The sequence below is a fragment of the Micromonospora sp. WMMD714 genome (genome assembly GCF_029581315.1).
GTDB classification, from domain to species: Bacteria; Actinomycetota; Actinomycetes; order Mycobacteriales; family Micromonosporaceae; genus Micromonospora; species Micromonospora rifamycinica.
The window spans coordinates 689691-803857 of record NZ_CP120744.1 but is presented as its reverse complement, the minus strand read 5'-3'; the positions used below and the strand labels follow the sequence as shown (position 1 = coordinate 803857).

Annotated in this window: 114 protein-coding genes, 4 tRNA genes and 1 riboswitch (1 of these 119 only partly in view); of the genes, 94 read left to right on the top strand and 24 right to left on the bottom strand. The window is 70.7% G+C overall.

Features of this window, described 5'->3' with window-relative positions; translation table 11 throughout:
- Positions 1–767, top strand: the 3' portion of a protein-coding gene (locus tag O7625_RS03655; protein ID WP_067315339.1) for a DUF2252 domain-containing protein. Its footprint begins 550 nt before the window's first position; only the last 767 of its 1317 coding nucleotides appear in the window; its start codon lies off the left edge, out of view; the stop codon is at positions 765–767.
- Positions 768–816: 49 nt separating this feature from the next.
- Here O7625_RS03655 and O7625_RS03650 read toward each other — a convergent pair whose 3' ends face one another.
- Positions 817–1863, bottom strand: coding sequence for a glucose 1-dehydrogenase (locus tag O7625_RS03650; RefSeq protein WP_067315333.1), 1047 nt, complete (start codon positions 1861–1863; stop codon positions 817–819).
- A 262-nt stretch (positions 1864–2125) separates the two neighbouring features.
- On the opposite strand from O7625_RS03650, the gene O7625_RS03645 reads away from it, so the two are divergent.
- Together O7625_RS03645 and nuoH are read left to right on the top strand one after the other, a co-directional pair.
- Positions 2126–2878, top strand: a complete 753-nt coding sequence (locus tag O7625_RS03645) for an NADH-quinone oxidoreductase subunit C (RefSeq protein ID WP_282344295.1) — start codon at positions 2126–2128, stop codon at positions 2876–2878.
- The gene (gene nuoH / locus O7625_RS03640; protein ID WP_282344293.1) at positions 2878–3843 is read left to right on the top strand and encodes an NADH-quinone oxidoreductase subunit NuoH; all 966 of its coding nucleotides are present in this window, start codon (positions 2878–2880) and stop codon (positions 3841–3843) included. Before O7625_RS03645 ends, nuoH begins: the two co-directional genes overlap by 1 nt.
- Before the next feature lie 128 nt (positions 3844–3971).
- Here the strand turns inward: nuoH and O7625_RS03635 are convergent, their stop codons facing one another.
- Positions 3972–5285 carry a S8 family peptidase gene (locus tag O7625_RS03635; protein WP_282344291.1) on the bottom strand — a complete coding sequence of 438 codons (1314 nt, stop codon included), beginning with the start codon at positions 5283–5285 and terminating at the stop codon, positions 3972–3974.
- 219 nt (positions 5286–5504) lie between these two features.
- Positions 5505–6551 carry a glutathione S-transferase C-terminal domain-containing protein gene (locus O7625_RS03630; RefSeq protein ID WP_282344289.1) on the bottom strand — a complete coding sequence of 349 codons (1047 nt, stop codon included), beginning with the start codon at positions 6549–6551 and terminating at the stop codon, positions 5505–5507.
- 610 nt (positions 6552–7161) lie between these two features.
- Between O7625_RS03630 and O7625_RS03625 the strand changes: the two genes are divergently transcribed.
- Positions 7162–7584, top strand: a complete 423-nt coding sequence (locus O7625_RS03625; protein WP_282344288.1) for an ester cyclase — start codon at positions 7162–7164, stop codon at positions 7582–7584.
- On the opposite strand, the gene O7625_RS03620 is transcribed toward O7625_RS03625, so the two are convergent.
- The gene (locus O7625_RS03620; protein ID WP_282344287.1) at positions 7565–8140 is read right to left on the bottom strand and encodes a Uma2 family endonuclease; all 576 of its coding nucleotides are present in this window, start codon (positions 8138–8140) and stop codon (positions 7565–7567) included. The genes O7625_RS03625 and O7625_RS03620 overlap by 20 nt on opposite strands.
- Before the next feature lie 139 nt (positions 8141–8279).
- On the opposite strand from O7625_RS03620, the gene O7625_RS03615 reads away from it, so the two are divergent.
- The 7 genes from O7625_RS03615 to htpX all read left to right on the top strand — a co-directional run bounded on the left by O7625_RS03615 (position 8280) and on the right by htpX (position 16059).
- Complete coding sequence (locus O7625_RS03615) at positions 8280–8978, top strand: 4Fe-4S binding protein (RefSeq protein WP_282344284.1); 699 nt, start codon at positions 8280–8282, stop codon at positions 8976–8978.
- Positions 8975–9583, top strand: coding sequence for an NADH-quinone oxidoreductase subunit J (locus tag O7625_RS03610; RefSeq protein WP_282344282.1), 609 nt, complete (start codon positions 8975–8977; stop codon positions 9581–9583). The genes O7625_RS03615 and O7625_RS03610 overlap by 4 nt, the downstream gene beginning before the upstream one ends.
- 49 nt (positions 9584–9632) lie before the next feature.
- Positions 9633–10070: an NADH-quinone oxidoreductase subunit NuoK gene (nuoK, locus tag O7625_RS03605; protein WP_282344280.1), complete on the top strand. Its 438-nt coding sequence runs from the start codon at positions 9633–9635 to the stop codon at positions 10068–10070.
- Positions 10067–11980 carry an NADH-quinone oxidoreductase subunit L gene (locus O7625_RS03600; protein WP_282344279.1) on the top strand — a complete coding sequence of 638 codons (1914 nt, stop codon included), beginning with the start codon at positions 10067–10069 and terminating at the stop codon, positions 11978–11980. The genes nuoK and O7625_RS03600 overlap by 4 nt, the downstream gene beginning before the upstream one ends.
- Positions 11977–13509, top strand: a complete 1533-nt coding sequence (locus O7625_RS03595; RefSeq protein ID WP_282344276.1) for an NADH-quinone oxidoreductase subunit M — start codon at positions 11977–11979, stop codon at positions 13507–13509. The genes O7625_RS03600 and O7625_RS03595 overlap by 4 nt, the downstream gene beginning before the upstream one ends.
- Positions 13510–13540: 31 nt before the next feature.
- Positions 13541–15025, top strand: coding sequence for a proton-conducting transporter membrane subunit (locus O7625_RS03590; protein ID WP_282344273.1), 1485 nt, complete (start codon positions 13541–13543; stop codon positions 15023–15025).
- A gap of 155 nt (positions 15026–15180) precedes the next feature.
- Entirely contained in the window at positions 15181–16059 is an 879-nt protein-coding gene (gene htpX, locus O7625_RS03585; protein ID WP_282344272.1) for a zinc metalloprotease HtpX, read from the top strand.
- Positions 16060–16173: 114 nt separating this feature from the next.
- On the opposite strand, the gene O7625_RS03580 is transcribed toward htpX, so the two are convergent.
- A complete protein-coding gene (locus O7625_RS03580) occupies positions 16174–17391 on the bottom strand; it encodes a hypothetical protein (protein WP_282344270.1) in 1218 nt (405 codons plus the stop codon).
- Between the two features lie 201 nt (positions 17392–17592).
- Between O7625_RS03580 and O7625_RS03575 the strand changes: the two genes are divergently transcribed.
- Positions 17593–18852, top strand: coding sequence for an MFS transporter (locus tag O7625_RS03575; protein ID WP_282344268.1), 1260 nt, complete (start codon positions 17593–17595; stop codon positions 18850–18852).
- Positions 18853–18991: 139 nt separating this feature from the next.
- Here the strand turns inward: O7625_RS03575 and O7625_RS03570 are convergent, their stop codons facing one another.
- Positions 18992–19486, bottom strand: a complete 495-nt coding sequence (locus O7625_RS03570; RefSeq protein ID WP_282344267.1) for a YajQ family cyclic di-GMP-binding protein — start codon at positions 19484–19486, stop codon at positions 18992–18994.
- Between the two features lie 148 nt (positions 19487–19634).
- On the opposite strand from O7625_RS03570, the gene O7625_RS03565 reads away from it, so the two are divergent.
- A tRNA-Tyr gene (locus O7625_RS03565) sits at positions 19635–19718 on the top strand.
- Between the two features lie 736 nt (positions 19719–20454).
- Here the strand turns inward: O7625_RS03565 and O7625_RS03560 are convergent.
- The 4 genes from O7625_RS03560 to O7625_RS03545 are packed head-to-tail and all read right to left on the bottom strand — an operon-like array spanning position 20455 to position 25119.
- Positions 20455–20829 carry a hypothetical protein gene (locus O7625_RS03560; RefSeq protein ID WP_282344266.1) on the bottom strand — a complete coding sequence of 125 codons (375 nt, stop codon included), beginning with the start codon at positions 20827–20829 and terminating at the stop codon, positions 20455–20457.
- Positions 20830–20831: 2 nt separating this feature from the next.
- On the bottom strand, positions 20832–22805 hold the full coding sequence (locus tag O7625_RS03555) for an AAA family ATPase (RefSeq protein WP_282344265.1): 1974 nt from the start codon (positions 22803–22805) through the stop codon (positions 20832–20834).
- Positions 22802–23065, bottom strand: a complete 264-nt coding sequence (locus O7625_RS03550; protein WP_282344264.1) for a hypothetical protein — start codon at positions 23063–23065, stop codon at positions 22802–22804. Before O7625_RS03550 ends, O7625_RS03555 begins: the two co-directional genes overlap by 4 nt.
- A 2-nt stretch (positions 23066–23067) precedes the next feature.
- A complete protein-coding gene (locus O7625_RS03545) occupies positions 23068–25119 on the bottom strand; it encodes a DEAD/DEAH box helicase family protein (RefSeq protein ID WP_282344263.1) in 2052 nt (683 codons plus the stop codon).
- Positions 25120–25770: 651 nt separating this feature from the next.
- Between O7625_RS03545 and O7625_RS03540 the strand changes: the two genes are divergently transcribed.
- From O7625_RS03540 to O7625_RS03530, 3 genes are read left to right on the top strand one after another with little or no spacing between them, the layout of a single operon-like run.
- The gene (locus tag O7625_RS03540; protein ID WP_282344261.1) at positions 25771–26562 is read left to right on the top strand and encodes a ParB/RepB/Spo0J family partition protein; all 792 of its coding nucleotides are present in this window, start codon (positions 25771–25773) and stop codon (positions 26560–26562) included.
- Entirely contained in the window at positions 26559–27515 is a 957-nt protein-coding gene (locus O7625_RS03535; protein ID WP_282344260.1) for a ParB N-terminal domain-containing protein, read from the top strand. The genes O7625_RS03540 and O7625_RS03535 overlap by 4 nt, the downstream gene beginning before the upstream one ends.
- Positions 27512–28879: a DNA methyltransferase gene (locus tag O7625_RS03530; protein WP_282344258.1), complete on the top strand. Its 1368-nt coding sequence runs from the start codon at positions 27512–27514 to the stop codon at positions 28877–28879. Before O7625_RS03535 ends, O7625_RS03530 begins: the two co-directional genes overlap by 4 nt.
- 65 nt (positions 28880–28944) lie before the next feature.
- Here the strand turns inward: O7625_RS03530 and O7625_RS03525 are convergent, their stop codons facing one another.
- Both O7625_RS03525 and O7625_RS03520 read right to left on the bottom strand, forming a co-directional pair.
- A complete protein-coding gene (locus tag O7625_RS03525; protein WP_282344257.1) occupies positions 28945–29805 on the bottom strand; it encodes a protein phosphatase 2C domain-containing protein in 861 nt (286 codons plus the stop codon).
- The gene (locus tag O7625_RS03520) at positions 29775–30617 is read right to left on the bottom strand and encodes a hypothetical protein (protein ID WP_282344256.1); all 843 of its coding nucleotides are present in this window, start codon (positions 30615–30617) and stop codon (positions 29775–29777) included. The genes O7625_RS03525 and O7625_RS03520 overlap by 31 nt, the downstream gene beginning before the upstream one ends.
- A 503-nt stretch (positions 30618–31120) precedes the next feature.
- Here O7625_RS03520 and O7625_RS03515 point away from each other — a divergent pair.
- Genes O7625_RS03515 through O7625_RS03505 form a run of 3 tightly spaced genes read left to right on the top strand, consistent with a single transcriptional unit; the run spans position 31121 to position 32437 of the window.
- On the top strand, positions 31121–31546 hold the full coding sequence (locus O7625_RS03515) for a hypothetical protein (RefSeq protein WP_282344254.1): 426 nt from the start codon (positions 31121–31123) through the stop codon (positions 31544–31546).
- A 58-nt stretch (positions 31547–31604) separates the two neighbouring features.
- Positions 31605–31841 (top strand): precorrin-4 C11-methyltransferase, encoded by a 237-nt coding sequence (locus O7625_RS03510; RefSeq protein ID WP_282344252.1) that lies wholly within the window; start codon positions 31605–31607, stop codon positions 31839–31841.
- Positions 31842–31894: 53 nt separating this feature from the next.
- On the top strand, positions 31895–32437 hold the full coding sequence (locus tag O7625_RS03505; protein WP_282344250.1) for a DapH/DapD/GlmU-related protein: 543 nt from the start codon (positions 31895–31897) through the stop codon (positions 32435–32437).
- A 70-nt stretch (positions 32438–32507) separates the two neighbouring features.
- Here the strand turns inward: O7625_RS03505 and O7625_RS03500 are convergent, their stop codons facing one another.
- A complete protein-coding gene (locus O7625_RS03500; RefSeq protein WP_282344248.1) occupies positions 32508–32975 on the bottom strand; it encodes a hypothetical protein in 468 nt (155 codons plus the stop codon).
- A gap of 30 nt (positions 32976–33005) precedes the next feature.
- On the bottom strand, positions 33006–33518 hold the full coding sequence (locus O7625_RS03495) for a hypothetical protein (RefSeq protein WP_282344246.1): 513 nt from the start codon (positions 33516–33518) through the stop codon (positions 33006–33008).
- A 207-nt stretch (positions 33519–33725) separates the two neighbouring features.
- Here O7625_RS03495 and O7625_RS03490 point away from each other — a divergent pair, with 207 nt between their 5' ends.
- The 58 genes from O7625_RS03490 (at position 33726) to truA (ending at position 79747) form a co-directional block, all read left to right on the top strand.
- Positions 33726–34901: a Fic/DOC family N-terminal domain-containing protein gene (locus tag O7625_RS03490; protein WP_282344244.1), complete on the top strand. Its 1176-nt coding sequence runs from the start codon at positions 33726–33728 to the stop codon at positions 34899–34901.
- A gap of 581 nt (positions 34902–35482) precedes the next feature.
- A complete protein-coding gene (locus O7625_RS03485; protein ID WP_282344242.1) occupies positions 35483–35629 on the top strand; it encodes a hypothetical protein in 147 nt (48 codons plus the stop codon).
- Positions 35630–35692: 63 nt separating this feature from the next.
- Positions 35693–38212 carry a bifunctional diguanylate cyclase/phosphodiesterase gene (locus O7625_RS03480; protein WP_282344241.1) on the top strand — a complete coding sequence of 840 codons (2520 nt, stop codon included), beginning with the start codon at positions 35693–35695 and terminating at the stop codon, positions 38210–38212.
- 96 nt (positions 38213–38308) lie between these two features.
- Positions 38309–38381, top strand: a tRNA-Thr gene (locus O7625_RS03475).
- 26 nt (positions 38382–38407) lie between these two features.
- Positions 38408–38480: transfer RNA gene (locus O7625_RS03470), tRNA-Met, on the top strand.
- A gap of 132 nt (positions 38481–38612) precedes the next feature.
- Positions 38613–38780, top strand: a complete 168-nt coding sequence (rpmG, locus tag O7625_RS03465; protein ID WP_067301359.1) for a 50S ribosomal protein L33 — start codon at positions 38613–38615, stop codon at positions 38778–38780.
- 130 nt (positions 38781–38910) lie between these two features.
- The gene (locus tag O7625_RS03460; RefSeq protein ID WP_067301363.1) at positions 38911–39357 is read left to right on the top strand and encodes a MaoC family dehydratase N-terminal domain-containing protein; all 447 of its coding nucleotides are present in this window, start codon (positions 38911–38913) and stop codon (positions 39355–39357) included.
- Position 39358: 1 nt separating this feature from the next.
- Positions 39359–39751: a MaoC/PaaZ C-terminal domain-containing protein gene (locus tag O7625_RS03455; protein WP_282344239.1), complete on the top strand. Its 393-nt coding sequence runs from the start codon at positions 39359–39361 to the stop codon at positions 39749–39751.
- 128 nt (positions 39752–39879) lie between these two features.
- Positions 39880–39952 (top strand) — tRNA-Trp (locus O7625_RS03450).
- A 216-nt stretch (positions 39953–40168) separates the two neighbouring features.
- Positions 40169–40588 (top strand): preprotein translocase subunit SecE, encoded by a 420-nt coding sequence (gene secE / locus O7625_RS03445; protein ID WP_282268372.1) that lies wholly within the window; start codon positions 40169–40171, stop codon positions 40586–40588.
- 38 nt (positions 40589–40626) lie between these two features.
- The gene (gene nusG / locus O7625_RS03440; RefSeq protein ID WP_282344237.1) at positions 40627–41349 is read left to right on the top strand and encodes a transcription termination/antitermination protein NusG; all 723 of its coding nucleotides are present in this window, start codon (positions 40627–40629) and stop codon (positions 41347–41349) included.
- Between the two features lie 187 nt (positions 41350–41536).
- Positions 41537–41968, top strand: coding sequence for a 50S ribosomal protein L11 (gene rplK / locus O7625_RS03435; RefSeq protein WP_067301374.1), 432 nt, complete (start codon positions 41537–41539; stop codon positions 41966–41968).
- An 82-nt stretch (positions 41969–42050) separates the two neighbouring features.
- Entirely contained in the window at positions 42051–42767 is a 717-nt protein-coding gene (gene rplA / locus O7625_RS03430; RefSeq protein WP_067301377.1) for a 50S ribosomal protein L1, read from the top strand.
- 82 nt (positions 42768–42849) lie between these two features.
- Positions 42850–43896 (top strand): ATP-binding cassette domain-containing protein, encoded by a 1047-nt coding sequence (locus O7625_RS03425; RefSeq protein WP_282344234.1) that lies wholly within the window; start codon positions 42850–42852, stop codon positions 43894–43896.
- Complete coding sequence (locus O7625_RS03420; protein WP_282344233.1) at positions 43893–44579, top strand: hypothetical protein; 687 nt, start codon at positions 43893–43895, stop codon at positions 44577–44579. Before O7625_RS03425 ends, O7625_RS03420 begins: the two co-directional genes overlap by 4 nt.
- A 587-nt stretch (positions 44580–45166) precedes the next feature.
- Complete coding sequence (rplJ, locus tag O7625_RS03415) at positions 45167–45715, top strand: 50S ribosomal protein L10 (RefSeq protein ID WP_067301385.1); 549 nt, start codon at positions 45167–45169, stop codon at positions 45713–45715.
- 54 nt (positions 45716–45769) lie between these two features.
- The gene (rplL, locus tag O7625_RS03410; RefSeq protein ID WP_043965485.1) at positions 45770–46159 is read left to right on the top strand and encodes a 50S ribosomal protein L7/L12; all 390 of its coding nucleotides are present in this window, start codon (positions 45770–45772) and stop codon (positions 46157–46159) included.
- Positions 46160–46743: 584 nt separating this feature from the next.
- Positions 46744–50175 carry a DNA-directed RNA polymerase subunit beta gene (locus O7625_RS03405; RefSeq protein ID WP_067301392.1) on the top strand — a complete coding sequence of 1144 codons (3432 nt, stop codon included), beginning with the start codon at positions 46744–46746 and terminating at the stop codon, positions 50173–50175.
- 121 nt (positions 50176–50296) lie between these two features.
- Entirely contained in the window at positions 50297–54187 is a 3891-nt protein-coding gene (locus tag O7625_RS03400; RefSeq protein WP_282344231.1) for a DNA-directed RNA polymerase subunit beta', read from the top strand.
- Between the two features lie 131 nt (positions 54188–54318).
- Positions 54319–54687 carry a hypothetical protein gene (locus O7625_RS03395; protein ID WP_067301519.1) on the top strand — a complete coding sequence of 123 codons (369 nt, stop codon included), beginning with the start codon at positions 54319–54321 and terminating at the stop codon, positions 54685–54687.
- A 533-nt stretch (positions 54688–55220) separates the two neighbouring features.
- Positions 55221–55643 carry a hypothetical protein gene (locus O7625_RS03390; protein WP_282346794.1) on the top strand — a complete coding sequence of 141 codons (423 nt, stop codon included), beginning with the start codon at positions 55221–55223 and terminating at the stop codon, positions 55641–55643.
- A 469-nt stretch (positions 55644–56112) separates the two neighbouring features.
- Positions 56113–56487, top strand: a complete 375-nt coding sequence (gene rpsL, locus O7625_RS03385) for a 30S ribosomal protein S12 (RefSeq protein ID WP_007465318.1) — start codon at positions 56113–56115, stop codon at positions 56485–56487.
- Position 56488: 1 nt separating this feature from the next.
- Positions 56489–56959 carry a 30S ribosomal protein S7 gene (gene rpsG / locus O7625_RS03380; protein ID WP_067301402.1) on the top strand — a complete coding sequence of 157 codons (471 nt, stop codon included), beginning with the start codon at positions 56489–56491 and terminating at the stop codon, positions 56957–56959.
- A gap of 75 nt (positions 56960–57034) precedes the next feature.
- On the top strand, positions 57035–59131 hold the full coding sequence (gene fusA, locus O7625_RS03375; RefSeq protein ID WP_067301405.1) for an elongation factor G: 2097 nt from the start codon (positions 57035–57037) through the stop codon (positions 59129–59131).
- Positions 59132–59351: 220 nt separating this feature from the next.
- Complete coding sequence (gene tuf, locus O7625_RS03370) at positions 59352–60545, top strand: elongation factor Tu (protein ID WP_067301408.1); 1194 nt, start codon at positions 59352–59354, stop codon at positions 60543–60545.
- Between the two features lie 354 nt (positions 60546–60899).
- On the top strand, positions 60900–61208 hold the full coding sequence (rpsJ, locus tag O7625_RS03365; protein WP_007073037.1) for a 30S ribosomal protein S10: 309 nt from the start codon (positions 60900–60902) through the stop codon (positions 61206–61208).
- 11 nt (positions 61209–61219) lie between these two features.
- A complete protein-coding gene (rplC, locus tag O7625_RS03360; protein ID WP_067301411.1) occupies positions 61220–61885 on the top strand; it encodes a 50S ribosomal protein L3 in 666 nt (221 codons plus the stop codon).
- Positions 61882–62559 (top strand): 50S ribosomal protein L4, encoded by a 678-nt coding sequence (gene rplD / locus O7625_RS03355; protein WP_067301414.1) that lies wholly within the window; start codon positions 61882–61884, stop codon positions 62557–62559. Before rplC ends, rplD begins: the two co-directional genes overlap by 4 nt.
- On the top strand, positions 62556–62858 hold the full coding sequence (gene rplW, locus O7625_RS03350; protein ID WP_007465304.1) for a 50S ribosomal protein L23: 303 nt from the start codon (positions 62556–62558) through the stop codon (positions 62856–62858). Before rplD ends, rplW begins: the two co-directional genes overlap by 4 nt.
- A gap of 12 nt (positions 62859–62870) precedes the next feature.
- The gene (gene rplB, locus O7625_RS03345; RefSeq protein ID WP_053653944.1) at positions 62871–63710 is read left to right on the top strand and encodes a 50S ribosomal protein L2; all 840 of its coding nucleotides are present in this window, start codon (positions 62871–62873) and stop codon (positions 63708–63710) included.
- A 12-nt stretch (positions 63711–63722) separates the two neighbouring features.
- The gene (rpsS, locus tag O7625_RS03340; protein WP_007073032.1) at positions 63723–64004 is read left to right on the top strand and encodes a 30S ribosomal protein S19; all 282 of its coding nucleotides are present in this window, start codon (positions 63723–63725) and stop codon (positions 64002–64004) included.
- Between the two features lie 39 nt (positions 64005–64043).
- On the top strand, positions 64044–64502 hold the full coding sequence (rplV, locus tag O7625_RS03335; protein ID WP_282344227.1) for a 50S ribosomal protein L22: 459 nt from the start codon (positions 64044–64046) through the stop codon (positions 64500–64502).
- The gene (gene rpsC, locus O7625_RS03330; RefSeq protein ID WP_067301424.1) at positions 64502–65374 is read left to right on the top strand and encodes a 30S ribosomal protein S3; all 873 of its coding nucleotides are present in this window, start codon (positions 64502–64504) and stop codon (positions 65372–65374) included. Before rplV ends, rpsC begins: the two co-directional genes overlap by 1 nt.
- A gap of 3 nt (positions 65375–65377) precedes the next feature.
- A complete protein-coding gene (rplP, locus tag O7625_RS03325; RefSeq protein ID WP_067301427.1) occupies positions 65378–65803 on the top strand; it encodes a 50S ribosomal protein L16 in 426 nt (141 codons plus the stop codon).
- Positions 65803–66039 (top strand): 50S ribosomal protein L29, encoded by a 237-nt coding sequence (gene rpmC / locus O7625_RS03320; protein WP_067301431.1) that lies wholly within the window; start codon positions 65803–65805, stop codon positions 66037–66039. The genes rplP and rpmC overlap by 1 nt, the downstream gene beginning before the upstream one ends.
- On the top strand, positions 66036–66317 hold the full coding sequence (gene rpsQ / locus O7625_RS03315; RefSeq protein WP_067301434.1) for a 30S ribosomal protein S17: 282 nt from the start codon (positions 66036–66038) through the stop codon (positions 66315–66317). The genes rpmC and rpsQ overlap by 4 nt, the downstream gene beginning before the upstream one ends.
- Before the next feature lie 100 nt (positions 66318–66417).
- On the top strand, positions 66418–66786 hold the full coding sequence (gene rplN, locus O7625_RS03310; RefSeq protein WP_007073026.1) for a 50S ribosomal protein L14: 369 nt from the start codon (positions 66418–66420) through the stop codon (positions 66784–66786).
- Positions 66783–67103: a 50S ribosomal protein L24 gene (gene rplX, locus O7625_RS03305; protein ID WP_172898445.1), complete on the top strand. Its 321-nt coding sequence runs from the start codon at positions 66783–66785 to the stop codon at positions 67101–67103. The genes rplN and rplX overlap by 4 nt, the downstream gene beginning before the upstream one ends.
- A complete protein-coding gene (gene rplE / locus O7625_RS03300) occupies positions 67103–67672 on the top strand; it encodes a 50S ribosomal protein L5 (RefSeq protein ID WP_067301437.1) in 570 nt (189 codons plus the stop codon). Before rplX ends, rplE begins: the two co-directional genes overlap by 1 nt.
- Position 67673: 1 nt before the next feature.
- Positions 67674–67859, top strand: a complete 186-nt coding sequence (locus tag O7625_RS03295; protein WP_007465272.1) for a type Z 30S ribosomal protein S14 — start codon at positions 67674–67676, stop codon at positions 67857–67859.
- Between the two features lie 96 nt (positions 67860–67955).
- The gene (gene rpsH, locus O7625_RS03290; RefSeq protein WP_067301438.1) at positions 67956–68363 is read left to right on the top strand and encodes a 30S ribosomal protein S8; all 408 of its coding nucleotides are present in this window, start codon (positions 67956–67958) and stop codon (positions 68361–68363) included.
- A 16-nt stretch (positions 68364–68379) separates the two neighbouring features.
- Positions 68380–68922 (top strand): 50S ribosomal protein L6, encoded by a 543-nt coding sequence (gene rplF, locus O7625_RS03285; RefSeq protein ID WP_067301442.1) that lies wholly within the window; start codon positions 68380–68382, stop codon positions 68920–68922.
- Positions 68919–69308 (top strand): 50S ribosomal protein L18, encoded by a 390-nt coding sequence (gene rplR / locus O7625_RS03280; protein ID WP_067301445.1) that lies wholly within the window; start codon positions 68919–68921, stop codon positions 69306–69308. Before rplF ends, rplR begins: the two co-directional genes overlap by 4 nt.
- A gap of 33 nt (positions 69309–69341) precedes the next feature.
- Positions 69342–69956 carry a 30S ribosomal protein S5 gene (gene rpsE / locus O7625_RS03275; protein ID WP_089004147.1) on the top strand — a complete coding sequence of 205 codons (615 nt, stop codon included), beginning with the start codon at positions 69342–69344 and terminating at the stop codon, positions 69954–69956.
- On the top strand, positions 69956–70138 hold the full coding sequence (gene rpmD, locus O7625_RS03270) for a 50S ribosomal protein L30 (protein WP_067301451.1): 183 nt from the start codon (positions 69956–69958) through the stop codon (positions 70136–70138). Before rpsE ends, rpmD begins: the two co-directional genes overlap by 1 nt.
- A complete protein-coding gene (rplO, locus tag O7625_RS03265) occupies positions 70138–70581 on the top strand; it encodes a 50S ribosomal protein L15 (protein WP_067301456.1) in 444 nt (147 codons plus the stop codon). The genes rpmD and rplO overlap by 1 nt, the downstream gene beginning before the upstream one ends.
- A gap of 235 nt (positions 70582–70816) precedes the next feature.
- Entirely contained in the window at positions 70817–72145 is a 1329-nt protein-coding gene (secY, locus tag O7625_RS03260; RefSeq protein WP_067301459.1) for a preprotein translocase subunit SecY, read from the top strand.
- On the top strand, positions 72146–72799 hold the full coding sequence (locus tag O7625_RS03255) for an adenylate kinase (protein WP_067301462.1): 654 nt from the start codon (positions 72146–72148) through the stop codon (positions 72797–72799).
- Between the two features lie 96 nt (positions 72800–72895).
- Complete coding sequence (gene map, locus O7625_RS03250; protein ID WP_282344222.1) at positions 72896–73747, top strand: type I methionyl aminopeptidase; 852 nt, start codon at positions 72896–72898, stop codon at positions 73745–73747.
- A gap of 284 nt (positions 73748–74031) precedes the next feature.
- Positions 74032–74649 (top strand): DUF1707 domain-containing protein, encoded by a 618-nt coding sequence (locus O7625_RS03245; protein WP_282346793.1) that lies wholly within the window; start codon positions 74032–74034, stop codon positions 74647–74649.
- A gap of 263 nt (positions 74650–74912) precedes the next feature.
- Entirely contained in the window at positions 74913–75134 is a 222-nt protein-coding gene (infA, locus tag O7625_RS03240; protein ID WP_007073013.1) for a translation initiation factor IF-1, read from the top strand.
- A 92-nt stretch (positions 75135–75226) separates the two neighbouring features.
- Positions 75227–75340, top strand: coding sequence for a 50S ribosomal protein L36 (gene rpmJ / locus O7625_RS03235; RefSeq protein ID WP_043965539.1), 114 nt, complete (start codon positions 75227–75229; stop codon positions 75338–75340).
- Between the two features lie 260 nt (positions 75341–75600).
- A complete protein-coding gene (gene rpsM / locus O7625_RS03230) occupies positions 75601–75981 on the top strand; it encodes a 30S ribosomal protein S13 (protein ID WP_067301467.1) in 381 nt (126 codons plus the stop codon).
- A gap of 88 nt (positions 75982–76069) precedes the next feature.
- Positions 76070–76477: a 30S ribosomal protein S11 gene (rpsK, locus tag O7625_RS03225; RefSeq protein ID WP_030329919.1), complete on the top strand. Its 408-nt coding sequence runs from the start codon at positions 76070–76072 to the stop codon at positions 76475–76477.
- A 14-nt stretch (positions 76478–76491) separates the two neighbouring features.
- On the top strand, positions 76492–77118 hold the full coding sequence (rpsD, locus tag O7625_RS03220) for a 30S ribosomal protein S4 (protein ID WP_067301470.1): 627 nt from the start codon (positions 76492–76494) through the stop codon (positions 77116–77118).
- A gap of 95 nt (positions 77119–77213) precedes the next feature.
- A complete protein-coding gene (locus O7625_RS03215; protein WP_007073009.1) occupies positions 77214–78236 on the top strand; it encodes a DNA-directed RNA polymerase subunit alpha in 1023 nt (340 codons plus the stop codon).
- A 34-nt stretch (positions 78237–78270) separates the two neighbouring features.
- Positions 78271–78843 carry a 50S ribosomal protein L17 gene (gene rplQ, locus O7625_RS03210; protein WP_067301474.1) on the top strand — a complete coding sequence of 191 codons (573 nt, stop codon included), beginning with the start codon at positions 78271–78273 and terminating at the stop codon, positions 78841–78843.
- A gap of 73 nt (positions 78844–78916) precedes the next feature.
- A complete protein-coding gene (truA, locus tag O7625_RS03205) occupies positions 78917–79747 on the top strand; it encodes a tRNA pseudouridine(38-40) synthase TruA (RefSeq protein WP_282344220.1) in 831 nt (276 codons plus the stop codon).
- A gap of 96 nt (positions 79748–79843) precedes the next feature.
- Here truA and O7625_RS03200 read toward each other — a convergent pair whose 3' ends face one another.
- Entirely contained in the window at positions 79844–80662 is an 819-nt protein-coding gene (locus O7625_RS03200) for a TrmH family RNA methyltransferase (RefSeq protein WP_282344218.1), read from the bottom strand.
- A 5-nt stretch (positions 80663–80667) separates the two neighbouring features.
- Positions 80668–81468, bottom strand: a complete 801-nt coding sequence (locus O7625_RS03195) for a phytanoyl-CoA dioxygenase family protein (RefSeq protein ID WP_282344216.1) — start codon at positions 81466–81468, stop codon at positions 80668–80670.
- A 152-nt stretch (positions 81469–81620) separates the two neighbouring features.
- Here O7625_RS03195 and O7625_RS03190 point away from each other — a divergent pair, with 152 nt between their 5' ends.
- Entirely contained in the window at positions 81621–82115 is a 495-nt protein-coding gene (locus O7625_RS03190; RefSeq protein ID WP_282344215.1) for a GyrI-like domain-containing protein, read from the top strand.
- An 80-nt stretch (positions 82116–82195) separates the two neighbouring features.
- On the opposite strand, the gene O7625_RS03185 is transcribed toward O7625_RS03190, so the two are convergent.
- On the bottom strand, positions 82196–83320 hold the full coding sequence (locus tag O7625_RS03185) for a hypothetical protein (RefSeq protein ID WP_282344212.1): 1125 nt from the start codon (positions 83318–83320) through the stop codon (positions 82196–82198).
- Positions 83321–83507: 187 nt separating this feature from the next.
- Here O7625_RS03185 and O7625_RS03180 point away from each other — a divergent pair, with 187 nt between their 5' ends.
- From O7625_RS03180 to O7625_RS03170, 3 genes are all read left to right on the top strand, one after another.
- Positions 83508–84113 (top strand): methyltransferase, encoded by a 606-nt coding sequence (locus O7625_RS03180; protein WP_282344210.1) that lies wholly within the window; start codon positions 83508–83510, stop codon positions 84111–84113.
- A gap of 41 nt (positions 84114–84154) precedes the next feature.
- Complete coding sequence (locus tag O7625_RS03175; RefSeq protein WP_282344208.1) at positions 84155–85834, top strand: ATP-binding cassette domain-containing protein; 1680 nt, start codon at positions 84155–84157, stop codon at positions 85832–85834.
- Between the two features lie 86 nt (positions 85835–85920).
- Complete coding sequence (locus O7625_RS03170) at positions 85921–86883, top strand: aldo/keto reductase (RefSeq protein ID WP_282344206.1); 963 nt, start codon at positions 85921–85923, stop codon at positions 86881–86883.
- A gap of 250 nt (positions 86884–87133) precedes the next feature.
- Here O7625_RS03170 and O7625_RS03165 read toward each other — a convergent pair whose 3' ends face one another.
- Entirely contained in the window at positions 87134–87679 is a 546-nt protein-coding gene (locus O7625_RS03165) for a hypothetical protein (protein ID WP_282344204.1), read from the bottom strand.
- 77 nt (positions 87680–87756) lie between these two features.
- Positions 87757–93576, bottom strand: coding sequence for a ThuA domain-containing protein (locus O7625_RS03160; protein WP_282344203.1), 5820 nt, complete (start codon positions 93574–93576; stop codon positions 87757–87759).
- A 339-nt stretch (positions 93577–93915) separates the two neighbouring features.
- Positions 93916–94024, top strand: a riboswitch (TPP riboswitch).
- Here O7625_RS03160 and thiE point away from each other — a divergent pair.
- From thiE to thiC, 7 genes are all read left to right on the top strand, one after another.
- Positions 94019–94645, top strand: coding sequence for a thiamine phosphate synthase (thiE, locus tag O7625_RS03155; protein ID WP_282344201.1), 627 nt, complete (start codon positions 94019–94021; stop codon positions 94643–94645). (Overlaps the previous riboswitch by 6 nt.)
- Positions 94646–94815: 170 nt before the next feature.
- Positions 94816–95886, top strand: coding sequence for a glycine oxidase ThiO (thiO, locus tag O7625_RS03150; RefSeq protein ID WP_282344199.1), 1071 nt, complete (start codon positions 94816–94818; stop codon positions 95884–95886).
- Between the two features lie 9 nt (positions 95887–95895).
- A complete protein-coding gene (gene thiS, locus O7625_RS03145) occupies positions 95896–96096 on the top strand; it encodes a sulfur carrier protein ThiS (RefSeq protein ID WP_067301500.1) in 201 nt (66 codons plus the stop codon).
- A gap of 5 nt (positions 96097–96101) precedes the next feature.
- A complete protein-coding gene (locus O7625_RS03140) occupies positions 96102–96872 on the top strand; it encodes a thiazole synthase (RefSeq protein ID WP_282344196.1) in 771 nt (256 codons plus the stop codon).
- 466 nt (positions 96873–97338) lie between these two features.
- A complete protein-coding gene (locus tag O7625_RS03135; protein WP_282344194.1) occupies positions 97339–98115 on the top strand; it encodes a thiamine phosphate synthase in 777 nt (258 codons plus the stop codon).
- The gene (thiD, locus tag O7625_RS03130; protein ID WP_282344192.1) at positions 98112–98900 is read left to right on the top strand and encodes a bifunctional hydroxymethylpyrimidine kinase/phosphomethylpyrimidine kinase; all 789 of its coding nucleotides are present in this window, start codon (positions 98112–98114) and stop codon (positions 98898–98900) included. The genes O7625_RS03135 and thiD overlap by 4 nt, the downstream gene beginning before the upstream one ends.
- Positions 98901–98917: 17 nt before the next feature.
- A complete protein-coding gene (gene thiC / locus O7625_RS03125) occupies positions 98918–100510 on the top strand; it encodes a phosphomethylpyrimidine synthase ThiC (protein ID WP_282344191.1) in 1593 nt (530 codons plus the stop codon).
- 199 nt (positions 100511–100709) lie between these two features.
- On the opposite strand, the gene O7625_RS03120 is transcribed toward thiC, so the two are convergent.
- The 4 genes from O7625_RS03120 to O7625_RS03105 all read right to left on the bottom strand — a co-directional run bounded on the left by O7625_RS03120 (position 100710) and on the right by O7625_RS03105 (position 105101).
- Positions 100710–102971, bottom strand: a complete 2262-nt coding sequence (locus tag O7625_RS03120; protein WP_282344189.1) for a hypothetical protein — start codon at positions 102969–102971, stop codon at positions 100710–100712.
- Positions 102972–103057: 86 nt separating this feature from the next.
- The gene (locus tag O7625_RS03115; RefSeq protein ID WP_067313332.1) at positions 103058–103366 is read right to left on the bottom strand and encodes a cupin; all 309 of its coding nucleotides are present in this window, start codon (positions 103364–103366) and stop codon (positions 103058–103060) included.
- Positions 103366–104313, bottom strand: coding sequence for an LLM class F420-dependent oxidoreductase (locus O7625_RS03110; RefSeq protein WP_282346792.1), 948 nt, complete (start codon positions 104311–104313; stop codon positions 103366–103368). Before O7625_RS03110 ends, O7625_RS03115 begins: the two co-directional genes overlap by 1 nt.
- A 2-nt stretch (positions 104314–104315) precedes the next feature.
- Positions 104316–105101 carry an ABC transporter ATP-binding protein gene (locus O7625_RS03105; protein ID WP_067313330.1) on the bottom strand — a complete coding sequence of 262 codons (786 nt, stop codon included), beginning with the start codon at positions 105099–105101 and terminating at the stop codon, positions 104316–104318.
- Positions 105102–105365: 264 nt separating this feature from the next.
- Here O7625_RS03105 and O7625_RS03100 point away from each other — a divergent pair, with 264 nt between their 5' ends.
- Positions 105366–106394, top strand: coding sequence for an ABC transporter substrate-binding protein (locus O7625_RS03100; RefSeq protein ID WP_067313328.1), 1029 nt, complete (start codon positions 105366–105368; stop codon positions 106392–106394).
- Between the two features lie 100 nt (positions 106395–106494).
- Complete coding sequence (locus tag O7625_RS03095) at positions 106495–107373, top strand: ABC transporter permease (RefSeq protein WP_067313326.1); 879 nt, start codon at positions 106495–106497, stop codon at positions 107371–107373.
- 218 nt (positions 107374–107591) lie between these two features.
- Here the strand turns inward: O7625_RS03095 and O7625_RS03090 are convergent, their stop codons facing one another.
- Positions 107592–108773, bottom strand: coding sequence for an ABC transporter substrate-binding protein (locus O7625_RS03090; RefSeq protein ID WP_282344181.1), 1182 nt, complete (start codon positions 108771–108773; stop codon positions 107592–107594).
- Positions 108774–109211: 438 nt separating this feature from the next.
- Here O7625_RS03090 and O7625_RS03085 point away from each other — a divergent pair, with 438 nt between their 5' ends.
- The 4 genes from O7625_RS03085 to O7625_RS03070 all read left to right on the top strand — a co-directional run bounded on the left by O7625_RS03085 (position 109212) and on the right by O7625_RS03070 (position 114035).
- Complete coding sequence (locus tag O7625_RS03085) at positions 109212–112577, top strand: nitrate- and nitrite sensing domain-containing protein (protein ID WP_282344180.1); 3366 nt, start codon at positions 109212–109214, stop codon at positions 112575–112577.
- A complete protein-coding gene (locus O7625_RS03080; protein ID WP_067313320.1) occupies positions 112574–112981 on the top strand; it encodes a roadblock/LC7 domain-containing protein in 408 nt (135 codons plus the stop codon). Before O7625_RS03085 ends, O7625_RS03080 begins: the two co-directional genes overlap by 4 nt.
- Before the next feature lie 87 nt (positions 112982–113068).
- Complete coding sequence (locus tag O7625_RS03075) at positions 113069–113431, top strand: DUF742 domain-containing protein (protein WP_067313317.1); 363 nt, start codon at positions 113069–113071, stop codon at positions 113429–113431.
- Positions 113412–114035: an ATP/GTP-binding protein gene (locus O7625_RS03070; protein WP_067313315.1), complete on the top strand. Its 624-nt coding sequence runs from the start codon at positions 113412–113414 to the stop codon at positions 114033–114035. The genes O7625_RS03075 and O7625_RS03070 overlap by 20 nt, the downstream gene beginning before the upstream one ends.
- Positions 114036–114167: the final 132 nt, after the last annotated feature.

Below are 114167 nucleotides of genomic sequence, written 5' to 3'. Positions count from 1 at the left end.
CCCGGGTGGACCTGCTGGCCGCGCAGACCACCGTCGACAACTACGAGCGGCGGTTCGCCCTCGGTGACGGGGTCTACGAGATCGACGGGGAGACCCGGGAGCGGGTCTGCGCCGCGTTCACCGGCTACCTGGACACGCTGCCCGAGGCGACGGCCCGGCTGCGTCCGGTCGCCACCCAGATCAAGGACGTGGTGCTGCGCAAGGGGGTGGGCATCGGCTCGGCCGGGCTGCCGTCGTACAACCTGCTGCTGGAGGGGCACACCGAGGCCCTGGAGAACGACGTGGTCATCTACATGAAGCAGGCGCAGGTGCCGGCGGTGGCCCGGCACATCGACGACGAGCGGGTCCGGGGCTACTTCCGGCACCAGGGGCACCGGACGGCCGAGTCGCAACGGGCGTTGCAGGCGCACGCCGACCCGTGGCTGGGCTTCACCGAGCTGGACGGGGCCGGTCAGCTCGTCGCCGAGGTCTCACCGTACGCCGCCGACCTGGACTGGTCGGACGTCAACGAGCCCGAGGAGCTGGCCGGGGTGCTCGCCGACCTGGGTCGGGCGGTGGCCCGGATGCACTCGGTGGCCGACGACGAGTCCAGCCACGACCTGGTGGACTACTCCACCGAGGAGGCGATCGTCGCGGCGGTCGGCGACGACACCGACGGCTTCGTCGGGCACCTGGTCGAGTTCGCCCACCGGTACGGCGTGCAGGCCCGCACCGATCACCAGCTCTTCGTCGACCTGTTCCGCAACGGCCGGCTGCCCGGCATCTGAGCCGGCCCGGCGCGCGCCCGGTGCACGTCGGGCGGTCGCCGGTCGACGTTCACCGGTCGAACTCCAGCACCACCTTGATGTCGTCGTCGGTGTGGGCGTACGCCTGGGCGTACGCCGACACCGGCACCCGGCGGGTGATCAGCGCGTTCAGCCAGGACTGGTCGGCCCGGGTGAGGGCCTGGGCGGCCGTCTCCCAGTGCCGCCGGTTGGCGTTGACCGAGCCGAAGACCACGTTGTTCTCCAGCACCAGCGCCCGGTTGAGCGCCCCGGCGTCGAAGTCGATGGTCCGGCCCCCGCTGGAGACGCCGGTGAGGCAGACGATCCCGGCCGGACCGACCTTGCACATGGCGTCCAGCACCACCGTCGGCGCTCCGGTGCACTCGACCACCACGTCCGGCTCGAAGTCCAGGTCGTTCACCGGCACCGCGTGGTACGTCGCGCCGAGCGCCCGGACCAGGTCCGGCTTCGGCCCGGTGGTGTTGCGGTCCAGCACGTGCACCGACAGCCCCCGCTGGACGGCCAGCAGGGCCGCCAGCAGCCCGATCGGCCCGGCGCCGGTGACCAGCACGGTCTGCGGTTTCCACTCGGCGCGGGTGCCGATCCGGGAGATGTGGTCCCACGCCTTCGCCACCACGCTGGCCGGTTCCAGCAGCATGCCGACCGGGGTGAGGACCGGGTCGAGCCCGACGGCGAACTTGGGCTGCACCCGCCAGCGGTCCCGGGCGAAACCGGAAAGCCCCTTGATCCCGTGCTCGGTGTACCGGCCGTTGCGGCACATGTCCCACTCGTCGACCGCGCAGTTCGGGCAGGGCACCGGGTCGGGGTGCCGGACGATGCCGGCCACCAGGTCGCCGGCTTGCAGGGTGCCGGACGGGTCCTCCAGCACCCGGCCGAGCGACTCGTGGCCGAGCACCAGCTCCCGCTGGCCGGGCGGGGCCTCGCCGTAGTCCCCGGAGATGATCTCCTGGTCGGTGCCGCAGATGCCGACGGCGAGCGCCTCGACCAGGATGGCGCCCTCCTCGGCCGCCGGCTCCGGCCAGTCCTGCACCAGCCGCAGCGAGTCGCGGACCCCGGGAGTCACCGTCACAGCGCGCACGGTCCCATCTTTCCCCGCCCCGCCCCGTCCCGCCCGGCAAAGCGGCAGATGCCCGGTCCCGCCCGCCGGGCAAGGCGGCAGATGCCCACCCCGGCCGCTCGGGACGGCGACAGATGCCCGCCCTCCCCGCCCTGAGACGGCAGGCGCGCGGGTCCGGCACAGCGGGCGGCGTCGTTCCGCTCACCTCATCCAGGCACCCGTCGGGCGCGGACGACCGGACGGGCGCACCCGGGGCCGGGGTGGCGGCCATAGGATCGACCGCATGACTCCGGAAGAGGTCGGTCGGCGGGTAATCGCGCTGCTCGCGCCGGTCGAGGCGACCGCGTCGGTGTCCGGTGGGCAGGCCCATGCCCGGGGCACCGTCGACGTACCCCCGACGGCCTGGGCGGACACGCTCCGCGCGGTCCGCGACGACGCCGAGCTGGCCTGTGACTTCTTCGACTGGCTCTCCGCGGTCGACGAGTTGGCCGGCGGCTTCGACATCGTGGTGCACCTCTGGTCGACCCGGCACCGGCACGGGGTGCTGCTGCGGACCCGGGTGCCCAGGGAGACCCCGACGGTGGCGTCGGTGGTCGACGTCTTCCCCGGGGCGGCCTGGCACGAGCGGGAGACCCACGAGATGTTCGGCGTGGACTTCGCCGGCCACCGGGGGTTGACCCCGTTGCTGCTTCCGCCGGAGTTCGAGGGTCACCCGTTGCGTAAGGAGTTCGTGCTCGCCTCCCGGGTGGCGAAGCCGTGGCCGGGGGCGAAGGAGCCGGGCGAGTCGGAGGCCGGTGGGGGTCGCCGGGCGGTCCGCCCGCCCGGGGTGCCCGCCCCGGGCGAGTGGGGCACGGTGCCGGCCCCGGCCGGGCCGGTGACCGTGGGTGACGGGCCGCGCGGCGGTCCGGCCCGCGCGCCCCGGGAGCGGCCGGCCCGGCCCGCGGGGGCCGCCCCGCCGCGTACCTCCCGCTCCGGCGCGGCCGGCGACGGCCCGGCACGCGACGACCGGGGCGGCGACGAGGGGGGTACGGCCTGATGCCGACCTGGTTGGAGCTGGTGATCCGGATCGGCGGTGTGCTGGTCGCGTTCCTCACCCTGCCGCTGATCGTCGGCCAGGCCGAGCACAAGGTGATGGCGCACATGCAGGGCCGGCTCGGTCCGATGTACGCCGGGGGCTTCCACGGCTGGGCGCAGCTCGTCGCCGACGGGATCAAGTTCGTCCAGAAGGAGGACATCACCCCGCGCGAGGCGGACCGGGCGGTGTTCCGGCTGGCCCCGGTGGTGGCCCTGGTGCCCTACCTGCTGGTGCTGCTGGTGATCCCGCTCGGCCCGGGCGACCTGGTCGGGCAGCCGCTGGACATCGGCCTGTTCTTCGTGCTGGCGGTGGTCGGCGTCGGCGTGGTGGCGGTGCTGATGTCGGCGTGGGCCTCGGCCAACAAGTACAGCCTGCTCGGCGGGTTGCGCGGGGCGGCCCAGCTGCTCGGCTACGAGCTGCCGCTGGTGCTGGCCGCCGCCTCGGTGGCGATGGCGGCCGGGACGCTGAGCCTCGGCGGGATCGTCGAGGCGTGGCAGCCGTGGTGGCTGTTCTGGCAGGCCCCCGCGATGATCGTGTTTTTCGTGGCCGGGCTGGCCGAGATCCGCCGGCCCCCGTTCGACATGCCGGTCGCCGACTCGGAGCTGGTCTTCGGCTACATGACCGAGTACACCGGGCTGCGGTTCGCGTTCTTCCTGCTCGCCGAGTACGTCGGCATCGTGGTGATCGCCGCGCTGACCACAGTGCTCTTCCTCGGCGGCTGGCAGGGGCCGTTCGCCGACGCGCAGCTCGGCTGGTTGTGGACCCTGCTGAAGGTCTTCGCCGTGTCGTTCGTGATCATCTGGCTGCGGGTGTCGTTCCCCCGGCTGCGAGAGGACCAGCTCCAGCGGCTGTGCTGGCTGGTCCTGGTGCCGGCGGCCCTGGCCCAGCTGGTCCTCACCGCCGCGGTGCGTCTCTCGCTGAGTTGAGCGGCGCTGCGGCCCGGGCGTGCGGTGCGGTCCGGCAGTGCGGTCAGGCCCCGGCAGTGCGGTAAGGCCTGGGCAGTGCGGTGCGGCCCGGAGGGGTCCGGGAGTGATCCCGGACCCCTCCGGCGCGCTCACGGCGCGGCGTAGAGCAGGCGGTTGGGGGAGCCGGTCCCCGGGTTGACCACCTTGCCGGTGGTGGCCGCGCTGATCAGCGCGCTCTTGGCCGTGGCGAGGGTGGCCGACGGGTTGGTCTGCCGGTAGCGGGCCAGCCAACCGGTGACGTGCGGGGCCGCCATCGAGGTGCCGGACCAGCCGCTGGCCACGGCGGTGTTCGAGGCGATGCCGGCGGAGGTGATGTCCACCCCCGGGGCGAAGATGTCGACGCAGGTCCCGTAGCTGGAGAACGAGGCCCGGTTGTCGTTGACGTCGGTGGCCGCGACGGTGATCCCCCGGCTGGAGCGGGGGCCGTTGGTGCAGGCGTCGGTGTTGAAGTTGTTGGCGATGAAGACCGGGTACACGCCGTGGTCGATCAGGTTCTCGATCGAGGTGTTCGCGGAGGTGCCGTACCCCTGGAGGCTGAAGTTCGCCACCGAGACGGTCGCGTGGTTGGTGGCCAGCCAGTCGACCCCCTCGATCAGGTCGGTGCTCCACCCGGAGTTGTCACACTGGAGGACCCGGACCGCCCGGATGGTCACCGACTTGGCGACCCCGTAGGTGCTCCCGCCGACGGTGCCGGCGACGTGGGTGCCGTGGCCGTGGCAGTCGTTGGTGCCGTTGCCGTCGCCGACCGCGTCGTAGACCCCGGCGGCCCGGGTGCCGAAGTCGACGTGGGTGGCCCGGATGCCGGAGTCGACCACGTAGGCGGTCACCCCGGAACCGGTCGTGGTGTAGCCGAAGCTGTTGCTCAGCGGCAGGTTGCGCTGGTCGATACGGTCCAGCCCCCACGACGGCGGGTTGCTCTGCACGGCCTGAATGGACCCGCCCCGGGCCTGGGCCCGGCCGGTCCGGGCGGTGGCCGGTGCGGTCAACTCCGGCCCGGTGGTGGTCAGCCCGCCGTGGATGCGGGTGTCCCGCTCCACGTACTGCACGGCCGGGTCGCTGCGGACGGCGGCGAGGGCGGCCGGCGGCAGCACCGCGGCGTACCCGTCGAGGACCTGGGTGTAGCGGTTCAGTACGGTGCCGCCGGCCCGCTCGGCGACGGTGACCGACTGGGAGGTGCGGGCGAGGCGGGCGGTGCGCTCGCCGCTGACCGGCTTGTCGTCCAGGACGACGATGTACCGGTCCGGCGCGGCCTCCGCGCCACCGGCCAGCAGCGGCGCGGGCGCGGCCCGTCCGGGGCCGGGGGTGCCCGGGGCCGCGACGGCGGCGTTGGTGGTGGCGAGCGCGCCGACGAGAACACCGGCGAGTACGCCCAGACGTGCGGCTGTGCTACCCAGCTTGCGCAAGGCTCGTTCCTCCTCAAGAGGGGAGTCCGTAGTGGACGTGAGTCCGCCATCGACGGAAATCGCAGCGACGGACTCCCCTACTCCAACAGGTCATATTGACCATCGTGTTAACTCTTGGGCACTGAAGGTGAATGTGTGACACCTCTCAGTGTCCGGCGGTGGGCACAGTCGTGCGCCCCCACCCGGCAGGCCGGGCAGGGGCGCGTGGTCGGTGGTGGCTCAGCCGATCGGGGTGTGCTCCGGCGGCACCTGCTCGCCGGGCGGCGGGGGCGGCGGGGGAGTGCCGTCGCCGAACGGTCGGCCGCCGAGGGCCTCCCGCCCGTGCGGGCTGAGCCAGTTGACCAGGTCCGGGCCGAGCGGCACCACCCCGGTCGGGTTGATGTCCCGGTGCACCTCGTAGTAGTGCCGTTTGATGTGGTCGAAGTCGATGGTGTCGCCGAATCCGGGGGTGGCGAACAGGTCCCGGGCGTACGCCCACAGCACCGGCATCTCGCTCAGCTTCTGCCGGTTGCACTTGAAGTGACCGTGGTAGACCGGGTCGAAGCGGGCCAGCGTGGTGAACAGCCGCACGTCGGCCTCGGTGATGGTGTCGCCGACCAGGTAGCGCTGGCCGGCCAGCCGGTCGCTGAGCCAGTCCAGCCGGTCGAACAACCGCCGGTACGCCTTCTCGTACGCCTCCTGCGAGCCGGCGAAGCCGCACCGGTAGACCCCGTTGTTGACGTCGGCGAACACCACGGCGTTCACCTCGTCGATCTCGGCGCGCAGGTGCTCCGGGTAGAGCTGCGGGGCACCCTCGCGGTGGTACGCCGTCCACTCGGTGGACAGGTCCAGGGTCATCTGCGCGTAGTCGTTGGTGACCACCTGCCCGGTCGGCACGTCGACGATCGCCGGCACGGTGATCCCCCGGTCGTAGTCGGGGTAGCGGGCGAAGAACGCCTCGGCCAGCCGCTCGATGCCGAGCACCGGGTCGCGCCCGCCCGGGTCCAGGTCGAACGTCCAGCTCCGGGCGTCGTGGGTGGGCCCGGCCACCGCCATCGGCAGCGCCTCCTCCAGCCCGAGCAGCCGCCGTACGATGATCATGCGGTTGGCCCACGGGCAGGCCCGGCTGACCACCAGGCGGTAGCGGTCCGGCTCGACGGGGTAGCCGTCCCGCCCGTCGGCGGTGATCCGGGTGGCGATGTAGCGCTGGTCCCGGGTGAACTCGCCGCCCGGCTCGACGTACTTGCCGCCGCTCTGGGTCGCCGTCGTGCCGTTGCTCTCCGCCATGGTGTCGCCCTTCGTCCGCTTCGGCTCCCATCATGGCGGTTCTTCCGCCCCGGGGCAGCACAACGGCGTCCGGGGCGGCTGGCTGGCCGGATCAGCGTGCCCGGGCCGGAAGGACCGATGCGCCCAGCCTGACGGTCGACCCGCCCCCGTACCCTCCCGGCGCGTCAACCAGCAGGTGAGACGCCATGATCAAATTGCGATCTGAACGTCAACACCGTTGCGTTAGGCGGAACGGCTGTTCGTCAACCAGCACTGCCTCGCCGATCATGGAGTTGCGGTGGGTAACAAAACGCCCGTAAAACCCCCAAAATCGGCACCACAACTCCATGATCGCCAAGTAGGCCCCCGCTTCCCGATCGGGCACTTCCTGTCCCGGGTTGACCAGCCGCCCACGGCGTTAACGCAACGGTGTTGATCTGAACGTGCTTGCCCGGCGTGTCGTCCACATTTTCGTCATCTGATCAAGCTCTCGTCATCTGATCAAGCTCAGCGCACGGACCGGGCGCTGGACTGAGCTCGGGGCACGTACCGGGCGCTCGTCCGAGCCCGGGGCCGGCCCGCGCCGACCTCGACCGGCTGGCGCGGGGCCGGTCCGCCTTAGGCTGGCCACATGATCGACGTGGCGGCGGTGGCCCGGCGGTTCGTGGCCGACGTGTGGAACGCCGGCCGCGAGGAGTCGGCGTACGAGCTGGTGGCCGAGGAGTGCCCGGGGCTCGGCGGCACCGGCCCGGCGGCGGTGCTGGCCTGGCACCGTGACCGCCGGGCCGCCTTCCCCGACCTGCGCTACAAGCTGGTGGACGTGGTGGCGGCCGGGGACCGGGTGGCGCTGCGCTGGCGGGCCGCCGGCACCCAGGCGGGGCAGTTCGGGCCGGTGCCGCCGACCGGGCAGGTGGTCAGCTACTCCGGGGCGACGTTCCTGCGGTTCGACGCCGCCGGGCGGATCGTCGACGTGTGGAGCGTCAACGAGCTGTTCCAACTGCTGCAACAGTTGGGTGTGGAGATGCTGCCGCCGCTCACCGACGCCGGGGCGTGATCCGGGCGATCGACAGGTTCACCGGGAACGGCTCGCCGGTGTCGACGAACTTCGTCCACCGCCCGGTCTCCCGGTAGACCTCGTTCACCGCGTCGATCTTGTAGGTGTGCACGACCAGGCCGTCGTCCTCCACCTCGATCCGCCAGTAGAACGGGATGCCGGCCTGCGCGTAGAGGGTCGGCTTGAGCACCCGGTCGATGGAGCGGGTGCTGGGGGAGACGATCTCGACGGCCAGCACCACCTCGTGCGGCTCGTACCGGGACGGTTCGCGGGCGGCGGCGGTGGACGTGGTCACCAGCACGTCGGGGATGAACGAGCGGGTCCGGTTGATCCGCACCTCCACGGCCTGGGTCACGTCGTAGTCGTCGGGACACTCCTCTTCGAGCGCGACGCCAAGTCGCATCGCGATGGTCTGGTGGACACGGGTGGGGGAGGGGGACACGAGCAGCACTCCATCGAGAAGTTCGCGGCGGCGGCCGTCCGCGGGCAGCGCGTCCAGATCGTCGGTCGTCCAGCCGCCCTCGGGCGGATAGTCGTTCTGCAACGCGGCGGTCATCGGTCGGTCCTTTCCGGTGCGTCGTTCTCCCCACCCGTGAGGGTAACGCCGGCAAACGCCGGGTGGTGGTCGCGCACGCCGTGGTCACAGGGCAGGATGACCCCATGAGCGAGCGCGGCGGGCGAATCGGGGCGACACGGTGAGCGAGCGCGGCGGGCTTCCCGGCGAAGGACTGGTGAAGGGGCTGGCGGTCACGTTGAAGACGATGACCCGCCGGTCGACCACCCAGCAGTACCCGGACGTCGCCCCCGAGCTGCCGCCCCGCTCCCGGGGCGTGATCGCACTGCTGACCGAGAACTGCACGGTCTGCATGCTCTGCGCCCGGGAGTGCCCCGACTGGTGCATCTACATCGACTCGCACAAGGAGGAGGTGGCGGTGGCCGGCGCGGCCCGTCCCCGCCAGCGCAACGTCCTCGACAAGTTCGACATCGACTTCTCGCTCTGCATGTACTGCGGCATCTGCATCGAGGTCTGCCCGTTCGACGCCCTCTACTGGTCGCCGGAGTTCGAGTACGCCGAGTACGACATCAAGGACCTGCTGCACGACAAGGACCACCTCGGCCAGTGGATGGCCACCGTGCCGCCACCGCCCGCGCACGACCCGCACGGTGAGCCGGCCAAGGAGGAGACCACCGCCGCGCGCAAGGCCGCCGCCCCGACCAGCTCCGCCGCCCGCCCCACCGTGGTACGCCCCGAGCCCGCTCCCGCCACCCCCCGCGCCTCCGCCCCGCGCACTGCCGGCCCGGCCGCCGCCCGCGACTCCGACCCGGCCGGGTCCGGCGTCGAACCGGCCGCCCCCGAGCCCGGCCCCGCCGACGACGGAGGTGCCCCCCGGTGACCGGTGCGGACGTGCTGCTGCTCGCCCTGGGCGCGGTGGCGGTCGGGTCGGGGGTGCTGGTGGTCGCCACGAAGCACCTGGTCCGGGCCGGCCTCTACCTGGTGCTCTGCCTGGGCGCGCTGGCCGGCGACTACCTGGTGCTCACCGCCGAGCTGGTCGCCTGGGTGCAGGTGCTGATCTACGTGGGCGCGGTGGTGGTGCTGCTGCTGTTCGCGGTGATGCTGACCCGTGCCCCGATCGGGGCCTCCGACGACCTGGACCGGCCGGGCTGGCCGGCGGCCCTGATCGGCGGCGGCGTCGGGTTGGGCCTGACCGCGCTGCTGGTCGACGCGTTCCGCTGGTCGACGGTGGACCTGCCGGCGGCGGGCACCGCCGAGGGCATCGGCGAGCAGGTGTTCCGCTCCTGGGTCCTGCCGTTCGAGGTGCTGTCGGTGCTGCTGCTGTCCGCCCTGGTCGGCGCGGTCGTCCTGTCCCGTCCGGACATCGGCCGCCGCCCCGACGCCGCCCCCTCGGACCGCCCCGCCACCCCCGTCACCCCGCCGGCCCGGCCCGCGCCGGCCGCCGAGGACCGGTCCACCCTCGGTAACAGGGGTGTGGTCCGGTGAGGAGTGAGCCGGGTCTGCGGGCCCCGCAGTCGCGAGCTGAGGTATTCCGGTGAGGCCGGTCATCCCCTATGTCACCGCCGCGCTGCTGTTCGGCCTGGGCGTCTACGGCGTGCTGCGGCGGCGCAACGCGGTGCTGGTGCTGATGGCGGTGGAGCTGATGCTCAACGCGGTCAACCTGATCCTGGTCACCGCCGACACCACCGTGCGGGCGGTGCTGCCGCACTCCGGGCAGGTCTTCGCGCTCTTCGTGATCGTGCTGGCCGCCGCCGAGATCGGTGTCGGGCTGGCCATCGTGCTCCAGCTCTACCGGCTGCGGGCCAGCGTCACCGTCGACGACGTGCCGCTGACCGAGCCGGCCGGCGACCTGGCCAGGTCCGGATGGTCCGTCGACCGGCTCGGGGGCGGGCCGGGCGTGGACCGGGCCGTATCGTCCGTCGACCGGGCCGGGGTCGGGCCGGGCGGCGAGCGGACCGGGGTCGACCGGTGACCGGGCTGCTCGGGGCGGCGCTGCCGGCCGTACCACTGGTTGCCGGGTTGCTCGGGTTGCTGCTGCCGCCGGCACCGCGTGGGGCGACCACCGGGGAGGGCGCGGCCCGGCGGGCGGCGATCGGCCTCGGGGTGGCCGGCGCGGCCGGTGCGCTGCTGGTCGCGGTGCTGCTGCTGGTCCGGCTCGGCGACCCGGTGGAGACCAGCACGACCTGGATCGACCTGGGCGGGCTGCGGGTCACCCTCGGGGTACGGCTGGACGGCGTCGCCGGGCTGGTCGCGGTCGCGGTGGCGGCGGTGGCGCTGGCGGTGCAGGTCTACTCGGTGGCCTACCTGCGGCGCGGCCCGCACGACGACGTCGAGGTGGACCACCGTTACCCGCCCTACGCCGCGCAGATCAGCCTGTTCACCGCCGCGATGCTGCTGGTGGTGGTGAGTGGCGACCTGATCCTGCTGCTGGTCGGCTGGGAGGTGATGGGCCTCTGCTCGTACCTGCTGATCGCCCACGACCGGCGGCTGCCCGAGGCGCCGGCCGCCGCGATGAAGGCGTTCCTGGTCACCCGGGTGGGTGACGTCGGGTTCCTGCTCGGCATCGCGCTGCTCGGCGTCTCGGCCGGCAGCTTCCGGATCGCCGACGTGCTCGCCCACGACCACGCCACCGGCACGCTGACCGCCGCCTGCCTGCTGCTGCTCGCCGGGGTGGCGGGCAAGAGCGCCCAGTTCCCGCTGCACACCTGGCTGCCGGACGCGATGGCCGGCCCGACCCCGATCTCCGCGCTGATCCACGCCGCGACCATGGTCGCCGCCGGGGTGTACGCGGTGACCCGGCTCTATCCGCTGTTCACCCGGGCGCCGGTGGCGCTGGCGGTGCTCGGGGTGCTCGCCTCGGTCACCCTGCTGCTCGGCGCGTTCGCGGCCACCGCCCAGGACGACCTGAAGCGGGTGCTCGCCTGGTCGACGGTCTCCCAGCTCGGCTACATGACCGGCGCGCTCGCCGTGGGTGCCCCGGCTGCCGCGCTGTTCCACCTGCTCACCCACGCCGCGTTCAAGGCGCTGCTGTTCCTGGCCGCCGGTGCGGTGATCCACGCCGTCGGCACCACCCTGCTGTCCCGGATGGGTGGGCTGCGCCGGAGCATGCCGGTCACCTTCTGGTGCACCCTGATCGGCCTGGGCGCGCTGGCCGGGGTGCCGCCGCTGTCCGGTTTCTGGAGCAAGGACGGCGTGCTCGCCGCCGCCGGGGCCGCCGCGCTCGACGGCACCGGTCCCGCCCCGGCCTGGGTCGGTTGGCTGGTCTGGCTGGCCGGCCTGCTCGGGGTGCTGCTGACCGCCGCGTACGCCACCCGGCTGCTGCTGCGCGCCTTCTTCGGCGAGCCCCGGCTGCCGCTGCTGCACCCGCACGACCCGCCGGCTCTGATGCGTTGGCCGGTGCTGCTGCTGGCCGTCCCGGCGGCGCTGCTCGGCCTGGCGGCGTTCTGGCCGCCGTTCGCCGACCGGCTGCGCGGCACCGCCGCCGACGTCGAGCTGGTCCACCTGGCCCCGGCGGTGCTGCTGCCGCTGGTGTTGCTGCTGGCCGGGGCGGGGCTGGCCTGGGCCGGCTGGCGGCGGGATCCGGCCGCCGACCCGGCGCGTGCGCTGGGTCCGCTGCGGCCGGTGTTCGCCCGCGCCTTCCGCCTCGACGACCTGCAACACACCCTGGTGGTACGCCCCACGACGGCGCTCGCCCGGGTGACGCGCACCGGCGACGAGGTGGGGGTGGACGGGCTGGTCGAGGGGATCGGCCGGGGCGCCACCGCGCTCGGTGCCGGGCTGGCCGCGCTGCACCGGGCGGCGCTGCCCCGCGCGACGGCGGCGGTGCTGGCCGGTGCCCTGCTGATCGGCCTGGCCGCCGCCCTGATCGGAGGGTCCTCATGAGCTTTGGGCAGGTCCTGCTGGTCGCGGTGTTGGCGCTGCCGGCGGTGGGGGCGGCGCTGGTCGCCGTGGTCCCCGGGGAGCGGACGGCCCGGCTGCTCGGTACGGCGGTCGCCGGGTTGACCCTGGTCGGGGCGGTGCTGCTGGTGCTCGGCGACCACGGCTGGTTCGGCTACGGCCCGGCCCCCGCCGTGCAGCCCTGGCACGGGGTCGACCTGCCCTGGGTGCCCGGCCTCGACCTGCGCTTCCACCTCGGGGTGGACGGCATCTCCTGGCCGCTGGTGGTGCTCACCGCGCTGCTCACCCTGCTCTGCTGCGGCTACACGGTGCGCCGGGTGCCCGAGGGCGGTGGCAGCGGCCGGGCGCTGGTGGCGCTGCTGCTGGTGGTCGAGGTGGGCATCCTGGGCACCTTCCTGGCGCTCGACCTGGTGCTGTTCTTCGTCTTCTTCGAGATCGTCCTGCTGCCGATGTACGCGATCATCGCCGGCTGGGGTGGTACCGGTACGGCCGGCTCGTCGGCACGGGACGCGGCCCGGGCGGCGGCCCGCAAGTTCGCCCTCTACACGCTCTTCGGCTCGGTGCTGCTGCTGGTCGGCGTGTTCGTGGTGGTGGCCGCCGCCGGCACCGCCGACATCGTGGCGCTGACCGGTGGGGCGGGGCTGTCGCGGGGCACCCAGTTGGCCGCGTTCACCCTGCTCGGCCTGGCGTTCGCGGTGAAGGCCCCGCTCTGGCCGCTGCACTCCTGGCTGCCCGACGCGCACACCCAGGCACCCACCGTCGGCAGTGTCGTGCTCGCCGGGGTGCTGCTCAAGATGGGCACGTACGGCCTGATCCGGGTGGCGGTCGGGGTGGCCCCGGAGGGTGCCCGCTGGGCCGCGCCGGTCCTCGGGGTGCTGGCCGTCGCGGCGATCCTGGTCGGCTCGCTGGTCTGCCTGGCCCAGGACGACCTCAAACGGCTGATCGCCTATTCCAGCGTCGGGCACATGGGGTTCGTGCTGCTCGGGGTGGCGACGCTGACCGCCACCGGCATCCAGGCGGCGCTGATCGGCAACGTGGCGCACGGGGTGATCACCGGGCTGCTGTTCTTCCTCGCCGGGGCGGTCAAGGACCGGGCGCACACCGGGGCGCTGGCCGAGCTGTCCGGGCTGCGGGAGACCGCGCCCCGGCTGGCCGGGCTGCTCGGGTTCGCGGCCGTCGCCTCGCTCGGCCTGCCCGGGTTGGCGGGCTTCTGGGGTGAGGCGTTCGCCGTGGTCGCCGCCGTCGAGCGGGGCGGGCCGCTGTGGACCACGCTGGGAGTGCTGGCGGCGGTCGGCGGGGCGCTAACCGCCGCGTACTTCCTGCGGCTGTTGCGTCGGGTGACCCACGGTCGGCCGAGTCCCGTCGTCGGCCGGTTCGGCCCCGGCCTGGCCGGGGTGGAGCTGACCGCCTGGGTGCCGCTGGTCCTGCTCGCCCTGGCCGTCGGCCTGGTGCCCACCCTGGTGCTCGGCTACGCCACCGGCCCGGTGGACGCCCTGGTGGCGGTGGTCCGGTGACGTCCGCAGTCACGAACGGAGGTGGGTACCGGTGAGTGTGGTGCAGAGCGTCGACAACGTGGCGTTGCTGCCGGCGTACCTGGCGGCCGGCACCGCCGTACTCGTGCTGCTGGCGGATCTGCTGGTGGGCCGGGCCGGCGCGACGGTGGCCGTGGCCGGCGTGGGCGTCGTCGCCACCGGGGTCGGCGCGGTGGCGGTGGGCGCGGCCGGCACCCGGCGGACGTTCTGTGCCGGTGCCGACTGCTCGTGGGTGTTCGACGGCCGGGCGGCCCTGATCGCGGGGGTCTTCGCCCTGCTCACGCTCGGTGTCCTCGGGCTGTCCGGGCCACTGTTGCGCGGCGGTCCGACGCCGGTCGGCGAGTACTGCTTCCTGCTGGCCTGCTCGATGACCGGTGGCGTGGTGCTGGGCGCGGCCGGTGACCTGATCACCCTGATCGTCGCCCTGGAGACCCTGACCCTGCCGCTGTACGTGCTGGTGGGCCTGCGTCGGGGCAGCCTGGCCAGCGCCGAGGCGGCGGTCACCTTCTTCGTGGTGAGCGTGGTGGCGACGACGGTCACCCTGCTCGGCGCGGCCCTGCTCTACGCGGCGACCGGCGGCCTGCACCTGGACCGGCTCGGCGGGCTGCTGGCCGACTCGCCCGACCTACCGTTGATCCCGGCGGCGGTGGCGCTGGTGGTGCTCGGGCTGGCCTTCAAGGTGGCCGCGGTGCCGTTCCACGCCTGGGCGCCGGCCACCTACGACGGCGCTCCGCTGCCGGTGGCGGCGTACCTGTCCACCGCGTCGAAGCTGGGTGGGGTGGTGGCCCTGCTGGCGGTGGTGCAGCGGGCGCTGCCGGCCGAGGTGACCGGCCCGGTGCTGGCCCTGCTGGCGGTGCTCACCATGACCGTGGGCAACCTGGTGGCGCTGCGCCAGCGGCGTACCGTCCGGTTGCTCGCCTGGTCGTCGGTGGCCCAGGCCGGCTACATCCTGGCCCCGCTGGGGGCGCTGGCGCTGGCCGCCGGCCGGGCCGGGGACGTCCGGGCCGGGGTGTACGCGGCCACGGTGGCGTACGCGGTCTTCTTCGTGGTGGTGGAGCTGGCGGCGTTCGCGGCGCTGGTGGCGTTGCGCCCGCCCGGGGCGGACGGCGGCACGGTGGCGGACCTGCGCGGGGCGGCCCGACGGCGGCCCTGGGTCGGGGCGGCGTTGGCGCTGGCCCTGGTGGGGCTGGCCGGGCTGCCGCCGGGGTTGGCGGGGTTGTTCGCCAAGGTGACGGTGGTCCGGGCGCTGCTGGACGGCGGCGCCGGCTGGCTGGCCCTGGTGGTGGCGCTGAACGCGGTCATCGGCCTGGCCTACTACCTGTGCCTCGCTGCCACCCTGTACGCCGATCCGGTCCCGCTGCCGACCAACCCGGCCTCCGCCGGGGAGCCGGCCGGTCGGGTGGCCTGGCCGGTCACCGTGGCGCTGGCCGGGGCGACCGCGCTGGCCGTGGTGATCGGTGTCGTCCCCCAGGTGGTGCTGGACCTCGCCGCCCGTTGACCTGGTGTCCCGGGTCGTCCCCGGTGTCCGGTCCGTCCAGCCGGTTCACAGCTTCTGTCAGTCAACTGCCAGTCATGAGCAGGATGGTTGACGGGTACCGGTGACGTTGTACCGGTCAGCGGGTCCGGCGCGACCCGCGCACCGAAGGAGCGATCGTGCATCACAACCGTCTGAAGACCGCCGCGTTGCTGGGCCTGCTGACGTCGCTGATCCTCGCGGTCGGCTACTGGTTCGGCGGAAGCGGCGGACTCGTCATCGCCGTCGTCGTCTCGTTGCTGATGAACGGTGTGACCTACTTCTTCTCCGACAAGCTGGCGTTGCGCTCGATGAAGGCGCAACCGGTCAGCGAGGCACAGTTCCCCGCGCTGTACCGGATGGTCCGGGAGCTGGCCACCGAGGCCGGGCAGCCGATGCCCCGGCTGTACGTCAGCCCCACCGCGCAGCCCAACGCGTTCGCCACCGGTCGTAACCCGGCCAACGCGGCGGTCTGCGTCACCCACGGGATCACCGAGATCCTGGACTACCGCGAGCTGCGCGGGGTGATCGGTCACGAGTTGTCCCACGTCTACAACCGGGACATCCTGATCTCCAGCGTGGCGGCCGGGCTGGCGGGCATCATCACCATGTTGGCGAACCTGGCGTTCTTCATCCCGCTCGGCGGGAGCAACGACGAGGACGGCCCGAACCCGGCGGTGCTGCTGCTCACCATCATCCTCGGCCCGATCGCGGCCACCGTGATCCAGTTGGCGATCAGCCGGAGCCGGGAGTTCCAGGCGGACGCCTCGGGCGCGCAGCTCACCCGGGATCCGTTGGCCCTGGCCAGCGCCCTCCGCAAGATCCACCTGGGTACCCAGGCCCGGCCGTTGCCCGCGCAGGGCCAGCTCACCAGCACCGCGCACCTGATGATCGACAACCCGTTCAAGCGGGGTGGCGGCATCGCCGCGCTGTTCTCCACCCACCCCCGGATGGAGGAGCGGGTGGCCCGGCTGGAGCAGATGGCCCGCAACGCCGGTCCGGTGCAGTTCCAACGCTGACCGGGGCCCGCCGCCCTCCGACGACACCGGCCGCGCCCGCGTCCACCCGGACGCGGGCGCCGCCGCATCGTCAGCGGTGCCGGGGAAACAGGGACAAGATGGCGGGGAACGCGGTCAGTGGGCGGAACGGGCCGCCTGCGGGCCGGCGTCGACCGGCAGCCGGTCCGGGCGGGTCAGCAGCACCACGACCAGCAGCACCACCCCGGCCAGCAGGTACGCCACGGCGGGACCGAACAGCGCGGCCGTCGAACCGAGCACGAAGATCCCGCAGCCGGCGACGACGATGTTGGCGGCCACGATGGTCGCCTCCACCTGCCCCATCCGTTCCACCGGGGCCAGCCGGGCAAAGGTGGCCTGCGCACCGATCAGCCAGCCGCCACCCGCGCCGATCAGCGCGTTGGCGCAGGCCAACGCCCAGACCGGGGCGTGCGCGGCGACCAGGACGCCGGCCAGCAGCAGCGCCCCGGCCAGCGCGGCGACCATGGCCACCTGCCCGGCCAGCCGGCTCAGCCAGGCGCACCGCCCCACCACCAGCACGAAGATCGCACCGCCCAACGCCGACGAGGCCAGCACCACGGGCCGCCAGCCCCCGTCGGCGAGGTCCGGGGCCAGCGTCTCGGGCAGCGCGCCGGAGAGCACCGTGCCGAGGGTGAGCAGGGCGACACCGCGCAGCACCGGGTGGCCGGCGATGGTCCGGACCCCGGCGGTGGCCGGCGGGCGTCCCCGGTGCCGCTGCTGCCCGGTCGGCAGCCCGGCGAGCACCACCGCCGCGACCAGGAAGGACACCAGGTCGATCAGGAGCGCCACCCGGGGGCCGAGCGCCACCGTGATGCTCGCCCCGGCGAGCAGGCCGGTCACCTGGCCGACCTGGTTGGCGAAGGCGGACAGGCCGAACAACGGCAGCCGGAGCGGGGCGTCCACCGCCTCGGCGGCGACCGCCACGTTGACGCTGGAGTAGGCGGCCCGGACCGCGCCGAGCAGCCCGGCGGCGACGATCGCCGGCACCGGCCGGGGCACCGCCAACGGGACGGCGATCAGCACCGCGCCGGCCACCGAGAGCCAGACCAGCAGGGTCCGCCGGGCCGGCACGTCCAACCAGCCGCTGAACACGGTGGCGACCAGCAGGGCCGGCAGGGCGCGGGCGGCGTACACGGCGGCCGGGCCGAGGACCGACTGCGTCTGGTCGTACGCGAGCAGCAGCAGCGCGGCGAGCCCCACGAAGTCGCCCAGCTCGGAGATGCCCCGGGCGGTGACCAGCCGGGAGGCCACCGGATGACGGAACAGGGCCAGGTAACCGGGTGTCGGCGCGAGCCGTTCGTCGGCGTCGGTCATCGGCTCGGCCGGACCTCCCTGCGGCGTGGGGGACGATGGAAAACGGCACATCTATCTGGCTCGATCAGCAAATTACCCTCTCGTCGCCACCGGATCAGCGGCCCGGGGTGTGAGTGAATCGACCATTCGCGGAACGACCTGCGGCGTTAGGGTCTACAGGGTTCCGAGTCGTTACCTGATCGTCTCCTTGGAGGTGTCCCCGTGGCCGCACTGCGCCAGTACCTGGGCGTCTGGCGGATCCCCGGGGCGCCGCTGCTGCTGCTCCTCGGCGTCGTCGGTCGGCTCGGCATCGGGATGACCCCGCTGGCGTTGCTGCTGGTCGTGGAGCAGGTGACCGGCCGGTACTCGCTCGCCGCCGTGGCCGGTGGCATCTACGCGCTGTCCGGTGCCGCGCTGAGCCCGGTCGCCGGCCGGATCGCCGACCGGGTCGGCCCCACCCGGGTGCTGCTGGTCACCGCCGTGGCGCACCCGCTGGCCCTGGTCGGGCTGCTCGGGGCGAGCCGCGCCGACGATGCCGACCTGCGCCTGATCTACCTGGCTGCCGGGCTGGCCGGGGCCACCTACCCGCCGCTGACCGCCGCCATCCGGGGGGCCTGGAACGAGCTGACCGGCCCGACGACCGGCCGCTACCAGCTCCGGAACACCGCACTGGCCGCCGAGACGACGCTGTTCGAGGTGGTCTTCGTGCTCGGCCCGCTGCTGGTGGCCGCCTTCGTCCTGCTGGCCGACGCCGCTGCCGCACTGCTCGGCGCGGCCGTCGTGACGCTGGTCGGCACCGCCGGGGTGGCGCTGGGCCGGGTGATGCGCGCCTGGCGGCCACACGCCCGGGAGCACCACGCCCGGGGGCTCGGCCCGCTGCGGGTGGGTGGCTTCCCGGCCCTGCTGGTCTGCGTGGCGAGCCTCGGCATCGCGTTCGGCGCGGCCGGGGTGATCGTGCCGGCGTTCGCCGGCAACCAGCCCACCGACGACCCGCAGAGCCTGGCCGGTCTGCTGCTCGCCGTCTGGGGGGTGGGCAGCGCCGTGGGCGGTTTCTGGTTCGGGGTACGCCGCCCGGCGGCCAACATGACCCGCCAGTTCGCCTGGCTGCTCGCGGCGGTGGCCGGCACCCTGGCGATCTTCGCGGTGATGCCCGGCCCGGTGTCCCTCGGCGTCGCCCTGGTGATCGGCGGGGCCACCATCGCCCCCGCGCTGACCCTGGAGAACACCCTGGTCGGGCGGATCACCCCGACCGGCATGCTCAACGAGGCGTACACCTGGGTGGTGACCATGTCGGTGGCGGCGAGCGCGGCCGGCGGCGCGGTCGCCGGCCTGATCGTCGACCATGCCGGCGGGGTGCCCTGGGCGTTCCTGTTCGCGGCCGGCGCGGTCGGCGTCGGGGCCGCCGTCGCGGCGCTGCCCGGCGGCCCGATCGCCCGCGCCGAGGCCGCTGCCACCCGCGCCGAACACCCCGTCACGGTCTAGACCGCACCCCCCGGGGTACGCGGCACAGCAGTCTTACCGGACACGCGCCTGGCCCTCTTCCGGGGTGTGCGCCCGGGGCGCGTGCGTCGGGCGGCCGTCCCCGTCGGGGACGGCCGCCCGGCCGTGCCTGCCTACCGGGTCAGCGGTAGTTGGTGAACTGGAGGGCCAACCCGAAGTCCTCGCCCTTGAGCAGCGTGATGACGGCCTGGAGGTCGTCCCGCTTCTTGCCGGTGACCCGGAGCTGGTCGCCCTGGATCTGCGCCTGGACGCCCTTCGGACCCTCGTCGCGGATCTTCTTGCTGATCGCCTTGGCCTTGTCGGACTCGATGCCCTGGATCACCTTGGCGTCGATCTTGAAGATCTTGCCCGAGCCCCGGGGCTCACCCGCGTCCAGGGACTTCAACGAGATGTTCCGCTTGACCAGCTTCTCCTTGAACACGTCCAGGGCGGCGGCGACCCGCTCCTCGGTCTCCGCCTGGAGGCTGATCGCCTCCTCTCCCGACCAGGAGATCTCGGCGCCGGTGCCACGGAAGTCGAACCGCTGGGCAAGCTCCTTCTCCGTCTGGCGAAGGGCGTTGTCGACCTCCTGCCGGTCGACCTTGCTCACGATGTCGAACGACGGGTTCGCTGCCATGCTGATGCTCCTGCTTGTCCGGCGGTCTGTCAGGGTCGTCGCCGGGCTGACCAGCCCCACGACCCTCTGACGGTACCCGGTTGCCACACCCCCGGGGGCGACCGCTATCCTTGCTCCGCTGCCGCGTTACGGCGTGGTGGCACGCCCTGGCGGGTTGCCCGAGCGGCCAATGGGAGCGGACTGTAAATCCGTCGCGAAAGCTACAGAGGTTCGAATCCTCTACCCGCCACCAGGTGCGACAAGGGCCCCTGACCAGCAGAGATGCTGATCGGGGGCCGTTGTCGTTTGTCTGGTCGAGTCCGGCTGAGTCCAGCCCGTTGACGACTGGTTGTGGGCATCGTCCTGCCGCTGAGGGCTCTTCTAGGGCTGTGAACGCTGCGATTGTGTCTGGTCCTGGCCTGGCTAAATCCGTGCCTGTGCCGATCGGCCGAGGGTCTGCGGTGAGGTGTCGCCGGCTGCGGGAGACGGGCCGGGGGCAAGCCAGTCCCGGGGTTGGACTGGCGCGGCAGTCGGAAGCCCTGACCGTCGATGAGGCCGACCGATTTGGCTTCCGCACCGCTTGGCCGTGACGGTGCCGCCGGCTGGATCAACAGACTCGGGGCGGCGGTCCGGGCGGATTACCGCCCCGTGCCGCGCGGAGCGCGGCGCCTTGATCCTTAACAGAGGAAATCGGCAGTTCTGGCCGGAAGCCCAGTAAGGACGTCTCGTTTACAAGCCTGTGCGCGATGCGTGCGGCAGCGTTCGGCTATGTCGCCTACCTCGGGCTGCTGTCCGTCTACGGGCTCCGCCGGCTCTCCTCATACGGCCCCTATTGTTGCCCGGGGGCCGGGCCTGCCGCCGTTGGCGTGTCAAGTTGTGTAGAGCAGCAGGGTCCGTCCGCACGATAACTGGGGGAAACCCAGGGTTTGATTCTGGCCCGCCAGCTATGCGGTCTTAGCCTGTCGGCCGTCCGCTCTGCCACCGTTGTCCTACCCAAACGCACTTGTCATGATGTCGGCGAGGCTCTCGTTGCCTTCGAGCCGACGGGCGATCTCCCTCACGCCGAGATCGGCTAGTTTCTCCGCCGTCGCGAATGGGCGGTGTGTTTCGCCGATGCCAAGGATGTCCATAAGGTCGCGGATGCTGCTTCCACTCTCCAGTGTTCCGAGTGCGTTGAACTTGGTGTTGTAACCGCCTGCTGGGGCATCTGCCGGATCAAGGCCGGCCGCCACGGCGTACGAGATTGCGAATCGGTAGGCGTCTGTCTGATTCGCGAACCACCGGTCTGCGACCAGCGCCTGGATGGCCTCGTCGCCCTTGGCGGTTAGGCCTATCTGCTGCTTATCTTCCTGATCCTTTCCCACGGCTACTGAGTCCTCTCAATCGTGGCTAGTTCGGGATCATTACTCGGCCGGTAGATCCTATATTCGTGCCCGATTCGATTGCCCATAATATCCCGAGCTTGCTTCTCTGTGAGCTCGCCTGACTGCACGAGCAAGATCGCCTGGTTACCCAGATCCGGCACCCAGGTCTTTAGGACGTTGGCACGGTGCTCTAGGTCAAGGCGCGCCAGCGGGCTGTCCAAGACCACGGGGCCACCTCGTACGGCGGCTCGCTTGAGCGCACCAATCAACGAGAGGGCGACGAGTTGCTTACCGCCCTCACTGGTCTTCATAGCCTCACCCCACTGACCGACAAGGTCGACCCTGTAGTCACGGCTGATGCGGAGCCCCTGGTAGGCCCGTGGATCGCGCACCAGCGTCACGAACATCTCGCTGGCAGCCTTCTCCACCTCAGCCCGCGTCCGCTCCTGGTAGCGCTCAATCGTCCGCGTCAGCAACGTGCGCACGTACTCGAAGAAGAACGCCTCGGCTTCAACCTCCGGCTTGGCGCCGCCCCCGAGGCGCCGCAGAATGCCGGCGAGCTTGTCCTGCTGCTTGTTGATCTCGTCCTGTCTTGGCTTTAGGTTCCTGAGGATCTGCCCATATCGCTCGGTCGCTGCTTCGAGATCATCCTGCTCTTTACCAAGTTGACGGACCCTGGCAGCATCGTTGTCCTTCAGACGATCCTTCAAGCCGTTGAGCCTTCGGCTGCGTTCGAACTGGGTAGCGACAACCTTGTCGAGATGCTCCTGCTTCTGCTGGTACGCCCTGACAGTCGCCGTATCGATCAGCTCCCGGATCCGCCGCTCAAGGCGGAGATCTGGCCCGTCGCCTGCCGATTCCTTCAACCGCTTCAGCTCGGCTTCAGCCTCCGCTAAATCCATCTGGGTCGACTCATCCGGCGGAGGTAGTTCCTGCTGACAGGTCGGACAGATTCCACCCCGGATCTGCTTCCGCAGCACGTCGACGCGATTACGGGCAACTTGGGTAGCCTGCTGCTGCTTCTGGGCCGCGTCGTTCTTCGCCACGACACGCTGCAAGGCCTCGTCGAGCTTGTCGGCAGCAGGTGCGAGCCAGCCGGTCGTGAGCAACCGCCTCATATCCCCCCTGAGCTGCTCCTCTTCTTGCTTCCCGCCCGCAATCAGGGCTTCTAGCCCCTCCATCTCACGAGCATCAGCCTTCAGATCTTCGACTCCCGCAATGCGCTCCTTGACGCCTTCTAGCGTTGACTTGGCTTTGCTGAGCGCGTCCTCGATCTCTTTACGGTCCTTGTCCAAGCTCTCCTGCCTGGACTTTAAGTCGCGCATTTGCTTGCGCGCATTCTCGGCGTCTTTCTTGTTTTTAAGCGCCTTAGCCTGCTTCTGAAGTGCGTGCTCGGTCAGAGTCGCAACGTCCCGCTCGGCCAGTTGCAACGCCGGGATACCGAGTACGTTATCGATGCTGTCCCGGAGGAGGTCTCGCTCACGGTCCGTGTTCAGTCGGTCGTAAAAGTCCTTGAGCAGCTCACCATCAAACAAAAAGAACTCGGAGATTTGCGGGTGCAGCAGACGGCCGATCTCTGCTTCGATTGAAGCCTGCTGAATTACCGTTGAGTCCACGCGAAGATCGGCGGACAGCTTTGGCGGTCCGCCCTCGAACCTCGCAGTGCGCACGAGCCGGTATTTGTGTCCATTTGCTGTGAATTGCATGGACACCTGCATGTCAACCTCGCCGTCTCTCGACGCCGGGCGGTTCATGTACTCGGACAGATGCCGAGCGGCCTGGACGGGCGTACTCCCTGATTCAGGGCTTCCATACAGGCACCACCGTAGCGCCCGGAAAAGGCTGGTCTTGCCAAGTGTGTTCTCGCCATGGATCAAGACGATGGGGGCGCTGGAATCAGTCTCTAGGTTTAGCGTGTCAATCTCACGGTATGGACCAAAATTCTTGAGGCTGACACTCTCGAATCGAAGGCTCATTCGGACAACTCCGCCCGGTCTAGGATTCGTTGGCTGACGTGCTCCTGGAGCGCCCTGAGGTCACGCTTGAACTTGGTCCGGTCATCGTCGAACTGGTGGCGCCAGGCAAGAGCAATCAGATGCTGGTAGTCATCCGGCTCGAACGCGCCCGCCGACGCGCCGAACTGCCTGACTACGTCGGGATCGGCGGCGACCTCGTTCAGAGCCGCCAAGGCGCCTTCTCGGCCGTGGCCGGCCTCGTCGTTCTCCGGTTGGAGCATGTTCAGTCGCTCTCTTCTTCGTAGTCGATCCAGTCAGGCAACGTCACGGGGTCTTGGCTGAGGGAAACGATCACCTTAAGCCGCTCCCGGGCCGCGGGATTCCGTGCGAGCCGCACGAACTCCAGGGCCCGCATAGCTTCGCTCTTGGTGAGTGCTCCGCCGATCGGATCAACAAGCATGAGGTCATGAACTTCAGCGCTGACCTTATGCGTACCGGGGGCCTGACGAAGGACGCGCCCGCGTCGCTGGATGTACTCGCGTTCCACGGTCGAGCTAGCAAGGATGAGCGCGTGGTCGGTAACCGGGATGTCGATGCCTTCATCGAGGCAGCGGATTGCAATAACGATGCCGCCGTACTCGCCAAGGCTGCGGATGACTGCGTCGCGGTCACTCGTCATCTCGGAGTAGAACTCAAGGGCAGGGAGCCCGACGACAAGACACTCCTTGATGAGCGCCTTTAGCTGCTTCACGTCATCGCAGTAGACAAGCCAGCGATCGCCAACCTTGTACTCCTGCTTTAGGACGTCGACTGCCATTGGTACCTTGCCGCGGGCTTGCTTCAGGACGCGCGCGCGTCGGATCAGGAGCATTTGGAGCGGACTGTTGGCGTCGTTGACCGAGGCGCCCTGGCTGACCATCTGCCCGATTCGCCTTGTAAGGTGCTCATACTGCTCAATCTCGTCGTCGTCTAGCCGCAGTTCGTGCAGGCGGTAATCGTATGGGACGAGCAGGCTGAGCATCAGCGCTTCAGCTAGCCCGATCACTGGCATCAACACAGGTCCGAAGAAGTCCATTAGACGGTTCGTGCCGTCCTCATCGAACTGTCTGCGGAAGGTGGCGCTCAGGCCGAGGGTGGCGCCGCACTCGGTCTGCTCCAGCGCATCGAGCACGCGCTGGCTTCCGGCTCGGTGCATCTCATCCGCAACGATCAGCAAGTGATCGCCGCTCTTGAGTCGGCGGCGGAAATCGTTACTGGCGAAGGTGTGGTTGGTCGCCACCACGATTCGGCGATGGTGAGCCGAATTTCCTCGCGCACTGAAGACGGGCAGCACCTGCTGCCAGGCGGCCTTGTCGCTGCCTGCGCCTACGGGCAGGATCTGTGCATCTGGAAGCTCGGTCTCGATTTCACGTATCCACTGCGCGTGCAGGTCGCGGCCCGGTGTCAGGATTACTGCGGCGCCGCCACGGCCGGTCCAGCGTTTGACGCCTTCGATGGCGGTTAGCGTCTTCCCGGCACCGGTGGCGAAGTTGACGATGCCACGGTGGTCCTTCGCCTCCCAGTCCTCAAGCACCAATCGCTGGTGCTCCATGAGTGGTCGCCCGGTCGGCTGAGCCCGGGAGCCCAATGGACGCGACCGGACGACGTTGATGGCGTGGTCCAGGTCCTCATCGGCGATCGCGACGAGTTGCTCGCGGGTGACTTGGTCCAGGTTCGCGATGTGTACACCTGGCTCCTGGCCCCGCCACAGCCGTCGGAAGGTGTCGACGTGATCGCGGGTGCGGAGCAGTTCCGGCTCGTTCTTCCAGCTGCAGAACACCTCGAAGGACTCATGGTTGAGGCCCCACGCCCGCCACGTCTCGTTGGCGCTGCCGACGAAGCTGATGCGCTTGCCTTGTGCGTCCTCGAAGATGCCCATCTTGTCATGGAAAATGCCGGTCGGGTTGTCAGTGAAGGCGATGCGCACGTCTATGATTTCGTTGGCGATCAGGGTTGCCAGCAGTCGGGTGGCTGGTACCGCCTCTGGACGCGTCAGCAGCATCTGCAGGTCGGCTCGGACGGTCGACTGGGCGTGGCGGCCGATCTCGTCGGCCTCTTTCATCGCGGCGAAATCCTCGGGCGTGAGGGCAGGCGAACAGATCAGCCGCATGCGGCCACCTCGCCGAACGAAGTCGGAGAAGGCCAGGGCAACCACGTGGTACAGCGTGCTGCTGAAGTACCCCACCGCCCGGTCGTAGAGCAGGGCCTCCTGGAGACACGGCACGTAGAAGTCATCGAGCAACATGTCGCGGCCCGATCGGTACGCAGAGCCGAGGCTCAGGTCCCGCAGCGTCAACGCTGCCCCTCCCCTCCGAGGCGTCGCACATAGGCTATGTCATCGATCCCTCGGGCTGACGAACCCCGAAATGATCACAGCCTTCTACGCCGGGCGCAACGTGGGCCATGTCCATCAGCTAGGTCTTGTCAGAGGTACGACACATCCCTTCGGCGAGGTTGGTCTGTCGCATCGCAACTCGCCCTCCTAGCAGCCCGGGCCGAGGCATCTGCCGTAGCAAAGTGGGTACGGGAGGAACGACGGAGGGAAGGTCAAGACCACCCGTCTTGGGAGTGGCGCGGCGCTCCCATAGTCTTCTCAAGCGGCAGCAGCGGCGCCGACGCTCTCGTCGAGCTGCTCCTCCCTGCGGTGTCGTCACCTTGCTGCCCCCAGACTCGCCTCCGCACATGGTTGGTGACGCAGGGCGAGAGGAGAGCATCTTCGCTCGGCAGTAGTCCATCGGCAACCATCGCCGCAGGCCAGAGAGCAGTTCCGCCCCTGTGTTGCTTGCCGGGCCGCCGCCCTGGGAGGGTCTGTCGTACCTCAGTGATGAAATGACAGGTGTGTAAGTTGGGAGAGGTGACGGACGTGGCGACAGACGCCCCCACGGGGCGCGGCGATCTTGAGTCCCGACGCTCAGTTGAGGCCGGGGGGCCGCGTACGCGACGTGGGATGAAGCAGCCGCCCATCCAGGCGATCCCAGTCGCCAAGATCCGCCCCGAGGATGGTTTGGGACGTAAGCGGGACCGAGAAGGTCACCGCGAGTTGCGCCGATCCATCGAGCAGTTCGGCGTGCTCACCCCGGTGACCGTCCGGGTCGCGCCGGACGGCTCCGGCGACTATCTCCTGATCAAGGGCCAGGGTCGGACGCTGGCTTGCCGCCTCCTGGGCCTCGAGAAGATCCCAGCAATAGTGGTGGATGCCGAGTTTGGCGAGTACGAGAAGGTCCAGCAGTTTCTCGTCGAGAACGTGGCCCGGCTGCGGATGCGTCCCATCGACCGGGCGGTGCTCATCGCCCGGGCCCGTCAGGATGGTGAGGAAACGGCCAGCGTGGCCAAGCGCTTCGGCGTTACTCCCGCGACGGTCCGGAGGCTGGAGAGCCAGCTCGAGGGCGCCAGCAACCGTGAGGTGGCTGCCCTGCAGGATGGCAACCTCAACTTGGCGCTGCACGCGGTGATCGCGAGGTACATGGGTCCCGACGAGCGGTCGGACGCCGTTGGCGCCATAGCTGGATTCAAGCTGAGGACGAGGGAGCTTGAGGTGCTGTTCGAGGCGCTCGGCTGGAAGGACCTGGTACATCTGGGGCCGGAGCATAGTTTGGCTCGATTGAAATTGTTGGCCTGGGCCTGCGCTACGCTGCACCGCCTGCCGGCTGGATCCATCGAAACGCGGCTGGGCCAGCTGGGCGCGGAGCTGCCTTTTGAATTCGGCGGCCCGACCCCGCGACGGGCGGTGGCGAGTTGAAGCTTGTTGCACTGCGAGCGGACGATCTGATTCTCAGTGACGAGCTTCGGCGATCGGGGAGTTCGAAGCAGTTCGAAGATCGACTAAGAGCGTCCATTGAGGAGATTGGACTGGCCGAGCCGCTGAAGGTGGCGCACCTGCCGACCGGCAATTACCTGGTGGTTGACGGCACCATGCGGCTGCGTGCCATCCAAGCAATTCGACAGGACTACCCGGAGCGGTTCGAGACGGTGCCGGCCTATCTCACCGACTACGAACGTCGGTTCGAGATCCGATACCAGACGGACATCTATCAGGACCTGCTACCCAGCCAGCTGGCGTCACTTGTTGAGCACCTGCACCAGTCCGCGCGGGTGAAAAAGGCCGACATTGCACGGTACCTTGGAGTGTCGCCGGCAACGCTCCGTAACTACACTGGCTTGTGGCGACTTGTCCAGCGCGGCGGCCTGTTTGCCAGGATCGTCGAGCTTATGGACGGGGATGTCTTCCCGGCCTCCAACCCGTACGCTTGGCTGCGGCTGACAGGCGGCGGCCTGGAGCACGTGCTGACTCAGAGCTTTTGCGAAAACGGCGAGACTCCGGACGAATGGATCGACCGCACGATTGTGGCGGCCCGGCGCGGCAGCGTTCAGAGGGTACCTACAGCCGTGGTGGAGTCCGCGACCGGCGATCTAAACCCCGAACACTATCGGGAAGTCGAAGACCTGCGGCTCGTCAAGAAGGATCTGGGGCTGCGGCGGGCCATGAACCTGCCGCTGCCAGAGATGCCAGAGCCGAAGGCATCTGAGCCGAAAATTGCTGAGCCTGTGCAGTATGAGGCTGCCGCGCCAGCCAAGGCTCACGCTCGTCGCAGCACCGTTGCGGCACGACGACACCTGTCTCGGGTAGCCCGCGAGTCGCCCGAAATGGTTCTACAGGCAGCGGCCCGTTCCCTAGCGGAGTACCTGACATGACCACTGCATCCTTGGACTGGTCCGAAGACGCATTCTTCGAGGCGCCCGAGGCCAAGCCACTCGATGGTGGCACCACCTCTCGGGGCCACTTGTGGCACATCGCGCCCCAACGATGGGGCCACTCGATGCATACTATGTGTTCATACCACGGCATGTTCCCAGCCAAACTGGCGCACTTCTTTATCCAGCGCTATACCCGGCCCGGGGACGTTGTATTCGACCCGTTTAGCGGCCGCGGCACCGTGGCACTGCAGGCCCGGGCTGAGGGCCGGCGGTCGATCAGCAATGACCTCAGCCCGCTGGCCTACATTCTGACGCATGCCAAGGCGAAGGCCCCAGAGTACGAGATTGTGCTAGAGCGCCTCGGGCAGATAGAGAAGCGCTACCGGCAGTCCAAGGCCCAGTCGGTGGCGGTTTCTCCCGACATCGAGATGCTCTACCATCCGACAACCTTGCGGCAGCTGGTTTTCCTTCGAAAGGAACTGCATCGTAAGCCATTCACCGAGTGGACCGCTGCGGAGACAGTGATTGCAGGCTCACTGGCAGGCATCATGCATGGCTCATTCCGTCGTGACGGCACGTCGCAGTACCTGAGCATCAGCATGCCCAACACATTTAGCATGTCGCCTTCCTATGTGGAGAAGTTCATCCGCGAGAAGGAGTTGGTGAAGCCACCCCAGGATGTGTTCGAACGTCTGCGCGAGAAGCTGGCTCGCATCTACCTGGACGCGGTAGATGGACCTGAGGGTCAGGTATTTCATGAGGACGCGGCCCAACTCATGTTGAGCGACAGTATTCGGTCCAGAAGCGTGGACCTTGTGGTGACGTCGCCGCCATATCTACAGGTGGTCAATTACGGTACGGCTAACTGGATTCGGCTGTGGCTTTTGGGAGTGGAGGAAGTGGGCCGAGAGCGAGGCGTTGGACGTCGCAACCTCGACAAAACGCTCGATCACCGCCACACCTACGACTCGTACCGCGAGTTCATGACGCGGACCATCCAGGGTATAGAACGAGTTCTTAAGCCCAATGGCGTGGCCGCGGTTGTGATCGGTGACGTAGCCAATCCCGGAAAGGAGGCCATCCAGTTGGCAAGCAAGATTTGGGCGGACGTCAGCAGTGAGACGACGCTGAGGTTGGTCGAGACCATTGACGACTTTATCGATATCGATAGGAAGGTCAGCCGAATTTGGAAGGACACTAAGGGGCAGGCCACGGCATGTGACTCAGTGCTCGTACTGGCACACGCTAAAGCGAAACCCTGGGACGGGCCGCAAGACGTCGACTGGGATGAGCCTTACAAGGACGGCGGCCCTGACGCAGCTCATCGGCGTGTAAGCGCAGGTCGGTATCGACACCAGTAAGCGGGTAGATCTGACCAGCAAAGAATTCGAAGAGTCGGCGGCACCGCCGGCCCAAAGGGCGTCGCTTAAGAGGTCAGCTTGGCAATGTGCGCGGCTGTTGTGAGCCGGACAAGTGCTACGGCCTTGTCGTCGTGGCGCTTGCTGCGTGGCCAGCGTCGCCCGTCTGCGTCCTCTTTCTCGGCCTGGTGCACGGTCTCGACAAGGCGTGCCGGGTGCTGATTGGCGAGCACGATCGCCGCTCGCCAGGTGGCAGGAGTCCGGTAGTCGTTGACGCCGTCAGCGACGCCGTCAGTCACTGTCAGGCCGGCGGCAAGCTCACTGATGGGCCAACTCGCGCGCACGGCGTGACGCGCGGCCTCCGGCTCTGCCTCAACGATCCAGTAGCCGCCAGGGCTGTTGCGGGCTCGTCTCTGAGCGTCGACCAGCGCGGCCCACTCGGCGGCGTGGTGAAAGCCGAAGCCGCCCCGCTGCCGTACGGCTTCGCGTAGGTCTGCGCGTTGATCGGGTGCGACCCGTGAGAGCCGATCGTCGCGGACCTCGTGGATCTCGCCGGTACGGGTGAGTAGGACGGTGGGACTGTCTCCGAGGACCAGGATGTCGACGTCGTTTCCGAACCATCGGACGATGCTTGCCGTCGTTGAGGGCGAGGCGTCGGGTCTGAGGCCGTGCAGGTCGCGGACATGCCGGATCGTCTCGGCCAGCGTGTCAGCCAGGTCCGCAGCGGGGTGCTCGGTGAGGAGTTGTTGGAGATGGCGTCCCACCTGTTCGGCGAGCCACCCGCCGTCACGGGTGCTCGCCTCGGGTTGCGAGGCACCGTCGAGCACGATGACCGCGTTGGACGTAGTGAAGATGCGGTCCTCGGTGGGGCGGTCCCGGCCGGGCCGCTCGGCGGTGACTACTTCTGGTCGTGGATTCGTGGCGGACATACGAGTTCGCTCCTGGTCACGGTGTCGCCGTCGTGTTCGCTGCGGACGACCATCGAGAATCGGCGGGTACCGACCTGTGCGTAGAGGTCGGGAAGGTTGCGGGCGAGGTAGTCGATTGCGCCGACCGAACCGAGCGCATGCACTCCCGCGACGATGAAGATGGTCTCGTCGTCGTTCAGGGCGAGGCGGCCGACATAGGCGACATCGGCCCATCGTGGCGCGCCGGGGTCGTCCATCGGTGACTCGTAGACGTGACTGCCGTCGCGTTCCCGGATGGTCCACCGGCCGGCGTCGTCGGGCTCGAATGTCAGCGTAGGGTCCGACGCGATCGCCTGGGCGGTGACCGGTGAGGACTTTGGCCCGCAGATCGCAGCGACATCGCTTCGGGGCTGCCAGTTGCCGTCTGGCGGGATGTGGAAGTGCTCCACCTGGAATGCCAGGTCGGCAAGCAGCTTCGCCAGCAGATCGGCGGCGCGGGTGTCCTCGGAGGAGATCACCGGCAGCGCGCGGCCGGGGACCGCCCGCAGCGGTACGGCGACCGTCACCGGACCGACGCCGAAGAACGCCCGCTCGGCAGGAGGTGCTGTCTGCCGGATCTGGGTGATGCGCCCTCGGGTGAGTCCGAGTTCCTTGGCGATGGCGCTGAACGAGAGACCCTGGTCCGCCGCCGCCCGGTTGATCGCCTCCCGGCGCAGTCTCGCCAGCTCGACCGCCCGCTGCTGGTAGACGGCCATGAGTTCGCCGGCGAGCTTGGCCTGCCGCAGCGGGTCGGCTTCACGTCGTACCCGCTCGAAGCCGTCATCAGTCTCCACACGCGGAGTTTAGGACCCCTTGACACCCCTGGTGGGACGAGTAGCCTTGCTTATACCCGCTAAGCACCGAAGCGGTTCAGGTGCGCGGCCTTTGTTTAGAGGGGGTAAGCGTGGGTGCTGCCCTTCGTCGAGTCGGCTCCGACTCGTGAGATCAGCGGCAACTGTCCAGAGTGCGAGCCCCCGACCTGGAGTCGGAGCCGATCGGGAACGCGTGGCAGCGGTGCTGTCCGCATCGAGATCCGGGGTCATCGGTCCCCGGTTACCTGTGGAGGTGTGATGTCCGGCACTCATCGTCGATGTGGTTGGTTCTCGTCCTGGCGGTCCCGAAGGCGTGCACCGTCGCGACCCGGCCGGCACAGCGCCCCGACGAGTTCGCCCAGGGCCGCTGCCCCGCCCGCACCGAGCTGGTCGGTCGGGGTGACCCGCGAGCTGCCCGCGCTGCGGTGTGCCCCGCTGCTGACGGTCGGCCAGGCACGTCGGGGCAACGTCGGGCGGTGGCCGCGATGACCCGTACCGGAGGATCGGTCACCGCCACCACCCACCCACGGTGGTGTGCCCCCGAGCGCTGTGGTCATCTGGTCCCGCCGGTGGTGCCGCACCTGGCCCGCCGCCATCGTGGCCCGATGCTCCGGGTCGGCCGGAGTCGGGCGGCCGGCGTCGTCGCGACGTACCTCATCAGCAGGGCGGTCCCGGGTGCGCCGCTGGTGGCCGTGCACGTGGCGTGCCGGGCGGGCAACGCCTGGGCCGAGTTGTCCCTGGCCCAGGCCGCCGAACTGGCCGGGCAGCTCCGTGACCTGCTGAGCAGTGCCGCCGACGACCCGGAAGCCGACGACCCGGAAGCCGGCGACCCGGAAGCCGACCGGACCCACCCCGATCCGCAGGGAGACGACCCGCAGGGAGACGGCGGGCAGGGGGACGGCGGTGAGTGAGGTGGGGCGGCCGGTGGTCTGCCCGGCGTGGTGCCGGGGGTGCGGGCCCAACGATCCGATGCACCGGGGGTTCCTCGCCACGGTGGGGCGGGAGCGGACCGGCTGGGTGAGCCTGCAACTGCTCGTCGACCGGTTCGTCCGGCGCGAGGCGGCGGTCAAGCTGGACGCGACCCGGTACGGCATGAACCAGACCGTGCTGCTGTCGCCCGGTCAGGTCGACCGGCTCGTCGAGGAGCTGGCCCAGGCGCGGCGGCTGATGCGGGCGCCGGTCGGCCGGGCGGGGGAGGGGCGGTGAGCGGGGTCGGCCCGTAGCCCCGGGCGCCGGGGGCGTCGGCGAGGATCGCGGGCATGTCCAGCGACCGCTTCATGCGTATCCACAGCCCCGAGTTCCAGGCGATGGCCGCCCGGGTCCTGCGGGTCACCCAGCTCACGTCCCGGCTGAACAGCCTCCCGTTCGACGACGAGGCGGGCCGGGCGGAGTTGTTCACGCAGATCCTCGGCCGACCGCTGCCGCCGAGGGTCACCATCTACCCGCCCTTCTACACCGACCACGGCCTGCGCCTGGAACTCGCCGAGCGGGTGTTCGTCAACCAGAACTGCACGTTCCTGGACTACGCCGGCATCCGGCTCGCCGAGGGCGTGCTGGTCGGCCCGAGGGTCACCTTCATCACCGGCGGCCACCCGGTCGATCCGCAGGAACGGCGGGAGTGGCTGACCGGTGCGCCCATCGACGTGGCCGAGAACGTGTGGATCGGGGCCGGCGCGACGATCCTGCCGGGCGTCAGCATCGGCCGGGACGCCGTGGTGGCGGCCGGCGCGGTGGTCGCCGACGACGTCCCGCCCGCCACCCTGGTCACCGGCCCCAAGGCGACGGTACGCCGCCGGTGGTGACCGCCGGCCCGACCCCGGCGTCGCCGCGTCGGGGGCGGGCCGGTCGCGTGTCCCGGCGACGTCGGGTCGGTCAGCGCCCGTCCCGGCCGGGCCGCGCCGATGCCGGCGTGGCCTCGTGGCCGGGCATTCCGTGGGTACGCCGCCGCTGCTTCATCTCCGCCTCGTAGATGTGCCGCCGGCCGCCGGCCAGCGTGTCCCGGGCGTACCGCTCTATCTCCTGGAACGTGGCGTAGTAGCCGTCGTCGAACTCCTCCACGATCTGGAACGTCCACCGGCCGGGCAGCAGGTTGCGCCCCACCAGTTCCCGCGCGACCCGCTCGGCCACCTCGTCGTGCCCGGCCCCGCGCAGCAGCTTCACCACCCGGTCCAGGGTGAGATCCGCGCCGCCGACGAGCTGGTGCGCCGAGTAGAGGTGCCCGCGCACCCGGTGGATCGCCTCCAACGCCTCGCTCAGCTTGCCCAGCGCCTCGACCGTGGCGTTGTCGACCCCCGCCGGCCGCGCGTGCTCCTCGTCCACCGCACCGTTCTGACCTGCCATAACCCCCGACATACCCCCAAACCATCCCAGCTATCCCACGGCCCCCGTGACGAGACGCCGCGCCTCGGCGACCACGTCCGCCTCGACCCGCGCAGCCGCGTCACCCGGGTACGGCCGCCCGTCGTGGACGACGGCCTCGACGATCTCGTACGCGTACTCCAGGTCGATCAGCCCGGCCGCCAGCGCAGTGCCGTCCCGGGTGATGAACCCGTATGCCCAGGAGGTGAGGTCGCGGGCGGTGATCGTCCCGTCGAGCAGCCGGCGGGCCATGATCCGGACGGCTTCGTCCTCACCCGCTCGGCTGCCCTCGCGGAAGAAGGTGAGCGAGAGTTCCGCAAGCGCGTCCCCGAGCCACCGGCGTAGTTCGTCGCTCTCGCCGCCGGGGTCGGCCGAAATGCCGGCAAGGATCCGAAGCGTCGGGTTGTCCAGCCCCGCCACCAGGCAGTCGCAGGCCGCCTCGACCACCTCGGCCGGCGTGCCCGACCCGACGCTCCACAGGACGGCGGCCTCCTGGAGGCGGGTGAGCGCATCGTCTGGTTGCACCGGCACATGGTCCGCCGTCACGCCGACACTGTCTCCGGGATAACCACCCGTCGAGCCATCCACTTCTCGCAGTAGCTCTCCGTAGTTGAAAACTCTGGCCCGAAATGTAAGTTCAGCGTGTAATACTTGAAATTGCCGCCCTCGTGCGTGCGTAGACGTGAAATTACTGGGCTGAAATTCAAGTTTCCAGGGAAAGGCTTCAAGGCTGTGGAGTTCGACGCCTTTGCTACGTCTCCCGTCGGTGTCCTCGTGCCGATCAGCGGCCATGACGCTCGGTACGGAGAGTCGTACGACCATCTGGCGTTCCTGCCGAACCCGCTGCCCAGTCGGGTCGAGCTGGAGCAGGAGACGTTCCAGGACCTCGGGGCGGCGACGGCGGCGATCGCCCGACTCGACCAGGCGGCGATCCAGCTCCCCAACCCTATGCTCCTGGCAAGGCCTACCATCCGGCGCGAGGCGGTCAGCACCTCTGCCCTTGAGGGCACCTACGCCACCTTGGACGAGGTGATCGAGGCTGATTTCCTGGGGGCGGGCGAGATCTCGGCAGCCGTCGGTGAGGTCGTGAACTACGTCCGTGCGGCCGAGATGGCATATGAGTGGATCAAGGATCGGCCGATCACCATCGGCATGCTTCGGCAGTTGCAGAAGGTGCTGGTGCAGGGGACTCGTGGCGAGACGGCAGACGCCGGCAACATCCGGAGCGTCCAGGTGTTCATTGGTCTCAGCTCTGGCCGGGTCAGGGAGGCGCGCTTCGTGCCCCCACCGCCTGGAGACCAGCTGGCGGCCGGCTTCGAGGCATGGGAGACCTGGATCAACGCCCGGGACAGCCTTCCGCTGATCGTCAAGATGGCCCTCGGCCACTACCAGTTCGAGACGTTGCATCCCTTCAACGACGGTAACGGACGGCTCGGGCGACTGGTCTGCGTCCTCCAGTTGGCCAGAGCGGGTGAGCTACGGGTGCCGGTACTGGACCTTTCGCCCTGGTTTGAGGTGCGGCGTCGGGAGTATCAAGACCACCTCCTCCACATCAGCATGACCGGCGACTTCGACCCGTGGGTCCGCTTCTTCTGCGAGGCGGTACGAGCCCAGGCGGTTCATGCCCGGGAGCGCATCGATGCCCTCCTCGACTGGCGGGGGCAGGCTCTTGACCGACTCAAGCGGGCGAAGGTTCGTGGGGTGGCCATCAGGATCGTGGAAGACCTGATCGGCTATCCGATGATCACCCCGACTGCCGCCGCTCAGAGGTACGACGTTTCCTACCAGGCGGCGAACACCGCCATCCGCCGGCTGGAAGAGCAGGGGATTCTTCGGGAGCGGACTGGAGGGCGTTACGCGCGCGTCTTCGCGGCCAGGGATGTCCTGCGCATCATCGAGGAGCGATAGTTCCGGCGGAACGCCCCGGTCACCGCCACCAGCTCGTCGGGTCGCCGACGTGGATGGTGGTCAGGTGGCAACCGGCGTCACCGGTGGCGGCGATGTCATGGATTCACGACAGCATCCCGGTACGACAGTCATCGGTTCCGGCCTCGGATGGGAGGTGTTTCACCTGGTCGCGGCAGCTCGCCACCGTACGTGCGTTTTGTCGTTGATCTGGTGCGGAGTCCGTCGACTCCCGACAGGCCGCTTCCGTACCCGCCGAAATGAGCTATGGTGATCGATGTGACGGTTCCGGGAGCGGTGGTTGCGGCCCTTCGGTGGGATGGTCGCCCAGCTACCTGGAAGGCGGCTCCGCGCCGCTAAAGATCGGGTTTGCGTCGATAGTGACATTGAGCGATTCGTGGAGGCTGTTACCCGTCCTGGTGCCGGTGATCTGGCACGGGGAGGTGACGGCGGTGGTCCGAACGGCGGAACCTGCCCGCTGCTCGGCCCAGCGCCGCTCTTCCCGCTTTTCTGGGTACCCGAGGTGTGGCACGATCGTGGAACCTCCACCATCCCCCGTGAACACTCTCTCGACAGGAGCAATCATGTCTGGTCGAAGGCTGGGCCGGCTGTTTGGCTCGCTCCTCGTGCTCGCCACCATCCTGGGTGGACTTGCCGTCAACGGCATCACCTCCGCCGACGGCAGCGCGCAGATGGCCGACGTCGTCTGGACCATGGGCACCGCGCGCTAAGCCCCTACGTCGTCCCCGCTCCCGGTGCCCTGGGGGCGACGTCTCTCAGGGAGAGGGTGGCGGATGGCCAGTCGAGATCAACGGCGTAAATCCACCGAACGCGCCTGGTTCATCACCGCACCCCTGGCCCTGTTGGCCATCGTCTTCAGCACCGCGATCGGCGTCCTGCGCCCCGAATTCGGGGAGTGGGGCCTGGCGTTCGTTCTGTTCGTGGCGATGACGGGGATCAGCATCCCGGTGCTCAACGTCATCGTCCGGCGTCAGTCGGTCGGGGTGACGTTGACCGAGGTGCCCCTCGTCGTCGCGCTCTTCTTCCTGCCGCCGCTGACCGTGGTGCTGATCTACACGCTCTCCGTGCTGATCTGGAGCGCGTCGCACCGCTTCGCGCCGGCCAAGCTGTGGTTCAACGTGGCGAAGGCGGCGGCGGCCACCTCGCTGGCCGGGCTGCTCCTGCTGGCCCTGCCCCCGCTGGCCGGGGTCGGGCCGGGCACCTGGGGCATCCTCTTCCTCGCGGTCAACACGATCACCCTGGTCAGCCTGCTCTCGGTGGCCGGGGTGCACGTGCTGTTGCAGGGGTGGCAGGCCGGCCGGGAGGCGCTGCGCACCGCACCCTCGGTCTTCCTCACCACCTCGATCAACGCCTCGGTCGGCCTGCTCGTCCTGATCGCCCTGAAGACCACCTGGTGGTCGGTGCTGCTGCTGGCCGCGTTGTTCGCGGCGCTGTTCCAGGTCTACCGGTCGTACTCGCAGTTCTTCCGGCAGCACCGCACCCTCACCGGCATGTACGACCTCACCCGGCTGCTCACCAACAGCGCCGAGGGGGCGATCGCCGACATCCTCCTCGACCGGGTACGCGGCCTGATGCAGGCCGAGTACGCCACCCTCTGGCTGCCCGCCCAGCGGCGGCACCCGGAGGTGCTGCTGACCGCCCGGGTGGACACCCCCGGCCTGCTCGACTTCGCGCCCACCCCGACGGTCTTCCGGGAACAGGCCCGCGAGCTGGGCAAGACCCTGTCCATCGGCCGGCTGCTCGGCGACGACACCGCCCTGCGCCGCGAGGTGGGCGCCAAGCAGGTCAAGGACGCCATCGTGGTGCCGCTGCGCTCCGGCCAGGCGGTGATCGGCACCCTGGAGGTCACCAACCGGCTCAGCGACATCGGGCACTTCACCACCAGCGACATCCCCGTCTTCGAGACCGTGGCCGCGCACGCCGCCGTCGCCCTGGAGAATTCCCGGCTGGTCGACCGGCTGCGCCACGACGCCTACCACGACGCGCTGACCACGCTGCCCAACCGGCGACGGATCACCGCCGCGCTGGCCGAGGCGGTCAAGATCCGGGCACCCGGCGAGGTGGTCGCCGTGCTGCTCTTCGACGTGGACGGGCTGCGCCAGGTCAACGAGTCGTTGGGGCACGCGGCGGGGGACAAGGTCCTCGTCGAGGTGGCCGAGCGGCTGCGCGCCTGCGCCCCGTCGTCCGCGCTGGTGGGTCGGGCCGGCGGCGACGAGTTCCTGGTCACGCTGCGGCTGGAGAACGCCGAGGCGGCCCTGGAGCTGGCCGCCCAGCTCCGGGAGCAGATCCGCGACGAGATCGTCTTCGACGCGCTCACCCTCGACGTGGACACCGCGGTCGGGGTGGCGGTGCACCCGGACCACGGCAGCGACGCCGCCGTGCTGCTGCAACGGGTCGATCTGGCGGCCACCGCGGCCAAGGCGGTGCCGGGCAGCGTGCAGCTGTTCAACCCGGCGCTGGAGTCGCGGTCGCTGCGCCGGCTCGGGCTCGCCGGCGACCTGCGCCGCGCCCTCGACGAGGGCGAGCTGGAGGTCTACTTCCAGCCGAAGGTCACCCTGCGGGACCGTCGACTGCTCGGGGTGGAGTGCCTCGCCCGCTGGGAGCACCCGGCGCACGGCACGGTCTCCCCGGAGGACTTCGTCGCGGTGGCCGAGCACACCGGCCAGCTGGGTCGGCTGACCGAGTTCGTCCTCCGCGAGGGGCTGCGGCGCAGCCGGGACTGGAGCCACACCGGGCAGCCGCTGGCGGTGGCGGTCAACATCGCCGCCCGCTCGCTGACCGACCGGCACTTCCCGGACCGGGTGGGCGAGCTGCTGACCGAGTACGGCGTCCCGCCGCAGCTGCTCACCGTCGAGATCCCCGAGGCGGCGGTGCTGGACGGCACCGAGCGGCCGATCCCCACCCTGCGCCGGCTGCGGGACCTCGGGGTCCGGCTCGCGGTGGACGACTTCGGCACCGGTAACTCGTCGCTGGCCCAGCTGCGCCGGCTGCCGGTGCACGAGGTGAAGGTGGACCGGTCGTTCGTGCAGGGGATGGCGACCGACCCGGGCGACCTGGCGATCGTGAACGCGGTGGTGTCGCTCTCCCAGCAGTTCGGCCTGTCGGTGGTGGCCGAGGGGGTGGAGAGCGAGCTGACCCTCGAACTCCTCCAGGACATCGGCTGCGAGATCGGCCAGGGCTTCCTGTTCAGCCGGCCGCTGCCGTACGAGCGGCTGGAGGCCTGGTTCGGTGCCCAGGTGGACCAGGAGGCGACCGGGTCGGGCGTGCTCCCCAGGCTGCGTGCCGTGCTCTGAGCTGCACCGATGCGGCACCCGGGGATCCGGTTTCACCCCCGGCGCGGTGCCGTGTAATGTATCCCCTGCGCGACGCCCTCCGGGGTGATCGGGTAGGCCCCCTTAGCTCAGTCGGCAGAGCGTCTCCATGGTAAGGAGAAGGTCTACGGTTCGATTCCGTAAGGGGGCTCAGAGGGTCCGGCTGGACCCGCCTGCGGCGGTGTAGCTCAGATGGCAGAGCAAGCGGCTCATAATCGCTGTGTCGCCGGTTCAAGTCCGGCCACCGCTACTCTCGTCCTCCGGGCTCATCCCCGGCGGCCGGTGGGACGGGCGCCACTGGCGCCCGCTTTGCATGTCCAGGCATCGTCCGCGTAGGCTGATGCGCTGTAGTTGATATCCGTAGCGAGGAAGGCACTCCGCCGTGGCGAAGGCGACCGATGTCCGGCCGAAGATCACTCTGGCGTGTGTGGAGTGCAAGGAACGCAACTACATCACGCGCAAGAACCGCCGTAACGACCCGGACCGCATCGAGCTGAAGAAGTTCTGCCCCCGGGACGGCAAGCACACGATCCACCGCGAGACCCGCTGACCCTCGGCCGGCGACCCGCCGGCCCGGTCCGCAGCGACCACCCGAACGCCGATCCGTACGGATGGCACGGCCGCAGAGCCGTCTGCCCGTACGGGTCGGCGTTCGCGCGTCCCGTGTAGGGTTCGGCGGCATGTCCCTGGACCCGTCCTTCGTCGGCCGGACGTATCCGCCGACGGCCCCCTACCAGGTGGGCCGAGAAAAGATCCGTGAGTTCGCCACCGCCATCGGCGCGACCGACCCGGCCCACCACGACCCGGCAGCGGCCCGCGCCCTCGGCCACCCGGACGTGGTCGCCCCGCCCACCTTCCCGATCGTGCTCACCATGGCCGCCAGCCGGCAGATCGTCGACGACCCGGCGCTCGGGGTCGACTACCGCCGGGTGGTCCACGGCGACCAGCGCTTCGCCTACACCCGACCGGTGGTCGCCGGGGACGAGCTGGTCTGCGTGAACACCATCGAGGAGATCACCACCCGGAGCGGGCACGGTTTCCTGACCACCCGCACCGACGTGACCACCGTGGCCGGCGAGCCGGTGGTCGCCGTCTGGTCCAAGCTCGTCGTACGTGGGGAGTCCTGACGTGGAACTGTCGACCCGGACGTACCGGGTGACCCGGGCGGACCTGGTCCGCTACGCGGGCGCCTCGGGCGACTTCAACCCGATCCACTGGAACGACCGGACGGCCACCGCGGTGGGCCTGCCCGGGGTCATCGCCCACGGCATGTTCACCATGGCGCTGGTCGGCCGGGCGGTCGCCGAGTGGGCCGGAGCGCCCGACGCGGTGGTCGACTTCGGGGTGCGGTTCACCCGGCCGGTGGTCGTCCCGGACGACGACGAGGGTGCCGAGATCACCGTCGACGCGGTGGTCAAGGAGGTCACCGAGGCGGGACTGACCAGGCTCGATATCACCGCCCGGTGCGGCGGTGAGAAGGTGCTCTCGCAGGCGCGGGCGACCGTCCGGACGGCCGGCTGACCGGTCGGCGGAAGCTGTCGGGCGGGACCGGTTGGGAAAGTCGGGGCGCTACCCGTACACTGGTCCGCCGTGGGGCAAGTAACCCCTGTTCGGCCTGTTGGGGCCGGATGGGGCGAGCGTTGCCGCACAGGGGTGTAGCTCAATTGGCAGAGCAGCGGTCTCCAAAACCGCAGGCTGCAGGTTCAAGTCCTGTCACCCCTGCGCCTCAGGCCTGACCGTTCCCGTGGGTCGCGCCGCCGCAAGGCGGCGTCCGGCCCGTGGTGGTGGCACCGGCGGGGTGGTTCCGAGGCGACTCGGGGCACTTCGTCCGGTCCGCCGGCCGCGGCCCGTCGCGGGACGGTTCGGCCCGGCCGGCGTGACCAACGCGCCGCGTGCGCCGCCCGGCGTACGAACCGACATCCCGCGACGGAGGGCGAAGTGGCCGAGAGCAAGCGGCGCGGCGAGGACGCCGGCGACGACGGTCTGCGCGACGAGCGTGACGAGGTCGTCGACGAGGTGACCGCCGACAGCGACGCCACCGACGACGACGCCACCGATGCGGACGAGCCGGTATCCCGGGGCGGCACCGCGACCCGGTCGCGGACCCGCGCGGGCGCGGCCGACAGCAAGCCGAAGACCCGGAACGAGACCGACCGGGTGGGGCCGTTCGCCCGCGTCGCGCGTTTCTTCCGCGAGGTGGTCGCCGAACTGCGTAAGGTCATCTGGCCGACCCGCAAGGAACTGCTGACCTACACGGCCGTGGTGGTCACCTTCGTCGCGGTGATGCTGACGATCGTGGGCCTTCTCGACTTCGCGTTCGCGAAGGGCGTGCTGTGGGTCTTCGGCAGCCCCAGCTGACCGGCCGACTGAGCCGATAGTGACGGAAGTGAGCAAGCGTGCCTGAGTACGACGAGACCGCCGAGACCACGGACGACCAGTCCACGGTCGCGACGGCGGCGAGTGACGAGTCGGTCGAGGCCGCCAGCGAGCCGGAGTTCCCGACCACCGAGCCGGAGCCCGACGAGGACTACGACCCGGTCGCCGAGCTGCGCCAGAAGCTGCGCTACGCGCCCGGCGACTGGTACGTGGTGCACTCGTACGCCGGCTACGAGAACAAGGTCAAGACCAACCTCGAGACCCGGATCATCTCCCTCGACATGGAGGAGTACATCTACCAGGTCGAGGTGCCGACCCGGGAAGAGGTCGAGGTCAAGAACGGCAAGCGTTCGCAGATCCAGGCCAAGGTCTTCCCCGGTTACATCCTGGTCCGGATGGAGCTGACGGCCGAGTCCTACTCGTGCGTGCGCAACACGCCGGGGGTCACCGGCTTCGTGGGGGCCACCGACCGGGCCGACCGGCCCGCGCCGCTGAGCCTCGACGAGGTGATCAAGTGGCTGGCCCCGGCGGTGGAGACCGAGCAGAAGAAGGCCAAGCCCGAGATCAGGGTCCTCGACTTCGAGGTCGGTGACTCGGTCACCGTCACCGACGGCGCGTTCGCCTCGCTGCCGGCGACGATCAGCGAGATCAACGCCGATCAGCAGAAGCTCAAGGTGCTGGTGTCGATCTTCGGTCGGGAGACCCCGGTCGAGCTGAACTTCAACCAGGTCGCCAAGATCTGACGACGTTCCCCGTCGCCGGCGGTGGGCAGCGGCCCGCCGCCGGCGACGGCGTTTCCACCCCGCGTGGACCTCGGCGCAGAGGGTCACCGGGCGCTGCGCTACTCTTGAACGTCGCCGCTGTGGCACCGCGCTGACCGTGCGCGCCCATGGCCGGCACCTTTCCCAGTTCCAAGCCCCAGGAAGTGACATGCCTCCGAAGAAGAAGCTCGTCAAGACGTTCACGCTTCAGCTGAAGGCGGGCCAGGCGACTCCGGCCCCGCCGGTGGGCCCCGCGCTCGGTCAGCACGGCGTGAACATCATGGAGTTCTGCAAGTCCTACAACGCGCAGACCGAGTCCCAGCGGGGCGACATCGTCCCCGCCGAGATCAGCGTGTACGAGGACCGGTCCTTCACCTTCGTCCTCAAGACCCCGCCCGCCGCCCGGCTGCTGCTCAAGGCCGCCGGTGTGGAGAAGGGCTCCGGCGTGCCGCAGAGCCAGAAGGTCGGTTCGGTGAGCCAGGCCCAGGTGCGCGAGATCGCCGAGAAGAAGATGGTCGACCTCAACGCCAACGACATCGACCAGGCTGCGAAGATCATCGCCGGTACCGCCCGGTCGATGGGCATCGTCGTCAACGACTGACCCCGCGGTCGGTCCCCAAGATCAGTTCGTGGGAGGGCGCGCGTCGACCGCGGCCCGCCAGAGACCACAGGAGTAACCCGAGATGCAGCGCAGCAAGACGTACCGCAAGGCCGCCGAGGCCATCGACAAGTCCAAGCTCTACACCCCGGCCGAGGCGGTCAAGCTCGCCAAGGACACCACCAACGCCAAGTTCGACGCCACGGTCGAGGTCGCCATGCGCCTCGGCGTCGACCCCCGCAAGGCGGACCAGATGGTCCGTGGCGTGGTCAACCTGCCGCACGGCACCGGTAAGACCGCCCGCGTGATCGTCTTCGCCGCCGGCGCGAAGGCCGAGGAGGCCGTCGCCGCCGGTGCCGACGAGGTGGGCACGGACGAGCTGGTCGCCCGGATCCAGGGCGGCTGGCTGGACTTCGACGCGGCGATCGCCACGCCGGACCAGATGGCCAAGATCGGCCGGATCGCGCGGATCCTGGGCCCGCGCGGTCTGATGCCGAACCCGAAGACCGGCACGGTGACCATGGACGTCACCAAGGCCGTCTCGGACATCAAGGGCGGCAAGATCACCTTCCGGGTGGACAAGCACTCCAACCTGCACCTGATCATCGGCAAGGCCTCGTTCTCCGAGACCCAGCTGATCGACAACTACGCCGCGGTGCTCGACGAGGTCATCCGCGTCAAGCCGTCCGCCGCCAAGGGCAAGTACCTCAAGAAGGTCACCCTGGCCACCACGATGGGTCCGGGCGTCCCGGTCGACCCGAACGTGGTGAAGAACTTCCAGGAGACCGGCGTCGAGGGCTGACCCCGGCTTCTCCCGCGAAGGTGCCCCGCCACGGACAGTGGCGGGGCACCTTCCGTCTGTCCGGATGTGGCAGGGTCGCCCCATGAGACTGGAGGACGTGCGGCTCCGCTACCGCCGGGGCGGCCCCTGGGTGCTGCGCGGCGTCACCGCCCGGCTCGACCCGGGCGAGGTGGCGGTGGTGCTCGGCCGCAACGGCGCGGGCAAGTCGACCCTGCTGCAACTCTGCGCCGGGGTGTTGCGCCCGGTCCGGGGCCGGGTGGTCGACCGCCCCCGGCACGTGGGTTGGGTGCCCGAGCGGTTCCCCGCCGACCAGCCCTTCACGGTCTCCCGCTACCTGGTCGGCATGGGCCGGGTCGCCGGCCTGGGCCGGGCCGACGCCGACCGGGCCGCCGACCGGTGGACCGACCGGCTGGGGCTGGCCGCGTTCCGCGGGGTCCGCCTGCCCGACCTGTCCAAGGGCACCGCGCAGAAGGTCGGCCTGGCCCAGGCGATGCTGCGCACCCCGGGCCTGCTGGTCCTCGACGAGCCCTGGGAGGGGCTGGACGCCGCCGCCCGGGGCCTGGTCCCGGAGCTGGTCGACGAGGTGCTGGCGGGCGGGGGAGCGGTGCTGGTCAGCGACCACCGGGGCGAGACGGTCCGGCTCCCCGACGCCCGGCACTGGGCGCTGGCCGACGGCGTGGTCACCGAGGAGCCAACCGCCGCAGCACCGGCCGTCGCGGTGGTCGAGGTCGCGGTGCCGGCCGCGCGGCTGGCCGGCACCGTCGCCCGGTTGCGCGCCGACGGCCACCACGTCCTGCGGGTACGCGAACCCGCCGCCCCGCCCCCGCAGGCGGCTGCGCCGCCGGTCCCCGTCCCGCCCTCGCCGTCCCCGTCGGTCGCCGTACCGTCCCCGCAGACGCCGCCGGTCGTCGTCCCGCCCCCGCCGTCCCCTTCGGTCGCCGTACCGTCCCCGCAGACGCCGCCGGTCGTCGTACCGTCCCCGCCGGTGGCTGCGCGCCCGACCGCCGGGTCGGTGTCGGCGGTCGACCGGGCTTCGGGCGTGCTGCCGTCCCCGGGGGGTCCACCGCTGCCCGACGGCCCGACAGGTGACCCGGCGCGGGACGGCGGGGCGGGGGAGGTGGCCCGGTGAGCGCGCTGGTCCGGATGCGGTTGGTCGGTTTCCTGCGGACCGGGCGGGCGGTCGCGCCACTGCTGGCCGCCCTGCTCGTCCTCGGTATCCTCTACGGCGGCGGCCAGGCCCGGCCGGCGGAGGCGTACGGCGTCTGCGCCGTGGTGCTCTTCCCGGTGCTGGCCTGGCAGACCAAGATCCTGCTGGACGTCGAGCCGGACGTGCAGCGCCGGATGGCGCAGGTCCTCCTCGGCCCGGCCCGGGAGCGGACCGCCGGGCTGCTCGCGGCGCTGGTCGCCGGGGCGGGCACGGTGCTTGTGGCATTGGTCTTCCCATGGCTGGTCGGCGGGATGGCCGTGCCGGGTCCGGACGACCTGCCGCTATCTGTCGCGCTCGCCCTCGGGCTCTGGGCGCACCTGCTTGCTCTGCTGCCCGCCACAGCGGTGGGCGCACTCGCCAGCCGCGCCCTGACCCGCAGCGCAGGGTACGGCGTCGCGGTGCTCTCGGTGGCCGTGGTCGGCACCCTCGCGCTGGGCCTGCGTAACTCGGTGGCGCCGTGGCTCGTGCCGCCGGTGCTGGCGACCGCCCGGGCACTCGGCGGGCATCTGTCCGCCGGAACCGCCCTGTTCCTCTCTGGCTGGGCCATCGCCTGGACGGGGCTGGCACTGGCCGGCTACTCCTGGCGGCGGCGGACCAACCCCTGACACCGACCTGGCCGACCCGGCAGGCGCCGGCCAACCACCTCGCCAAGCGATCCGACTCGGCTCCCTGGTCCGGGTCGCCTGGTCCGGGCCAGGGACTGGGTCACCTGGCCATGCCACCGGTCGAGGCGTCTCGCCGGCCCGCCCCGACAGTCTCGGTCGTGCGCCCGTACCAAGGTCATGCTGGATCCAGGATGTAGTGGTGTCCGCCGTCGATGAAGGCCACTACAACCATGAAGTTGTGCGATCTTGCCGGGGCGAGGCCGGGGGTGAGGGGTGCAGGGCGGGGGTGGCGGGGGCGATTTGGCGATGGGCGGACACGTCGCGTAACCTGGGCCGGTAGTTCCACCCAGAGACCGCTGGTCACCGTGCTCCGGCACGGTCGAAGGCTCCGCGACGACGGGCGACCCGCGCAGGGCGGTAAGCGTAATACGGTTCCTCGCCGTGGTCCGCCGACCACGGTGATCGGCCGGCCCTCGCCCCGCGCGCCCTGCGCCGGGGCTTTTTCGTTGTCGTGACGCCTCCGGTGTCGTCGCAGAGCCCCGTGCCGCGCGACGGCGACCAGCTCCGAGTAACGAGAGAGGAGGGACATGGCGGACAAGCCGATCCGGGCCGACAAGGCCACGGCCGTCGCTGAGCTGACCGAGAGCTTCCGTACCTCGGGCGCTGCGGTGCTCACCGAGTACCGTGGTCTGACGGTTTCCCAGCTCACCCAGCTGCGGCGCTCGCTCGGCAAGGAGACCACCTACACGGTCGCGAAGAACACGCTGGCCAAGCGTGCCGCGACCGAGGCGGGCATCTCCGGCCTCGACGAGCTGTTCACCGGTCCTACCGCGCTGACTTTCGTTTCGGGCGACGTCGTCGAGGCGGCGAAGGGTCTTCGCGACTTCGCGAAGGCCAACCCGAAGCTCGTCATCAAGGGCGGCGTCTTCGAGGGCCGGGCCATTTCCGCGGCCGAGGTCACGAAGCTCGCCGACCTGGAGTCCCGTGAGGTGCTGCTGGCCAAGCTGGCCGGCGCGATGAAGGGCAACCTGAGCAAGGCCGCGGCCCTGTTCCAGGCGCCGCTCTCCAAGGCCGCCCGTGCGGCGGCCGCCCTGGCGGACAAGAAGCGCGAGCAGGAGGGCGCCGAGGCGGCCTGAGGCCCTCCCGGCGCACCACGTTCTTAATTTTCATTGCGAGAAAGGACGCCAGACATGGCGAAGCTCAGCACCGACGAGCTGCTCGACGCGTTCAAGGAGATGACGCTGATCGAGCTCTCTGAGTTCGTGAAGCAGTTCGAGGAGACCTTCGAGGTCACCGCCGCCGCTCCGGTCGCGGTCGCCGCCGCCGGTGGCGCCGGTGGCGCCGCCGCTGCCCCGGCCGAGGAGGAGAAGGACGAGTTCGACGTCATCCTCGAGGCCGACGGTGGCAAGAAGATCCAGGTCATCAAGGTCGTGCGTGAGCTGACCGGCCTGGGCCTCAAGGAGGCCAAGGACGCGGTCGAGGCCGCGCCCAAGGCGATCCTGGAGAAGGTCAACAAGGAGACCGCCGAGAAGGCGAAGGCCAAGCTCGAGGGCGAGGGCGCCAAGGTCACCCTCAAGTGACCTGAGGCCGGCCTCGGGTCGGCTTCGGCGCGTGCCCGGCTCGGGTGAGTTGTGGCACACCGCATCATGGCGGGCGGTGATCCGGGAACGGATCACCGCCCGTTGCGCTTCGTGACTCCGGGTATCAGTGGTGTGAGCAGGGTGTTCGCACTCGTGGTGCGACACGGTGGTCACGCCACGCATAGTCCGTCTGTGGGAAACCCAGCGGTCAGCCGGGATGAGGCTCTTGACGTGGCCCGACCTGCCAGGCACGCTGACACCAGCAAGACCTTCCGCGCTTGCGACGGCCACCTCTTGGGTATGGCAGCGGCAGCACCGTCAGCTGCTCCGACCCGAGCGGCCCGACAGGAACTCGCGTTCCGAGCGGCCCGGTTCGACCCCGGTTCAGGGGTGCCGAGGCACGTTCCGCGACGACCTGCGGGATGGGCTGGACAGCGGTTAGCCTCTCGGCTACACTGCTAGTTTGCGCTGCCTTCCGACGTGGCCCCTGCTCGGAAATGTCCGATTGTGGATATTTTTGGTGGGGTCATTGGAGTGCACGCATACCAGCCGTTCTGCAGCACCGGTCCTCGGAAGGACGCATCTTGGCAGCTTCCCGCCCTGCGAAGACCAGTCGTACGTCGAGCGCTTTCGCTCCCCGCCGAGTTTCTTTCGGCAGGATCACCGAACACCTCGAGGTCCCCAACCTCCTCGCCATTCAGAACGAGTCCTTCGACTGGCTCGTCGGCAACGAGGCTTGGCAGGGCCGGTCGGCGGACGACCCGCACGCACGCTCGGGTCTCGCGGAGATCCTCGATGAGATCAGTCCCATTGAGGACTTCTCCGGCACCATGTCGCTCTCCTTCTCGGCGCCGCGCTTCGACGAGGTCAAGGCCTCGATCGAGGAGTGCAAGGAGAAGGACCTGACCTACTGCGCGCCGCTGTTCGTGACCGCGGAGTTCACCAACAACACCACCGGCGAGATCAAGAGCCAGACGGTGTTCATGGGTGACTTCCCGATGATGACGCCGAAGGGCACCTTCATCATCAACGGCACCGAGCGCGTCGTGACCAGCCAGCTCGTCCGCTCCTCCGGCGTGTACTTCGACAAGCAGCCGGACAAGACGTCCGACCGCGACCTGTCCAGCGTCAAGGTGATCCCGAGCCGGGGCGCCTGGCTGGAGTTCGACATCGACAAGCGCGACACCGTCGGTGTCCGGATCGACCGTAAGCGCCGTCAGGCCGTCACGGTCGTCCTCAAGGCCATCGGTTGGTCGGCCGAGCGGATCCGCGAGCGGTTCGGCTGGTCCGAGCTGATGATGACCACGCTCGAGAAGGACCACATCGCCGGTCAGGACGAGGCCCTACTCGACATCTACCGCAAGCTCCGCCCTGGCGAGCCGCCGACCCGGGAGAACGCCCAGACCCTGCTCGACAACCTCTTCTTCAACCCGAAGCGGTACGACGTCGCCAAGGTCGGTCGGTACAAGTTCAACAAGAAGCTCGGGCTGGACGTGCCGATCACCACCGGCACGCTCACCGAGGACGACATCGTCTCGACCGTCGAGTACCTCTGCCGGCTGCACGCCGGTGAGGAGGGCTACGAGGCGGACGACATCGACCACTTCGGCAACCGTCGGATCCGGACCGTGGGTGAGCTCATCCAGAACCAGGTCCGGGTCGGCCTGTCGCGGATGGAGCGGGTCGTCCGGGAGCGGATGACGACGCAGGACGTCGAGGCGATCACGCCGCAGACCCTGATCAACATCCGCCCGGTGGTGGCGGCGATCAAGGAGTTCTTCGGCACGTCGCAGCTGTCCCAGTTCATGGACCAGACCAACCCCCTGGCGGGGCTCACCCACCGGCGGCGGCTCAACGCCCTCGGCCCGGGTGGTCTGTCCCGGGAGCGGGCCGGCTTCGAGGTCCGGGACGTGCACCCGTCGCACTACGGCCGGATGTGCCCGATCGAGACGCCCGAGGGCCCGAACATCGGCCTGATCGGCAACCTGTCGACGTTCGCCCGGGTCAACCCGTTCGGGTTCATCGAGACGCCGTACCGCAAGGTCGTCGACGGCCGGGTCACCGACCAGGTCGACTACCTGACCGCGGACGACGAGGACCGGTTCGTCAAGGCCCAGGCCAACGCGCCGTTGAACGCCGACGGCACCTTCGCCGAGGACCGGGTCCTGTGTCGCCGTAAGGGCGGCGAGACCGAGGACGTGATCCCGAGCGCGGTCGACTACATGGACATCTCGCCGCGGCAGATGGTCTCCGTCGGCACCGCGATGATCCCGTTCCTGGAGCACGACGACGCCAACCGTGCCCTGATGGGCGCCAACATGCAGCGTCAGGCGGTGCCGCTGGTCAAGGCCGAGGCCCCGCTGGTCGGCACCGGCATGGAGTACCGCGCGGCCGTGGACGCCGGTGACGTCGTCGTCGCCGAGGTCGGCGGTGTGATCGAGGACCTCTGCGCCGACTACATCACCATCCACCAGGACGACGGCCACCGCCGCACGTACCTGCTGCACAAGTTCCGCCGCTCCAACTCCGGCTCCTGCGTCAACCAGAAGCCGGTGGTCTTCGAGGGCGACCGCGTCGAGGCCGGTCAGGTCATCGCCGACGGTCCGTGCACCGACGAGGGCGAGATGGCGCTCGGACGCAACCTGCTGGTGGCGTTCATGTGCTGGGAGGGCCACAACTACGAGGACGCGATCATCCTGTCGCAGCGCCTCGTGCAGCAGGACGTGCTCACCTCGATCCACATCGAGGAGCACGAGGTCGACGCCCGGGACACCAAGCTCGGCCCGGAGGAGATCACCCGCGACATCCCGAACGTCAGCGAGGAGATGCTCGCCGACCTCGACGAGCGCGGCATCATCCGGATCGGCGCCGAGGTCGTCCCCGGCGACATCCTGGTCGGCAAGGTCACGCCCAAGGGTGAGACCGAGCTGACCCCGGAGGAGCGACTGCTCCGGGCGATCTTTGGTGAGAAGGCGCGGGAGGTCCGGGACACCTCGCTGAAGGTGCCGCACGGCGAGACCGGCACGGTCATCGGGGTGCGTACCTTCTCCCGCGAGGACGGCGACGAGCTGCCGCCGGGCGTCAACGAGCTGGTCCGGGTCTACGTCGCCCAGAAGCGCAAGATCCAGGACGGCGACAAGCTCGCCGGCCGGCACGGCAACAAGGGCGTCATCTCGAAGATCCTGCCGATCGAGGACATGCCGTTCCTGGAGGACGGCACCCCGGTCGACATCGTGCTGAACCCGCTGGGTGTGCCTTCCCGGATGAACATCGGGCAGGTGCTGGAGACCCACCTCGGTTGGGTCGCCAAGACCGGTTGGAAGGTCGAGGGCGACGACGCCGAGTGGAAGCGCCAGCTCCGCTCGATCGACGCGCACGAGTCCGAGGGCGACACGAACGTGGCCACCCCGGTCTTCGACGGTGCCCGCGAGGAGGAGATCTCCGGTCTGCTCTCGTCGACCCTGCCCAACCGGGACGGCAACCAGCTGATCGGCTCCTCCGGCAAGGCGCGGTTGTTCGACGGCCGGTCCGGCGAGCCGCTGCCGGACCCGATCGCGGTCGGCTACATCTACATCCTGAAGCTCAACCACCTGGTCGACGACAAGATCCACGCCCGGTCGACCGGTCCGTACTCGATGATCACGCAGCAGCCGCTGGGTGGTAAGGCGCAGTTCGGTGGCCAGCGCTTCGGCGAGATGGAGTGCTGGGCGATGCAGGCGTACGGCGCCGCCTACGCCCTGCAGGAGTTGCTCACCATCAAGTCCGACGACGTCCTGGGCCGGGTCAAGGTCTACGAGGCGATCGTCAAGGGCGAGAACATCCCCGAGCCGGGCATCCCGGAGTCGTTCAAGGTGTTGCTCAAGGAGCTCCAGTCGCTGTGCCTGAACGTCGAGGTGCTCAGCAGCGACGGTGTCGCCCTGGAGATGCGCGAGACCGACGACGAGGTGTTCCGGGCCGCGGAGGAGCTGGGCATCGACCTGTCCCGGCGCGAGCCGAGCTCGGTCGAAGAGGTGTAAGTGGTGTGGGTCGGGGGCCGGCCGCCCCGTTCCGGGCGGTCAGGCTTGATCCCTCCGCGGGGCGACCGGCCCCCGACCCCGCCCGTGATCTAGCTGTAAAGACGACGACATAGGGGACATAGTGCTCGACGTCAACTTCTTCGACGAGCTGCGTATCGGCCTCGCGACCGCGGACGACATCCGCCAGTGGTCGCACGGCGAGGTCAAGAAGCCCGAGACCATCAACTACCGCACCCTCAAGCCGGAGAAGGACGGGCTCTTCTGCGAGAAGATCTTCGGTCCGCAACGGGACTGGGAGTGCTACTGCGGTAAGTACAAGCGGGTCCGGTTCAAGGGCATCATCTGTGAGCGCTGCGGCGTCGAGGTGACCCGGTCCAAGGTCCGTCGTGAGCGGATGGGACACATCGAGCTGGCCGCTCCGGTGACCCACATCTGGTACTTCAAGGGCGTGCCGAGCCGGCTGGGCTACCTGCTGGACCTCGCCCCGAAGGACCTCGAAAAGATCATCTACTTCGCCTCGTACGTCGTGACGAGCGTGGACGCCGAGGCGCGTCACCGTGACCTCTCGACCATCGAGAACGAGATCCTCGCCGAGAAGCGGCAGTCCGAGAACAGCCGCGACTCGGAGATCGAGAAGCGGGCCGCCAAGCTCGAGGCCGACCTGGCCGAGCTGGAGGCCGAGGGTGCCAAGGCGGACGTCCGGCGCAAGGTCAAGGAGGGCGGAGAGCGCGAGATGCGCCAGATCCGCGACCGGGCCCAGCGCGAGATCGACCGCCTCGACGAGGTCCTCGACACCTTCCGCAAGCTCGACTCCAAGCAGCTGGTCACCGACGAGCTGCTCTACCGTGAGCTGCGCGACCGGTTCGGCGAGTACTTCACCGGCGGCATGGGCGCCGAGGCGATCAAGGCGCTGGTCCAGAACATGGACCTCGACGCCGAGGCCGAGAACCTCCGCGAGACCATCCGTTCCGGCAAGGGCCAGCGCAAGATCCGGGCGCTCAAGCGGCTGAAGGTCGTCGCGGCGTTCCTGAACACCCGCAACTCGCCGCTCGGCATGGTGCTGGACTGCGTCCCGGTCATCCCGCCGGACCTGCGTCCGATGGTGCAGCTCGACGGTGGCCGGTTCGCCACCTCCGACCTGAACGACCTGTACCGCCGCGTGATCAACCGGAACAACCGCCTCAAGCGGCTGATCGACCTCGGTGCTCCCGAGATCATCGTCAACAACGAGAAGCGGATGCTCCAGGAGGCCGTCGACGCGCTGTTCGACAACGGCCGTCGTGGTCGTCCGGTCACCGGCCCGGGCAACCGGCCGCTGAAGTCGCTGTCCGACATGCTCAAGGGCAAGCAGGGCCGGTTCCGCCAGAACCTGCTGGGCAAGCGCGTCGACTACTCCGGCCGTTCGGTCATCGTGGTCGGCCCGAAGCTCAAGCTGCACCAGTGCGGCCTGCCCAAGCAGATGGCGCTGGAGCTGTTCAAGCCGTTCGTGATGAAGCGGCTGGTCGACCTCAACCACGCGCAGAACATCAAGTCCGCCAAGCGGATGGTCGAGCGGCAGCGGCCGGTCGTGTGGGACGTGCTGGAAGAGGTCATCGGCGAGCACCCGGTGCTGCTCAACCGGGCACCGACCCTGCACCGGCTGGGCATCCAGGCCTTCGAGCCGCAGCTGGTCGAGGGCAAGGCGATCCAGATCCACCCGCTGGTCTGCACCGCGTTCAACGCCGACTTCGACGGTGACCAGATGGCGGTGCACGTGCCGCTGTCCGCCGAGGCCCAGGCCGAGGCGCGGATCCTGATGCTGTCGTCGAACAACATCCTCAAGCCGGCCGACGGCAAGCCGGTCACCATGCCCACCCAGGACATGGTCATCGGTCTCTACCACCTCACCCACCTCATCCGGGGTGGCCAGGGCGAGGGCCGGGCGTTCAGCTCGGACGCCGAGGCGCGGATGGCCTTCGACGCGGGGGAGCTGCACCTGCAGACCCCGGTGAAGATCCGGCTGCGCGACGTGGTGGGGGTCGACAACGGCGCCGGTGCCGAGCCGTGGGTCGCGCCCGAGGGCTGGACCGAGGGCGACCCGGTGACCGTGGAGACCACGCTGGGCCGGGTCCTGTTCAACGAGACGCTGCCGCAGGGCTACCGCTTCGTGAACTACGAGATCCGCAAGGGCCAGCTCTCCGCGATCGTCAACGACCTCGCCGAGCGCTTCCCGAAGGTGGCCCTGGCGGCCACCCTGGACGGCCTCAAGGAGGCCGGCTTCCACTGGGCCACCTGGTCCGGCGTCACCATCGGCATGGAGGACGTCATCCCGCCGCCGCGCAAGCGGGAGATCCTGGAGCGGTACGAGAAGGAAGCCGACCGGATCGACAAGCAGTACCAGCGTGGTCTGATGACCGCCGAGGAGCGCCGCGGCGAGCTCATCGAGATCTGGACCAAGGCGACCAACGAGGTCGCCAAGGAGATGGACACCGCGCTGCCGCAGGAGAACCCGCTGTGGAAGATGATCAACTCGGGTGCCCGCGGTAACCTGCTCCAGCTCCGGCAGATCGCGGCGATCCGTGGTCTGGTGGCCAACCCGAAGGGCGAGATCATCCCGCGGCCGATCAAGGCCTCGTACCGGGAGGGTCTGTCCGTGCTGGAGTACTTCATCTCCACGCACGGCGCCCGTAAGGGTCTGGCCGACACCGCGCTGCGGACCGCCGACTCGGGTTACCTGACCCGTCGTCTGGTGGACGTCTCGCAGGACGTCATCATCCGCGAGGAGGACTGCGGCACCGACCGGGCGATCCCGATGCAGATCGGCGAGCGCCTGGAGGGTGGCCGGCTGGTCGTCCACGAGCACGCCGAGACCAGCGTGCACGCCCGGACCCTGGCCGACGACATCAAGGGGCCGGACGGCACCGTGGTGGCCCACCGGGGCCAGGACGTCAACTCCATCGGGGTCGACCAGATCGTCGCCGCCGGGGTGGAGACGATCCGGGTGCGCAGCGTGCTCACCTGCGAGTCGAAGCTGGGCGTCTGCGGTGCGTGCTACGGCCGCTCGCTGCCGACCGGCAAGACCGTGGACGTCGGCGAGGCGGTCGGCATCATCGCCGCCCAGTCGATCGGTGAGCCGGGTACCCAGCTGACGATGCGTACCTTCCACACCGGTGGTGTCGCGGGTGAGGACATCACCCAGGGTCTGCCGCGTGTCCAGGAGATCTTCGAGGCCCGGATCCCGAAGGGCAAGGCGCCCATCGCCGACACCCCGGGCCGGATCCGGATCGAGGACGGCGAGCGGTCCCGGAAGATCATCGTGGTGCCGGACGACGGCAGCGACGAGATCGTCTACGACAAGATCTCCAAGCGGGTCGGGCTGCGGACCCACGACGGGGACCACGTCGAGGTCGGCGAGAAGCTCACCGAGGGCACCATCGACCCGCACGAGCTGCTGCGCATCCTCGGCCCGCGCGCGGTCCAGGTCCACCTGACCCAGGAGGTCCAGGAGGTCTACCGCTCGCAGGGTGTGCTCATCCACGACAAGCACATCGAGATCATCATCCGCCAGATGCTCAAGCGGGTGACGGTCATCGACTCCGGCTCGACCGAGTTCCTGCCGGGCGTGCTGGTCGACCGGGCGCTGTTCGAGTCGGAGAACCGCCGGCTGGTCGGCGAGGGTGGCGAGCCCGCCGCCGGTCGTCCGGTGCTGATGGGCATCACCAAGGCCTCGCTGGCCACCGACTCCTGGCTCTCGGCGGCCTCCTTCCAGGAGACCACCCGGGTGCTGACCGACGCGGCGATCAACTCGCGCAGTGACTCGCTGGTCGGCCTCAAGGAGAACGTGATCATCGGTAAGCTCATCCCGGCCGGTACCGGCATCAGCAAGTACCGCAACGTCCGGGTCGAGCCGACCGAGGAGGCGAAGGCCAAGGTCTACTCGATGACCGGGTACCCCGAGACCGACTACGGCTTCGGGCCGGCCAGTGGGCAGGCTGTTCCGCTGGACGACTTCGACTTCGGGTCGTACCGCTAACAGGCGGCACCGATGACGGCCCCCGGCAGCACGCCGGGGGCCGTCGTCGTGTCCGGGGTTCGGCGTGGCTGTCGGGCGGTGGTCCGCCGGGGAGTGCCCGGCGGCGGAGGCGGCCGGGCATGATGGTGGGTATGACGACCGCTCCGGGGCAGGCGCCGGTGACGCACCAGCCGCCACGTCATCCGCTCGATCCCGACCCGGTACGCGCGACCAAGGCGCGGGCTGTCTTCGCGCTCGGCCTGATCGGCGCGTTGACCGGGCTGTTCGTCGGTGGGGTGGTGCCCGCCACGGTCGCCCTGCAGTTGGCGCGGCAGGCCCGCCGCGAGGCGTACGCCTCCGGTGGTTTCCTCACCGGTGCGGCCTGGCTGCGGCGGGGGGAGCGGTTGGCCTGGATCGGGCTGGTGCTGGTCGCGGTTGCCCTGGTGACGTTGGTGGTGATCGGCGTGGTCCGGCTGGCCGGCTCCCCGTACGGGCAGGACTTCGCCCCGAACATGGACTGACCCGTCGGGGTGATGATCCGGCGGGGAGCACCCGCGGTGCGTGGCGACGGTAGCCTGGCCGGTGTCCGTCGGGTGACGGTGGACCCAGCTCGTGACAGGAGGACACCGTGACGGAACCGGCGTCGCCGGGCGGTGACCCGGACAGGCCGCCCGCCGGCTCCCCGGAGCCCGGCCCGGCCGGTTGGGCCCGTCCCGACCAGGGCTCCGGTGCTGCGGCCCGCCCCGATCCGTGGGCCGTCGACCCGTACCGTCCCGGCGACCGGGGAGTGGTTGATCCGGCCCGCCCGGATCCGTGGGCCGTCGACCCGTGGCGGTCGCCGCCGAGCTCCGGGCCGGGGCACCCCACCGGCGTCCCGTCGGCTGCCGGCAGCGGTGGGTACGGCCGGCCGCCGGCCCCCGGTGTGGCCGCCGCCCCGCCCGGGGGTGGTCCGTATTCCGGGCTGGGGGCCGGGGGAGGCCACCCGGCGGGGCCGCCCGGGTCGTACCCGGGGCAGGCGTCGGGTGCGCCGGGCTGGTCGACCCCCTCCGGGCCGTTGCCCCCGCCACCACCGGACGCCCCCCGCGCCCCGAAGCGGGTCGACCCGGTTCCCGGTACGCCCTTCGGCGTGGTGTACCTGGACGTGCCGGCGGTCACCTCCGGCCCGGCGGTGGGCTCGTTGATCGCCGGGGTGGTGTCGATCCTGGTCTCCTTCCTGGTGATCTGTTTCGGCATCGGGGGCGCGCGACTCGGCGGGGCCTGGGCGGCCGGCGCGTTCACCGTGCCCGGGATGCTGGCCGGCGGGGCGGCGATCGTCGCCGGGCTGCTGGCCCGCCGGCAGGTCCGTCGGGCCGCGCCGCCACCGGCGGTACGGTTCACCGGCCGGGGCCTGGCGACGGCCGGGATCAGTTGCGGCGGGGTGGGGCTGCTGCTGAGCCTGTCCGGGCTGGGACTGGCGCTGCTGGTGCAGTTGGCGTGAGCCCGTCGCCCGGGGGTGACGGGCCGCGGCGCGCGGCAGCCGGTACACTGGAGCACCTGAGAGGCCTGGCACGGGCGAGCAGGCACACGGTGCGACCGACGGGGAGCGACGAGACCCGGCGGACCGATCCGTTTTGACCTGTGCGGCTGTGGTAGGTACTCTTTTCCCCTGCGCCCTGGCATGCCTGGGCGGCTCGTGCGTGCGCGGGATTCGGATTGATCCGGAGATCGAGCGGCCGTACGACACAGTCGAAGACCCGGTGCGTGGTGTTCACGCGCCGGTGACAGAAGAAGCCGGTGCGCGCGTGAGCGACGGCACCGGGACCGTGGATCGGGCGACACACCCGACCGCGGGTGCCGGGATCTCCGCGAGGCGGTGCCGGTCGGAATGTAGGAGAGTCGACCATCAGGTCGGCTAACGAGCAGACGGCGCGGTCGCGTGACGCGGCCGAAGGGAGCGGAGAAACCCGGTGCCCACCATTCAGCAGCTGGTCCGAAAGGGCCGCCAGGCCAAGACGACCAAGACCAAGACCCCGGCGTTGAAGGGTTCCCCTCAGCGGCGCGGCGTGTGCACCCGTGTGTACACCACCACCCCCAAGAAGCCGAACTCGGCGCTCCGCAAGGTCGCTCGTGTCAAGCTCAGCAGCCAGATCGAGGTGACCGCCTACATCCCGGGTGTGGGTCACAACCTGCAGGAGCACTCGATCGTGCTCGTTCGCGGCGGCCGGGTGAAGGACCTCCCCGGCGTGCGTTACAAGATCGTCCGCGGTTCGCTGGACACCCAGGGTGTCCGCAACCGCAAGCAGGCGCGCAGCCGTTACGGCGCGAAGAAGGAGAAGAGCTGACATGCCGCGTAAGGGACCTGCTCCGCGGAAGCCGCTCGTCGCTGACCCGGTGTACAACTCGCCGCTGGTCACCCAGCTGGTCAACAAGATCCTGATGCGCGGTAAGCGTCAGCTCGCCGAGCGCATCGTGTACGCGGCCCTGGAGGGCTGCCGCGAGAAGAGCGGCACCGACCCGGTCGTCACCCTCAAGCGGGCGATGGACAACGTCAAGCCCACCCTGGAGGTGCGCAGCCGCCGGGTCGGTGGCGCCACCTACCAGGTGCCGGTCGAGGTCCGTCCGTCCCGGGCGACCACCCTCGGTCTGCGCTGGCTGGTGACGTACTCCAAGGCCCGTCGTGAGAAGACCATGATCGAGCGGCTGATGAACGAGCTGCTGGACGCGAGCAACGGTCTGGGCGCCGCCGTCAAGCGGCGCGAGGACACCCACAAGATGGCGGAGTCCAACAAGGCCTTCGCGCACTACCGCTGGTAACAGCCTGGTTCCGGCGCCGGACCGGCGCCGGAACCGCCATCGGTCGAGTCGAGACGACGATAAGTAGGGATTGAAGTGGCCGCCGCAGACGCGCTCGCCAACGTACGCAACATCGGCATCATGGCGCACATCGATGCCGGTAAGACCACGACCACCGAGCGGATCCTGTTCTACACCGGTATCACCTACAAGATCGGTGAGGTCCACGAGGGCGCTGCCGTCATGGACTGGATGGAGCAGGAGCAGGAGCGTGGCATCACGATCACCTCCGCTGCCACCAAGTGTGAGTGGAAGGGCCACACGATCCAGATCATCGACACGCCCGGTCACGTCGACTTCACGGTCGAGGTCGAGCGGTCGCTGCGGGTGCTGGACGGTGCGGTCGCGGTCTACGACGGCGTCGCCGGCGTCGAGCCGCAGACGGAGAACGTCTGGCGGCAGGCCGACAAGTACCACGTCCCGCGGATGTGCTTCGTCAACAAGCTCGACCGCACGGGCGCGGACTTCTTCCGCTGCGTGCAGATGATGATCGACCGGCTCAACGCCACCCCGCTGGTGCTCCAGATCCCGATCGGGCTCGAGGGCGACCACATCGGCGTCGTCGACCTGATCGGCATGCGTGCCCTCACCTGGCGCGGGGAGACCCAGAAGGGTGAGGACTACGCGATCGAGGAGGTGCCGGCCGAGCTGGCCGACGCCGCCGCCGAGTGGCGCGACAAGTTGCTGGAGACCCTGGCCGACGTCGACGACGCGGTGATGGAGAAGTACCTGGAGGGCGAGGAGATCTCCGTCGAGGAGATCAAGGCCGCCATCCGGCGGGCCACCATCGCCAGCAAGGCCAACCCGGTGCTCTGCGGCTCGGCGTTCAAGAACAAGGGCGTGCAGCCCATGCTCGACGCCGTGGTCGACTTCCTGCCGTCGCCGCTGGACGTCCCCGCGATCGAGGGCACCGCGACCGACGGCGAGACGCCGTTGCAGCGGAAGCCGTCGAAGGCGGAGCCGTTCTCCGGCCTGGCCTTCAAGATCCAGACCGACAAGCACCTCGGCAAGCTCACCTACGTCCGGGTCTACTCCGGCGTGGTCGAGACCGGCACCCAGGTGGTCAACTCCACCAAGGACCGCAAGGAGCGGGTCGGCAAGATCTACCAGATGCACGCCAACAAGCGGGAAGAGCGCGGCTCGGCCCAGGCTGGCGACATCATCGCGGTGCAGGGTCTCAAGCAGACCACCACCGGCGACACCCTGTGTGACCCGGCGAACCCGGTAATCCTGGAGTCGATGACCTTCCCCGAGCCGGTCATCGAGGTCGCGATCGAGCCGAAGACCAAGGCCGACCAGGAGAAGCTCAGCACCGCCATCCAGCGGCTGGCCGAGGAGGACCCGACCTTCCGCGTCAAGCTGGACGAGGAGACCGGCCAGACGGTCATCTCCGGCATGGGCGAGCTGCACCTGGACATCCTGGTCGACCGGATGCGCCGCGAGTTCAACGTCGAGGCGAACATCGGCAAGCCGCAGGTGGCGTACCGTGAGACGATCCGCCGCAAGGTGGACAAGGTCGAGTACACCCACAAGAAGCAGACCGGTGGTTCGGGCCAGTACGCCCGGGTCATCGTGAGCGTCGAGCCGCTGCCGCTGGACAACGACTCGCCGACCTACGAGTTCGCCAACGCGGTCAGCGGTGGTCGTATCCCCCGGGAGTTCATCCCGTCGGTCGACGCCGGCGCGCAGGACGCCATGCAGTACGGCATCCTGGCGGGCTTCCCGCTGGTCGGGGTCAAGCTGACCCTGCTCGACGGTCAGTACCACGATGTCGACTCGTCGGAAATGGCATTCAAGATCGCCGGTTCGATGGTGATGAAGGACGCGGCCCGCAAGGCCGACCCGGCATTGCTCGAGCCGATGATGGCCGTTGAGGTCACCACTCCTGAGGAGAACATGGGTGACGTCATCGGCGACCTCAACTCCCGCCGCGGGATCATCCAGGCGATGGAGGAGCGCAGCGGCGCCCGCATCGTGAAGGCTCTGGTGCCGTTGTCGGAGATGTTCGGCTACGTCGGCGACCTGCGGTCGAAGACCCAAGGCCGGGCTAGCTACAGCATGCAGTTCGACTCCTACGCCGAGGTGCCGCAGAGCGTGGCGAAGGAGATCATCGCCAAGGCGACGGGTGAGTGACGCTCACCTGCCGCTGATCCGGTGAGCCGGGGCCGGTCGCGGGTGGGAGTCCCGCCCGCGACCACCTCGGTCGGGTTGTGTGAATCCGGGCCTGTAGGCTTCATCGCCGCAGAACCCACCAAGCTCTCCGGCCGTCGGTCGGAAAGGCTGTCGACAGAGTCCTAAGCGCCGTCCGGCGCGCCGGGGCGAGAAGAACCAAGAAGTCCACAGGAGGACACCAGTGGCGAAGGCTAAGTTCGAGCGGACTAAGCCGCACGTCAACATCGGCACCATTGGTCACATCGACCACGGTAAGACGACGCTGACGGCGGCCATCACGAAGGTCCTGCACGACCAGTACCCGGACCTCAACCCGTACACGCCGTTCGACGAGATCGACAAGGCGCCGGAGGAGAAGGCCCGCGGCATCACGATCTCGATCGCGCACGTCGAGTACCAGACCGAGGCGCGGCACTACGCGCACGTCGACTGCCCCGGGCACGCCGACTACATCAAGAACATGATCACCGGTGCCGCCCAGATGGACGGCGCGATCCTGGTGGTCGCGGCGACCGACGGCCCGATGCCGCAGACCCGCGAGCACGTGCTGCTGGCCCGTCAGGTCGGTGTGCCGTACATCGTCGTGGCGCTCAACAAGAGCGACATGGTCGACGACGAGGAGCTCCTGGAGCTCGTCGAGCTCGAGGTGCGCGAGCTGCTGTCGGCGCAGGAGTACCCGGGTGACGACCTGCCGGTCGTCCGGGTCTCGGCGCTGCGGGCGCTCGAGGGTGACCCGGAGTGGACCGGTCGTCTGCTGGAGCTGATGAACGCGGTCGACACCGCGATCCCGCAGCCCGAGCGCGAGACCGAGAAGCCGTTCCTGATGCCGATCGAGGACGTCTTCACGATCACCGGTCGTGGCACGGTCGTCACCGGTCGCGCGGAGCGCGGCATCCTCAAGCCGAACGAGGAGGTGGAGATCGTCGGTATCCGCGAGAAGTCGCAGAAGACGGTCTGCACCGGTATCGAGATGTTCCGCAAGCTGCTCGACGAGGCCCGCGCGGGCGAGAACGTCGGTCTGCTGCTGCGGGGCATCAAGCGCGAGGACGTCGAGCGCGGCATGGTGGTCGTCAAGCCGGGCACCAGCACCCCGCACACGGAGTTCGAGGCGACGGTCTACATCCTCTCCAAGGAGGAGGGCGGCCGGCACACCCCGTTCTTCCAGAACTACCGTCCGCAGTTCTACTTCCGGACCACCGACGTCACCGGTGTCGTCACCCTCCCCGAGGGCACCGAGATGGTCATGCCGGGCGACAACACCACGATGGCCGTCAAGCTCATCCAGCCCATCGCGATGGAGGACAACCTCAAGTTCGCGATCCGCGAGGGTGGTCGTACGGTCGGCGCGGGTCGCGTCACCAAGATCATCAAGTGAACTAGGTAACCCCGATTAGCGTTGCCGCCGGTCGTGCGGCATACTGGTCAGGTTGCGTAACGACGGTTAGTCGCCCGTGTCCGGCGTAAGTTGGACCTCCGGGAAGACCAACAGTCGCGCGTAGGGTGGTTGATCGCCCCTGGCGGTCAACCACCCTCGCACGGCGTCCAGATCGCTGTGATGCGATCGGCGCCTTGACCCACCGCGTGGTCAGAGAGTCGCTCCGGAGTCCCGGGGCGGAGCCTGGTCCACGGGCGCGACACGCCCGACCGCGGGGGTCGGCGAAGTGGGCCTGTACCAGCCGGTACAGGTGCCCGCAACACAGCGGCATCGAGAGAAGGAACAGAAGCCACCATGGCGGGACAGAAGATCCGCATCCGGCTCAAGGCCTATGACCACGAGGTCGTCGACTCCTCGGCGCGGAAGATCGTCGAGACGGTGACGCGCACCGGGGCGCAGGTCGCGGGCCCGGTGCCGCTGCCCACGGAGATCAACCGTTTCTGCGTCATCCGCTCGCCGCACAAGTACAAGGACTCGCGCGAGCACTTCGAGATGCGTACGCACAAGCGGCTGATCGACATCATCGACCCGACTCCGAAGACGGTCGACTCGCTCATGCGCCTCGACCTGCCGGCTGGCGTCGACATCGAGATCAAGCTGTAGGGACCGGACAAATGGACAGGCAAGTCAAGGGGATCCTGGGCGCCAAGCTCGGTATGACCCAGGTCTGGGACAACAACAAGGTTGTGCCGGTGACCGTGGTTCAGGCCGGCCCGTGCGTCGTCAGCCAGGTGCGTAGCGCCGAGAAGGACGGTTACTCCGCGGTCCAGCTCGCCTACGGCACGATCGACCCGCGCAAGGTCAAGAAGCCCGTCAGCGGGCACTACGCCAAGGCGGACGTGGCGCCGCGCCGGCACATGGTCGAGCTGCGCACCGCGAACGCGGCGGACTACTCGCTGGGCCAGGAGGTCACGGTCGAGGAGTTCCCGGCCGGCGTGACCATCGACGTCACCGGCAAGACCAAGGGCAAGGGCTACGCCGGCCCGATGAAGCGGCACGGCTTCCACGGCCTGCGCGCCAGCCACGGTGTCGAGCGCAAGCACCGCTCGCCGGGCGCCATCGGTGCCTGTGCGACCCCGGGTCGCGTCTTCAAGGGCACCCGGATGGCGGGTCGGATGGGTGGCGTGCGCTACACCGTCCAGAACCTGACCGTCCAGGCGGTCGACACCGAGAACAACCTCCTGCTCGTCCGTGGTGCCATCCCCGGCCCCAAGGGTGCGCTGGTCCTGGTCCGCACCGCGGCCAAGACGAAGGTGAAGAAGGGCGGTGTGGCCAAGTGACCACCGTTGACGTCCACAATGTCGAAGGCGCCAAGAGCGGCTCCGTCGAGCTGCCGGCCGACGTCTTCGACGTGCAGGCCAACATCGCGCTGATGCACCAGGTCGTGGTGGCGCAGCTCGCGGCGGCCCGCCAGGGCACCCACAAGGTCAAGACCCGCGGCGAGGTCGCCGGTGGCGGCAAGAAGCCGTACAAGCAGAAGGGCACCGGCCGGGCCCGGCAGGGCTCGATCCGCGCGCCGCAGTTCGCCGGTGGCGGTGTGGTGCACGGCCCCGTGCCGCGTGACTACAGCCAGCGGACCCCGAAGAAGATGAAGGCCGCCGCCCTGCGTGGCGCCCTCTCCGACCGGGCGCGTGCCGGCCAGCTGCACGTCGTCGAGGCGTTCGTCTCGGGCGAGAAGCCGTCGACCAAGGCGGCCCTGGCCACCCTGGCCAAGCTGACCGAGGCCCGCCGGGTGCTCGTCGTGCTGAGCAGCACCGACGAGCTGAACTGGGTGTCGCTGCGCAACGAGCCGCGGGTGCACCTGATCGAGTCCGGCCAGCTCAACACGTACGACGTGCTGGTGGCCGACGACGTGGTCTTCACCAAGGACGCCCTGGACGAGTTCCTGGGTGTGCCCGCGGAGGCCGGCCCCGCGGCCGAGTCCGCCGAGACCACCGAGGAGGGTGGCAAGTGAGCACGATCGCCGACCCGCGGGACATCATCGTCGCGCCGGTCGTCTCGGAGAAGAGCTACAGCGAGCTGAACCGGAACTGGTACACCTTCCTGGTGCACCCGGACGCGAACAAGACCGAGATCAAGATCGCTATCCAGCAGATCTTCAACGTCCGCGTCCTGACGGTCAACACGCTCAACCGCCAGGGCAAGCGCAAGCGCACCAAGACCGGCTTCGGTCAGCGCAAGGCGACCAAGCGGGCGATCGTGAAGCTGGCTGACGGTGACCGTATCGAGGCCTTCGGCGGCCCGGTCAGCTGAGGGGTGTAGACAATGGCTATCCGTAAGTACAAGCCGACGACGCCGGGCCGACGCGGCTCCAGCGTCGCCGACTTCGCCGAGATCACCCGGTCCACGCCGGAGAAGTCCCTGCTGGCCCCGCTGCCGAAGAAGGGTGGGCGCAACGCCCACGGCCGGATCACCACCCGGCACCACGGCGGCGGCCACAAGCGGCAGTACCGCCTGATCGACTTCAAGCGGGTCGACAAGGACGGCGTGCCGGCGAAGGTCGCGCACATCGAGTACGACCCCAACCGCACCGCGCGCATCGCGCTGCTGCACTACGCCGACGGCGAGAAGCGCTACATCCTTGCGCCGAAGGACATGAAGCAGGGCGACCGGGTCGAGTCCGGGCCGGGCGCCGACATCAAGCCGGGCAACAACCTGCCGCTGCGCAACATTCCGGTCGGTACCACCATCCACAACGTGGAGCTGCGTCCGGGCGGCGGCGCCAAGCTGGCCCGCTCGGCCGGCGTCGGCATCCAGCTGCTCGGCCGGGAGGGCGCGTACGCGACCCTCCGGATGCCGTCCGGTGAGATCCGGCGGGTCGACGTGCGCTGCCGCGCCAGCGTCGGCGAGATCGGCAACGCCGACCAGTCGAACATCAACTGGGGCAAGGCCGGCCGGATGCGGTGGAAGGGCAAGCGCCCGACCGTCCGTGGTGTCGCGATGAACCCGGTCGACCACCCGCACGGTGGTGGTGAGGGTAAGACCTCCGGTGGTCGCCACCCGGTGAACCCGCAGGGTAAGCCCGAGGGCCGCACCCGTCGTAAGGGCCAGCCGAGCGACCGGCTGATCGTCCGCCGCCGCTACGCCACGCGTAAGCGCGGCTGAGGGAGATAGAGCATGCCTCGCAGCCTGAAGAAGGGCCCGTTCGTCGACGACCACCTGCTCAAGAAGGTGGAGACGCAGAACGACAAGGGCTCGAAGAACGTCATCAAGACCTGGTCGCGGCGCTCGACGATCATTCCCGAGATGCTCGGGCACACGATCGCCGTGCACGACGGACGCAAGCACGTCCCGGTGTTCGTGACCGAGGCCATGGTCGGGCACAAGCTCGGCGAGTTCGCGCTGACCCGCACCTTCAAGGGTCACGAGAAGGACGACCGGAAGAGCCGCCGGCGCTGAGCCGCGGGCATACGGATAGAGGAACAAGGGGTTACAGCGATGCCAGGAAAGGGCGACGCTCCGGTGCTTCCGGGCGCGCGGGCGGTTGCGCGACACGTGCGCATCTCGCCGATGAAGGCGCGCCGGGTGGTCAACCTCGTCCGCGGCCTGCCCGCGAAGGAGGCGCTCACGGTGCTGCAGTTCGCGCCGCAGGCGGCGAGTGAGCAGGTATACAAGGTGCTCGCGAGCGCGATCGCCAACGCGGAGAACAACGAGCGGCTGGACCCCGACGCGCTGCTCGTCAGCGAGGCGTTCGTCGACGAGGGCCCGACCATGAAGCGGTTCCGGCCGCGGGCGCAGGGCCGGGCGTACCGGATCCGCAAGCGCACCTGCCACATCACCGTGGCGGTCGAGGCGGTCGCGCCGGCCGCGCCGAAGAAGTCCGCGGCGAAGAAGGCCGCCCCGGCGCAGCAGGCCGAGGCCGCGGCGACGGAGAGCAAGACGGAGGGCGCCGAGTAATGGGTCAGAAGGTTCACCCCACTGGATTCCGGCTCGGCATCTCGACCGACTGGAAGTCCCGCTGGTTCGCGGACAAGCTCTACAAGGACTACATCGGCGAGGATGTCAAGATCCGCCGGATGATGTCCAAGGGTCTTGAGCGGGCCGGCATCTCCAAGGTCGACATCGAGCGCACCCGGGACCGGGTCCGGGTCGACATCCACACCGCCCGGCCGGGCATCGTCATCGGCCGTAAGGGTGCGGAGGCCGACCGGATCCGCGGCGAGCTGGAGAAGCTCACCGGCAAGCAGGTGCAGCTGAACATCATCGAGGTGAAGAACCCCGAGTCGGACGCGCAGCTGGTCGCCCAGGGCGTCGCCGAGCAGCTCTCCAGCCGGGTCAGCTTCCGTCGGGCCATGCGCAAGTCCATGCAGTCGGCGATGAAGAACCCCGTCTGCAAGGGCATCCGGGTGCAGGTCTCGGGCCGTCTCGGCGGCGCCGAGATGAGCCGGACGGAGTTCTACCGCGAGGGTCGGGTTCCGCTGCACACGCTGCGGGCCAACATCGAGTACGGCTTCTTCGAGGCCCGTACCACCTTCGGCCGGATCGGCGTGAAGGTCTGGATCTACAAGGGCGACGCCGTGCCGGGCCGGGAGGCTCCGGCCGAGGCCGGTCCGTCCCGCCCGCGTCGCGGTGAGCGTGGCGACCGCCCCGAGCGCCCGCGTCGTGGCCGGTCGGGTTCGTCGGGTACGACCGCCGGTGGTACCGAGGCCGGCCGGGCCGCCGCGACCACCATCGCGCAGCAGGCCGAGACGCCGAGTGGCGACCCGGTCGACAGCTCCGCTGTCGCCGAGGCCGTCACCCAGCCGGCAGAAACGCAGCAGGAGGGCTGACAGATGCTGATGCCGCGCAAGCCCCCGAAGGGCTTCCGCAAGCCGCACCACCCGGACCGCCACGGCGCGTCCAAGGGCGGTAACCGGGTGGTGTTCGGCGAGTTCGGAATCCAGGCTCTCGAGCCGGCGTACGTGACCAACCGGCAGATCGAGTCGGCACGTATCGCCATGACCCGGCACATCAAGCGTGGTGGCAAGGTCTGGATCACGGTCTTCCCGGACCAGGCCCTCACCAAGAAGCCGGCCGAGACCCGGATGGGTTCCGGCAAGGGCTCGCCCGAGTGGTGGGTCGCGAACGTCAAGCCGGGGCGGATCCTCTTCGAGATGTCCTTCCCCAACGAGCAGGTCGCGCGAGAGGCTATGCGTCGCGCGGTCCACAAGCTCCCGATGAAGTGCCGCATTGTTACGCGCGAAGTGGGTGAATCCTGATGGCAGCGGGCGTCAAGCCTTCCGAGCTGCGTGAGCTCTCCGAGGAGGAGCTGGTCGCGAAGCTGCGCGAGGCCAAGGCGGAGCTGTTCAACCTCCGCGTGCAGGCCGCGACCGGTCAGCTGGACAACAACCGGCGGTTGCAGGTCATCCGTCGGGAGATCGCCCGGATCTACACGATCATGCGTGAGCGCGAGCTGGGTCTCTCGGCCGCGCCGACTGAGGTGACTGCATCATGAGCGAGACCGAGAACACCACCGCCACCGTGCGGGCCCGCCGTAAGGTCCGTGAGGGCCTGGTGGTCAGCGACAAGATGGACAAGACCGTCGTGGTCGAGGTCGAGGACCGGGTCAAGCACGCGCTGTACGGCAAGATCATGCGCCGTACCCGCAAGCTGAAGGTGCACGACGAGCAGAACGCCGCCGGCATCGGCGACCGGGTTTCGATCATGGAGACCCGGCCGCTGTCCGCCACCAAGCGTTGGCGGATCGTGGAGATCCTCGAGAAGGCCAAGTAGCGAAGGCTCGAGCTCGGCCGGTTTCGGTCGGGCGCAGGTTCCGCCAGGCTCCGGCCGCCCGCGAGGGCGGCCGGAGAACCGGCAGACATAGGAGATAGACGTGATTCAGCAGGAGTCGCGACTGCGCGTCGCCGACAACACGGGTGCCCGGGAGATCCTGTGCATCCGGGTTCTCGGTGGCTCCGGTCGGCGCTACGCGAGCATCGGCGACGTCATCGTGGCCACCGTCAAGGACGCGATCCCGGGTGCCGGTGTGAAGAAGGGCGACGTCGTCAAGGCCGTCGTCGTCCGCACCGCCAAGGAGAAGCGGCGGCCGGACGGCTCGTACATCCGTTTCGACGAGAACGCCGCCGTCATCATCAAGGACGGCGGGGACCCGCGCGGTACCCGTATCTTCGGCCCGGTGGGGCGGGAACTGCGGGACAAGCGGTTCATGAAGATCATTTCCCTCGCGCCGGAGGTGTTGTGACCGTGAAGGTCAAGAAGGGCGACACGGTCATCGTCATCGCCGGCAAGGACAAGGGTGCCAAGGGCAAGGTCATCGCGGCCTACCCGCGGCAGGACAAGGTCCTCGTCGAAGGCGTGAACCGGGTCAAGAAGCACACCCGTATCAGCACCACCCAGCGCGGCGCCAAGACCGGTGGCATCGTCACCCAGGAGGCCCCGATCCACGTCTCGAACGTGCAGGTCCTGGACTCCGACGGGAACCCGACCCGGGTCGGTTACCGGTTCGACGACAACGGCCAGAAGGTCCGCATCGCGCGTAGCACCGGTAAGGACCTGTGATGACCACGGCTACCGAAACCAAGACCCTGCCGCGTCTCAAGGAGCGGTACCGCAACGAGATCGTGGCCAAGCTGCAGGAGCAGCACAGCTACGGCAACCCCATGCAGGTGCCGCGGCTGGTCAAGATCGTCGTCAACATGGGTGTCGGCGAGGCCGCTCGCGACGCCAAGCTGATCGACGGCGCCGTCCGTGACCTGGCCACGATCACCGGCCAGAAGCCGCAGGTGCGGCGGGCCACCAAGTCGATCGCGCAGTTCAAGCTGCGTGAGGGCATGCCGATCGGCGCGAAGGTCACCCTGCGCGGCGACCGGATGTGGGAGTTCCTGGACCGGCTGCTGTCGATCGCGCTGCCGCGTATCCGCGACTTCCGCGGCCTGGACGGGCGCAAGCTCGACGGGCACGGCAACTACACGTTCGGCCTGACCGAGCAGTCGGTGTTCCACGAGATCGACCAGGACCGGATCGATCGCCAGCGGGGCATGGACATCACGGTGGTCACGACCGCCACGACCGACGACGAGGGCCGGGCGCTGCTCAAGCTCCTGGGCTTCCCGTTCAAGGAGAACTGAGATGGCCAAGAAGGCGCTGATCATCAAGGCGGCCGCGAAGCCGAAGTTCTCGGTTCGCGCGTACACCCGCTGCCAGCGGTGCGGGCGTCCGAAGGCGGTCTACCGCAAGTTCGGTCTCTGCCGGGTGTGCATCCGGGAGATGGCCCACCGCGGTGAGCTGCCCGGCGTGTCCAAGGCTTCCTGGTAATAGCCCGGCGCGCCTCGCGCGTCAGCTGAACTGTCTCTTCGCCGTAGGCCCCGGGCCGTGCCCGGGGAACCCCGGCGAGAAAGGTTGACGAATTTCATGACGATGACCGACCCGATCGCAGACATGCTCACGCGTCTGCGTAACGCCAACCAGGCGTACCACGACCGGGTGACGATGCCCTACTCGAAGATCAAGGCGAACATCGCCGAGGTCCTCAAGGCCGAGGGTTACATCGCCACCTGGTTGGTCGAGGAGCCCGAAGAGGGTGCCGTCGGCAAGCGACTGGTCGTCGAGCTGAAGTACGGCCAGAACCGGGAGCGGAGCCTGGCCGGCATCAAGCGCGTGTCCAAGCCCGGTCTCCGGGTGTACGCCAAGTCGGACGGGCTCCCGCGGGTGCTCGGCGGGCTGGGCGTGGCGATCATTTCGACGTCCCAGGGGCTGCTCACCGACCGGCAGGCCCGCAAGCGGAGCGTTGGCGGGGAAGTCCTCGCCTTCGTCTGGTAACGGGAGACAGGTAGAAATGTCGCGTATTGGACGTAAGTCGATCCCGGTGCCTTCCGGCGTCGACATCACGATCGAGGGCCAGACCGTCAAGGTCAAGGGTCCGAAGGGCGAGCTGTCGCACACGCTCGCCGAGCCGATCAGGGCGGAGCGGGGCGAGGACGGCCAGCTGCACGTCAACCGGCCGAACGACGAGCGCAAGGCCAAGGAGCTGCACGGCCTGAGCCGTACTCTGGTCGCCAACATGATCGTCGGGGTGACCGAGGGCTACCGCAAGAGCCTGGAGATCGCCGGCACCGGTTACCGGGTCACGGCCAAGGGCAAGGACCTCGAGTTCGCGCTCGGGTTCTCGCACCCGGTCCTGGTCCCCGCCCCGGACGGCATCACCTTCACGGTGGAGCGGCCGACCCTGTTCCACGTGGCCGGCATCGACAAGCAGCAGGTCGGTGAGGTCGCCGCCAACATCCGGAAGATCCGCCCGCCGGAGCCCTACAAGGGCAAGGGCGTCAAGTACCAGGGCGAGGTCATCCGCCGCAAGGCCGGAAAGGCAGGTAAGAAGTGAGCGCCACGCTGCTCAAGCGCCGCCGCGGCGTCGCCGCCAAGCGCGCCGTCGGCCGTGCGCGTCGACACTTCCGGGTCCGCAAGAACGTCAGCGGCACCGCCGAGCGCCCCCGTCTCGTGGTCACCCGCTCGCTGCGGCACATCGTCGCCCAGGTCGTCGACGACACCAAGGGTCACACCCTGGCGTCGGCCTCGACCCTGGACGCGTCGCTGCGCGGTGCGGAGGGCGACAAGAGCGCCCTGGCCGGCAAGGTCGGCAGCCTGCTCGCCGAGCGGGCCAAGGCCGCGGGTGTGTCCAAGGTCGTCTTCGACCGCGGTGGCAGCCGGTACGCGGGGCGGGTCGCCGCGCTGGCCGACGCCGCCCGCGAAGCCGGGCTCGAGTTCTAGAAACCCCGTCACGAGAGATAAGGAAGGCTGCTGATGCCAGGTCAACAGCGCCGTGGCGGCGGGTCCGGTGGCAACGAGGGTGGTCGCCGCGACAACCGCCGTGAGGGCGGCCGCGGAAACGCGCCCGTCGAGAAGACCCCGCACATCGAGCGGGTCGTCGCGATCAACCGCGTCGCCAAGGTCGTGAAGGGCGGTCGTCGCTTCAGCTTCACCGCCCTGGTGATCGTGGGCGACGGCGACGGCACGGTCGGCGTGGGCTACGGAAAGGCCAAGGAGGTGCCCGCGGCGATCGCCAAGGGTGTCGAGGAGGCCAAGAAGCACTTCTTCAAGGTGCCGCGGATCGGTCAGTCGATCCCGCACCCGATCCAGGGTGAGGCCGCCGCCGGCGTCGTGCTGCTCAAGCCGGCCTCCGCCGGTACGGGTGTCATCGCCGGTGGACCGGTGCGTGCCGTCCTGGAGTGCGCGGGCATCCACGACGTGCTCTCCAAGAGCCTCGGCTCGTCCAACCCCATCAACATCGTGCACGCCACGGTGGCGGCGCTGAAGGGGCTCGAGTCCCCGGAGGCCGTCGCGGCCCGTCGTGGCCTGCCGGTCGAGGACGTCGCGCCGGCCGCCATGCTGGCGTCGCGGGCGGGGGTGGCGTCCTGATGGCACGTCTGAAGGTCACCCAGCTCCGGTCGGCGATCGGGCGGAAGCAGAACCAGCGGCACTCGCTGCGTTCGCTCGGCCTGAAGCGGATCAACGACGTGGTGGTCAAGGAGGACCGTCCCGAGATTCGGGGCATGATCTTCGCGGTCAGCCACCTCGTGAAGGTCGAGGAGGTCGAGTAATGACGATCAAGGTTCACCACCTGCGCCCCGCTCCGGGTGCCAAGACCGCGAAGACCCGGGTGGGTCGCGGTGAGGGCTCCAAGGGCAAGACCGCCGGTCGCGGCACCAAGGGCTCGAAGGCCCGCAAGAACATCTCGGCGGCGTTCGAGGGTGGGCAGATGCCCATCCACATGCGCCTGCCGAAGATGAAGGGCTTCAAGAACAAGTTCAAGGTCGTCTTCCAGGTGGTCAACCTGGACCGGCTCGCCGAACTGTTCCCCAACGGCGGCCAGGTCGGCCCGCTGGAGCTGGTCGAGGCCGGCGCGGTCCGCAAGGGCCACCCGGTCAAGGTCCTCGGGACCGGCGACCTCGGCGGCGTGACCCTCCAGGTGTCGGCGCAGGCGTTCAGCGCGTCGGCCAAGGAGAAGATCACCGCTGCCGGTGGCTCGGTCACCGAGCTGTAGGTCAGGCGATCCATGGCGCCCGCTCAGTTCTCTGTGACTGGGCGGGCGCCCTGGTCTACCCGGAGCGTGTGCGCCGGGTAATATCGGATTCGGTTTATGTAGCCGGGCACACCTGCCCGGAGCGGGATCGGGCTGTTAGAGTCCCTTCCCAGCCATGGATATCGGGCACTCGCCCGGCACCCACCCCGACCCGCCAGGGACCACCACCGGGCGGCCCGCGCGCAGGAGGAAGAAGTTGCTGTCCGCCTTTCTCAGTGCGTTCCGTACGCCTGACCTGCGCAAGAAGCTGCTGTTCACAGTAGGCATCATCGCGGTCTACCGGCTCGGCGCCACTCTGCCCAGCCCCGGCGTCTCGTACGGCAACGTGCAGAAGTGTCTCGACAGTCTGCAGGGCCAGAACACGGGCGTGCTCAACCTGCTCGACCTGTTCTCCGGCGGCGCGCTGTTGCAGCTCTCGGTCTTCGCGCTGGGCATCATGCCCTACATCACCGCGTCGATCATCCTGCAGCTGCTGACAGTGGTCATCCCCCGGCTGGAGCAGCTCCGCAAGGAGGGCCAGGCCGGCCAGGCGAAGATCACCCAGTACACCCGCTACCTGACCCTCGGCCTGGGCATCCTCCAGTCCTCGGCGTTCGTGGCGCTGGCCCGTTCCGGCCAGCTCTTCCAGAACCGCTGCGACCAGTTCCCGATCGTGCCCAAGGGCACCGGCATCCCGGACTGGCTGACGCTCGGCATCCTGGTCATGACGATGACCGCCGGTACCGGCATGGTGATGTGGCTCGGTGAGCTGATCACCGACCGCGGCGTCGGCAACGGCATGTCCGTCCTGATCTTCACCTCGATCGCGGCCCGGCTCCCCAGCGAGGGCTGGAAGATCAAGACCAACGAGGGTTGGGGCAAGTTCGCCCTGGTGCTCGCGCTGGTCCTGGTGGTCATCACCGCGGTCTGCTTCATCGAGCAGGCACAGCGCCGGATCCCGGTGCAGTACGCCAAGCGGATGATCGGCCGGCGGATGTACGGCGGTACCTCCACCTACATCCCGCTGAAGGTGAACCAGGCCGGTGTCATCCCGGTCATCTTCGCCTCGTCGCTGCTCTACCTGCCGCAGCTGGCGCTCCAGTTCTTCGACCAGACCGACCCGGGCAAGACCCAGGCCTGGATCCAGAACAACATCGTGCAGGCCGACGCGCCGCTGCACATCGTGATCTACTTCCTGTTGATCATCTTCTTCACCTACTTCTACGTGTCGATCACGTTCAACCCGACCGAGGTCGCGGACAACATGAAGAAGTACGGCGGCTTCGTGCCGGGCATCCGCCCCGGCAAGCCGACCGCCGACTACCTCGACTTCATCCTCAGCCGGATCACCCTGCCGGGCGCGCTCTACCTGGGTATCGTGGCGGTCCTGCCGAACTTCTTCTTCATCTGGCTGAACAGCCAGCAGTTCCAGAACTTCCCGTTCGGCGGCACCGCTGTGCTCATCATGGTCGGCGTCGGTCTGGAGACCGTGAAGCAGATCGAGAGCCAACTCATGCAGCGGAACTACGAAGGGTTCCTGCGGTAGATGCGACTCGTTCTGGTTGGCCCGCCGGGCGCGGGCAAGGGCACACAGGCGGAGTTCGTCGCCGCACACCTCTCGGTGCCGAAGATCTCGACCGGTGACATCTTCCGGGCCAACGTCTCCCAGGGGACGCCGCTGGGGGTCGAGGCGAAGCGGTACATGGACGCCGGCAAGCTGGTCCCGGACGAGGTGACCATCAACATGGTCCGGGACCGGCTCGCCGAGCCGGACGCCTCCGAGGGGTTCCTGCTCGACGGGTTCCCGCGCACCACGCCGCAGGCCGCCGCGCTGGACAAGCTCCTCGCCGACCTGGGTACCGCGTTGGATCTGGTGCTCGAACTGGTGGTCGACGACGACGAGGTGATCCGGCGGCTCTCCGGCCGGCGTACCTGCCGGGGCTGCGGCAAGATCTGGCACGTCGAGTTCGACGCGACGACCAAGGACGGCATCTGCGACCGGTGCGGCGCCGAGCTGTTCCAACGCGACGACGACAAGCCGGAGACCATCGCGGCCCGGCTGCGCGAGTACGCCGAGAAGACCGCGCCGCTCGTCGACTACTACGGCGCCCAGAACAAGCTCGTCGGGATCGACGCCACCGGCCCGGTGGAGGACGTCACGGTGCGCGCGATCGACGCGCTGCGCTCGTACGGCGGCTGACCTCCCGGCGCGGCCCGGCGGATAGAGTGCGAACAGCGGGGTACCTCACGTGCCCCGCTGTTTCGCTGTGTGTCGGCAACGAAAGGTGACCGCTCCATGCGTCGTACCCAGCTGGACATCCAGCTGAAGACCCCTGAACAGATCGAGAAGATGCGGGCCGCCGGGCTGGTGGTCGCCGAGGCCCTGCGTCGGATGAGCGCGGCGGTCGCGCCCGGGGTCAGTACGGCCGACCTCGACGCCATCGCCGAGGCGACCATCCGGGAGGCCGGGGCGATCCCGTCCTTCAAGGGCTACCACGGTTTTCCCGCGTCGATCTGCTCGTCGGTCAACGAGCAGGTGGTGCACGCGATCCCGGCAGCCGACCAGGTGCTCCGCGAGGGCGATCTGATCTCGATCGACTGCGGCGCGGTGCTGGACGGCTGGCACGGCGACGCGGCGGTCACCGTCGGGGTCGGCGAGGTCGATCCGGCGCTGCTGAAGATGGCCGCGGTCGCCGAGGACGCCATGTGGGCCGGGATCGCCGCCGCCGCACGGGGGGCCGCCAACGGCCGGGGCCGGCTCACCGACATCTCGCACGCGGTCGAGACCGCGGTCCGCCGGGGCGGCCGGTACGGCATCGTCGACGGCTACGGCGGGCACGGCATCGGCACCGAGATGCACCAGGACCCGCACGTGCTCAACCACGGCCGCCCCGGCAAGGGGCCACGCCTGTTGCCCGGCATGGCGTTGGCGATCGAGCCCATGATCACGATGGGCTCGCCGCGTACCGTCGAACTGTCCGACGGGTGGACGGTGGTCACCCGGGACCGGTCGATGGCGGTGCACGTCGAGCACTCGATGGCGTTGCTGGAGGACGGGGTGTGGGTGCTGACCGCCTTCGACGGCGGCCGGGGCCGGCTCGGTGACCTGGTGACCGCCCGGCAACGGGCCGACTCGCCGGCCGGCTGACCCGCCACCCACGCCACCCACCCCCACTCCACCGCCCGGAGCCGTGGAAGCTGACGCCGCTTCCCGTGTCGGCGTCGCTGCCACGGCCGGAAGCGGTGGCACCGGCGATCCGGGGCGAGGACCGTCCGGTGCGGGGGTCATGGGCCGGGTGGGGGAGTGCGGCTCGGCCGGCGACACGGGCCGGCGGCGGACCCGCGTCGGCGAAGGGCTGGCGGCTGGTGGTCGCCGGTCGGCGACGGTGGATCGGGAGTGTCATGCTTGCCGGCATGGAGGGGCGGGAGCGGATGCGGGCGGCGGACACCGACCGGGAGGCGACGGCGGAACGGCTCCGGGTCGCCCTGGAGGAGGGCCGGCTCGACCTGCACGAGTACGACGAGCGCCTGCAGCAGACGTACGGGGCGAAGACCTACGCGGAGCTGGACACCGTCCTGGCGGACCTGCCGGGACCGGCGTCCGCCCAGCGGTCCGCCCTGGCTCCGGCCGGACCCGGCCCGGGGGTGCCGCCGGGGCCGGTCGACCCGGATCCCACGGCGGTCGCCGGACAGCGGACGACACCCGGGCGGCCCGTGGACGGGGCGCCGGTAGGTGGGCCGCCGGTGGACGGGGAGCTGGTGGGTGGGGAGTCGCCCGGAGCCGGCTCCGGGCGTTGGCTGGCCGAGGTCTGGGTGCCCTGGTTGCGGGTGGCGGCCATCCTCACCGTGGTCTGGGCGATCTCCGCGCTCGGCAGCCGGGACCTGCCGTTCTACTGGCCGGTCTGGGTGCTCGGTCCGTGGGGGGCGATGCTGGTCTTCCGTACCGTGGGTGGGTTCGGCACCGGGTCGGCCGGGCGGGACGCGGCCCGCCGGGAGCGGCTGCGGGCGGTCCGGGCGCGGCGTCGGGAGCGGCGTCGGCGCGGTCGGTGAGGCCGCGCGGTCGGGCTGGTGTGTCGCGGACCCGATGTCCGCTTTCGTCCTAGTGGGTGACGCCACGGGTGGCCGGTTTGGCGACAGCCCGTGGGCGGGCGTAGACTTTCAGATCGGCGCACAGCGTCCACTCCGGCATGCCCACCTCGCGCTTCGGTGGGAGCCCGGAGCCGCGGCTGGCGCGGGCACCCGATGACCATCGGAAGGCCCGTGTAAGACGTTGTGGGCCGTCCGGAGCAACCGACGTCAGGACAGCGGAGTACATGCCGAAAAAAGACGGAGCCATCGAGATCGAGGGTCGGGTCATCGAGCCTCTGCCGAACGCCATGTTCCGGGTGGAACTCGCGAACGGCCACAAGGTGCTGGCTCACATCAGCGGCAAGATGCGGCAGCACTACATCCGCATCCTGCCGGAGGACCGGGTCGTCGTCGAACTCTCGCCGTACGACCTGACCCGCGGGCGCATCGTCTACCGCTACAAGTAAGCCTGACGGCGGCCGGGAAGTCCCCGTGTCCGTCTTCGACGTCCGGAGTCGCGGTCACCGCGTCGCCGGGCCAGATGGGAAGTAAGGCAACCGTGAAGGTCAAGCCGAGCGTCAAGAGGATCTGCAACAAGTGCCGGGTTATCCGCCGGCACGGCCGGGTCATGGTGATCTGCAGCGACCCGCGCCACAAGCAGCGCCAGGGCTGATCCGATCCCGCCGTCCGTCACCACGGAGGGCGGCGGACCGGTCCGGGTCGCGTAGATCCGACGACACCACGTCACCAGCTCGTCCCAGCCGCGGAACGTACGCACGCGTATCTTCTCGTGGCCAACCCCCGGTCGGAGGCCGGGGCCCGCTCGGGCAGCGGCCGTTCGGTCCGGCGCACAACGCGCCGGAGGCGGACGGTCGGTAGCGGGATGGGACGGGTCCACACCTCCGCCACACATCACGAGGAGTACGCCCGCACATGGCACGTCTAGTCGGCGTGGATCTCCCCCGCGAGAAGCGGATGGAGATCGCGCTCACCTACATCTTCGGGGTGGGTCGCACCCGCTCCCTGGAGACGCTCGCCGCCACCGGCATCTCGCCGGACAAGCGCGCTCGGGACCTCACGGACGAGGAGCTGGTCCAGCTCCGCGACCACATCGAGGCGAACTACAAGGTTGAAGGCGACCTGCGCCGCGAGGTCGCCGCTGACATCCGCCGCAAGGTCGAGATCGGCTGCTACGCCGGCATCCGGCACCGCCGGGGTCTGCCCGTGCGTGGCCAGCGGACCCGGACCAATGCCCGGACCCGCAAGGGCCCGAAGCGGACTGTCGCCGGCAAGAAGAAGCCCGGCAAGAAGTAGATTTTGACCGGAATCCGGGTCGATGTCGGTGCTGTGAAGACCGGATCGCGCGGCCCGTCCGGACAGTCAACTAGGAGCGCACAGACTTATGCCACCGAAGGCTCGTGCCGGAGCCGCTGTCAAGAAGGTCCGGCGCAAGGAACGCAAGAACGTCGCCCACGGGCAGGCGCACATCAAGAGCACGTTCAACAACACCATCGTGTCCATCACGGACCCGACCGGTGCGGTCATCTCCTGGGCCTCCGCCGGCCAGGTGGGCTTCAAGGGCTCCCGCAAGTCGACCCCGTTCGCCGCGCAGCTGGCCGCCGAGGCCGCCGCGCGTCGGGCGATGGAACACGGCATGCGCAAGGTCGACGTGTTCGTCAAGGGCCCCGGCTCCGGCCGGGAAACCGCCATCCGCTCCCTGCAGGCCGTCGGGCTGGAGGTCGGCCAGATCGCCGACGTCACCCCGCAGCCGCACAACGGGTGCCGTCCGCCGAAGCGTCGTCGGGTCTGAGAGGTTAGAGAGAGATGGCTCGTTACACCGGTGCTGACTGCCGCCGTTGCCGGCGGGAGAAGATGAAGCTGTTCCTCAAGGGCAGCAAGTGCGATGGCCCGAAGTGCCCGTTCGAGTCCCGGCCCTTCCCGCCCGGACAGCACGGCCGTGGCCGCACGAAGGAGACGGAGTACCTGCTCCAGCTCCGCGAGAAGCAGAAGGCCCGTCGTGTGTACGGCGTGCTGGAGAAGCAGTTCCGCGGTTACTACGAGGAGGCCGTGGCCAAGCAGGCCAAGACCGGTGAGGTCCTCCTGCAGATCCTCGAGTCGCGCCTCGACAACGTGGTCTACCGGGCCGGTTACGCGCACTCGCGGGACATGGCCCGCCAGCTTGTCAAGCACGGTCACTTCACCGTGAACGGCAAGAAGGTCGACATCCCGTCGTACCGCGTCAAGGAGCACGACATCATCGAGGTCCGGGGCAAGAGCAAGGAGCTCACCCCGTTCATCGTGGCGCAGGCCCAGGCCGGCTCGAAGACCGTCCCGGCGTGGCTGGAGGCGATCCCGAGCCAGATGAAGGTCCTGGTGCACTCGCTCCCGGCCCGTCAGGTGATCGACACCCAGGTCCAGGAGCAGCTGATCGTCGAGCTCTACTCCAAGTAGGGCCCGTTGCGGTGGCCCGTCCTGCGGGGCGGGCCACCGGAACAGTTCGTGTCGTGGGCGTCATATAGCGGGCGTCCCGGAAGAGAAGAGAAGAAATGCTCATCAGCCAGCGACCGTCTCTCTCCGAAGAGTCGATCAACGAGACCCGCTCCCGGTTCACCATCGAGCCGCTGGAGCCCGGCTTCGGCTACACCCTGGGCAACTCGCTGCGGCGTACGCTGCTGTCGTCCATCCCGGGTGCCGCGGTCACCTCGATCAAGATCGACGGTGTGCTGCACGAGTTCACCACGATCCCCGGGGTCAAGGAGGACGTGGTCGAGCTCGTCATGAACATCAAGGAGCTCTGCGTCAGCTCCGAGCACGACGAGCCGGTCAGCATGTACCTGCGCAAGCAGGGGCCGGGCGACGTCACCGCCGGCGACATCCAGCCCCCGGCCGGTGTCTCGGTGCACAACCCCGACCTCAAGCTCGCCACCCTCAACGGCAAGGGCCGGCTCGACATGGAGCTGACCGTCGAGCGGGGTCGCGGCTACGTGACGGCGGCGCAGAACAAGCAGGCCGGTGCCGAGATCGGCCGGATCCCGGTCGACTCGATCTACTCGCCGGTGCTGAAGGTGACGTACCGCGTCGAGGCGACCCGCGTCGAGCAGCGGACCGACTTCGACCGGCTGATCATCGACGTCGAGACCAAGCCGTCGATGGGTCCGCGCACCGCGCTGGCCTCCGCCGGTTCGACGCTGGTGGAGCTCTTCGGGCTGGCCCGGGAGCTGGACGAGACCGCCGAGGGCATCGACATCGGGCCGTCCCCGCAGGACGCCCAGCTGGCGGCGGACCTGGCCCTGCCGATCGAGGAGCTGGACCTCACCGTCCGCTCCTACAACTGCCTCAAGCGCGAGGGCATCAACTCCGTTGGTGAGCTGATCGGGCGTACCGAGGCCGACCTCCTCGACATCCGGAACTTCGGGCAGAAGTCGATCGACGAGGTCAAGATGAAGCTCGCCGGGATGGGTCTCGGGCTGAAGGACTCGGCCCCGAACTTCGACCCGGCACACGTCGTGGACGCCTTCGGCGAGGCCGACTACGACACCGACGACTATCGCGAGACCGAGCAGCTCTAGTCCGCGCTGCCGCCACACCTGAGGAGCACCAAGCATGCCCACGCCCACCAAGGGCCCCCGCCTCGGCGGCAGCCCCGCGCACGAGCGGCTGATGCTGGCCAACCTGGCCACCGCGCTGTTCCAGCACGGAAAGATCCAGACCACCGAGACGAAGGCCCGGCGGCTGCGTCCGCTGGCCGAGCAGCTCATCACCAAGGCCAAGCGGGGCGACCTCGCCTCCCGCCGCCGGGTGCTGGGCGTCGTCAAGGACAAGGACGTGGTCTACTCCCTGTTCGACCAGATCGCGCCCCGGTACGCCAACCGCAACGGTGGCTACACCCGGATCGTGAAGACCGGCCCGCGCAAGGGTGACGCCGCTCCGATGGCGATCATCGAGCTGGTCGAGGAGCTTCAGGTCGCCGAGCCCAAGGCGAACAAGAAGACCGCGGCCCGCAAGAGCGCCCAGCAGGACAAGGTCGAGGCGCTCGCCCCGGCCGAGGAGACCCCGGCGGCCCCGGCCGACCAGGACTCCGAGGCGCCGGTCTCGGCGTCCGGTGACACCGCCGCCGCCCGCGAGGACAGCGACGAGGCCACCGAGACCAACGAGGCCACCGAGAACAAGGCCTGAGCACCACGGCACCGTCGGGCCCGGCACCCCTTCCTGGGGTGCCGGGCCCGATGTCGTGAACGGGAGGTACGAGGTGGACGAGCGGACCCGGCTACGACTGGACGTCTCGTACGACGGCACCGAATTCTCCGGCTGGGCGGCCCAGCCCACCCGGCGCACCGTCGCCGGTGTGCTGGTCGGGGCGCTGGACCTGGTGCTCGGGGCGGGCACGGTGACCGGGTTGACGGTGGCCGGCCGGACCGACGCCGGCGTGCACGCCACCGGCCAGGTCTGCCACCTCGACCTCCCGGCCACCGTCTGGCGGGAGCACCGGGAACGGCTGCTGCGCCGGCTGGCCCGGCTGCTCCCCGGTGACGTGCGGGTCCGGGCGATGACCGAGGCGCCCGTCGACTTCGACGCCCGCTTCTCGGCGACCTTCCGGCGGTACGAGTACCGGGTGACCGACGCCCCGTGGGGTGCCGAGCCGCTGCGCCGCCGGGACACCCTGGCCTGGCACCGACCACTGGACCCGGCCGCGTTGACCGCCGCGGCGGCCGGCCTGGTGGGGGAGCACGACTTCGCCGCGTACTGCCGGCGCAAGGAGAACGCCACCACGATCCGCGAGGTGACCCGGCTGGACTGGCGGCGTGACCCGGACGGCATCCTGGTCGCCACCGTGCAGGCCGACGCGTTCTGCCAGGCGATGGTGCGCAGCCTGGTGGGGGCGATGCTGACCGCCGGGGACGGCCGACGCCCGGTGGACTGGCCGGCGGGCCAGCTGGCCCGGCGGGAACGGTCGAGCGAGGTGACCGTCGCACCGGCGCACGGGTTGACGCTGGTCGCCGTCGGTTATCCGGAGGACCCGGCCGAGTACGCCGCCCGCGCCGACCGTACCCGCCGGCTGCGCCTGCCGGTGGAGTCCTAGGGCCTGAGTTCTCGGTCCATGGGTACCGGGTCCGGCTGGTGCCGCCGGCAGCGCCGTGCCGACGGGTGACCGGCTCCCGCCCGGGCGGCCGGTGCGCTACCGGTAGGCGGCGGCGCTGCGCTGGCGTGCCGATTCGTAGAGCACGACGGTCGCGGCCGCCGCCGCGTTCAGGGAGCTGGCGGCCCCGGACATCGGCACCCGGACGAGGTGGTCGCAGGCCGCACGCCAGCCGACACTGAGCCCGGTGGTCTCGTTGCCGATCAGGGCCAGCGTGGGCTGCCTGAAGTCGTACTCGGCGGCGACCACCGCGCCGTGCTCGTCGGCACCCACGATGCCGAGGCCGACGCCGACGCCGCGCACGTCGGCGACCCAGGACAGCACGGCCTGGTGTGCGGGCACCCGGACCACGGGCAGCGCGAACAGCGAGCCGGTGCTCGCCCGCACCGCCTTCGGGTCGTACACGTCGGCGGCATGGCCGGTGACGATGACGCCGGACGCGCCGAAGGCGTCCGCGGACCGGATCAGTGTCCCGATGTTGCCGGGGCTGGTGGGCCGGTCGAAGACGACGGTGAGCATGGTCGACCCGACCGGAATGCGGCGCAGGTCGTCCGCCGGCAGCGCGACCACGGCCAGCAGCTCCGGAACGGTGTCCGCCTTACCGCCCAGCTCGTGCATCAGCTCCCGGGAGACGGCGAACGTTTCGGCCCGGACGGTGTCCAGGGCCTGGCGTGCCCAACCTGACAGCGGACCGTCGGCGTCGTGGAGCAGCTCGCGGATCTGCCAGCCGTGTTCGATCGCCATGGTGATCGGGCGTACGCCCTGCACGAGGAGTTCGCCACGACGTTGCCGCTTGGTCCGGTTGCGCAGCAGCGCCTCCCACTGTTGGAACCGCGCGTTGCGGCCACTCACCCGCACCGCCGTCACCGCGTTCCCCGCCCGTCGGGGCCGGGGGTGTCCCGCCCGAGGCCCCGGCGAATCGCGATCTCCACGGGAGAGTACGCACCGTCGGCCCGTTCCAGTTCGTACGGCGCGGCCGGCAGCAGTGGCGGCTGGGCCATGAAGCGCGGCCGCGTCCCGTGGTGCGGCTGCGCCGCGTGCACCAGGAACGGGTGGCAGAGGAAGACGTCCCCAGGGGATCCGGTGGCCAGGGCGAGCGGCCGGTGGTCGGACGCCGCCACCAACTCGGGCGCGAGGTCCAGCCCGCTCGCCCCGTCCTCCCCGTGCTTCGCCAACACCTTGGGCACGTCGAGGTGCGAGCCGACCCGGATCCGGGTCGGGGCGTCCTCCGCACCGACCTCGCTGAACAGGAACAGCATCAGCAGCGCCCGCCCCCGGGAGCGGATGTTCGTGAAGTACCAGCTCGCCCCCTCGGGCAGGTAGCTGCCCTCGATGTGCCAGCCCGCGTCGTCCGGCTCGTCGGAGTGCGGGAAGCGCAACGGGAACGTGCCCAGTGAGTAGCGCGGCTCCCAGCGTCCCGCGCCGACGAGCAGGTCGTACGCGTGATGGAGGAACGGCGAGTTGGGTGCGGCGGCGAACGGCCCCTGCGCCATCCCGGGCACCCAGTGCACCGGCTTGTTCCAGGTGGCCGGGTCGTCCGGGTCGCAGCCGGTCTCCCGCCACAGCAGCCGCGCGCAGTCCGCGGCCACCCGCGGTGCGACGGCGCCCGCCACCTTCACGAAACCGTCGCGAAGGAACCGGGATACCAGTGTCGTGTCGTCCATGGCCCCATCGTGTGGCGGCACCCGGCCAGGTCGCCCGACACTTTCCGCTCCGCATCCGTCGGGAGCGTTGCGACAGCGCCGGTCACGCTACGGAGGCCCTGTCGCACCACAGCACAGCTCACGTCCCGCCAACTGTCGAAGGGAGCGAACGCATGCTGACCCGCATCGTCGACCGTCCCGCGTTCCGGCTCGTGGGGCACGCTGCCCGGGTTCCACTGATCCACCGAGGAGTCAACCCGTACATCCGGCAGCACGTCGCCGCGCTACCGGCGGAGGAGCATCTGCGCCTGAAGGCACTCGGCGACGTCGAGCCCGGTGGCCTGCTCGCTGTCTGCGACGACCTCGACGCCGACTACGACGAGGGCAGCGAGCTGACCTACCTGCACGGGGTCGCCGTGTCCCCGGGCACACCGGTCCCGGGCGATCTCGACGTGATCGAGGTCCCGGCGGGCCACTGGGTGGTCATCCGGGCCGTGGGGCGGGATCCGCAGGCGCTGCAGGAGACCTGGGCCACGGCCGCGACCGAGTGGTTCCCCTTCAACCCGTGGCGGCTGCGGCCGGGCCCGGAGATCGTCGCGGTGCCCGAGCCGACAGCCGACCTCGGCACCGCGATCCGCGAACTCTGGCTGCCCGTCGAGCCGGCGTAGCGGCCGGGTGGAAGGTCCGGGTGCCCGGCTCCGACGGCGGCAGACCGGGTAGCCGTGCGGCGTACCGGCCCCGGCGGTGGTCAGTCGCCGGGCAGGTCGTCGGTGTCCGGGTCGTCGGAGCGCGGGCTCGCGGACGGGGTGGTGGTCTTCCGGTCCCCGGCACGCGGGCTGGCCGGGGCGGTGGTGGTCTTCGGGTCGGGCTGGTCCACGCTGACGCCGGCCGCCCGACGGTCCAGCACGCTCTTGTCGAGGTGCAGTTCGAGCAGGTCGTAGATGATCTCGCGGATACCGGGGTCGCCGGCCGGCACCGCGCCGCCGTCGTCCCGGGTGACCAGACAGTAGGCCACGTAGTGGCCGCGTACCTGCCAGGCGACCCGGGCGGCGGCGGTGGCGACCGACTCGGTGCCGTCCCCGGCGGGCATGCCCCGGAACCGGCCCCGCCGGTCGTCGAGCAGCGGCCGGACACGGTCCCGGACGCGCTGCGCGGTCGCCAGGTCGGTCAGGTTGAGCAGGCCGGTGGTGACCAGGTGGTCGCCGTCGGGGGAGCGCAGCGTGGCCCGGACCACCTGGCTGCACCCGAGGGTGGTCAGCAGGTCGGCGATCTCGCCGGTGGCCGCGACGGCGCAACTGCCACTGGCGTGGGTCTTGAGCACCGGGTACTCGTGCCGGTCGGTGCCGACGACCAGCTTCTTGTCCGGGAAGACCTCCTTGACGGTCAGCGGCTGCCGGTCGGTCTCCCGGGAGTCCAGCGGACCGGTGGCGGCGTCGTCCGGGCCGGCGGTGGTCGGGTAGCCGGTCGGGGCGGCCTGCCCGTTGCGCGTGGGGTCGTCGGTGCCGGTGCGGTCGATGAGCAGGACGGCCCCGGCGAGTCCGCAGAGACCGAACAGCACCAGCACGGCGGCCCCACCGACGACGACCTTCCAGAGCCGACCGCCCCGACCGTCGGCCGCGCGGCGGGACCGTGGTCCGGCCGGCCCGGACGGGGAGGCGTGGTCGTGGGTGGGCACCTGGACGGAGGAGCGGATCGGCACGGGGTCGGCGGCCGGGGGTGCCGGTCGGGTGGTCCGGGGCAGCGAGGGGACCGGGAAGCGGGACGGGGAGGGTCCGGCCGGCGCGGGCGGGACAGGCTGGAACAGCGGCAGGTCCGTCCCGGGCTGCGGGTTCTCCTCAAACGCGTCCTCAGGGGACTCATACCGATATACCATGTCGCCCAGAGTAGGGTTCATCGCCCCTTTAAGGGATAAAAACCGGAAAAGTGTGCATGGGCGCGTCGACCGGCACCGCTCCGACCGGCGGTGGCTCCGACCGGCACCGCTCCGACCGGCGGTGGCTCCGACCGGCACCGCTCCGACCGGCGGCGGCTCCGCGACGGGCCGGTGGAAGAATGCCCCGGTGACCGGCGACCACTACTTCACCGCGGAGCCCAGCGCCCCGGCCCGTCCCCACGAGGTCGAGTTCCACGTCGCCGGGCGCGACTACGCACTCACCTCGGCCAGCGGCGTCTTCTCCGCCACCCGGCTCGACCCCGGTACCGCCGTCCTGCTGCGCAAGGCGGACCTGCCGACCGCCGGCACCGACGGCCACCTGCTCGACATCGGCTCCGGGTTCGGGCCGATCAGCTGCGTGCTGGCCGACCTCGCACCGGCCGCCACCGTATGGGCGGTCGATGTCAACGAGCGGGCCCGCGCGTTGACCGCTGCCAACGCCGCCCGGATCGACGCCGCCGGCCGGGTCCGCGCGGTCGCCCCGGACGAGGTGCCGGCCGAGGTCACCTTCGCGCAGATCTGGTCCAACCCGCCGATCCACGTCGGCAAGCCGGAGCTGCACGCGCTGCTGCGCCGCTGGCTGCCCCGGCTCGCCCCGGACGGCGTCGGCTGGCTGGTGGTGGCCCGGCACCTCGGTGGCGACTCGCTGCACCGCTGGCTGCTCGACGAGGGGTTCGCGGTCACCCGGCACGCCAGCCAGAAGGGCTACCGGGTGCTGCGGGTCACCCGGTAATCCGGTGTCGCCCGGCCCCGCGCCTCGGGCAGGATGCCGGCGTGGGATACGTGGACGTGGCAGCCGTGGGGCACATCCTTCCGGACGGTCGGGAACTCTTCGCCGACGTGTCGTTCCGGGTCGGCGAGGGTGCCAAGGTCGCCCTGGTCGGGCCGAACGGCGCGGGCAAGACGACGCTGCTGCGGATGGTCGCCGGTGACCTGCCGGTACGCACCGGCACGATCGCCCGCTCCGGCGGGCTCGGCGTGATGCGGCAGTTCATCGGCATGATCGGTGACGAGTCGACGCTGGCCGACCTGGCCCTGTCGCTGGCCCCGCCGGCACTGCGCGACGCCGGCCGGCGGCTCGCCGACACCGAGCAGGCCATGCGGGCGGCCGAGCTGCGCGGCAAGTACAGCACCGCCGCCGGCAAGGCGCAGCTCGCGTACGCCGACGCGCTGGCCGCCTGGGGCGAGGCCGGCGGGTACGACGCCGAGGTGCTCTTCGACACCGTCACCACCACCGTGCTCGACCTGCCCTGGGAGGCGTCCCGGGACCGCCCGGTGCGGACCCTGTCCGGGGGGCAGCAGAAGCGCTTCGCCCTGGAGCTGCTGCTGCGCGGCACCGACGAGGTGCTGCTGCTCGACGAGCCGGACAACTTCCTCGACGTGCCCGGCAAACGCTGGCTGGAGCAGCGGCTGCGCGAGTCCGCCAAGTCGGTGCTGTACGTCTCGCACGACCGGGAGCTGCTGGCCCGCAGCGCCGACCGGGTGGTCGCCGTCGAGGGCGGCAGCGCCTGGGTGCACCCGGGCGGCTTCGCCAGCTGGCACGACGCCCGCACCGCCCGGCACGCCCGCCTCGACGAGCTGCGCCGCCGCTGGGACGAGGAGCACCAGAAGCTGCGGGAGCTGATGCTGATGTACAAGCAGAAGGCCGCGTACAACGACGGGCTGGCCTCCCGCTACCAGGCCGCGCAGACCCGGCTGCGCAAGTTCGAGGAGGCCGGGCCGCCGCCCGTACCGCCGAAGGACCAGGACATCCGGATGCGGCTGGCCGGCGGGCGGACCGGCAAGCGCGCGGTCATCTGCGAGCGGCTGGAGCTGGAGGGCCTGACCTACCCCTTCGACCTGGAGCTGTGGTACGGCGACCGGGTGGCGGTGCTCGGTGCCAACGGCACCGGCAAGTCGCACTTCCTGCGCCTGCTGGCCCGGGGCGGCACCGACCCCGACCCGGCCAACGGCCCGGTCGACGGGGCCGCCGCGCTCGCCCCGGTGGCCCACGGCGGGGCGGTCCGGCTCGGCGCGCGGGTCCGGCCGGGGCACTTCTCGCAGACCCACGACCGGCCGGAGCTGATGGCCAAGACCCTGGTCGAGGCGTTGTGGCGGGGCGACGAGCACCGGGAGGGGATGGACCGGCACGCGGCGATGGCGGCGCTCAGCCGCTACGAGCTGGCCGGTCAGGGCGACCAGCGCTTCGGCACCCTCTCCGGCGGTCAGCAGGCCCGGTTCCTGGTGCTGCTGCTGGAGCTGTCCGGGGCGACCCTGCTGCTGCTCGACGAGCCGACCGACAACCTCGACCTGGCCTCGGCCGAGGCGCTGGAGGCCGGGCTGACCGCGTTCGCCGGGACGGTGGTCGCGGTCACCCACGACCGCTGGTTCACCCGGTCGTTCGACCGGTTCGTGCTGTTCCGGGGCGACGGGGACGTGGTGGAGACCCCGGAACCGGTCTGGGACGTGGGCTGAGCCGATCGAGCGGAACGTGCGGCGACGACCACGCCCGGTCACCGGGCGTGGTCGTCGCCGGTCGGAGCCGGCCCGGCCGGCATAGGGTGGATCTCGTGACTGAGATGACCTACCGCCGGCTGGGCGACTCCGGGCTCGTGGTGTCCGTGGTCGGCATCGGCTGCAACAACTTCGGCCGCAAGCTCGACCTCGACGGCACCCGGGCGGTGGTCGACGCCGCGCTCGACGCCGGGATCACCCTCTTCGACACCGCCGACATCTACGGCGAGCCCCCGGGCGGCTCCGAGGAGCTGCTCGGGCAGGCCCTCAAGGGCCGCCGGGACGACGTGGTGCTGGCCACCAAGTTCGGCATGTCGATGGGCGGGCGCAACGGGCGCGACTTCGGGGTACGCGGCTCCCGGCGGTACGTGGTGCGGGCGGTCGAGGCGTCGCTGCGCCGGCTCGACACCGACCACATCGACCTCTACCAGCTGCACGAGCCCGACCCGGACACCCCGATCGACGAGACGCTCGCCGCGCTGGACGACCTGGTCCGGGCCGGCAAGGTCCGCTACCTGGGCAACTCCAACTTCTCCGGCTGGCAGATCGCCGACGCCGACTGGACGGCGAAGACCCGGGGGCTGACCCGGTTCGTCAGCGCGCAGAACCACTACAACCTGCTCCACCGGGACGCCGAGGTGGAGATCATCCCGGCCTGCGAGCGCTTCGGACTGGGCCTGCTGCCCTTCTTCCCGCTGGCCAACGGGCTGCTCACCGGCAAGTACCAGCGCGACACCGCCCCGCCCGCCGGCAGCCGCCTCGCCGGCGGTGGCCGGTACGCCGAACGGCTGGCCGCCGCCCGCTGGGACACCATTGAGGCGCTGGAGGCGTACGCGGCACAGCGGGGGCTCACCCTGCTCCAGGTGGCCATCGGCGGGCTGGCCGCCCGGCCGGCGGTGGCCTCCGTCATCGCCGGGGCGACCACGCCCGAGCAGGTGCGGGCGAACGCCTCTGCCGGCGGCTGGCAGCCCGGCGACGCCGACCTCGACGCCCTGGACGCCCTGCTCTGACCGCCCGGTCGGCCCGGCCGACCTGGGGAGCGGGGTAGAGCGGGTCGTGGTCTACGCAGGATGCCCTGCTCCGACCGTCCGGTCGGCCCGGCCGCCGCGCCGCGTGGCACATCCAGGCGGGCCGGTCGGAGGCTGACCCGACCGGGGCGGTTCCGGCCCGGTCCGGGGCTGACGCGCGTCGGCCCCGGACACCGGTGGTGTCCGGGGCCGATCGGTCGTCGGTGGAGTGGCGGGAACGGGTGCCGGGGCGTCAGCCGCCCAGGCCGGTCGGCTGGTCCCCGGGGCCGGGGTCGGCCCGGCGACGACGCCACAGCAGCGCCGCCGCGGCGACGACCACCACGAGTCCGCCGGCCAGCCACGGCCACCACCGGACCCCGGCCGGATCCGCCCGGTCCGCCGGGCGCTCGGCGGCGACCGGCGACGGCGACTGGGCCACCCGGGCCTGCACCTGGGCGGTCGCCGTGCTCTGGTACGGGGCGGGCGCGCTGACCGTCACCCGCCAGTCGCCGGGGGCCAGCAGCGGGCCACTGCTGTAGAAGCCCTGCCCCTCGCCGGCCGGGGCGATCTGCACCGGACCGGCCGTCCGGCCACCCTCGCCCTCGGCGGTCACGGTGAGCCGGACCGGCTGGTCCAGCCGGTGCCCGTCGGCGTACACCGCCATCACGGTGACCCCGCCGGCACCGTCACCGGCCACGGTCAGCTTGACCTTCCCGCCGTGCGCCGCCGCCGGACCCGCCGGCAGGGCCACCAGGCCCGCCACGACCAGCGCGGCGGCGAGAGCTCTGAAGCTACGCATCGACGTCTCCTTCCGATGTGGAGGGGCCGCCCCCACCGTCGGTGTCGACGGTGGGAGCGGCCCCGTGGTGGTGCTCCTTACAGCGAACCGCCCTTGGCGATCCGGGTGGGGTCGGCACCGAGCCGGCCCGCCCCGTCGACCGACTTGTTGCTGTTCGCCTTGACGCCGGCCTTGGTGGCCGCGCCGCCGAGCCGGACGATCATGGCGTCGGCGTCCCGGACCAGCACGTCCCGGACATCGGTGTCGGTCACCACCGCGGTGTCGGTGGCCAACGCCTTGAAGGCGGTCAACTGCTGCACCGCCCGCTTGTCGTTGCCCGCCGCCTCGGACTCCCGCACCGCGTCCAGCTTGTTGGACAGCTGACGGTGCGCCTTGGTGGTGAGTCGTCCGGTCGCCTTGAACCGGTCCAGCAGGTTCTGCATGTCCCGGAACGAGGTGGTGACGAAGAACCGGACCGTCGAGGTGGTGGAGTTGCCCGCCTTGTCGGTCGCGGTCACCGTCAGCTCGTGCAGGCCGAGCGGCAGCTCGTACAGCGCCTGCAGGGTGCCGCTGGCGTACGCCCGGCCGTCCAGCACGCCGGAGGTCGTCTTGATGCCGGAGGTCGGGTCGACCGCCTGCCACGAGATCCGGACGTCCTGGCTGTCACCGTAGAGCTGGCCGTCGGCGATGCCGGAGACCAGCAGCGTCGGCTTGGTGCCGTCGATCTTCACGACCGCCGACTTCAGCGCCTCGACGTTGCCGGCGGCGTCGGTGGCCCGGTACAGCAGCTCGTGCGTGCCGTCCCCGGTCACCTCGACCGGCGTGGTGTACGCCGTCCAGGCGCCGCCGTCGAGCGACCACTCCAGCTTCTTCACCCCGGAACCGGCGTCGGTGGAGGTGATCACCACCGGGACGGTGCCGTTGTGCCAGCCGTCGTCGTTGGCCGGGGCGAACGACGCCGAGCTGACCGGCGCGGTGGCGTCGATCTTGACGGCGACCTTCTTCGTCGCCTCCACGTTGCCGGCCGCGTCCGTCGAGCGGAACCGCACCTCGTGCGTGCCGTCCCCGGTGACCTGCACCGGCTCGGTGTACGCGGTCCAGGTGGTGGCCCCGTCGAGCTGGTACTCGGTGCTGGCCACCCCGCTACCACCGGCCTCGTCGGCCGCCGCCAGCGTCACGGTGACCGGGCCGGTGTACCAGCCCTCGGTCGGGGTGCCGGAGACGGTGGCCGTGGTCACCGGGGCGGTCGTGTCGGCCGCCTTGGTGGAGAGCCGGAAGTAGTCGAACGAGGCCGTCTTCGAGGTGGCCGCGTTCGCGCCGAGGGTGAACAGACCGATCTTCGGGGTGGCCCCGACGGCGGTGTTCGTCACCGTCTCGAACGTGGTCCACTCCTGCCCGTCGGCCGAGTAGGACGCGGTGAAGGTGTCACCGGCCCGGGCCAGCCGCAGGTGCCACACCGCCGAGGTCAGGTTGGAGACCTGCGGCTGCGGGTTCTGCGTCACCCCGGCGAGCTCGCCGCGGAACTCGATCCGCCGCGACGGCGTCTGACCCGCCTGGTTGTCCACGATGAAGTCCAACTTGACGTAGTTGTCGTCGTCGGCGTGGACGATCAGACCGGCCTGCTGGTACTGCTCGGCCAGCGCGCTGCCGTCGACCTTCGTCTCCAGGGTCCAGTCGCCGCTCGGCGCGGTCTGGAGGATGAAGTTCGTCGGCCCGGTGTTGCTGGTGCCGTAGATGTCACCCTTCGGCACGTCGATCTTCAGTGCGCCGTCGGCCACCCGGTAGGCGGCCGGGTCCTCCCGGAGCACCGCGTTCCACCGGCACTTGTCGAGCGTGGTGCCGGTGAACTCGTCCGACGGGACGACCGGGCCGGCCGGGGCGTCCGGCGAGACCAGGAACGACTCGAACACCGCGTCCACCACCGGGGCGGTGGTGCCGCCGTTGAGGGCGAGCAGACCGATCCGCGGGTTGGTGATGCCGGCCAGCGCGGCGGACCGGCCGACCGCAGTGAACGTGGTGCCGTCGGTGGAGAACTGCGCGGTCAGGTTGGTGCCGTCGCTGATCAGCCGCAGCCAGATGGTGTCACCGGCCGGGGCGGCCACGGCGTCCGCCGCGTCGTTGCGCGGAGTCCCGGCGGTCTCCCGGATGAACTCCACCTTGCGCGACCCGCCGTAGAGCAGGTCCACCTTGGCGTAGTTGTCGTCATCGCCGTAGATCAGCAGGCCGGCCTGCTGGTAGTCGGCGGTGACGGGCACGGTGACCTTCGTGGTGGCCTGCCAGGCCCCGCTGGGTGCGGGCTGGAGCACCAGGTTGGTCGCGTCGTTGCGGGAGCCGTACAGGTCACCGGAGGAGGTGGGCAGCCGCAGTGCGCCGCCGGAGACCGAGTAGAGCTGGTTCTCCCGGACCACCGACCAGCGGTCCTTGTCGAGGGTGTTGCCGGTGAACTCGTCCGACCGCGCGCCGAGGCACGTGTTGGTCGGCGCGTCCACCTTGACCGGGACGGTCGCGTAGGACTTCGCGCCCCGCTTGTCCGTCACCGTCAGGGTGGCGGTGAAGGTGCCCGGGGTGGTGTAGGTGTGGGTGGCGTTCAGGGTCGTCGCCGTCCCGCCGTCACCGAAGTCCCAGGCGTACGTCAGCGGGGTGTCACCCTCGGTGTCGGTGGCCGTGCCGGTGAAGGTCACGGTGACCGGCGCGGTGCCGGTCGCCGGGGTGGCGGTGGCCGTCACCTGCGGCGGCGCGTTGTCGGTCACGCCCCGTCCGATGAAGTCCATCCAGTTGACGTTGAACAGCGAACCGGTGCCACCGGCCGGGTCCTTGGCGACGAAGTACAGCGAGCCCTCCGCACCGGCCGTCACCGGCGCGGTCACGTCGACGAACTGCTGCCAGCCGCCCGTGCTCGGCACGGTGGCCGTGGCCACCACCGGACCGTCGACGGCACCGGCGTGCACGTCGATCCGGCCGCCCTGCACCTCGGAGGCCACCCGGAACCGGATCTGCTCGACCCCGGTCAGGTTGGCCGGGACGAGCGACCACCAGTCGCCGTCCTCGATGAAGCCGATGTTCTGGCCGCCACCGGCGGGGTCGGTGGTGGTCTCCTTCTGCACGCCCGGGTCACCGCCGCCGGTGCTGCCCGGGGCCCGCCCGGTGGCCGTGAAGTACTCGGCCTGCTTGCGCTTGGGCTGGAGGATCTCGATCGCCCGACCGGTCAGCGGGCCGGCGCCGCCGGTGCCGCCGTCGTCGGTGTAGGTGGCCTCGAAGACCGCGAAGACGTTGGCCTCCGCGCCGTGCCCGGACGCCAGCGAGGTCTGCACGGTGCCGGTGCAGCCGGTGTGCTGCTCCAGCGGGTGGGCGTGCTCGTCGTGGCCGAGCAGCACCTGCAGTTGCACCCGGTCACAGTCGACGGTGCCGTCCTCCGGGTCGGTCACCTTGATCGTGTACTTGACCTGGTCGCCCCAGTCGAAGAAACCGCCGCTGGGCGGGAACTCGATGGTCACCGTCGGGGCGGTGTTGCCGACCGTCACCGGCACGTTCGCCACGGCGGTCCGGCCCTTGGGGTTGGTGACGGTGAGCTGCGCGGTGTAGTCGCCGGCCGTGGTGTAGGTGTGGGTGGGGTTCGCCTCGGTGGAGGTCTGCCCGTCGCCGAACTTCCACGCGTAGGTCAGCGTGCCGCCGTCCGGGTCACGCGACCCGGCGCTGGAGAACTTCACGGTCAGCGGCGCGGCCCCGGAGGTGGGGTCGGCGCTGGCCTCGGCGATCGGGGCGCGGTCACCGGCGGTGTAGTCGATCCGGTAGACCCCGGAGTCGTCGTTGTTGCCGCCGAAGCCGGTGCCCCACTCGATCATGTAGAGCGCGCCGTCCGGGCCGAACTCGAAGTCCATCGGGCGGATCATCGGCATGCCGGTGAGCAGCTGGTTGATGTCGATCAGCGTCTTGCCGTCCTGGCTGACCTGCATCGTGTACATCTTCGACTGGTTCCACTCGCCGAGCAGTGCCTTGCCGTCGTAGTACGCCGGCCACTTGCGGGTGGAGTTGCTGTCGGCGTCGTAGCGGTAGACCGGGCCGCCCATCGGGGCGCCGCCGCCACCGATCTCGGGGAAGCGCGGGTCGCCGGCGTAGCCGTAGTCCACGGTCGCCGGGACGACCGGCGGGAGGTTGGTCAGGCCGGTGTTGTTGGGCGAGTCGTTGACCGGTGCGGCGCAGTCGAACTTCGCCCCGCTCGGCCCGGACGGGAAGGTGTAGTCGTTGTACGCCCGGTTGTTGCCGACGCAGTACGGCCAGCCGTAGTTGCCGGCCGTGGCGACGATGTTCCACTCCACCAGGCCCTCGGGGCCACGGTTCGGGTTGGCCGCCGAGGCGTCCGGGCCGTAGTCGGCGACGTAGAGGGTGTCGGTCTTCTGGTCGACGCCGATCCGGAACGGGTTGCGGAAGCCCATGCCGAAGATCTCGGGGCGGGTCTTCGCGGTGCCCGGGGCGAACAGGTTGCCCGCCGGGACGGTGTAGGTGCCGTCGTCCTCCGGGTGGATCCGGATCACCTTGCCGCGCAGGTCGTTGGTGTTGCCGGCGCTGCGCTGGGCGTCGTAGTCCTGCCGGCCGGCCCGCTCGTCGATCGGCGTGAAGGCGCTCGACTCGAACGGGTTGGTGTTGTCGCCGGTGGCCAGGTAGAGGTTGCCCTGCGAGTCGAAGGTCATGCTGCCGCCGGCGTGGCAGCAGGTGTTGCGCTGCGTGTCGACCTGCAGGACGACCTTCTCGGTGGCCTTGTCGATGGTGTCACCGTTGACGGTGAACCGGGACAGGTAGTTGCGCGGGGCGCCACCGGCCGGTGCGTAGTACAGGTAGATCCACTTGTTGGTGGCGAAGTCCGGGTCGAGGCGCAACCCGAGCAGGCCGTCCTCGTTGCCGGTGAAGACGTCCAGCCGGACGGCGGTGACCGTGTTGCCGGTGTCCGGCTTCACGATCTGCACCCGGCCGTCGCGCTCGGCGTAGAACACCCGGCCGTCCGGAGCGATGTCCAGCTCCATCGGGTTGTTGGTGTTGCTGTCGAGGGTGACCTTCTCGAAGTTCGCGGTCTTGGAGGCGCCGCAGTCGGCGTTCTCCACCCCGGCCGCGGTACGGATGCCGCCGAGCAGGTGGCTGAGGAACTCCGGCTCGGTGTACGACGCCTGGGTGTGGCCGCCGCCGGTGTACCAGGACCGGCCGCCGTCGTAGTCCTGGCACCAGGCGGTGGGGTGGTCGGCGCCCATCGCGCCGGCACCCGGGCTGTAGGACTTCTCGTCCAGGCTGGCCAGCACGTGCACCTTGGAGCGCGGGTTGGTGCGGAAGTTGTACCACTCGTCGAAGCGGGACCAGCGGTCCGGCAGGTCGGCGGTGGACGGGTGCGCGTGGTCCTCGACCTTGACGGTGGCCTGCTGGTTGGCCGGGTGGCCGGAGAAGTACGCGCCGACCAGGTTGCCGTACCAGGCCCAGTCGTACTCGGTGTCCGAGGCGGCGTGCACGCCGGCGTAGCCGCCGCCGGCCTTGATGTAGCGCTCGAACGCGGCCTGCTGGGTGGCGTCGAGGACGTCACCGGTGGTGGAGAGCCAGATCACCGCCTGGTACTTGGCCAGGTTGGTGTCGTTGAAGGCGGCCCCGTCCTCGGTGGTGTCGACGGTGAACCCGTTGTCGGTGCCGAGCTTCTGGATCGCGGCGATGCCGGCCGGGATGGCGTCGTGCCGGAAGCCGGCGGTCTTGGAGAAGACCAGGACGGAGAACGGTTCGGCGGCTGCCGCCGCCGGTGCCGGGGCGGCCTGTGGCCGGGCCGCCGCGACGGGAGCGGCCTGGGCGGGGGTGCCGCCGATCAGGCCGCTGGCGAGTAGGGAGAGGGCCAGTAGACCGGCGCCCAGTGGGCCGCGACGTGCGCGGCGATGGCGGGATGGAGACACTCCATGCTCCTTTTGTCCGTGCTGGACAGTGGTGGGGGCATGGGGACGACTCGCCGCAGACCGTCCCCGGTCGGATGGGTGCGGGCCCGCCGAGGTCCGCATCGGTGGCGATCAGGTGCCGGCCTCGTCGAGGCCGCGCACCGGAATAATGTCGATCGGTTGAACAAATTAGCGCCGCTGGATTGGTTTCCGGCAAGGCATGAGCATGTAACGATTCGGTATCGTCGACTCACCTTTCCGGCTTATGTGGAGAGAGGGGGGCAAAAGACAGTCATCGATGGGCTTGGATCAATCTAACACCCCTTGGCGGATCAGCGGATCTGTCGTACGGTCACAGACACGTGACCCACGGGAGCCCGGTACACCGGGCTGAGAGGGGGGCTGAGAGCCCCCGACCGTCGAACCTGATCCGGATAATGCCGGCGCAGGGAGGAGAGTTGCCGTGCCGTCCCTCGGCCGCCTGCACCTGATCACCGACACCCGACCCGGGTGCGACCCGCTCGCCGTCGTCCGGGCCGCCCTCCCGGTGGCCCGCGCCGAGCTGGTCGTCCAGGTCCGGGTCACCGACGCGACCACCGACCGGCAGGCCTACGACCTGGCCCGCCGGGTCCGCGCCCTCTGCCTGCCCTACCGGGCCACCTGCCTGGTCAACGACCGGCTGCACGTGGCCCTCGCGGTGGACGCCGACGGCGGCCACGTCGGCGCGGACGACCTGCCCGTGGCGGCGGCCCGCCGGGTCCTCGGCGTCGACGCCGTGCTCGGCGCGACCGCCCGGGAACCCGGCGGCGCGGCCCGGGCGGTGGCCGCCGGGGCCAGCTACCTGGGCGTCGGCCCGTGCCACCGGACCACCACCAAGACCGGCCTGCCCGACCCGATCGGCCCCGCCGGGGTACGCGCCGTCGCCGAGGCCGTCACCGTGCCGGTGATCGCCATCGGCGGGGTGACCGCCACGACGGTGCCGGCGCTGCGGGCCGCCGGGGCGTACGGGGTGGCCGTGGTCGGGGCGCTCTCCGCCGTCGCCGACCCGGGCCGGGCCACCGCCGGGCTGATCGCGGCGCTGACATGCTGACCCCGGCCGCCGACCCGGGCCGGGCCACCGCCGGGCTGATCGCGGCGCTGACATGCTGACCCCGGCCGCCGACCCGGGCCGGGCCACCGCCGGGCTGATCGCGGCCCCGGCATGCTGACCCCGGCCGCCGATCAGAGCCGGGCCACCACCCGGCCGGCCGTGGCGCTGACATGCTGACCGGGCCGGACGTCGCCGTGGTCGGGGCGGGACCGGTCGGGTTGGCGATCGCCTGGCGCTGCGCCGCCCGTGGCCTGCGGGTGGTCGTGCACGATCCGGCCCCCGGCTCCGGTGCGTCGCGGGTCGCCGCCGGCATGCTCGCCCCGGTCGCCGAGGCCTACTTCGGGGAACGGGAGCTGACCGGGCTGCTCGTCGACTCGGCCGCCCGCTGGCCGGGCTTCGCCGCCGCCCTCACCGCCGCCGCCGGCACCGGCTTCGGACACCGCACGGACGGAACCCTGGTCGTCGGGCTGACCGGGGACGACCTGGCCGAGGCGCGCCGACTATGGACGTACCAGCAGGGGTTGGGACTGCCGATCAGCGCGCTGCGCCCGTCGCAGCTGCGGGACCGCGAGCCGGCGCTGACCCCCCGGCTGCGCGGCGGGGCGGTCGCCCCCGGCGACCACCAGGTCGACCCGCGCCGGCTGGTCGCCGCGCTGCGGGTCGCCGCCGAACGGGCCGGCGTGACCCTGCTCCCCGGCGCGGTGACCCGGCTGGCCGACCTGACCGCGCCGGTCGTCGTGGTCGCCGCCGGGTGCGGCGCCGCCGCGCTGACCGGGCTGCCGGTCCGCCCGGTCAAGGGCCAGGTGCTGCGGCTGCGCGCGCCCGACCACCGCCCGCCGTGCTTCCGTCACGTCATCCGGGGGTACGCCGACGGCGAGCCGGTCTACCTGGTCCCCCGGGACAGCGGCGAGGTGGTGGTCGGGGCGACCGTGGAGGAGCGCGCCGACACCGAGGTGACCACCGGGGCGGTGCTGCGGCTGCTCCGGGCCGCCGTCGATCTCGTCCCCGAACTCGCCGAGTACGAGCTGGTCGAGGCGACCGCCGGGCTGCGGCCCGGCACCCCGGACAACGCGCCGGTCCTCGGGCCACTGCCCGGCCGGCCCGGCGTGTTCGCCGCCACCGGCCACCACCGGCACGGCATCGTGCTCACCCCGGTCACCGCCGACCTGATCACCGAGCTGATCGTCACCGGCCGGCCGGACCCGCTGCTCACCCCCTTCACCGCCGACCGGTTCCACTGAGGAGGACACGTGCGACTGATCGTCAACGGCGTCGGCCGTGAACTGACCGGCGGCGCGACCGTCGCGGACCTGGTCGCCACGGTCACCGAGCAACGCCGCGGGCTCGCCGTCGCGGTCAACGGCGAGGTGGTCCCCCGGGGCGGCTGGCCGGCGACCCTGCTGCGCGACGGTGACCGGGTCGAGGTGCTCAGCGCCGCGCAGGGCGGGTGACCGGGATGCCCCTCACCATCGCCGGGCAGACCTTCACCTCGCGGCTCATCCTCGGCACCGGCGGCGCGGCCAACCTGCACGTGCTGGAGCAGGCGATCCGGGCCTCCGGCACCGGACTGGTCACCCTGGCCCTGCGCCGGGTCGACACCGCGCCCGGCACCGCCGGGGGACTGCTCGACCTGCTCGACCGGTGCGCGGTGCGGCTGCTGCCCAACACCGCCGGCTGCTACACCGCCGCCGACGCGGTGAAGGTGGCCCGGCTGGCCCGGGAGGCGTTCGACACCGACTGGGTCAAGCTGGAGGTGATCGGCGACGAACGCACCCTGCTCCCCGACGGGGTGGAGCTGCTGCGGGCGGCCGAGGAACTCGTCGCCGACGGCTTCGTCGTGTTGCCGTACACCTCCGACGACCCGGTGCTGGCCCGCCGGCTGGCCGACGTCGGCTGCGCGGCGGTGATGCCGGCCGGTGCCCCGATCGGCTCCGGGCTGGGCGTGACCAACCCGCACCACATCCAGCTGATCCGGCAGAGCGTCGACGTGCCGGTGATCCTCGACGCCGGGATCGGCACCGCCTCCGACGCGGCGCTCGCCATGGAGCTGGGCTGCGACGGGGTGCTGCTGGCCAGCGCCGTCACCCGGGCCGCCGACCCGACGGCGATGGCCACCGCCATGCGGTACGCCGTCCGGGCCGGGCGGCTCGCGTACACCGCCGGTCGGATTCCCCGCCGCTTCCACGCCCTCGCCTCCACTCCCGACGACGGACGGCCGGACCTGTGAACCGCCCCCGCCACCCCCGTCTCCCCTGCCCTTTCCCCTGCTCCCTCCACCGCCGCCGCCCCCGCCTCTGCCCCCACCGCCCGCCCGGGCCTGCGTCCCCGCCCTCCGCTGTGCCTACGCCTGTGCCTGCGCTCTCACCTGCGTTTGTGCCTGCGTTTGTGCTTGCTTTCGCACCTGCGCCTGAGCCTGTGCCTGCGCTCGCGTCTGCGTCTGTGCTCGCGCCTGTGCCTGTGCTCGCGTCTGCGCCTGCGGCCGGGGCGGAGGCTAGTAGATCTTGGAAGAAATCGGCCCCTCAGGGGGCCACTTGCTTCCAAGATCTCTGCACTGGCACTGGCACTGGCGTGGGCACCGGTGTCGGCGTCGGTGCAGAGGCCGGAGGGGGTGCCGTCGGGGGGTGGGTCGGTTGGTGACCGGGACGGTACGGACGGGTCCGGGGTCAGGGCGGGGTGACAGTCGGCCGTCGGGGGTGCTGCTGCTGACCGACCGACGGGCGGCGCGGACGGACCTCGCCGACGTGGTCGCGGGGGCGGTGCAGGGTGGAGTCCGCTGGGTGGTGCTACGGGAGAAGGACCTGCCCCGCGCCGAGCGGGTCGCCCTCGCCGTCGACCTACGGGCGGTCCTGGCCGGGACCGGCGGCACCCTGATCGTCGCCGGCCCCGACCCGCTCGACGACGGCTCCGACGGCTCCGACGGCTCCGGCGGGTCCGACGGGTCCGATGGCTCTGATGGCTTCGGCAGCTTCGGCGGCTCCGATGGCTCCGATGGCTTCGACCCGGCCGGCCCGGACTCGGCCGGCCCGGACTCGGCCGGTGCCGGTGCTGGTGCCGGTGGGGCAGTGCATCTGGCCGCGGCCGGGCCGTACCCGCCGCCGGCCGTGCGGCTCGTCGGCCGGTCCTGTCACGACCCGGCCGAGCTGGCCCGGCTCAGCACCGAGCACTACGTGACGCTCTCGCCGGTCTGGACCACCCGCAGCAAACCCGGCTACGGCCCACCCCTGCACCCGGACGGGCTGCGCCGGCTGGTCCGGCTCAGCCCGGTGCCCGTACTCGCGCTGGGTGGCATCGAGACCCCGCAGCAGGTGACGGCCTGTGTCGAGGCGGGCGCGGTCGGGGTGGCGGTGCTCGGCGCGATCATGCGAGCCGCCGACCCGGCCGAGGTCGCGGCGGCCCTCACCGGCGTCTTCGCCACGCGCCCGACGGACCGCGCCCCGATCAGCGACATGTGGCCCGAGGAGGGGACATGACACCGACGACCGTGCTGACCATCGCCGGCTCCGACTCCGGCGGCGGCGCCGGCATCCAGGCCGACCTGAAGGTCTTCGCCGCCCTCGGCGCGTACGGCACCAGTGTGCTGACCGCCGTCACCGCGCAGAACACCCGGGGCGTGAACGCCGTACTGCCGCTGCCCCCGCGCACCGTCACCGAGCAGCTCGACAGCGTGCTCGCCGACTTCGCGGTCCGGGCGGTGAAGACCGGGATGCTCGGCACCCCGGCGGTCGCCGACGTGGTGGCCGGGGCGGCGAAGGCGGGTCGGCTGCCGCACCTCGTCGTCGACCCGGTGCTCGTCGCCACCAGTGGACACCGGCTCGGGGTGGTGGCGGCGGTCGAGCGGCTCCTGCCGTACGCACGGGTGGCGACGCCGAACTGCGCGGAGGCCGCCGCCCTCACCGGACACCCGGTGACCACGGTCGGGGAGATGGTCGAGGCGGCGCAGGCGCTGACGGCCGGCGGCCCGGAGTTCGTGGTGGTCACCGGCGGCGACGTCGACGCGGACGGCGAGTCGGTCGACGTGCTGGCCGGCGGCGGGACGACCACCCTGCTCCGCGCACCCCGGGTGGACACCCGGCACAGCCACGGCACCGGCTGCTCGTTCTCGGCCGCCATCGCCGTCCGGCTGGCCGCCGGCGACCCGGTGCCGGTCGCGGTCGCCACCGCCAAGGAGTACGTCACCCGCGCGCTGACCGGCGGGCGGGGTTGGGAACTGGGCGCGGGACGCGGCCCGTTGGATCACTTCGGCTGGTCCCGATGACCGTCAGGGAGGCTGTCATGCAGGCACGTCGCAAGGTCTACGTCGAGGGATCCCGGCCGGACGTCCGGGTGCCGTTCGCCGAGGTGGAGCTGAGCGGGGACAATCCGCCGGTCCGCCTCTACGACACCTCCGGCCCCGGCTCGGACCCGGCGGTGGGGCTGCCGCCGCTGCGTGGTCCGTGGATCGCCGAGCGGGGCGACGTCGCGCCGAGCAGGGGCGCGGGCACCCCGCTGGCCGGCGTCGACGCCAAACGACCCACCCAGCTCTGGTACGCCCGTGCCGGGGTGGTCACTCCGGAGATGGAGTTCGTGGCGATCCGCGAGGGGCTGCCGCCGGAGCTGGTCCGGGACGAGATCGCCGCCGGGCGGGCGGTGCTGCCGCTCAACGTCAACCACCCCGAGTGCGAGCCGGCGATCATCGGCAAGGCGTTCCTGGTGAAGGTGAACGCCAACATCGGCACGTCGGCGGTGACCTCGTCGGTCGCCGAGGAGGTGGAGAAGCTGACCTGGGCCACCCGGTGGGGCGCGGACACCGTGATGGACCTGTCGACCGGCAAGCGGATCCACGAGACCCGGGAGGCGATCGTCCGCAACTCGCCCGTGCCGATCGGCACGGTGCCGATCTACCAGGCGTTGGAGTCCGTCGGCGGCGACCCGGTGAAGCTGAGCTGGGAGGTGTTCCGGGAGACCGTCATCGAGCAGGCCGAACAGGGCGTGGACTACATGACGGTGCACGCGGGGGTGCTGCTGCCGTACGTGCCGCTGGCGGTGGACCGGGTCACCGGGATCGTCTCCCGGGGCGGTTCGATCATGGCGGCCTGGTGCCTGGCGCACCACGAGGAGAACTTCCTCTACACCAACTTCCGGGAGCTGTGCGAGATCCTCGCCCGGTACGACGTGACCTTCTCGCTCGGCGACGGCCTGCGGCCCGGCTCGATCGCCGACGCCAACGACGAGGCCCAGTTCGCCGAGCTGCGCACCCTCGGTGAACTGACCAGGATCGCCTGGGAGTACGACGTGCAGGTGATGATCGAGGGTCCGGGCCACGTGCCGATGCACAAGATCAAGGAGAACGTGGACCTCCAGCAGGAGTGGTGCCACGAGGCCCCGTTCTACACCCTCGGCCCGCTGACCACGGACATCGCCCCGGCGTACGACCACATCACCTCGGCGATCGGGGCCGCGATGATCGGCATGTTCGGCACCGCGATGCTGTGTTACGTCACCCCGAAGGAGCACCTCGGGCTGCCCGACCGGGACGACGTGAAGGCGGGTGTGATCGCGTACAAGATCGCGGCGCACGCGGCCGACCTGGCCAAGGGGCACCCCGGCGCGCAGGCCTGGGACGACGCGCTGTCGAAGGCGCGGTTCGAGTTCCGCTGGGAAGACCAGTTCAACCTGTCCCTGGACCCGGAGACCGCCCGCTCCTACCACGACGCGACGCTCCCGGCGGAGCCGGCGAAGACCGCGCACTTCTGCTCGATGTGCGGCCCGAAGTTCTGCTCCATGAAGATCACCCAGGAACTCAAGGAGTACGCCGCCCAAGGCATGCAGGGCAAGTCGGCCGAGTTCCGCTCCACCGGCAACCGCCTCTACCTCCCCCTCGCCTGACCCCCGGCGCCCCCACCCCGCCCTCCGCGCCCCCGCCCCCGCCGCCGCCCCCGTGCTTCACCGCGGTGATCAAGAGGTTTGCGTCAGCTCTGCGCCGGAACATGACGTAAACCTCTTGATCATCGAAGCGGGGGCGTGGGCGTGGGCGCGGGAGGGGAGGGTGCGCGGGCGTGAGGGCTGGGGCGTCGGGTGGGTGGGGTCAGTCGCGGTGGTGGCGGCCGCTGGTGCGTAGCGAGCGGCGGCCGCTCTCCCGTTCCGGTTCGTTGTCGGCCAGGGGCTTGCTCAGGCCGGCGACCCAGTCGACGTACTCGTCGTCGGGGGTCGCCTGCGCTGCGTCTCGGCCTTCTGCCTGCTCGGCCTCGGGCGGCCGGTTACGCCGGAACAGCCCGCGCCGGCCCTTGGTCTTTCCGGCCCCCTTCCGGTCATCGCTGCTGGCGGCCGTGTGATCGTCGCTGCCGGCAGGCGCGGGGGCGGCGGAATCCGGGCCGGCGGGAGGGCCGGCGGAGTTCGGGGCGGCGGGCTTCCTCTCCAGCGGGGTGTCGGCGGGGGAGCTGCCCGCCTCCCAGCGGAGGTTGACCGGTCCGGGGGTGTCCTTCCGCTCGGTGGTGTCCGGCTCCGGGAACGGCAGGACGGCCGGGGCCGGTACGGGGCGGCCGGCGTCGGTCGGTCCACCGGTGCCGCTCAGGTCCGGCAGTTGGTGGCGGGGGCGGGGCATGCCGTCGACCCCGCCCGGCGTGACGTGACGCAACCCGACGACGGGCGGTACCGGTCCGGCGGCGGGGGCACCGGGACGGGTGCTGTCCGGTTCGGCGCTGTCCAGGGTGGCGCTGTCCAGGGTGGTGCCGTCCGGCTCGGTGCTGTCCGGTGCTGCGGCACCGGTCGGCCCCGACCGGGTGGCGGCCGGCCGCCACCCGCCGGTGTCGCCGACCTCGGTCGGCGAGGCAGGGGCGGATCGGGTGGCGGCCGGTCGTTCGCCCTCGGTGTCGCCGACCCCGGCTGCCGAGGTGGGGGCGGGTCGCGCGGTGGAACCGACCGGGGCGCCGCTGGCGGCGGCCCGGGTCCTCGGGGTCCGCTTCGGGCGAGACTTGGCGGCGGGGGCGGGTTCGTCCCCGGTGGCCGGTCCGGCGGCCAGCCCCTGCCCGGCACCGGTGCTCTCGGCCCGGGGCAGACTGCCCGGAGCTGGAGCTGGAGCTGGAGCTGGAGCTGGAGCTGGAGCTGGAGCTGGAGCTGGAGCTGGAGCTGGAGCCGGAGCCGGAGCCGGAGCCGGAGCCGGAGCCGGAGCCGGGCGGATGGTAGGTCGGTCGGTGACGGTGGCGGCGGGGTCCGGCCAGTCCCAGTGGGCCGGGGTGCCACCCGTGCTGGGTGAGCCGGGATCGAGGCTCCGGCCGACAACGCCCAGGTCCACGGTGACCGGCTCGTCCGTCACGGTCCCGTCCCGGACGGTCCGATCCGTCGTGCTCCCGCCCCGGACGCTCCGGTCCGTCCCGCCGGCAACGGTTCCATCCGTCACGGTTCCGTCCGTCGTGGCCGGGGCCGGGCCGGGCACGGCGGGCAACGGCGCGAGGATGTCGGTCGGCTCGATCGCCCCGTCCGGGTCACCGGCGGCGGGGCGGGCGGGCAGCAGCGGCCAGCGCACCAGCGCGGCGGTGGTCGAGCCGAGCGCGCCGGTGACGGCCGCGATCAGCGCGCCGTAGTACGGGCCGAGCTGGTAACGGTCCGCCGGGTCGCCGGGCCCGGCGGTCAGGTAGGCGAAGGCGAGCAGCACCGGGCCGGCCGCGCCGGTGGCCCCGCCGATCAGCGGGACCTGGCCGCGCCGTCGGGCGAGCACCCCGGTCACCGCGCCGGCCACCAGCGCGACCACGGGCAGCAGCACCGTCGCCAGCCACCGCGCCCGGTCCGGGCCGAGCCAGGCCGGCTCCAGCACCCCCAGTCGTACGGTGCGCAGCGGCTCGGTGGACAGCACCCCCGGCGTGGCCGAGACCGCCGCGAGTAGCCAGACCGTGCCCGCCAGCAGGGCGACGTTCCAGCCCAGCGGGGGGCGGAGCAGGACGGCCGAGGCGGCAGCCGCGCCGAGCACCGCCCCGGCGACCGCACAGATGCCGGCCGCCCGGACCGGGTCGACGCCGCCGAGTTCGGCGGCCCGCGCGGGCTGCATGCAGAGCGGGGCGACGACCAGCGCGCCGAGCGCGGCGGCACCGGAGACCGCCAGGCGTACCGCGGTGGTCTCCGGTAGCCCCTCGCGGCGGGCGAGCCGGTCGGTGAGGACCGCGCCGACCACGGCGGCGGTCGCCGCGAACCAGCCGACCCAGGCGAGCTGGGCCAGCCACCGGTTGACGTCGGGGAAGTCGCCGGCGAGCCGGACGATGCCGAAGCCGTACGCGATGCCGAGCTGGCCGGCCCCGGCCAACATGCTCACCCCGAATGCGGTGAGCAGCAGTCTGCCCCACGTCCGAAAGGCCATGTCGGGCACGTTACGGCCCGGTGCGCCCGATCGCCACTGCGGCGCGGCGTGGCCGGGACCAGCTGTTACCCAAGCTCTACCAGCGACTACTTGAGTTCCACCAGACGGGCCAGGTAAGTCGTGTCCCCGACATTGGTGAGCATGTGGACGGCGCCCGGATCCCGGTAGACCACGCCGCCGGTGGGTTCGTCGGCGTCGATCCGGGTGCCGTCGATCGTCTGCACCACGTTCTTAGCACCCTCGATCGCGATCACCAGGTACGGGTGGTCGTGCCGGTGCAGCGGCTGCCGCTCGCCCGGGGCCAGCCGGATGTGCCAGACCCGCACCCGGTCGTTCTCGTAGACGATCTCCTGGCCGACCGGGCCGAGTTCGAGGTCGTGCGTCACGTCGGTCATCAGGATCCGTCCAGTTGGGGGAGCACTTCGGCGGCGATGAGCTCCAGATGGTCGAGGTCGTCGAGGTCGATCAGCCGGAGGTGGACCCGGGTGGCGCCGACCGCCGCGAACTCGCCGATCCGGTCGACCAGCTGGGCGGGGGAGCCGACCACCGGGTCCTCGGGCGGCAGCGCGCTCTTGACGTGCAGCGGCGCGGCCCGGCGCTGGGCTTCGGCGTCGGTCCGCCCGATCGCCACCACGATCCCGGCGGAGTACACCAGTGGCGCCCGTCCCGAGTCGGCCCGGCCGGCCCGGTCGCAGGCCTCCCGTACCCGGTCGTACGCCTGGGCGGTCTCCTCGACCGACGTGAACGGCACGTTGAACTCGTCGGCGTACCGGGCGGCCAGGTCGGGGGTGCGTTTCGGGCCGCGGCCCCCGACGATCACCGGTGGCCCCGGCTGCTGGACCGGTTTGGGCAGGGCCGGGGCGTCGACCAGCCGGTAGTACTCGCCGGCCCAGGTGTAGCTCTCGCCGACCGGGGTGCGCCACAGACCGGTGACGATCTCCAGCTGCTCGGCGAGCCGGTCGAAGCGCTCGCCGACGCCGGGGAAGGGGATGCCGTACGCGGTGTGCTCCCGCTCGTACCAGCCGGCGCCGATGCCCAGCTCGACCCGGCCGCCGCTCATCTGGTCGACCTGGGCGACCATCACGGCCAGCGGGCCGGGCAGCCGGAAGGTGGCCGAGGTGACCAGGGTGCCCAGCCGGATGCGGGAGGTCTCGCGGGCGAGCGCGGCCAGGGTCAGCCAGGCGTCGGTGGGGCCGGGCAGCCCGGGTTCGTCGCTCATCGCCCGGTAGTGGTCGGCCCGGAGGAACCCGTCGAAGCCGCCGGCCTCGCAGAGCCGGGCGAACCGGAGCTGGTCGTCGTAGCTCGCGCCCCGGTGCGGCTCGGTGAAGATGGCCACCCGCACGGTCATCGTCCCTCCACCCCGGCCGCCGCCGGCAGGTCCCGTTCCATCAGCAGCTCGTGCAGGTCGGCGCTGACCCGTGCGACGTCGGCGAGGTGCGCGTTGCGGCCGAGGGTGCGGGGGCGGGGGATGTCCACCTCGACGATCTTGCGGATCCGGCCGGGGCGGGGGCTGAGCACGACCACCCGGTCGGCCAGCAGCACCGCCTCGTCGATGGAGTGGGTGACGAAGACGACGGTCGCGCCGGTCTCCATGTGCACCCGTTGCAGCTCACCGGAGAGTTCCTCCCGGGTCAGCGCGTCCAGGGCGGAGAAGGGCTCGTCCATCAGCATCACCCGGGGCTGGCCGATCAGCGACCGGCAGAGCGACACCCGCTGCTGCATGCCGCCGGAGAGTTCGTGCGGCAGCCGCTTCTCGAAGCCGGCCAGCCCGGAGAGTTCCAGCAGCTGCCGGGCGCGGTCGCGGTGCTTGGCCCGGCTCCAGCCGAAGATCTCGGCGGGCAGCAGCACGTTGTCGAGCACGGTGCGCCAGGGGAGCAGGGCGGGTTTCTGGAAGAGCATCGCGACGTCGCGGCGGGGCCGGGTGATCGGGCTGCCGGCGACGGTGATCTCGCCACCGGTGACCGGCAGCAGCCCGGCGATCATCCTGAGTAAGGTGGACTTGCCGCAGCCGGAGCGGCCGAGCACGGCGACGAACTCGCCCTCGGCCACGTCGAGATTGATCCCGCGCAGCGCCTCGACCCGCCCCGAACGGCCGTCGAAGGTACGCGACACATCGGACAGTCGGATCATCGCCGTCGGTCTCCCCTGAGTCGGCGGTCAGGAATCTGACAAGGGTATCCCCAGCGTGCTGGCTGGTCACCGTCCGGGGTGGAGTGCAGTTGTTTCCGTTCCGCAACCCGATCCGCCTGGTGTGGTGACGGTAAGTGTCTCGTACGCTGTGCCAGCGAAGAGTCCCTTCACGACGGCGGCATCGGTGCCCCCTCACGCCGGTTGCCGCCGGAACGACAACCCCCTCCGGGTACACCGCCCGGTCGGAAAGGACATGGTGCACAGATGACAAGGCTGACCCGCACGGTCGCCGCGGCCACCCTGGCCACCGCCCTCGCCCTGGTCTCCGCCTGCAGTGGCGGGTCCGACTCGGCGGACGCAAAGGCCGGCGACGGCACGTCGCTGGAAAAGGTGACCTACCTCACCTCGTTTGGTAACTTCGGCCGTGACTCGTACGCCTGGGTGGCGAAGGAGAAGGGCTTCTTCAAGGAGGCCGGCTTCGACGTGGAGATCAAGCCCGGTCAGGGCACCGGCGCGGTCATCCAGACCATCGTCGGCGGTCAGGCCGACTTCGGCCCGATCGACCTGACCGGTGGCCTGCTCCAGGTCGGCAACGGGGTGGCCAAGGACTTCGTGGCGGTGGCCGCGATCCAGCAGCGCACCATGGCCGCCATCGTCTCGGTCGAGGGCAAGAACATCGCCACGCCGAAGGACCTGGAGGGCAAGAAGCTCGCGGACACCCCCGGCTCCGTCGTGCGCAACCTCTTCCCGACGTACGCCCGGATGGCCGGGGTGGACTACAGCAAGGTGACCTGGGTCAACGGTGACGCGCAGGGCCTGATCGGCCAGCTCGCCGGCGGCCAGGTGGACGGCATCGGCCAGTTCGTCGTCGGGCAGCCGACCGTCGAGGCGGTCACCAAGAAGAAGCCGGTCGTGCTGCCGTACAGCAACGTGATGCAGGACCTCTACGGCAACGCGCTGATCACCTCCAGCAAGATCGCCAAGGAGAACCCGGAGAAGGTGAAGAAGTTCACCGCGGCGCTGCTCAAGGGTCTGGAGTACGCCCTGGCCAACCCGCAGGAGGCGGCCGAGCTGCTGAAGAAGAACGTCGACGCCACCAACCCGGCGGCCGCCGCCGCCGAGCTGCAGCTGATGGCCGGCTACGTCCGCTCCAGCAACTCCGGCACCGCCATCGGCACGTTGGACAGCGACCGGGTCGCCAAGAGCATCGCGATCCTCCAGGGTGCCGGCGCGCTCAAGTCGAACATCACCCCGGACCAGGTCATCGACTTCAACCTCGTGCCGAAGGCCTGACCGACACCGACGGTGCCACGGGGGTGCGACCCAGCGGGACGACCGGTGGGCGCACCCCCGTCGCGTGCCGGCCAGCGTGCCGGCAGGAGAGGAGGACCCTGTGACGGAGTCGATCCGGACCCGTCCCGTACCCGGGTCGGCCGGACCGCCGACCGCCGCGGGCGGCACCGCGCCGACCGTCCCCCCGGCGGCCGGCCGGTCACCCCGGTCCCGGATGCGTCCCGCGACGGTCGGCCTGCCGCTGCTCGGCCTGGTGGTCACGGTGGCCGTCTGGTGGGCGGTCACCTCCGGGCTGCACCTGGTGCACCCGGCGTCCCTGCCGCCGCCGCAGGCGGTCTGGTCGTCGCTGACCGCATCCGCGGATGTACTCTTCCCGGCGCTGGGCACGACCACCCTGATGACGCTGCTCGGCTTCCTGCTCTCGACGGTCGCCGGGGTGCTGATCGGGATGGCGCTGGCCGCCTCCCGGCGGGTCGAACGGATGTTCGCCCCGCTGCTGGTGGCGGTCAACGCGGTGCCCAAGATCGCGCTGGGGCCGCTGCTGGTGGTCTCGGTCGGCTGGGGCGCCAAGCCGATCCTGACCATGGTGTTCCTGCTCTGCTTCTTCCCGATCGTGCTCTCCACCGCCACCGGGCTCACCACCACCCCGGCTGACCTGGCCGAACTGGCCCGGTCGCTGAACGCCTCCTGGTGGCAGTCGTTCCGCAAGGTGCGGTTCCCGGCCGCGTTGCCGCAGATCTTCGTCGGCCTGAAGGTGGCGATGCCGCTGGCCGCGATCGGCGCGGTGATCGGGGAGTTCTACTCCGACAAGCCGGGCCTGGGTTACCAGATCCTCCAGTACAACGGGGTCGGCGACACCGCCACGGCGTGGGCGGCGATCGTGCTGATCGCGACGATGAGCATCGTGCTCTACTCGGCGCTGTCGCTGGTCGAGCGGCTGGCCCTGCCCTGGGTCCGGGCCACCACCTCGGCCCGCTGACCCCGGCGACGCCCGACCACGGAGCACCGACGGGCCGACCCCACCTTGGGGGTCGGCCTGTCGGTCACGGCGGACACCGGGCCGCCCTCACGGTGGAGACACCGGGGGCGGCCCGGCCCGTCAGCACGGAAAGTCCGGCCCGTGGGCGCGGCCCGTCAGCGTGGACAGTCCGGCCGGGCGCGGCGAGCCCGGCCCGTCAGCGCGGCGAGCCCGGCCCGTCAGCCGGCCAGCCGCCACCGGCCGCCCCGGGCCACCAACGTGGTCAGCGCCTGCGGCATCAGGCCGGAGTGGTTGTCCGGGGTCATCCGGATCGGTCCGGACAGGCCGTCGAGCTGGGACGTCTCCAGGACGTCGCGGAGGCCGTCCCGGTTGACGCTGCCGGTCGGACCGCCGGCCCGCAGCGCGGAGTCGGCGATCAGCTGGACCGCGTCGGCGGCGAACGACGAGAGTCCGTTGTAGCCGCCGAACCGGGCGGTGTAGTCCTGGAACCACTGCCGGCGGGCGGCCTTGGCCGGGGTGGTGGCGATGACGTCGTCGATCACCATGGTCTGGGTGAAGATCAGGGTGGCCCGCTCGGTGGCCCGGCCGGAGCCGCCCAGGAAGAGGTCACCGGCGGCGGCGGCGTCGAAGAAGAGCGACCCGGCGTAGCCGGACTGGTCGGCGGCGGTGGCGGCGAGGGCGGCCTGCTCCGGCGGGGTCCAGATGATCAGACCGGCGGGGTCGCGGTTGGCGAGCCGGCGGATCGGCTCGCCGAGTTCGGTGTCGGTGGTGCGGACCGTCTCGGCCCGGACCCGCTTGATGCCGACCTTGCGGAACTCGTCGTCCAACGCGGCCAGGCCCTCCCGGCCGTAGTCGTCCGCGCTGTGCAGGATGCCGACCTCGGTGATCCCGCGCCGGCGCAGCTCGACGGTGAGGGCGGCGGCGCTGTCGGCCGCGTTCGGCGCGAGCTTGAACACGTACCGGCGTTCAGGGGCCGGGCTGGCGACCGCCCCCGACGGGGCGAGCGCGATCGTCGGGATCTTCCGCTCGTTGATGGTGCGGACGGCGCCGACGGCGCACTCGTTGCAGCCACCCATGATGATGGCGTGCACCTTGGCGTCGTTGCTGAAGTCGCCGACGTTGCGCAGCGACTCGTTGACGTCGGACCGGTTGTCCTTGACCGTCAGTCTGACCTTGCGCTTGCCCAGCGCGCCGGAGGCGTTCAACTGGTCGACCTTCAGTTCCAGGGCGCGCTGGTACGCCTTGCCGACCGGCGCGGCGGCACCGGAGAGTTCGAGGTCGGCGCCGATGGTGATCGGGCTGTCGTCCTCCTCTGCCGCCCCGAACGAGCAGCCGGTGAGCGTGGTGGCCAGCACGGCCGATGCGAGCGCCACGATGGTCGCGGAGCGGATGGGGCTCAACTCAGTCCTCCATGTGCGGCGTGGGGCAGGCCCCTCACCGCCGCTAGTCCGTCCTCAGTGGAGAAACGGGATTGGGTGCCGTACGGTGTGCGCGAAAGCCTGCAAAACCTTGCCAATGCGGGGGCGCTGCGGTCAAGCGCGGAGCTGTCGGCGGTTTCGGGACGCGAATCTCACATCGTGGGGACATCAGATATTTACCGATGCTCACTCATCAGAGGCGAACGAACACTCTGGAGTGACATGCCCTGTTCAGGGGTGGCCTGCTAATGAGGGCAAAAGGCGACCGACGTGTCGGCCGACCGATTTCTGCCTCGTTGCCGACTTCCCAAACAGGATCTTCTCTGATGAAATCGCGGCCGTGCCGCGCATGGCGCTGTCCGTTGCACCAGGCGCGGGTCGGCGGGTCAGGCGTGTGGAAGATACGACGGAGGCGATGTCGTGAGCACCGGACCGACGGCCCTGCCCGAGCCAGGCGAAAGCGCCGGACCTGAACGGGGACGCCGACTGCCCCGGCTGCGGGACGCGCGTATTCGATCCAAGCTCGCCCTCATTCTGGTCGTACCGGTCGCCGCAGTCGTCCTGTTGGCAACAATGCGACTGGTGTCCACTACCGAGGGTGCTGTCGACGCTACTCAGATCCGGTCACTGACCGCACTGTCCATCGAGGTTTCCGCGCTGACGCAGGATCTGCACAAGGAGCGGATGGCCGCCGCGGCCTTTCTGGCCAACCCGCAGCAGCTCCCGGACGACTACAACCTGCGGGTGCGGGCCACCGGCGAGCGGATCAACAGCTACCGGGCCGAGCGCGCCGACCTCGGCGAGGTGCCGACCGCCGTGCGGGACCGGCTCACCGTGATCGACGACCACCTGCGGACGCTCGACGCGACCCGGCAGGAGGTGCTCGACCGCCGGCAGATGCCGGTCGCCGAGGCCACCCTGCGGTACGGCGTGATCCTCACCGACCTGGTCTCCTACGGCGACACCCTGGCGCAGCTCTCCGGCCAGGAGAGCCTGGCGGACGCCCGCCGCGCGGTGGCCGCGTTCAGCCGGGCCAAGGCCGCCGTCGCCGAGGAGGAGGCGGTCGCCTACACCGCGCTGGTCGGTGGACGCCTGGACGAGGAGCAGTTCTCCTCCTTCGTGGCGACCCTGACCAGCCAGCAGGAGGCGCTGCTCGGCTTCTCCCTCGCCGCCGATCCCACCCAGCGGGCGCTGGTCGACGGCGCGGTCTCCGGGGACGCCGTCGGGCTGGCCGACCGGGTGGCCGCCGACATCACCCGCTCGGTCGGGCAGCGCAGTCCGGTCAGCGCGGGCGACGCCAGCGCCTCGATCGGCGCGGTCAACGACCTGATGCGGTGGACCGAGATCCAGCTCCAGGACACCCTGCTCGCCCGCTCCGAGCAGGCCCGCAGCGACGTGATCCAGCAGGCCGTCATCGAGTCGGTGCTGGTGCTGCTCACCCTGATCACGGCGATCACCCTCGCCGTGGTGCTGGCCCGCTCGCTGAACCACTCGCTGCGCCGGCTGCGCGAGGGTGCCCTGTCGGTGGCCAACCACGACCTGCCGGACGCGGTCAAGCGGCTGCAGAACATGGGCAGCGTCAGCGACGGCGGCGTGGAGGAGATCGTCCGGCAGGTACGGGATCCGATCCGGCTGACCAACCGGGACGAGGTCGGCCAGGTGGCCCTGGCCTTCAACGTGGTCCACCGGGAGGCCGTCCGGGTCGCCGCCGAGCAGGCGGCGCTGCGGACCAGCGTCTCGGCGATGTTCCTGAACCTGGCCCGGCGCAGTCAGACCCTGGTCGACCGGATGATCGGCGAGCTGGACGCGATCGAGCGCGGCGAGGAGGACCCGAAGCGGCTGGCCCAGCTCTTCGAACTCGACCACCTCGCCACCCGGATGCGTCGTAACGACGAGAACCTGCTGGTCCTGGCCGGTGCCGACTCGGCCGTACCGCGTCGCGACGACGCGTTGCTGGTCGACGTGCTGCGGGCCGCCCAGTCCGAGGTGGAGCTCTACAACCGGATCGAGTTCGGCACCGTCGACACCGACATCTCGGTCGCCGCGCACGCCGTCAACGACGTGGTACGGCTCGTCGCCGAGCTGCTGGACAACGCCACCCGCTTCTCCTCGCCGACCACCACCGTGGTCGCCGACGGCCGACGCATCCGCGACTACGTGCTGATCCAGATCGAGGACCGGGGACTGGGCCTGACCGACGAGCAGTTGGACTCGCTCAACCGTCGGCTCGCCGCGCCGCCCACCGTGGACGTGGCCGCCTTCCGGCTGATGGGTCTCGCCGTGGTCAGCCGGCTCGCCGGTCGCTACAGCATCCGGGTGGAGCTGCGCCGCAACGTCGAGGGTGGCACCGTGGCGCAGGTGACGCTGCCCAACGCCACCGTGGTGCTCCCCGCCCACCGGGGTCGGGACCAGGCGGTCAACCGGCCGCGCCAGCCGCTGGCGGTCGAGCAGCCCGCGCCCGCCGCGCCCGCCACGACCGGTATCGGCAACGCCTTCGCCGGTGCCCGCAGCGCCGCGGCGACGTTGAACGACCAGTGGCGGACCACCCCGCCGGCGCCGGCCGCCTGGCAGTCGCCGGTGGACGCCCGGGACACCGCCCCGGCCGTGCAGTTCGGCGGCCCGGTCTCCGCACCCCCGCTCACCCCCGTCTCCGCCCCCGCTGCCGACTCCGGGTTCTCCGCCTTCTCGGCCGGCAGCCCCACGGTGGCGAACCCGACCATCGACCCGCTGCCGAGGCGGGCCGCGCCGGCCGAGGCCACCCCGGTGCTCCCGGTCGGCCCGGTCGCCGGTGCGCTGGCCGCCCCCACCACCGCGGACTCCTACGGCGGCCCGGCGATGCCGTTCGCCGGCACCCCCGCCCCCGCCGCCGGTCCGTACGCGGGCGCCCCCGCCGCTGCTCCCTATGCGGGCGCCCCTGCCGCCGGTCCGTACGCGGGTGCTCCCGCTGCGGCTCCGTACGCGGGTGCCCCCGCTGCCACCCCGTTCGCGGGTGCCCCCGCTGCCACCCCGTTCGCGGGTGCCCCCGCCGCCACCCCGTTCGTGGCACCGGCCGCGTCGTCGTACGCCGCCCCCGCCGCGCCGTACAGCCCTCCGGCGGCGTCGTACGCGCCGCCGACGCCGGCTGCGCCGGTGGTGGCCCGCCCGGACCGGCCGGCCGACTCGCCGATCTTCCGGGAGATGGAGGCGGTGTGGTTCCGGTCCCACGGGGACGACGCCACCGCGATCTTCACCCGGCCCCGCTTCGACGACGAGCCGCCCGCCGCACCGGCCCGGTCGAACGGCGCGGCCCGGCCGTCCCGCCCACCGCTGCCGACCCGGGTACCCGCCGCGCCCACCGCGGCCGGCACCCCGACCGTCACGCCCGCCCCGGCCCCTGCGGAGGCGCCCGCCGTGACCGTCCCCGACACGCCGGCCGCCACCGTGCCGCCGACATACGCCACCACCGACGCGCCGCCCGCGCCACCGCACACCGCCACCGAGGCCCCGGCGGCCCCGGCCGGTGGCGACTCCGAGGCCTGGCGGACGGCGGCCGACGAGGGATGGTCCCGGGCCAGCCAGGCGGCCGAGCCCGCCAGCGCCGGCACCACCCGTTCGGGCCTGCCGAAGCGGGTGCCGCAGGCCCAGCTCGTGCCCGGCGGGATCGAGCCGAAGGGCGGCCGGGACCGCAGCCGCCGTACCCCCGACGAGGTACGCGGCCTGCTCTCGGCGTACCACCGCGGTGTGCAGCGCGGACGCACCGCGGGTGCGGACCTCAACAGCACCTCGACCAAGGAGACGAACCGATGAACAGGCCAGCTGCCATGCAGGACATGGGTTGGCTGCTCACCAACTTCGCCGACAGCGTGGCGGGCATCGCCCACGTGGTGGCGGTGTCCGCGGACGGGCTGCTGCTCGCCTCCTCGCGGGACCTGCCCACCGACCGGGCCGACCAGCTCGCCGCGATCACCTCCGGCGTGGTGAGTCTGACCGAGGGTGCCGCCCGGATGTTCAGCGCTGGCGGGGTGCTGCAGACAGTGATCGAGATGGACAGCGGTTACCTGTTCCTGATGTCGATCAGTGACGGCTCGTCGATGGCGGTGCTCGCGGCCCGCAGCTGCGACGTCGGCCAGGTCGGTTACGAGATGGCGTTGCTGGTCGAGCGGGTGGGCGCGGCGCTGGTGCCGCTGCCCCGGGACGCCGTGCGTTCGTAGCACGTCGGAGGGCTGGCCGGGCGCGACCGCGTCCGGCCGGGGACGAGGCGACCGGGGCGGACCCGGGCGGGAGGAGGTGATCGCGGCATGGACCCCCGACGGGATCCCCGTGGAGCACTGGTCCGTCCGTACGCGGTCACCCGGGGCCGCACCGAGCCGAGCCGGGACATCGCGCTGGAGGCGGTGCTCACCTCCAGCGCGACCCAGGTGGCCGAGTCCCGCTTCGCCGGGCACGACAAGTACCGCATCGCCACCGTCTGCGAGGGTCGGGCGCAGTCGCTGGCGGAGATCGCCGCGTACACCCGGATGCCGTTGGGCGTCGCCCGGGTGCTGGTCGCCGACCTGGTCGCCGACGGTCTGCTCACGCTACACACTGCCGCTCCCGCCGAGGGGTTCGAGGAGCGAATGGAAATCCTTGGAAGGGTGCTAAGTGGACTTCGCAGGCTATGACCCCGTCGGGTCGCGCCAGAGCCGGGGAATCGTCTCCGCGAAGATCGTGGTCGCGGGCGGCTTCGGCGTGGGCAAGACGACCCTGGTCGGAGCGATCTCCGAGATCACTCCGCTGACCACAGAGGCGTTGATGACCGCCGCGGGCGTCGGCATCGACGATCCGTCGAAGGTGCCCGGCAAGGAGACCACCACGGTCGCCATGGACTTCGGCCGGATCACCATGGCGCAGGACCTGATCCTGTACCTCTTCGGCACGCCCGGGCAGACCCGGTTCTGGTTCATGTGGGACGAGATCATCCGGGGGGCGGTGGGGGCCGCCGTCCTGGTGGACACCCGGCGGATCACCGACGCCTTCGCCCCGCTGGACTACTTCGAGAACCGCAAACTGCCGTACGTGGTCGCGCTGAACCGGTTCGACGGCTCGGACCTGTACGAGCCGGAGGAGGTCCGCGAGGCGCTGGCCATCTCGGCGGACGTGCCGCTGGTGATGTGCGACGCCCGGGACCGGGAGTCGGTCAAGCAGGTGCTGGTGACCGTGGTCGAACACGCCATGCTCCGGCTCCAGGCCGAGCACGGCCGGGGCTTCCCGACCCCGGTGGGCTGAGCGCGGGCGGGTCGCCGGTGGTGACGGCGCAGGCCCCGGGCCGGGTCGTCACCACCGGCGACCCCGGCCGCCACCGTGCGCCGCCCGGGGTCGGCCGTGCCGGGCCCGGGGTCGGCCGCACTCCGTCCGGGG

Coding starts and splice junctions, on each gene's coding strand:
- O7625_RS03190 (WP_282344215.1), top strand. CDS start 81,621: ATGCTGACCCGCATCGTCGACCGTCCCGCGTTCCGGCTCGTGGGGCAC.
- O7625_RS03630 (WP_282344289.1), bottom strand. CDS start 6,551: ATGGCGGAGAGCAACGGCACGACGGCGACCCAGAGCGGCGGCAAGTAC.
- rpsE (WP_089004147.1), top strand. CDS start 69,342: ATGCCAGGTCAACAGCGCCGTGGCGGCGGGTCCGGTGGCAACGAGGGT.
- rpsC (WP_067301424.1), top strand. CDS start 64,502: ATGGGTCAGAAGGTTCACCCCACTGGATTCCGGCTCGGCATCTCGACC.
- thiC (WP_282344191.1), top strand. CDS start 98,918: ATGCAGGCACGTCGCAAGGTCTACGTCGAGGGATCCCGGCCGGACGTC.
- O7625_RS03105 (WP_067313330.1), bottom strand. CDS start 105,101: ATGATCCGACTGTCCGATGTGTCGCGTACCTTCGACGGCCGTTCGGGG.
- rpsD (WP_067301470.1), top strand. CDS start 76,492: ATGGCTCGTTACACCGGTGCTGACTGCCGCCGTTGCCGGCGGGAGAAG.
- rpsG (WP_067301402.1), top strand. CDS start 56,489: ATGCCGCGTAAGGGACCTGCTCCGCGGAAGCCGCTCGTCGCTGACCCG.
- rplO (WP_067301456.1), top strand. CDS start 70,138: ATGACGATCAAGGTTCACCACCTGCGCCCCGCTCCGGGTGCCAAGACC.
- rplJ (WP_067301385.1), top strand. CDS start 45,167: ATGGCGGACAAGCCGATCCGGGCCGACAAGGCCACGGCCGTCGCTGAG.
- O7625_RS03425 (WP_282344234.1), top strand. CDS start 42,850: ATGAGACTGGAGGACGTGCGGCTCCGCTACCGCCGGGGCGGCCCCTGG.
- O7625_RS03540 (WP_282344261.1), top strand. CDS start 25,771: ATGAAGCAGCCGCCCATCCAGGCGATCCCAGTCGCCAAGATCCGCCCC.
- thiD (WP_282344192.1), top strand. CDS start 98,112: ATGACACCGACGACCGTGCTGACCATCGCCGGCTCCGACTCCGGCGGC.
- O7625_RS03625 (WP_282344288.1), top strand. CDS start 7,162: ATGATCGACGTGGCGGCGGTGGCCCGGCGGTTCGTGGCCGACGTGTGG.
- infA (WP_007073013.1), top strand. CDS start 74,913: ATGCCGAAAAAAGACGGAGCCATCGAGATCGAGGGTCGGGTCATCGAG.
- rplA (WP_067301377.1), top strand. CDS start 42,051: ATGCAGCGCAGCAAGACGTACCGCAAGGCCGCCGAGGCCATCGACAAG.
- O7625_RS03500 (WP_282344248.1), bottom strand. CDS start 32,975: ATGGCAGGTCAGAACGGTGCGGTGGACGAGGAGCACGCGCGGCCGGCG.
- rpmC (WP_067301431.1), top strand. CDS start 65,803: ATGGCAGCGGGCGTCAAGCCTTCCGAGCTGCGTGAGCTCTCCGAGGAG.
- O7625_RS03515 (WP_282344254.1), top strand. CDS start 31,121: ATGACCCGTACCGGAGGATCGGTCACCGCCACCACCCACCCACGGTGG.
- O7625_RS03215 (WP_007073009.1), top strand. CDS start 77,214: ATGCTCATCAGCCAGCGACCGTCTCTCTCCGAAGAGTCGATCAACGAG.
- O7625_RS03140 (WP_282344196.1), top strand. CDS start 96,102: ATGCCCCTCACCATCGCCGGGCAGACCTTCACCTCGCGGCTCATCCTC.
- O7625_RS03530 (WP_282344258.1), top strand. CDS start 27,512: ATGACCACTGCATCCTTGGACTGGTCCGAAGACGCATTCTTCGAGGCG.
- O7625_RS03645 (WP_282344295.1), top strand. CDS start 2,126: ATGACTCCGGAAGAGGTCGGTCGGCGGGTAATCGCGCTGCTCGCGCCG.
- O7625_RS03075 (WP_067313317.1), top strand. CDS start 113,069: ATGGACCCCCGACGGGATCCCCGTGGAGCACTGGTCCGTCCGTACGCG.
- O7625_RS03460 (WP_067301363.1), top strand. CDS start 38,911: ATGTCCCTGGACCCGTCCTTCGTCGGCCGGACGTATCCGCCGACGGCC.
- nuoH (WP_282344293.1), top strand. CDS start 2,878: ATGCCGACCTGGTTGGAGCTGGTGATCCGGATCGGCGGTGTGCTGGTC.
- O7625_RS03595 (WP_282344276.1), top strand. CDS start 11,977: ATGAGCTTTGGGCAGGTCCTGCTGGTCGCGGTGTTGGCGCTGCCGGCG.
- map (WP_282344222.1), top strand. CDS start 72,896: ATGCGTCGTACCCAGCTGGACATCCAGCTGAAGACCCCTGAACAGATC.
- O7625_RS03245 (WP_282346793.1), top strand. CDS start 74,032: ATGCGGGCGGCGGACACCGACCGGGAGGCGACGGCGGAACGGCTCCGG.
- rplL (WP_043965485.1), top strand. CDS start 45,770: ATGGCGAAGCTCAGCACCGACGAGCTGCTCGACGCGTTCAAGGAGATG.
- O7625_RS03195 (WP_282344216.1), bottom strand. CDS start 81,468: ATGGACGACACGACACTGGTATCCCGGTTCCTTCGCGACGGTTTCGTG.
- rplP (WP_067301427.1), top strand. CDS start 65,378: ATGCTGATGCCGCGCAAGCCCCCGAAGGGCTTCCGCAAGCCGCACCAC.
- rplQ (WP_067301474.1), top strand. CDS start 78,271: ATGCCCACGCCCACCAAGGGCCCCCGCCTCGGCGGCAGCCCCGCGCAC.
- O7625_RS03505 (WP_282344250.1), top strand. CDS start 31,895: ATGTCCAGCGACCGCTTCATGCGTATCCACAGCCCCGAGTTCCAGGCG.
- rplE (WP_067301437.1), top strand. CDS start 67,103: ATGACCACGGCTACCGAAACCAAGACCCTGCCGCGTCTCAAGGAGCGG.
- rplK (WP_067301374.1), top strand. CDS start 41,537: ATGCCTCCGAAGAAGAAGCTCGTCAAGACGTTCACGCTTCAGCTGAAG.
- O7625_RS03550 (WP_282344264.1), bottom strand. CDS start 23,065: ATGCTCCAACCGGAGAACGACGAGGCCGGCCACGGCCGAGAAGGCGCC.
- rplV (WP_282344227.1), top strand. CDS start 64,044: ATGCCAGGAAAGGGCGACGCTCCGGTGCTTCCGGGCGCGCGGGCGGTT.
- rpsH (WP_067301438.1), top strand. CDS start 67,956: ATGACGATGACCGACCCGATCGCAGACATGCTCACGCGTCTGCGTAAC.
- O7625_RS03120 (WP_282344189.1), bottom strand. CDS start 102,971: ATGGCCTTTCGGACGTGGGGCAGACTGCTGCTCACCGCATTCGGGGTG.
- O7625_RS03395 (WP_067301519.1), top strand. CDS start 54,319: ATGACGACCGCTCCGGGGCAGGCGCCGGTGACGCACCAGCCGCCACGT.
- O7625_RS03580 (WP_282344270.1), bottom strand. CDS start 17,391: ATGACCGACGCCGACGAACGGCTCGCGCCGACACCCGGTTACCTGGCC.
- O7625_RS03115 (WP_067313332.1), bottom strand. CDS start 103,366: ATGACCGACGTGACGCACGACCTCGAACTCGGCCCGGTCGGCCAGGAG.
- O7625_RS03555 (WP_282344265.1), bottom strand. CDS start 22,805: ATGAGCCTTCGATTCGAGAGTGTCAGCCTCAAGAATTTTGGTCCATAC.
- O7625_RS03185 (WP_282344212.1), bottom strand. CDS start 83,320: ATGGTATATCGGTATGAGTCCCCTGAGGACGCGTTTGAGGAGAACCCG.
- O7625_RS03620 (WP_282344287.1), bottom strand. CDS start 8,140: ATGACCGCCGCGTTGCAGAACGACTATCCGCCCGAGGGCGGCTGGACG.
- rplC (WP_067301411.1), top strand. CDS start 61,220: ATGGACAGGCAAGTCAAGGGGATCCTGGGCGCCAAGCTCGGTATGACC.
- rpsM (WP_067301467.1), top strand. CDS start 75,601: ATGGCACGTCTAGTCGGCGTGGATCTCCCCCGCGAGAAGCGGATGGAG.
- rpsS (WP_007073032.1), top strand. CDS start 63,723: ATGCCTCGCAGCCTGAAGAAGGGCCCGTTCGTCGACGACCACCTGCTC.
- O7625_RS03295 (WP_007465272.1), top strand. CDS start 67,674: ATGGCCAAGAAGGCGCTGATCATCAAGGCGGCCGCGAAGCCGAAGTTC.
- O7625_RS03165 (WP_282344204.1), bottom strand. CDS start 87,679: ATGCGTAGCTTCAGAGCTCTCGCCGCCGCGCTGGTCGTGGCGGGCCTG.
- O7625_RS03255 (WP_067301462.1), top strand. CDS start 72,146: ATGCGACTCGTTCTGGTTGGCCCGCCGGGCGCGGGCAAGGGCACACAG.
- O7625_RS03525 (WP_282344257.1), bottom strand. CDS start 29,805: ATGTCCGCCACGAATCCACGACCAGAAGTAGTCACCGCCGAGCGGCCC.
- rpmD (WP_067301451.1), top strand. CDS start 69,956: ATGGCACGTCTGAAGGTCACCCAGCTCCGGTCGGCGATCGGGCGGAAG.
- thiO (WP_282344199.1), top strand. CDS start 94,816: ATGCTGACCGGGCCGGACGTCGCCGTGGTCGGGGCGGGACCGGTCGGG.
- rplF (WP_067301442.1), top strand. CDS start 68,380: ATGTCGCGTATTGGACGTAAGTCGATCCCGGTGCCTTCCGGCGTCGAC.
- rpsQ (WP_067301434.1), top strand. CDS start 66,036: ATGAGCGAGACCGAGAACACCACCGCCACCGTGCGGGCCCGCCGTAAG.
- O7625_RS03100 (WP_067313328.1), top strand. CDS start 105,366: ATGACAAGGCTGACCCGCACGGTCGCCGCGGCCACCCTGGCCACCGCC.
- O7625_RS03570 (WP_282344267.1), bottom strand. CDS start 19,486: ATGGCAGCGAACCCGTCGTTCGACATCGTGAGCAAGGTCGACCGGCAG.
- O7625_RS03080 (WP_067313320.1), top strand. CDS start 112,574: ATGAACAGGCCAGCTGCCATGCAGGACATGGGTTGGCTGCTCACCAAC.
- rplB (WP_053653944.1), top strand. CDS start 62,871: ATGGCTATCCGTAAGTACAAGCCGACGACGCCGGGCCGACGCGGCTCC.
- O7625_RS03510 (WP_282344252.1), top strand. CDS start 31,605: ATGCACCGGGGGTTCCTCGCCACGGTGGGGCGGGAGCGGACCGGCTGG.
- O7625_RS03485 (WP_282344242.1), top strand. CDS start 35,483: ATGTCTGGTCGAAGGCTGGGCCGGCTGTTTGGCTCGCTCCTCGTGCTC.
- rpsK (WP_030329919.1), top strand. CDS start 76,070: ATGCCACCGAAGGCTCGTGCCGGAGCCGCTGTCAAGAAGGTCCGGCGC.
- rpsJ (WP_007073037.1), top strand. CDS start 60,900: ATGGCGGGACAGAAGATCCGCATCCGGCTCAAGGCCTATGACCACGAG.
- O7625_RS03480 (WP_282344241.1), top strand. CDS start 35,693: ATGGCCAGTCGAGATCAACGGCGTAAATCCACCGAACGCGCCTGGTTC.